Source organism: Marinobacter sp. C7 (assembly GCF_022343555.1).
Lineage (GTDB): Bacteria > Pseudomonadota > Gammaproteobacteria > Pseudomonadales > Oleiphilaceae > Marinobacter.
Genome location: NZ_JAKQZH010000001.1, coordinates 1,527,779 through 1,643,121, shown reverse-complemented (window position 1 = coordinate 1,643,121; position 115,343 = coordinate 1,527,779). Strand labels below are relative to the sequence as shown.

General features: G+C 57.9%; 100 protein-coding genes and 1 other RNA gene (1 of these 101 cut by a window edge). 28 read left to right on the top strand and 73 right to left on the bottom strand.

All coding sequences use genetic code 11. The annotated features are described in order from the left end of the window. Both MD273_RS07535 and sohB read right to left on the bottom strand, forming a co-directional pair. Positions 1–127 carry the start of a YhdH/YhfP family quinone oxidoreductase gene (locus MD273_RS07535; protein ID WP_239037125.1) on the bottom strand. It extends 872 nt beyond the left edge of the window, so 127 of the gene's 999 nt are visible here — the first part of the coding sequence; it begins with the start codon at positions 125–127; the stop codon falls past the left edge of the window. A gap of 23 nt (positions 128–150) precedes the next feature. Then, positions 151–1,215 (bottom strand): protease SohB, encoded by a 1,065-nt coding sequence (gene sohB / locus MD273_RS07530; protein ID WP_239037124.1) that lies wholly within the window; start codon positions 1,213–1,215, stop codon positions 151–153. A 182-nt stretch (positions 1,216–1,397) separates the two neighbouring features. On the opposite strand from sohB, the gene MD273_RS07525 reads away from it, so the two are divergent. Continuing rightward, positions 1,398–1,712: an SCP2 sterol-binding domain-containing protein gene (locus MD273_RS07525; RefSeq protein ID WP_239037123.1), complete on the top strand. Its 315-nt coding sequence runs from the start codon at positions 1,398–1,400 to the stop codon at positions 1,710–1,712. 65 nt (positions 1,713–1,777) lie between these two features. Here the strand turns inward: MD273_RS07525 and MD273_RS07520 are convergent, their stop codons facing one another. The 5 genes from MD273_RS07520 to MD273_RS07500 all read right to left on the bottom strand — a co-directional run bounded on the left by MD273_RS07520 (position 1,778) and on the right by MD273_RS07500 (position 6,329). Continuing rightward, a complete protein-coding gene (locus MD273_RS07520; protein ID WP_239037122.1) occupies positions 1,778–2,425 on the bottom strand; it encodes a multidrug transporter in 648 nt (215 codons plus the stop codon). A gap of 5 nt (positions 2,426–2,430) precedes the next feature. Next, positions 2,431–4,137 (bottom strand): FimL-related protein, encoded by a 1,707-nt coding sequence (locus MD273_RS07515; protein ID WP_239037121.1) that lies wholly within the window; start codon positions 4,135–4,137, stop codon positions 2,431–2,433. Between the two features lie 218 nt (positions 4,138–4,355). Then, the gene (gene dnaQ, locus MD273_RS07510; RefSeq protein ID WP_239037120.1) at positions 4,356–5,066 is read right to left on the bottom strand and encodes a DNA polymerase III subunit epsilon; all 711 of its coding nucleotides are present in this window, start codon (positions 5,064–5,066) and stop codon (positions 4,356–4,358) included. Continuing rightward, positions 5,063–5,506: a ribonuclease HI gene (gene rnhA, locus MD273_RS07505; protein ID WP_239037119.1), complete on the bottom strand. Its 444-nt coding sequence runs from the start codon at positions 5,504–5,506 to the stop codon at positions 5,063–5,065. Before rnhA ends, dnaQ begins: the two co-directional genes overlap by 4 nt. A gap of 19 nt (positions 5,507–5,525) precedes the next feature. Further along, entirely contained in the window at positions 5,526–6,329 is an 804-nt protein-coding gene (locus MD273_RS07500) for a class I SAM-dependent methyltransferase (RefSeq protein ID WP_239037118.1), read from the bottom strand. Between the two features lie 94 nt (positions 6,330–6,423). Here MD273_RS07500 and gloB point away from each other — a divergent pair, with 94 nt between their 5' ends. The 8 genes from gloB (at position 6,424) to MD273_RS07460 (ending at position 16,921) form a co-directional block, all read left to right on the top strand. Continuing rightward, a complete protein-coding gene (gene gloB, locus MD273_RS07495; RefSeq protein ID WP_239037117.1) occupies positions 6,424–7,218 on the top strand; it encodes a hydroxyacylglutathione hydrolase in 795 nt (264 codons plus the stop codon). Positions 7,219–7,444: 226 nt separating this feature from the next. After that, positions 7,445–9,142 carry a LysM peptidoglycan-binding domain-containing protein gene (locus MD273_RS07490; protein WP_239037116.1) on the top strand — a complete coding sequence of 566 codons (1,698 nt, stop codon included), beginning with the start codon at positions 7,445–7,447 and terminating at the stop codon, positions 9,140–9,142. A gap of 7 nt (positions 9,143–9,149) precedes the next feature. Continuing rightward, positions 9,150–10,973 carry an extracellular solute-binding protein gene (locus MD273_RS07485; protein ID WP_239037115.1) on the top strand — a complete coding sequence of 608 codons (1,824 nt, stop codon included), beginning with the start codon at positions 9,150–9,152 and terminating at the stop codon, positions 10,971–10,973. Positions 10,974–11,019: 46 nt separating this feature from the next. Further along, positions 11,020–12,105, top strand: a complete 1,086-nt coding sequence (locus tag MD273_RS07480; protein WP_239037114.1) for a microcin C ABC transporter permease YejB — start codon at positions 11,020–11,022, stop codon at positions 12,103–12,105. Positions 12,106–12,107: 2 nt separating this feature from the next. Then, on the top strand, positions 12,108–13,130 hold the full coding sequence (locus MD273_RS07475; RefSeq protein WP_239037113.1) for an ABC transporter permease: 1,023 nt from the start codon (positions 12,108–12,110) through the stop codon (positions 13,128–13,130). 1 nt (position 13,131) lies between these two features. After that, positions 13,132–14,748, top strand: a complete 1,617-nt coding sequence (locus MD273_RS07470; RefSeq protein ID WP_239037112.1) for an ABC transporter ATP-binding protein — start codon at positions 13,132–13,134, stop codon at positions 14,746–14,748. Between the two features lie 65 nt (positions 14,749–14,813). Beyond that, the gene (locus MD273_RS07465) at positions 14,814–15,599 is read left to right on the top strand and encodes an enoyl-ACP reductase FabI (RefSeq protein ID WP_239037111.1); all 786 of its coding nucleotides are present in this window, start codon (positions 14,814–14,816) and stop codon (positions 15,597–15,599) included. A gap of 245 nt (positions 15,600–15,844) precedes the next feature. After that, positions 15,845–16,921: a 3-deoxy-7-phosphoheptulonate synthase gene (locus tag MD273_RS07460; protein ID WP_239037110.1), complete on the top strand. Its 1,077-nt coding sequence runs from the start codon at positions 15,845–15,847 to the stop codon at positions 16,919–16,921. Positions 16,922–16,982: 61 nt separating this feature from the next. Here the strand turns inward: MD273_RS07460 and cobA are convergent, their stop codons facing one another. From cobA to leuC, 20 genes are all read right to left on the bottom strand, one after another. Further along, entirely contained in the window at positions 16,983–17,840 is an 858-nt protein-coding gene (cobA, locus tag MD273_RS07455; RefSeq protein ID WP_239037109.1) for a uroporphyrinogen-III C-methyltransferase, read from the bottom strand. Continuing rightward, entirely contained in the window at positions 17,837–19,111 is a 1,275-nt protein-coding gene (gene serS, locus MD273_RS07450; protein WP_239037108.1) for a serine--tRNA ligase, read from the bottom strand. The genes cobA and serS overlap by 4 nt, the downstream gene beginning before the upstream one ends. 85 nt (positions 19,112–19,196) lie before the next feature. Further along, the gene (locus tag MD273_RS07445; RefSeq protein WP_239037107.1) at positions 19,197–20,534 is read right to left on the bottom strand and encodes a replication-associated recombination protein A; all 1,338 of its coding nucleotides are present in this window, start codon (positions 20,532–20,534) and stop codon (positions 19,197–19,199) included. Then, complete coding sequence (lolA, locus tag MD273_RS07440) at positions 20,534–21,196, bottom strand: outer membrane lipoprotein periplasmic chaperone LolA (protein WP_239037106.1); 663 nt, start codon at positions 21,194–21,196, stop codon at positions 20,534–20,536. Before lolA ends, MD273_RS07445 begins: the two co-directional genes overlap by 1 nt. 11 nt (positions 21,197–21,207) lie before the next feature. Then, entirely contained in the window at positions 21,208–23,781 is a 2,574-nt protein-coding gene (locus MD273_RS07435) for a DNA translocase FtsK (protein WP_239037105.1), read from the bottom strand. Positions 23,782–23,805: 24 nt separating this feature from the next. Then, on the bottom strand, positions 23,806–25,029 hold the full coding sequence (locus MD273_RS07430) for an O-succinylhomoserine sulfhydrylase (protein WP_239037104.1): 1,224 nt from the start codon (positions 25,027–25,029) through the stop codon (positions 23,806–23,808). Between the two features lie 30 nt (positions 25,030–25,059). Beyond that, positions 25,060–26,583 carry an amidophosphoribosyltransferase gene (gene purF, locus MD273_RS07425; protein ID WP_239037103.1) on the bottom strand — a complete coding sequence of 508 codons (1,524 nt, stop codon included), beginning with the start codon at positions 26,581–26,583 and terminating at the stop codon, positions 25,060–25,062. Between the two features lie 34 nt (positions 26,584–26,617). After that, entirely contained in the window at positions 26,618–27,196 is a 579-nt protein-coding gene (locus MD273_RS07420; protein ID WP_239037102.1) for a CvpA family protein, read from the bottom strand. A 91-nt stretch (positions 27,197–27,287) separates the two neighbouring features. Then, positions 27,288–27,986 carry an SPOR domain-containing protein gene (locus tag MD273_RS07415; protein WP_239037101.1) on the bottom strand — a complete coding sequence of 233 codons (699 nt, stop codon included), beginning with the start codon at positions 27,984–27,986 and terminating at the stop codon, positions 27,288–27,290. 103 nt (positions 27,987–28,089) lie between these two features. Continuing rightward, positions 28,090–29,409, bottom strand: coding sequence for a bifunctional tetrahydrofolate synthase/dihydrofolate synthase (gene folC, locus MD273_RS07410; RefSeq protein WP_239037100.1), 1,320 nt, complete (start codon positions 29,407–29,409; stop codon positions 28,090–28,092). After that, the gene (gene accD, locus MD273_RS07405) at positions 29,393–30,319 is read right to left on the bottom strand and encodes an acetyl-CoA carboxylase, carboxyltransferase subunit beta (protein ID WP_239037099.1); all 927 of its coding nucleotides are present in this window, start codon (positions 30,317–30,319) and stop codon (positions 29,393–29,395) included. The genes folC and accD overlap by 17 nt, the downstream gene beginning before the upstream one ends. 45 nt (positions 30,320–30,364) lie before the next feature. Then, positions 30,365–31,177 (bottom strand): tryptophan synthase subunit alpha, encoded by an 813-nt coding sequence (trpA, locus tag MD273_RS07400; RefSeq protein WP_239037098.1) that lies wholly within the window; start codon positions 31,175–31,177, stop codon positions 30,365–30,367. A gap of 19 nt (positions 31,178–31,196) precedes the next feature. Further along, complete coding sequence (gene trpB / locus MD273_RS07395; RefSeq protein WP_502846049.1) at positions 31,197–32,405, bottom strand: tryptophan synthase subunit beta; 1,209 nt, start codon at positions 32,403–32,405, stop codon at positions 31,197–31,199. Next, positions 32,398–33,027 carry a phosphoribosylanthranilate isomerase gene (locus MD273_RS07390; protein WP_239037097.1) on the bottom strand — a complete coding sequence of 210 codons (630 nt, stop codon included), beginning with the start codon at positions 33,025–33,027 and terminating at the stop codon, positions 32,398–32,400. Before MD273_RS07390 ends, trpB begins: the two co-directional genes overlap by 8 nt. Next, complete coding sequence (gene truA / locus MD273_RS07385; RefSeq protein WP_239037096.1) at positions 33,024–33,932, bottom strand: tRNA pseudouridine(38-40) synthase TruA; 909 nt, start codon at positions 33,930–33,932, stop codon at positions 33,024–33,026. Before truA ends, MD273_RS07390 begins: the two co-directional genes overlap by 4 nt. A 98-nt stretch (positions 33,933–34,030) precedes the next feature. Continuing rightward, a complete protein-coding gene (locus tag MD273_RS07380; RefSeq protein WP_239037095.1) occupies positions 34,031–37,207 on the bottom strand; it encodes a FimV/HubP family polar landmark protein in 3,177 nt (1,058 codons plus the stop codon). 312 nt (positions 37,208–37,519) lie between these two features. Next, positions 37,520–38,635 (bottom strand): aspartate-semialdehyde dehydrogenase, encoded by a 1,116-nt coding sequence (gene asd, locus MD273_RS07375; protein ID WP_239037094.1) that lies wholly within the window; start codon positions 38,633–38,635, stop codon positions 37,520–37,522. A gap of 133 nt (positions 38,636–38,768) precedes the next feature. Further along, positions 38,769–39,842: a 3-isopropylmalate dehydrogenase gene (gene leuB, locus MD273_RS07370; RefSeq protein WP_239037093.1), complete on the bottom strand. Its 1,074-nt coding sequence runs from the start codon at positions 39,840–39,842 to the stop codon at positions 38,769–38,771. 30 nt (positions 39,843–39,872) lie between these two features. Further along, positions 39,873–40,520 (bottom strand): 3-isopropylmalate dehydratase small subunit, encoded by a 648-nt coding sequence (leuD, locus tag MD273_RS07365; RefSeq protein WP_239037092.1) that lies wholly within the window; start codon positions 40,518–40,520, stop codon positions 39,873–39,875. A gap of 17 nt (positions 40,521–40,537) precedes the next feature. Then, a complete protein-coding gene (gene leuC / locus MD273_RS07360) occupies positions 40,538–41,956 on the bottom strand; it encodes a 3-isopropylmalate dehydratase large subunit (RefSeq protein WP_239037091.1) in 1,419 nt (472 codons plus the stop codon). A 188-nt stretch (positions 41,957–42,144) separates the two neighbouring features. On the opposite strand from leuC, the gene MD273_RS07355 reads away from it, so the two are divergent. Further along, positions 42,145–43,026, top strand: a complete 882-nt coding sequence (locus MD273_RS07355) for a LysR family transcriptional regulator (protein WP_239037090.1) — start codon at positions 42,145–42,147, stop codon at positions 43,024–43,026. A 23-nt stretch (positions 43,027–43,049) separates the two neighbouring features. Beyond that, the gene (locus tag MD273_RS07350) at positions 43,050–44,198 is read left to right on the top strand and encodes a PilT/PilU family type 4a pilus ATPase (RefSeq protein WP_239037089.1); all 1,149 of its coding nucleotides are present in this window, start codon (positions 43,050–43,052) and stop codon (positions 44,196–44,198) included. A gap of 9 nt (positions 44,199–44,207) precedes the next feature. Here MD273_RS07350 and MD273_RS07345 read toward each other — a convergent pair whose 3' ends face one another. The 10 genes from MD273_RS07345 to MD273_RS07300 form a co-directional block, all read right to left on the bottom strand. Continuing rightward, positions 44,208–45,410, bottom strand: coding sequence for an MFS transporter (locus tag MD273_RS07345; RefSeq protein ID WP_239037088.1), 1,203 nt, complete (start codon positions 45,408–45,410; stop codon positions 44,208–44,210). Between the two features lie 114 nt (positions 45,411–45,524). Continuing rightward, entirely contained in the window at positions 45,525–46,619 is a 1,095-nt protein-coding gene (gene aroC, locus MD273_RS07340; RefSeq protein WP_239037087.1) for a chorismate synthase, read from the bottom strand. Positions 46,620–46,656: 37 nt separating this feature from the next. Then, entirely contained in the window at positions 46,657–47,559 is a 903-nt protein-coding gene (gene prmB, locus MD273_RS07335) for a 50S ribosomal protein L3 N(5)-glutamine methyltransferase (RefSeq protein WP_239037086.1), read from the bottom strand. Between the two features lie 89 nt (positions 47,560–47,648). Continuing rightward, positions 47,649–48,860 (bottom strand): patatin-like phospholipase family protein, encoded by a 1,212-nt coding sequence (locus MD273_RS07330; RefSeq protein WP_239037085.1) that lies wholly within the window; start codon positions 48,858–48,860, stop codon positions 47,649–47,651. 4 nt (positions 48,861–48,864) lie between these two features. Then, positions 48,865–49,716, bottom strand: a complete 852-nt coding sequence (locus MD273_RS07325) for a DUF4892 domain-containing protein (protein ID WP_353050301.1) — start codon at positions 49,714–49,716, stop codon at positions 48,865–48,867. A 52-nt stretch (positions 49,717–49,768) separates the two neighbouring features. Next, positions 49,769–50,548, bottom strand: a complete 780-nt coding sequence (locus tag MD273_RS07320) for an alpha/beta fold hydrolase (protein ID WP_239037084.1) — start codon at positions 50,546–50,548, stop codon at positions 49,769–49,771. 151 nt (positions 50,549–50,699) lie between these two features. Next, positions 50,700–51,050 carry a PilZ domain-containing protein gene (locus MD273_RS07315; RefSeq protein WP_008171779.1) on the bottom strand — a complete coding sequence of 117 codons (351 nt, stop codon included), beginning with the start codon at positions 51,048–51,050 and terminating at the stop codon, positions 50,700–50,702. A gap of 121 nt (positions 51,051–51,171) precedes the next feature. Further along, positions 51,172–52,203, bottom strand: coding sequence for a DNA polymerase III subunit delta' (holB, locus tag MD273_RS07310; protein WP_239037083.1), 1,032 nt, complete (start codon positions 52,201–52,203; stop codon positions 51,172–51,174). Continuing rightward, on the bottom strand, positions 52,200–54,293 hold the full coding sequence (locus MD273_RS07305; protein ID WP_239037082.1) for a transglutaminase TgpA family protein: 2,094 nt from the start codon (positions 54,291–54,293) through the stop codon (positions 52,200–52,202). The genes holB and MD273_RS07305 overlap by 4 nt, the downstream gene beginning before the upstream one ends. Beyond that, the gene (locus MD273_RS07300) at positions 54,290–55,312 is read right to left on the bottom strand and encodes a DUF58 domain-containing protein (RefSeq protein WP_239037081.1); all 1,023 of its coding nucleotides are present in this window, start codon (positions 55,310–55,312) and stop codon (positions 54,290–54,292) included. Before MD273_RS07300 ends, MD273_RS07305 begins: the two co-directional genes overlap by 4 nt. A gap of 177 nt (positions 55,313–55,489) precedes the next feature. Here MD273_RS07300 and MD273_RS07295 point away from each other — a divergent pair, with 177 nt between their 5' ends. Further along, positions 55,490–56,107 carry a hypothetical protein gene (locus MD273_RS07295; RefSeq protein ID WP_239037080.1) on the top strand — a complete coding sequence of 206 codons (618 nt, stop codon included), beginning with the start codon at positions 55,490–55,492 and terminating at the stop codon, positions 56,105–56,107. A gap of 129 nt (positions 56,108–56,236) precedes the next feature. Here MD273_RS07295 and MD273_RS07290 read toward each other — a convergent pair whose 3' ends face one another. Then, positions 56,237–57,178, bottom strand: a complete 942-nt coding sequence (locus tag MD273_RS07290) for a DUF6160 family protein (protein WP_239037079.1) — start codon at positions 57,176–57,178, stop codon at positions 56,237–56,239. A gap of 166 nt (positions 57,179–57,344) precedes the next feature. After that, entirely contained in the window at positions 57,345–57,959 is a 615-nt protein-coding gene (locus MD273_RS07285; RefSeq protein ID WP_239037078.1) for a hypothetical protein, read from the bottom strand. Positions 57,960–58,138: 179 nt separating this feature from the next. Between MD273_RS07285 and pabB the strand changes: the two genes are divergently transcribed. Then, positions 58,139–59,497 (top strand): aminodeoxychorismate synthase component I, encoded by a 1,359-nt coding sequence (gene pabB / locus MD273_RS07280; RefSeq protein ID WP_239037077.1) that lies wholly within the window; start codon positions 58,139–58,141, stop codon positions 59,495–59,497. Positions 59,498–59,618: 121 nt separating this feature from the next. On the opposite strand, the gene thrH is transcribed toward pabB, so the two are convergent. Next, on the bottom strand, positions 59,619–60,233 hold the full coding sequence (gene thrH / locus MD273_RS07275; RefSeq protein ID WP_239037076.1) for a bifunctional phosphoserine phosphatase/homoserine phosphotransferase ThrH: 615 nt from the start codon (positions 60,231–60,233) through the stop codon (positions 59,619–59,621). Between the two features lie 210 nt (positions 60,234–60,443). Between thrH and MD273_RS07270 the strand changes: the two genes are divergently transcribed. After that, positions 60,444–61,166 carry a phosphoadenylyl-sulfate reductase gene (locus MD273_RS07270; RefSeq protein WP_239037075.1) on the top strand — a complete coding sequence of 241 codons (723 nt, stop codon included), beginning with the start codon at positions 60,444–60,446 and terminating at the stop codon, positions 61,164–61,166. Between the two features lie 30 nt (positions 61,167–61,196). Here MD273_RS07270 and cysB read toward each other — a convergent pair whose 3' ends face one another. Together cysB and MD273_RS07260 are read right to left on the bottom strand one after the other, a co-directional pair. Then, positions 61,197–62,174 (bottom strand): HTH-type transcriptional regulator CysB, encoded by a 978-nt coding sequence (gene cysB, locus MD273_RS07265; protein ID WP_239037074.1) that lies wholly within the window; start codon positions 62,172–62,174, stop codon positions 61,197–61,199. A 25-nt stretch (positions 62,175–62,199) separates the two neighbouring features. Further along, positions 62,200–62,382: a hypothetical protein gene (locus tag MD273_RS07260; protein ID WP_239037073.1), complete on the bottom strand. Its 183-nt coding sequence runs from the start codon at positions 62,380–62,382 to the stop codon at positions 62,200–62,202. On the opposite strand from MD273_RS07260, the gene MD273_RS07255 reads away from it, so the two are divergent. Beyond that, positions 62,369–65,107, top strand: a complete 2,739-nt coding sequence (locus MD273_RS07255; RefSeq protein ID WP_239037072.1) for a winged helix-turn-helix domain-containing protein — start codon at positions 62,369–62,371, stop codon at positions 65,105–65,107. The two genes, MD273_RS07260 and MD273_RS07255, sit on opposite strands and share 14 nt — an antisense overlap. Before the next feature lie 250 nt (positions 65,108–65,357). On the opposite strand, the gene dinG is transcribed toward MD273_RS07255, so the two are convergent. The 5 genes from dinG to MD273_RS07230 all read right to left on the bottom strand — a co-directional run bounded on the left by dinG (position 65,358) and on the right by MD273_RS07230 (position 72,355). Continuing rightward, positions 65,358–67,547: an ATP-dependent DNA helicase DinG gene (gene dinG, locus MD273_RS07250; protein WP_239037071.1), complete on the bottom strand. Its 2,190-nt coding sequence runs from the start codon at positions 67,545–67,547 to the stop codon at positions 65,358–65,360. Beyond that, on the bottom strand, positions 67,547–68,257 hold the full coding sequence (locus MD273_RS07245) for a general secretion pathway protein GspB (RefSeq protein ID WP_239037070.1): 711 nt from the start codon (positions 68,255–68,257) through the stop codon (positions 67,547–67,549). The genes dinG and MD273_RS07245 overlap by 1 nt, the downstream gene beginning before the upstream one ends. A 3-nt stretch (positions 68,258–68,260) precedes the next feature. Further along, complete coding sequence (locus MD273_RS07240) at positions 68,261–69,970, bottom strand: AAA family ATPase (RefSeq protein WP_239037069.1); 1,710 nt, start codon at positions 69,968–69,970, stop codon at positions 68,261–68,263. A 95-nt stretch (positions 69,971–70,065) separates the two neighbouring features. Then, positions 70,066–71,553 carry a DUF3336 domain-containing protein gene (locus tag MD273_RS07235; protein WP_239037068.1) on the bottom strand — a complete coding sequence of 496 codons (1,488 nt, stop codon included), beginning with the start codon at positions 71,551–71,553 and terminating at the stop codon, positions 70,066–70,068. A 25-nt stretch (positions 71,554–71,578) separates the two neighbouring features. Further along, positions 71,579–72,355: an MlaA family lipoprotein gene (locus MD273_RS07230; RefSeq protein WP_239037067.1), complete on the bottom strand. Its 777-nt coding sequence runs from the start codon at positions 72,353–72,355 to the stop codon at positions 71,579–71,581. 91 nt (positions 72,356–72,446) lie between these two features. Here MD273_RS07230 and MD273_RS07225 point away from each other — a divergent pair, with 91 nt between their 5' ends. Further along, the gene (locus tag MD273_RS07225) at positions 72,447–72,854 is read left to right on the top strand and encodes an acyl-CoA thioesterase (protein ID WP_239037066.1); all 408 of its coding nucleotides are present in this window, start codon (positions 72,447–72,449) and stop codon (positions 72,852–72,854) included. Positions 72,855–72,863: 9 nt separating this feature from the next. Here MD273_RS07225 and MD273_RS07220 read toward each other — a convergent pair whose 3' ends face one another. The 3 genes from MD273_RS07220 to MD273_RS07210 form a co-directional block, all read right to left on the bottom strand. Continuing rightward, on the bottom strand, positions 72,864–73,985 hold the full coding sequence (locus MD273_RS07220) for a beta-ketoacyl-ACP synthase III (RefSeq protein WP_239037065.1): 1,122 nt from the start codon (positions 73,983–73,985) through the stop codon (positions 72,864–72,866). Positions 73,986–74,089: 104 nt separating this feature from the next. Further along, positions 74,090–77,953, bottom strand: coding sequence for an ATP-dependent RNA helicase HrpA (hrpA, locus tag MD273_RS07215; protein ID WP_239037064.1), 3,864 nt, complete (start codon positions 77,951–77,953; stop codon positions 74,090–74,092). 193 nt (positions 77,954–78,146) lie between these two features. Continuing rightward, entirely contained in the window at positions 78,147–79,820 is a 1,674-nt protein-coding gene (locus MD273_RS07210) for a long-chain fatty acid--CoA ligase (RefSeq protein ID WP_239037063.1), read from the bottom strand. A gap of 187 nt (positions 79,821–80,007) precedes the next feature. On the opposite strand from MD273_RS07210, the gene MD273_RS07205 reads away from it, so the two are divergent. Beyond that, a complete protein-coding gene (locus MD273_RS07205; RefSeq protein ID WP_239037062.1) occupies positions 80,008–80,493 on the top strand; it encodes a MaoC/PaaZ C-terminal domain-containing protein in 486 nt (161 codons plus the stop codon). Between the two features lie 42 nt (positions 80,494–80,535). Here the strand turns inward: MD273_RS07205 and MD273_RS07200 are convergent, their stop codons facing one another. The 19 genes from MD273_RS07200 to MD273_RS07110 all read right to left on the bottom strand — a co-directional run bounded on the left by MD273_RS07200 (position 80,536) and on the right by MD273_RS07110 (position 97,226). Next, complete coding sequence (locus tag MD273_RS07200; RefSeq protein ID WP_239037061.1) at positions 80,536–81,549, bottom strand: AgmX/PglI C-terminal domain-containing protein; 1,014 nt, start codon at positions 81,547–81,549, stop codon at positions 80,536–80,538. Next, positions 81,542–82,030, bottom strand: a complete 489-nt coding sequence (locus MD273_RS07195) for an ExbD/TolR family protein (RefSeq protein ID WP_239037060.1) — start codon at positions 82,028–82,030, stop codon at positions 81,542–81,544. The genes MD273_RS07200 and MD273_RS07195 overlap by 8 nt, the downstream gene beginning before the upstream one ends. Next, entirely contained in the window at positions 82,027–82,557 is a 531-nt protein-coding gene (locus MD273_RS07190) for an ExbD/TolR family protein (protein ID WP_239037059.1), read from the bottom strand. The genes MD273_RS07195 and MD273_RS07190 overlap by 4 nt, the downstream gene beginning before the upstream one ends. 43 nt (positions 82,558–82,600) lie before the next feature. Beyond that, positions 82,601–83,257, bottom strand: a complete 657-nt coding sequence (locus MD273_RS07185; protein WP_239037058.1) for a MotA/TolQ/ExbB proton channel family protein — start codon at positions 83,255–83,257, stop codon at positions 82,601–82,603. A 27-nt stretch (positions 83,258–83,284) separates the two neighbouring features. Continuing rightward, a complete protein-coding gene (locus MD273_RS07180; RefSeq protein WP_239037057.1) occupies positions 83,285–83,623 on the bottom strand; it encodes a hypothetical protein in 339 nt (112 codons plus the stop codon). Then, positions 83,620–84,093, bottom strand: a complete 474-nt coding sequence (locus tag MD273_RS07175) for a tetratricopeptide repeat protein (protein ID WP_239037056.1) — start codon at positions 84,091–84,093, stop codon at positions 83,620–83,622. Before MD273_RS07175 ends, MD273_RS07180 begins: the two co-directional genes overlap by 4 nt. After that, positions 84,086–86,893 carry a tetratricopeptide repeat protein gene (locus MD273_RS07170; protein ID WP_239037055.1) on the bottom strand — a complete coding sequence of 936 codons (2,808 nt, stop codon included), beginning with the start codon at positions 86,891–86,893 and terminating at the stop codon, positions 84,086–84,088. Before MD273_RS07170 ends, MD273_RS07175 begins: the two co-directional genes overlap by 8 nt. Further along, positions 86,890–88,374 carry a tetratricopeptide repeat protein gene (locus tag MD273_RS07165; RefSeq protein WP_239037054.1) on the bottom strand — a complete coding sequence of 495 codons (1,485 nt, stop codon included), beginning with the start codon at positions 88,372–88,374 and terminating at the stop codon, positions 86,890–86,892. Before MD273_RS07165 ends, MD273_RS07170 begins: the two co-directional genes overlap by 4 nt. Before the next feature lie 597 nt (positions 88,375–88,971). Beyond that, the gene (locus tag MD273_RS07160; protein ID WP_239037053.1) at positions 88,972–90,150 is read right to left on the bottom strand and encodes a vWA domain-containing protein; all 1,179 of its coding nucleotides are present in this window, start codon (positions 90,148–90,150) and stop codon (positions 88,972–88,974) included. A gap of 22 nt (positions 90,151–90,172) precedes the next feature. Beyond that, positions 90,173–91,015, bottom strand: a complete 843-nt coding sequence (locus MD273_RS07155) for an AAA family ATPase (protein ID WP_239037052.1) — start codon at positions 91,013–91,015, stop codon at positions 90,173–90,175. A gap of 59 nt (positions 91,016–91,074) precedes the next feature. Then, positions 91,075–91,419, bottom strand: coding sequence for a hypothetical protein (locus tag MD273_RS07150; protein WP_239037051.1), 345 nt, complete (start codon positions 91,417–91,419; stop codon positions 91,075–91,077). Next, the gene (locus MD273_RS07145; protein ID WP_239037050.1) at positions 91,419–91,865 is read right to left on the bottom strand and encodes a YcgN family cysteine cluster protein; all 447 of its coding nucleotides are present in this window, start codon (positions 91,863–91,865) and stop codon (positions 91,419–91,421) included. Before MD273_RS07145 ends, MD273_RS07150 begins: the two co-directional genes overlap by 1 nt. Continuing rightward, positions 91,862–92,155 (bottom strand): YcgL domain-containing protein, encoded by a 294-nt coding sequence (locus tag MD273_RS07140; RefSeq protein WP_239037049.1) that lies wholly within the window; start codon positions 92,153–92,155, stop codon positions 91,862–91,864. Before MD273_RS07140 ends, MD273_RS07145 begins: the two co-directional genes overlap by 4 nt. After that, positions 92,152–93,303, bottom strand: a complete 1,152-nt coding sequence (locus MD273_RS07135) for a ribonuclease D (RefSeq protein WP_239037048.1) — start codon at positions 93,301–93,303, stop codon at positions 92,152–92,154. Before MD273_RS07135 ends, MD273_RS07140 begins: the two co-directional genes overlap by 4 nt. Before the next feature lie 15 nt (positions 93,304–93,318). Continuing rightward, positions 93,319–93,921, bottom strand: coding sequence for a recombination mediator RecR (gene recR, locus MD273_RS07130; protein ID WP_239037047.1), 603 nt, complete (start codon positions 93,919–93,921; stop codon positions 93,319–93,321). Positions 93,922–93,953: 32 nt separating this feature from the next. Further along, positions 93,954–94,277: a YbaB/EbfC family nucleoid-associated protein gene (locus tag MD273_RS07125; protein WP_091999429.1), complete on the bottom strand. Its 324-nt coding sequence runs from the start codon at positions 94,275–94,277 to the stop codon at positions 93,954–93,956. A gap of 3 nt (positions 94,278–94,280) precedes the next feature. Next, positions 94,281–96,131 (bottom strand): DNA polymerase III subunit gamma/tau, encoded by a 1,851-nt coding sequence (gene dnaX, locus MD273_RS07120; protein ID WP_239037046.1) that lies wholly within the window; start codon positions 96,129–96,131, stop codon positions 94,281–94,283. 149 nt (positions 96,132–96,280) lie between these two features. Continuing rightward, positions 96,281–96,377, bottom strand: an RNA gene (gene ffs / locus MD273_RS07115) — signal recognition particle sRNA small type. A 99-nt stretch (positions 96,378–96,476) separates the two neighbouring features. Then, the gene (locus MD273_RS07110; protein WP_239037045.1) at positions 96,477–97,226 is read right to left on the bottom strand and encodes a 2OG-Fe(II) oxygenase; all 750 of its coding nucleotides are present in this window, start codon (positions 97,224–97,226) and stop codon (positions 96,477–96,479) included. 117 nt (positions 97,227–97,343) lie between these two features. Between MD273_RS07110 and MD273_RS07105 the strand changes: the two genes are divergently transcribed. From MD273_RS07105 to MD273_RS07080, 6 genes are all read left to right on the top strand, one after another. Continuing rightward, on the top strand, positions 97,344–98,264 hold the full coding sequence (locus MD273_RS07105; RefSeq protein WP_239037044.1) for a D-hexose-6-phosphate mutarotase: 921 nt from the start codon (positions 97,344–97,346) through the stop codon (positions 98,262–98,264). A 13-nt stretch (positions 98,265–98,277) separates the two neighbouring features. Beyond that, positions 98,278–99,093: a lysophospholipid acyltransferase family protein gene (locus MD273_RS07100; protein WP_239037043.1), complete on the top strand. Its 816-nt coding sequence runs from the start codon at positions 98,278–98,280 to the stop codon at positions 99,091–99,093. Continuing rightward, positions 99,093–100,040: an SDR family oxidoreductase gene (locus MD273_RS07095; protein WP_239037042.1), complete on the top strand. Its 948-nt coding sequence runs from the start codon at positions 99,093–99,095 to the stop codon at positions 100,038–100,040. The genes MD273_RS07100 and MD273_RS07095 overlap by 1 nt, the downstream gene beginning before the upstream one ends. Positions 100,041–100,088: 48 nt before the next feature. Beyond that, positions 100,089–102,224 (top strand): XrtA/PEP-CTERM system histidine kinase PrsK, encoded by a 2,136-nt coding sequence (gene prsK, locus MD273_RS07090; RefSeq protein ID WP_239037041.1) that lies wholly within the window; start codon positions 100,089–100,091, stop codon positions 102,222–102,224. Positions 102,225–102,360: 136 nt separating this feature from the next. Continuing rightward, positions 102,361–103,737 (top strand): PEP-CTERM-box response regulator transcription factor, encoded by a 1,377-nt coding sequence (prsR, locus tag MD273_RS07085; protein WP_353050300.1) that lies wholly within the window; start codon positions 102,361–102,363, stop codon positions 103,735–103,737. A 49-nt stretch (positions 103,738–103,786) separates the two neighbouring features. Then, positions 103,787–106,189, top strand: coding sequence for a tetratricopeptide repeat protein (locus MD273_RS07080; protein WP_239037040.1), 2,403 nt, complete (start codon positions 103,787–103,789; stop codon positions 106,187–106,189). A gap of 9 nt (positions 106,190–106,198) precedes the next feature. On the opposite strand, the gene MD273_RS07075 is transcribed toward MD273_RS07080, so the two are convergent. Both MD273_RS07075 and MD273_RS07070 read right to left on the bottom strand, forming a co-directional pair. Continuing rightward, the gene (locus tag MD273_RS07075) at positions 106,199–106,858 is read right to left on the bottom strand and encodes a GNAT family N-acetyltransferase (RefSeq protein WP_239037039.1); all 660 of its coding nucleotides are present in this window, start codon (positions 106,856–106,858) and stop codon (positions 106,199–106,201) included. Then, the gene (locus MD273_RS07070; RefSeq protein ID WP_239037627.1) at positions 106,855–107,748 is read right to left on the bottom strand and encodes an alpha/beta fold hydrolase; all 894 of its coding nucleotides are present in this window, start codon (positions 107,746–107,748) and stop codon (positions 106,855–106,857) included. The genes MD273_RS07075 and MD273_RS07070 overlap by 4 nt, the downstream gene beginning before the upstream one ends. Before the next feature lie 159 nt (positions 107,749–107,907). On the opposite strand from MD273_RS07070, the gene MD273_RS07065 reads away from it, so the two are divergent. The 5 genes from MD273_RS07065 to MD273_RS07045 all read left to right on the top strand — a co-directional run bounded on the left by MD273_RS07065 (position 107,908) and on the right by MD273_RS07045 (position 112,975). Beyond that, a complete protein-coding gene (locus tag MD273_RS07065; protein ID WP_239037038.1) occupies positions 107,908–108,357 on the top strand; it encodes an FAS1-like dehydratase domain-containing protein in 450 nt (149 codons plus the stop codon). Continuing rightward, positions 108,344–108,820 carry a hotdog family protein gene (locus MD273_RS07060; RefSeq protein ID WP_239037037.1) on the top strand — a complete coding sequence of 159 codons (477 nt, stop codon included), beginning with the start codon at positions 108,344–108,346 and terminating at the stop codon, positions 108,818–108,820. Before MD273_RS07065 ends, MD273_RS07060 begins: the two co-directional genes overlap by 14 nt. A 59-nt stretch (positions 108,821–108,879) precedes the next feature. Continuing rightward, on the top strand, positions 108,880–109,743 hold the full coding sequence (locus MD273_RS07055) for a CheR family methyltransferase (protein ID WP_239037036.1): 864 nt from the start codon (positions 108,880–108,882) through the stop codon (positions 109,741–109,743). 191 nt (positions 109,744–109,934) lie between these two features. Beyond that, positions 109,935–111,269, top strand: coding sequence for a PA14 domain-containing protein (locus MD273_RS07050; protein ID WP_239037035.1), 1,335 nt, complete (start codon positions 109,935–109,937; stop codon positions 111,267–111,269). 140 nt (positions 111,270–111,409) lie between these two features. Beyond that, positions 111,410–112,975, top strand: a complete 1,566-nt coding sequence (locus MD273_RS07045) for an exosortase C-terminal domain/associated protein EpsI (protein ID WP_239037034.1) — start codon at positions 111,410–111,412, stop codon at positions 112,973–112,975. Here the strand turns inward: MD273_RS07045 and MD273_RS07040 are convergent. Together MD273_RS07040 and MD273_RS07035 are read right to left on the bottom strand one after the other, a co-directional pair. Beyond that, entirely contained in the window at positions 112,920–114,128 is a 1,209-nt protein-coding gene (locus MD273_RS07040) for a DegT/DnrJ/EryC1/StrS family aminotransferase (RefSeq protein WP_285229121.1), read from the bottom strand. The genes MD273_RS07045 and MD273_RS07040 overlap by 56 nt on opposite strands. A gap of 34 nt (positions 114,129–114,162) precedes the next feature. After that, positions 114,163–115,293, bottom strand: a complete 1,131-nt coding sequence (locus MD273_RS07035) for a glycosyltransferase family 2 protein (protein WP_239037032.1) — start codon at positions 115,291–115,293, stop codon at positions 114,163–114,165. Between the last annotated feature and the right edge of the window lie 50 nt (positions 115,294–115,343).

The following is a 115,343-nucleotide window of genomic DNA, read 5'->3' as shown; positions in this document are numbered from 1 at the left end:
AATGACAGACGCGGATCAGAACCTCGCCATCCGGCAGATCGGAAAAGTTGAGCGTTTGCTCGCTGCCTTTGTAGTCGCCATCCTTCTCTTCTACACGCCACGCTTTGAATTCGCTGTTCGCTGTCATGGAGTTACCCCACTTGTTGTCAGCTACTGGATCTTCTGATTCCGGAAAGCGCTGAATAGCCGCCAAACCGTGTGCTCCAGGGCAGCGCTGGTGGCCAGCCCCAGTTTTTCCGGGAGCGTTCGCTTGCGCTGGAATGACACTGACACTACGTCTGCACGGTCGCATGCCTCAATGAGATATTCGTCGGAGGTCTTGATCTCGTCGATCAGTTTGACCTCAAGAGCCCTCTTACCGAACCAGATATCACCGTTGGCGACCTTGGCAATATCGACACTCGGGCGACGCTCCGTCACGTACTCCTTGAACAGGCCATGGGTGTCTTCCAGGTCCTCAAGGAACTTCTGGCGGCCTTTCTCGGTATTCTCTCCAAAGATCGTCATGGTGCGTTTATGTTCGCCGGCAGTCAGCACTTCAAAATCCACATCATTTTTCTTCAGAAAACGGTGGAAATTCGGCAGCTGGGCAACCACACCAATCGACCCGAGAATTGCGAAAGGCGATGCCACGATCCGGTCGGCAACACAGGCCATCATGTAGCCACCACTGGCAGCCACTTTGTCGACGCAGGCCGTCAAGGAGATGCCTTTGCTCCGGATACGATCCAACTGGGCTGCTGCCAGACCATAAGAATGAACCAGACCACCGCCGCTTTCCAGGCGAACAACCACCTCATCCGTCTCCGGATTGGCGACACTCAGCACCGCAGAAACCGAACGGCGCAGCTGATCCGTATCGCTGGCCTTGATATCGCCGTCAAAATCCAGGACATAGACTCGCGACGAGGCCTCTTTCTGCTCACCTTCACCTTTGGCCTTGGCTTTTGCGGCCTTTTTCTCTGCTTTCTCTTCCTTTTTACGTGCTTTCAGAAAGGCTTTGCGTTCCCCCTCGCTCATCAGGCGCGCCTGAATGGTTTCCCGCAATTTCTGGTATTTTTCGTTGAGCTTTCGGATCCTCAACTCGCCCTCTCCTTCATGCTCTTCACGCTCCTTTTGAGCAGCAGAGATAATGACGGAAATGATGACGAGGGCGGCAACCACGAAGGTAACGACCTTCGCCAGAAACAGGCCGTATTGTGTCAGGAACTCCAAAATGGCTTCTCCAATGGTTATGCAAAGACAAAAGTGTAACTTACCGAATTACCGGTGATAAGCGGAGCAAAATAATTAAAACAAGCGTTCGATCGAGCTTGACACAACTGCCCGCTAACCATAAAGTCGGATTGCGAGATCGGCTTCGCCAAGACAAGACAACTATTCAGAAGGGCAAGATAATGTCTGTAGCTCAGGTATTTGAAAAACTCGAACAGAATTTCAACGCAGACGCAGCTCAAGGCCTCGACCTGGTGTTCCAGTTCGACATTGAGGACGACAGCACCTATCACCTGGCCATCAACGACGGCTCCTGCAAGCTGCACGAAGGCGCTCATGGCGATCCTTCCGTTACCCTGATCATGAATTCCGATACTCTGCAGGGCATCGTTACCGGCGAAACCGACGGTATGCAGGCGTTCATGGCTGGTCAGCTGCGCGCCGAGGGCGACATGATGCTGGCAACCAAGCTGGGCGAACTGTTCAACATGGGCTGAGCCAAAGCCCTGCTCATAAAAAAACCTGCGCCCTGCGCAGGTTTTTTTATACCTGAACTTCACCCTCACTCATCCCAGAGCTGGACCGCTTGCCGGGCCGCCTCGTTCCCGGGAGTCGCAACAAGCCCCGACGCCGAAAGCCGCACTTCGAACACCGCCCCTTCACGCATGGGCATGAACGTCGCATTTCCATAGACCCCTTCCACAAACGGCAGATTGAATTTCCTGTCCAGCTCCCAGAGATCGGGCCATTTCTGTTCACTCAGGCCAATTACCGTCCTTGGCTTGCTCTGCTCATTCTCCAGCGACGTATATCGACCACTCAGTCGCTCCAGCCGGTAACCGGGCGCAATGCCCAGCCAGCGAACCGGACCGACGAAACGGATGATTCGTGCATCCAGCTGCCACTGATCCCCCCGTACCGACTGAACGACCGGCGACTCCTCGCCGGACTGCAAGGTTACCAGCCACAACTGTTCGCCCTGCCGTTCCGTTGAAACGGTGGCTACCGTTTTCATCCCCTCCAATGACTGATAACCGAGCAGGTTGACGGCAATCACCAGGGTATAGATTCCCAGTATGAGCACGGAAAAAACAGCCATGCCCTTGAGCCACCCCAGGAGCCAACGAGGACGAAGGAAAAACAGCAGGCTTGCAATCACCAGTACGGCCCCGACGACCGCCAATACAATGGTTGCCAGCTCATGGGACATGGGGATTACAAACCTACGTCGTCGAGGGAGGATTCCGCGAGCTTGAGAAGATCCGGATTGCGGTCTTCCCGCTTGCCGATGCTTTCGATGTAGTACTCGAGCGACGTCAACGCATCTGCCAGCGCTTCCAGTACCTGGTGAGCCGGTGCCTGACGTGCATCGAGAAGACGATCCTGGATTGAAGCTGCCACGCGTTTCAGCACGTTGGCCGCGCCCGGATCGTTGACCATCTGCAAGCCGCCCCAGATGCTGTGAAGGGTGGCGGGAAGGTTCGCCAGGTGCAGCTTGTCATAATCCGATTCGATGAACGCGGTGATCGCCCGTTTAGCCAGGGTCAAAGCGCTTCGCGCCTCGTCGGCCACCACAAACATTGCTTCCTGAAGATAGACAGATTCATCCCTTCTTCGCCGGCTACCAGCCAGGGCATCGGTTTCGGAAGTAATGCCGCGAGTGACAATCTGCATCACCGCATCCTCAACCCCCAGAACGGAATCTGCCAGACGATAGAGCTCATCGTCACCGGGAAGGCGGTTGTCCTCTTCCCATTTTCTGAGTCTGGCGGCTTCCTCACGGGATATGCCCGCCAGCTTGTTGAGATCAAGCATCACCAGCGTGTTGGCGAGGCGCTCAAGGGCGTCGGCGATGGATGACAGTTCCGCCAGATCAGGCTCGATACCGCGCTCGATGATATCGAGCTTGTCCTTCAGCTGGTTGAGCTCGTCCTGCAACGCTTCCGACAACGACCTGAGCACATCGCTACCGGGCCCATACAACCGCCGGGCGTGGGCTTCCAGCATGGAATCGGGGAATTCGGCAGGCGCCAGGCGATACGCGGAAAGAATCCGGGTCACTTCCGGGTTTGCAGACCCGCTGCGGTAAAGCAGGTAAATGAGATCCCGAATCAGTGAATCCGGAGCGTCTTTGGCCGTAGCCACCTTGCCAACGTAAACCACTTCGCGGGCATAGCGTTCGATACGCATAAGCATGCGCTTGCGGGCCCTGGTAAAAATCATCGCCCGGTCCAGCATGGTATCGGACACAATTCCCAGCAGGCACCACATCTGCCCCATCGGTGCCCCCTGACACAACCGGGCAAATCCCCGGGCCGCGCGACCGAACAGTTTCTTGCTGACCACATCGTTGCGATCCCGCAGTACGCCCAGCAAGGCCACCTGGAAGGTCAGGCGCATCCGCCGGGCCATGATCTCGTAGTCCGCCTCACTGCCTTCAAAGGTGTCAAGGTGGAGATCCGCGCAAAAATCCGGTCGTTCCTTGACATCAATCTCAAAGAAGCAGGATTCCGGGTAGGGTTTTTCACGACGGGCTTCGCGGAGATCATTGATGACGGGTAACAGCAGTTCCGGGTGATCCTCCCGCTGCTGGTGGTAGTACTCCACATAGCGACGGAGAATGAACAGCGCGCTGTTCAGGGTAGTGAGGAGGATGTTTTTGTCGTCGTTGGCACCAACCGGAACATCGTTGGCCATGGCAACGGCCTCCTGACACAACAGAGTACCGCCACGAAGTTCAACAAGGATGAAAATTCCCCGCAACTGGTTCAGGTAATCGACGCAGTTCTGGAGGTCTTCCCCGCTCTCGCGGTTTTCCTGGAAACGCTCAAGGCTGGATTCTGCCTGCTTGATGGTCTGTTCTATCTCACCCTTGACCAGATCAAACGACTGCGATTTCGTCGCCAGAGACGATTGAACCATAAACGCTTCCTGTTTAATTCGCGGAGACTACCGCGTCCCGTGCCTGACTTTCAGCCCCGCCAAAAAGAGCCGGACTTTGTTGTTATAGGTCAGTTACACCCTCACCGACCGATATTCCGTTTGCCAAAAAACTGGCGAACTTATCATTACTTATAACACAAAACTGATGTTGCTCAACAAAGCAGGAGTGTAACAATTGGTACACGCTGGTCCAGTTCTCACTCCGCCTGCTCTAGCTTGCTCCAGAGACTCTGCCCCGACTGCTTGTCCAGCATCTCGATGAATTCATTATGTGCACTCGCCTCGTCACCGGTCGCCCTCACCACGGAAAGTCGGGGGCGATCGGCCTTGAGGCGGCGAATACCACCGGTAGCCCCACCATTTTCCGAACCGGAATCGAGCGAGAGGGCTGTCTGGCCCCCGGTCATCAACAGATAGACGTCAGCCAGGATCTCGGCGTCCAGCAATGCGCCGTGAAGCTCACGGTTGCTGTTATCGACACCGTAACGCTTACACAGGGCGTCGAGGCTGTTTTTCTGGCCAGGGTGCTTGCCCCGGGCGATGGCCAGGGAATCGACGATCCCGCAGTGGTCAGCCGTCTTGCGGACCGGTTTGAGCCGGGCGAACTCGGCATCCATGAACCCCACGTCGAACGCAGCATTATGGATAACCAGCTCAGCGCCCTTGATGAATTCAAAGAACTCCTCGGCTATTTCGGCAAATCTGGGCTTGTCCGCCAGGAATTCGTTGGTGATGCCATGCACGGTTATGGCTTCCGCCTCCACCTCCCTTTCCGGGTTGATGTAGACGTGATAATTCCGACCGGTCAGCTCACGCTCAATAACTTCGACACAACCGATTTCAATGATCCTGTGCCCGTCATTGGGATCAATGCCGGTGGTTTCGGTATCCAGTACGATCTGTCTCATGCTTCACTCAATTCCGCTACGCCTCGGTTTGCCAGTTGGTCCGCCAGTTCGTTATCCGGCACGCCCGCATGACCCTTCACCCAGTGCCAGTTGATTCTGTGCCTGGCAGTCTCAGCATCCAGCTCACGCCAGAGGTCATCATTTTTCACCGGTTTCTTCGCTGCGGTTTTCCATCCGTTACGCTTCCAGCCGGCCATCCACTCGGTGATGCCCTTGCGGACATATTGGGAATCTGTGTAGAGCTCCACCTCGCACGGGCGCTTGAGAGCTTTCAGCCCGCGGATCGCTGCCATCAGCTCCATTCGGTTGTTGGTGGTGTGAAGTTCCCCACCGTGGAGCGTCTTTTTCGCGTCGCCGTATCGAAGTACCACGCCCCAGCCACCACGACCGGGGTTCCCTTTGCAGGCCCCGTCCGTGTAGAGAATCACTTTATCCGACATTCATACTCCTGAACCCTCGTTAATCCTGACCTTCTGCGCCGGTAATACCGCCGGAATTCCGATAACAGCTTCTGGATGCACCAACGGTGCCGGTGCCGGGCATCGCAATGACCTTGGTTTTCCGCCAGGCCGGTTGCCTGGGAATGCGGCCATAGACCCGCTTTTTGGCAAGGATACAGTAATAGGCGCCAAGAGGCAGGAACCGATTACCCGCCAGCCGGGTATCAATCCACCGATAGGTGTGCCTGCCCGAACGCTGAACAGGAAACCTCAGAAATCGGGTTACCGACGATTCCACGCTGAAACCAAGTAACCTGAGCCAGTCTTCCATGCGCCGCCGAAGCATGAAGCGGCCGCCCCACGGCCCGTCATGCTGGCGCGACAACAGCCGGCGAAGCCCCCACAGGCTCATGGGATTGAAGCCAAGCAGAACGATGGTCCCTTCACCCCTTAGTACCCGGGCGGATTCTCTCAGCACCTGATGGGGGTACGGGGAAAAATCGGGTGTGTGGTGAAGGATAACCAGATCCATGGAATCCGACGGGAAAGGCAGTTCATCGGAATCACATACCGCGACACCCTCTGGCATGTGGGGAAACCAGCGCGGCGTGGTCATGATCTTCTGCACGAAATCGGTCCCGGTGGCCAGCGGCAGGCGGTGGCTCACGCCAATTTGCAGCTGTCTTGCCCCGATCAGGTTGCCGAGCTCGTAATCGCAGAATCGCCGCTGGTCTGCCAGTAACGCCCGACCCAGTGGAGACTGGAACCATCGCTCGAAATTCTCATGCCTTGCCGGATAGTCAATGCTGTCGGTTCGGACCACTACCCTGCCTCCCGCCTTGTCAGCCTCCAGGTTGGGGCCATAGATTTATTGCTCTATCATAACAGTCACATTCTACGAACACATGTGGGGCCGTATGCTGACCATTTCCGCAATTCCTGCTTTCAGTGACAATTACATCTGGTGCCTGGCCGACTCCGATACCGGCAAAGCGCTGATTGTTGACCCTGGGCAGGCAGCCCCCGTGGAGGAGCATCTATCCACGCAGGGACTGACACTGGACACCATCCTGGTCACCCACCATCACCCGGATCACGTCGGCGGCATCAAGGATTTGGTCAAGGCTTATCCGGATTGCCGGGTAACCGGCCCCGCCGAATCGCCGTTCAGGGGCTCCACCAACCTCGTCCATCCGGGTGACGAGGTTGTCTGGGAGTCAATTACCTTCCAGGTCCTCGGGGTTCCGGGCCACACACTGGACCATATCGCCTATTTTACGGACGTTGAGGTCAACGGGCGCCCGGTACTTTTCTGTGGTGACACCCTCTTCGTCTGCGGCTGCGGGCGTCTGTTCGAGGGCACCCCCGAACAGATGCGGCAATCCCTGCAGACTCTGCGCAATCTGCCGGAAAAGACCGCCGTCTACTGCGCCCACGAATATACCCTGGCAAACCTCAGATTTGCCCGAAGCTGGCTGCCGCGGGATCAGGGCCTCGAGGCATTCGAGAAGGAGTGCCAACAGGCCCGGGACGCAGGCGAGCCCACCGTGCCATCGGTTCTGGGGGATGAAAAGCGCCTGAACCCTTTCCTTCGCTGGGACGACCCCGTCGTGGTGGACGCTGCGCGGAATTATTGTGCACAGAATGGCCTGCCGGCGGACTCCGAGAATGCCATCTTCGCCGCGATCCGCCATGGCAAGGACAATTTCTGAGCCGGACGGATTGAAGCCGGGGTCAGAAGAAGGCCTTCTTCTGACCCCATTTTCAACCGCGCACAGGGGTGGTTTTAACATTCCCTGTCGTCATCGTAACGAGCCGTTTCTTGACCCCTGGAAAAGCGCTCTCATAGAATCAGTTTCAGTTTTGTGACCGTAACCCATTCATCAGGCCGGATTTTCCACGCTATTATCTGGCCAAGGCCCTGATCCGGAAACGCTTATGTCGGTCAACCGATTCTCCCTTTTGCTGTTGGCCAGTGCCCTGAGTACTGGCTGTTCCACCTTTTCCACCCCTACCGCCGATCCGCTGGAGTCCCAAAAGGTGACCGTGGCGACCGGTGACGAAGACCTGAAAAATGCCGTTGAATCGGGCAAGGCCTCCGACGCCGCATCAGACGACCCTCTGGATGAAGCCATAGCACCGGAACTTCAAGCGACCGCACGGGACGCCCGGGAGAGACTCGACAACCCCAAACAGCAGGCCGACGACGATGCCGAGAAGGAAAGGGACCTCTGGAATCGCCTGCGCCAGGGCTTTGCCCTGAATCACGACGTCGACAATGAGCGGGTCCGGGATCAACTGAACTGGTACGCGAGTCACCCTAAATACATTAACCGGGTCGTTGACCGCGGCAGCCGGTATCTCCATTACATTCTCAACGAAACCGAAAAACGCGGTCTGCCAGCCGAATTCGCATTGCTGCCCGTCGTGGAAAGCGCCTTTGACCCATTCGCCTACTCCCATGGCCGCGCAGCCGGGATATGGCAGTTCATTCCATCAACAGGCAAGTATTTCGGTCTGACCCAGAGCTGGTGGCATGACGACCGACGCGACATCATCGCTGCAACCGACGCAGCACTGCGCTACCTCGAACGCCTTACCGAACGGTTCGACGGCGATTACACCCTGGCATTGGCCGCCTATAACAGTGGCGGAGGCACCGTCTCCAGCGCCATGCGGCGCAACCGAAAGGCCAATCGGGCAACGGATTTCTGGTCCCTGCAGCTGCCCCGTGAAACCCGCCACTATGTTCCCAAACTGATTGCCCTGGCCAAGATTTTTGACAAGCCGGAGGCCTACGGCATCACACTGCCACCAATGAAGGACACACCCTACTTTGAAGTGGTGGAGACCGGATCCCAGCTGGACCTCGCACAGGCCGCCGAGCTGGCAGGGGTCGATATCGACGAGATCTACCTGCTGAACCCATCCTATAACCGCTGGGCCACCAATCCTGACGGTCCTCATCGTCTGCTGGTGCCGGTTGAGAAGGCCGAGGGCTTCCGCACGGCATTGGCGAACTTCCCGGTCGATCAGCGCGTGTCCTGGCAGAACTACAGCGTGCGGTCCGGCGACAGCCTGATCACCATTGCCCGGAAGTTCAACACCACACCTTCAGTCATCCAGCAGGTGAACAAACTCAACTCGGACCTGATCCGGATCGGCCAGCGACTGCTGATACCTTCCGCATCCCGAGGGTCGGACGCGTATGCGCTCAGCGCCGCCCAGAGGCTTGAGCGCAAGCAGGAACGTAAGCGTGACGGTAACAAGGTGCGCTACACCGTACGCCGCGGTGACACCTTCTGGGATATCGCCCGCGAACATCGGGTATCCGTGCGTGAAGTGGCGGCCTGGAATGGTATGGCCCCCGGCGACCCGCTTATCCCGGGCAAGGAGCTGGTGATCTGGTCCAAGACCAGCCAGCCGACGGTCGTCGCGTCCAACAGTGCACGGGGCAAGGCAATGGTCCGCAAGGTCGGTTACCGGGTGCGTAAAGGCGACTCTCTCTACGCCATTGCCAACCGTTTTTCCGTGAACGTGAATGACATCGCAAGCTGGAACGATCTGAATAAATCACGTTATCTCCAACCCGGGCAAAGTCTGGTACTCTACGTGGACATTCGTAACAGTCCGTAAGCGAACTATGACAAGAACACGGAAAGCCTCGAACCTCACCCTCCTCCTCGCATCGTTAAGTCTGTTGGCGGCCCCGGTAACCGCGGCCGCCGATGAAGCTCAAAGCCTGCAGCCACAACACGGGATTGCCATGCATGGCGCCCCTGATTACCCGGAGGGGTTTTCCAGTTTCGACTACGTAAATCCGGATGCCCCCAAGGGCGGCACCCTGAAAATGGCCGTAGTGGCCAACGGCTTCGACTCCTTCAACCCGTTCGACATCCGGGGAGTTGCGGCAGCCGGAATCAGCACGTACCTCTATGACACTCTGCTTGAATCATCCGATGACGAGCCCTTCTCCGCTTACGGACTGATTGCCGAATCCCTCGAGACGCCAGAGGACCGGAGCTACGTCGTATACAACCTGCGAGAAGAAGCGCGTTTCAGTGACGGCGAGCCCATTACGGCGGAGGACGTCAAATTTTCCTTCGAGATCCTCACCACCAAAGGGCACCCGTTCTACCGCAATTATTACGCCGATGTGCAGGAAGTGGTCATCGAGAACCCGAGGCGGATTCGCTTCAACTTCGACGAAACCACCAACCACGAGCTCCCGCTTATCATTGGCCAGATGCCGATTCTACCCGCCCATTACTGGGCGGAACGTGAGTTCGGGAAAAATGGCCTCACCCCGCCAGTCGGCAGTGGTCCGTACCGGATCGGCAGTTTCGAGGCCGGCCGCTCCATTACTTACGAACGCATCAAGGATTACTGGGGCAAAGACCTGGGGGTTCGCAAGGGGCGCTTCAACTTCGATCGCGTCCGCTATGATTACTACACGGACGACACGGTTGCGCTCGAGGGTTTCAAGGCGGGCAACTTTGATTTCCGACTGGAATCGTCTGCCAAGAATTGGGCAACCGCATACACCGGCCCGATGTTCAGGGACGGATCCGTCATTAAGGAAGCGATCGAGCACCATCGGCCGTCCGGGATGCAGGGTTTTGTTTTCAACACCCGCAAGGCCATCTTCAGCGACCCGAGGGTCCGCGAAGCCCTCGCCTATGGCTTCGACTTCGAATGGGCAAACAAGAATCTGTTCTTCGGCCAGTACACCCGCACCGACAGCTATTTCGAAAACAGCGAGCTGGCATCAAGCGGCCTGCCTGAGGGGCGTGAACTCGAGATCCTTGAGCAGTATCGGGACCGCTTGAGCGAGGACGTGTTCACCGAGGAATACCATCCCCCCACCACCGATGGCCAGCAGGGCTTGCGTGAAAACCTCCGGACTGCGCTGCAGCTGTTGCGCTCAGCCGGTTACGCAATCAAGGAAGGCAAGATGGTGCACACCGAAACCGGGAGACCACTGGCCTTCGAGATCCTCCTGTTCCAGAAGAGCTTCGAGCGCATCGTGCTGCCATTCAAGAATAATCTGGCCAAGCTGGGTATTGATGTAACCGTGCGACTGGTCGACAGCAACCAGTACATCCAGCGGGTGCGTGAATTCGACTACGACATGATCACCCAGGTTCTGCCGCAATCTGATTCGCCCGGTAATGAACAGCGGGAATACTGGCACTCCTCCACCGCGAACGTGACCGGTTCCCGCAACTACATGGGTGTTCAGGACCCCGTGGTTGATGATCTGGTCAGCATGGTAATCCAGGCACCGAACCGGGAAGAACTGGTGCAGCGGGTGCGAGCACTGGATCGCGTACTGCTCCACGGCCATTACGTGATTCCACACTGGCACCTCCGCAAGGATCGGGTGGCATACTGGAACCAGCTGGAACGCCCTGAGGTCACACCGAAGAACGGCATCGACCTGAACAACTGGTGGGTCAAACCCTGAGCCAGCTTCCATAACCCCAGCAGTAACGGAAGGAATCCTCCGCTAGATGGGCATTTACATCCTCAGACGCCTGGCGCTGATTATTCCGACGCTGATCGGGATCATGCTGCTCAATTTTGTCATTGTGCAGGCCGCGCCGGGCGGGCCGGTTGAGCAGCTCATCGCAGAAATGGAGGGCCACGGCAGCAGCGCCCTGGCCCGTGCCGCCGGGGGTGATACCGGAGGCGAAGTGGCTTCCGGCTCCGGCGACAGCCGCAGTTCCCGGGGCATACCGGAGGAGCTGCTCAAAGAGATCGAAGTCATGTATGGCTTTGACAAGCCAGCCCATGAGCGATTCTTCAAGATGCTCGGAGACTATGCCACTTTCGATTTCGGTGACTCCTTTTTCCGGGAACGCAGCGTGATCGAGCTGATCCTCGACAAGATGCCGGTGTCGATTTCCCTCGGTCTCTGGTCCACCCTGATCATCTATTTCATTTCTATCCCTCTGGGTATCCGCAAAGCCGTCACCGATGGCTCACGCTTCGATGTGTGGAGCAGCTCCGCCATCGTCATCGGTTATGCCATCCCGGGCTTCCTGTTCGCCATCCTGTTGATCGTGCTGTTCGCCGGCGGCAGCTATTTCGACTGGTTCCCGCTGCGCGGGCTCACCTCCTCCAATTTCGGTGAACTTGCCTGGTACGAGAAGATCGGCGACTACTTCTGGCACCTGGCTCTGCCGGTGACGGCCAATGTGATTGGCGGCTTCGCCACCCTGACCCTGCTCACCAAGAACTCGTTCCTGGACGAAATCAGCAAGCAGTACGTGGTCACGGCCCGGGCGAAGGGGCTGGATGAAAAACAGGTGCTATACGGCCACGTGTTCCGTAACGCCATGTTGATCGTGATTGCCAGCCTCCCCGGCGTCCTTGTGGCCCTGTTCTTTACCGGGTCATTGCTGATCGAGGTCATCTTCTCCCTTGATGGCCTGGGTCTGCTGGGCTTCGAGGCCGCGCTCAATCGGGACTATCCGGTGATCTTCGGGACCCTCTACATCTTTACGCTGATGGGACTGATACTGAAGCTGATCAGCGATATCACCTACGTGCTCGTTGATCCCCGGATCGACTTTGAGAGTCGGGAGGGGGCCTGAGCATGAAAACCCTGACTCCGATCCAGCAACGGCGACTGCGTAACTTTCGCAATAACCGGCGCGGCTACTGGTCACTGTGGCTATTCCTTGTGCTTTTCGGTCTGTCCCTGCTTGCGGAATTCATCGCCAACGACAAGCCCCTCCTCGTTTCCTACAACGGCGAGTTCTATTTTCCGGTGGTGGAGTCGGTACCTGAAGAGACGTTCGGGGGCTTCCTGCCCACCGAGGCCGATTACCGGGACCCCTTTATCGCAGGCGAAATCCGCGGCAACGGCTGGATGGTCTGGCCTCCGATCCGGTTCAGCTACGACACCATCAACTACGATCTGGAAATCCCCTCTCCCGCGCCCCCTAGCGCCGAGAACTGGCTTGGCACCGACGATCAGGGGCGGGATGTGGCCGCACGGGTCATTTACGGCTTCCGGATTTCGGTGCTGTTCGGCCTGACCCTGACCCTGGCCAGCTGCGTCGTCGGCGTGGTGGTCGGCGCCATCCAGGGCTATTACGGCGGCAAGGTCGACTTGTTGGGGCAGCGTTTTATCGAAGTCTGGTCCGGGTTGCCTGTGCTGTACCTGCTGATCATTCTCTCCAGTATCGTCCAGCCCAACTTCTGGTGGTTGTTGGGCATCATGCTCCTGTTCAGCTGGATGGGACTGGTGGACGTGGTGCGGGCGGAATTCCTGAGGGCCAGGAACTTTGAATATGTCCGGGCTGCCCGGGCCCTTGGCCTGGAAAACCGCAAGATCATGTTCCGGCATATCCTGCCCAATGCGATGGTCGCCACGCTTACATTCCTGCCCTTCATTTTAACTGGCGCGATCACCGGCCTGACCTCACTGGATTTCCTCGGTTTCGGCTTGCCATCCGGCTCCCCTTCGCTCGGCGAACTCATTGCCCAGGGCAAGGCAAACCTCCACGCTCCCTGGCTTGGTATCTCCGCTTTCGTTTCCCTTTCGGTGATGCTCACCCTGCTGGTGTTTGTGGGTGAAGCGGTCCGCGACGCCTTTGACCCCAGAAAGAGTTGATATGAGCGACCTGCTGCAGATTTCCAACCTTTCCATCTCCTTTGACCAGGCGCCGCCGGTGGTGGAATCCCTGTCCTTTTCGGTGCGTAAGGGCGAGACTGTTGCCCTGGTAGGCGAAAGCGGATCGGGTAAATCGGTTTCCGCACTCTCGGTACTGCGCCTGCTCGATTCCAGACACGCCAGTTATCCCTCCGGCGAGATCCATTTCCGGGGTGAAAACCTGCTCCGTGCCAGTGAGAAACGGCTGCGACAGATCCGGGGGCGGGAAATCAGCATGATTTTCCAGGAGCCGATGACCTCTCTCAATCCACTCCACACGGTGGAAAAACAGATCGGCGAGACCCTGGCACTGCACAAGGGAATGCGGGAAACGCAGGCACGGAAACGGACCATCGAATTATTGGAACTGGTCGGTATCAAGGATCCCGAATCCCGGCTCAAGAGCTACCCCCATCAGCTCTCCGGCGGCCAGAAACAACGGGTAATGATTGCCATGGCACTGGCCAACGAGCCGGATCTGTTGATTGCCGACGAGCCTACCACCGCCCTGGATGTCACAGTGCAGAAACAGGTTCTGGAGCTGCTCAAGAGCCTCCAGAAAAGGCTCGGTATGGCCATCCTGCTGATTACCCATGATCTGAGCATTGTCCGGCGATACGCGGACCGGGTGGTGGTGATGGAACAGGGTCGCCTGGTGGAACATGCCGAAACCCACCGGTTGTTTGACCAGCCGGAACACAGCTATACACGAAAGCTTCTGGACGCCGAACCGCCGGAAGCGCCCCTGCCGGCACAGGGCGAGAATGAGATCCTGCTCAGCGTCAATAATCTGGATGTTCGCTTTCCCGTCAAGAAGTCCCTATTCGGCAAGGTCCGGGAGTATTTCCATGCCGTGCAGGAGGCCAGCTTCGAGCTGCCCAAGGGGCAGACCCTGGGTATCGTTGGTGAAAGTGGTAGCGGCAAAACCACTATTGGTCATGCCCTGCTCAAGCTTACGGCGAGCACAGGCCGGTTCACCCTCGGTGGCAACGAACTGTCCGACCTCACTCAGAAGGACTTCCGGCCCTATCGGAAACGGATCCAGATTGTCTTCCAGGACCCATTTGGCAGTCTCAGCCCACGCATGTCCATTGCAGAGATCGTGGGCGAAGGCCTGGAAATTCACGATCCCGAGGGCAAGGACAGCCATGAGCAACAAGTGATCCGCGCCCTCAGGGACGTCGGGCTCGACCCGGAAGCGAGACACCGTTATCCCCATGAATTCTCGGGCGGCCAACGCCAGCGGATTGCCATTGCCCGGGCCCTGGTGCTGCAACCGGACCTGATCATTCTTGATGAGCCCACGTCAGCGCTGGACCGCACGGTTCAAAAGCAGGTTATCCAGCTGTTGCGCGATATCCAGTCCCGTTATGGTCTAAGCTATATCTTCATCAGTCACGATCTGGCGGTAGTTCGCGCCCTGAGCCACAAGCTGCTGGTACTCCAGCATGGAAAGATTGTGGAGTATGGCGACGCGGCTGACATATTCCGGTCGCCGAAGCAGCGGTATACACAGGAACTGCTCAATGCAGCGCTGTTCTACCAGACAACCAATGAACCCACCACTACGACCAATTGAGCGTTACTCCCGGCACAACGGTCAGGGATAATGCTCGAAAATCAGGAACACAGGGAGACACACCCATGGGAATGCTCAGTGGCAAGAAAGCACTGATCGTTGGCGTAGCCAGCAAACACTCTATCGCTTACGGCATCGCTGAAGCCTTTGCCCGTGAAGGCGCCGAACTGGCCTTCACCTACCAGAACGAAAAGCTCCAGTCCCGCGTGGAAAAATTCGCGGACCAGTGGGGCAGCAAGCTGACCTTCCCCTGCGACGTCGCCAGTGACGAAGAAATCGAAAACGTCTTCACCGAGCTGAACAAGCATTGGGACAACATCGACATTATCATTCACGCTGTCGGTTATGCCCCGGCCCACGAGCTGAACGGCAACTATGTCGACGTGACCACCCGTGAAGGCTTCAAGATTGCCCACGACATCAGCTCCTACAGCTTTGTCGCCCTTGCCAAGGGTGCGCGCAAGATGATGCACGAGGGCAGCTCGCTGCTTACCCTGAGCTATCTCGGCGCAGAACGCGTACTCCAGAATTACAACGTGATGGGTCTGGCCAAGGCCTCCCTGGAAGCCAACGTCCGCTACATGGCCGCAAGCCTCGGCAAGGAAGGCATCCGTGTAAACGGCATTTCCGCCGGTCCTATCAAGACCCTGGCCGCTTCCGGTATCGCCAGCTTCCGCCGCATGCTGGCCGAAAACGCCAGACGTGCTCCGCTTCGCCGGAACGTGACCACTGAGGAAGTAGGCAACGCTGCTGCGTTCCTGAGTTCGGATCTGGCCAGCGGTATTACAGGTGAAATCATGTACGTTGATGGCGGATTCAACATCACCGGCATGGGTGAGCTCGAGGAGTGATCCCGCGTTAACCCCGAAGAAACCGGCTCCGATGGCGCCGGTTTTTTTGTGTCCGGCCCAGGGGAATCCGGGGCCGACAGAACGCCGCAAGCGTTGAAAAGGACCCTCAAATAACGCAGTATAAACAACTCGCCGGGGCCTGCCGTACAAGGCTCCCGGAGACATAACCGTTAATAGGTATTCCTCTTTTGAGCCGATCTCAGTTCGGAGGGATATATCGATCAGAACCGGGGAAACAGAACAAAATGTCGGGTAAGAAACTAGAAGATCTGAATGTGGCCAGCACCGAAACGCTGATTACGCCGGAAGCGCTCAAGAATGAAATGCCACTGTCAGACAAGGCGGCCGAAACCGTTGCCAGCAGCCGTCAGGCCATCTACGACATCATGGACGGCAAGGACCACCGCTTGTTTGTGGTTGTAGGCCCCTGCTCCATCCATGACGTGGAAGCCGCCCGTGACTACGCCCAGCGACTGAAAAAGCTCGCAGACGAAGTCAGCGACACCCTTCTGATCGTAATGCGCGTCTATTTCGAGAAACCCCGCACCACCGTTGGCTGGAAGGGTCTGATTAATGACCCACACCTGAACGACACTTTCGACATCGAACAGGGGCTGCACATCGGCCGCCGTCTGCTGCTTGATATCAACGAACTGGGCCTGCCGGCAGCAACAGAAGCTCTGGATCCGATCTCACCGCAGTACCTGCAGGACACTATCGCCTGGTCCGCCATTGGCGCCCGCACCACCGAATCCCAGACGCACAGGGAGATGAGCAGCGGCCTCTCCATGGCGATCGGCTTCAAGAACGGCACCGATGGAAGCCTCGACGTGGCCGTCAACGCCATGAAGTCTGTTTCCCATCCTCACAGCTTCCTCGGTATTGACCAGAATGGTCAGGTCGCCATTATCCGGACCAAGGGTAACAACTACGGCCACGTGGTCCTCCGGGGCGGGGGCGGCAAGCCCAACTATGACTCCGTCAGCGTCGCACTTTGTGAACAGGCCCTGGAAAAAGCCGGTCTGCGCAAATCCATCATGGTTGACTGCAGCCACGCCAACTCCAGCAAAGACCCGGCAATCCAGCCGCTGGTGCTGCAGGACATCTCTCACCAGATCCTGGAGGGCAACACCTCGATCCAGGGCCTGATGGTCGAGAGCAACATCAACTGGGGTAACCAATCCATTCCCGAGAACCTCGCGGATCTGAAGTACGGTGTCTCCGTGACCGATGCCTGCATCGACTGGCCGACCACTGAAAAAGCCATCCGCGAAATGCGGGACAAACTCAAGGATGTCTTGCCCAAGCGCAAGGCCGGCTGACCACCGAACCAACAAAAAACGGGGAGCATTCAGCTCCCCGTTTCGGTCTACGAAGGCAGCCTCAGAGGCTGCCCCCGGGTAAACCCGCAACCCAGTCAAGCTTGTCCCGCAAGGAGACCACCCTGCCGATAATCACCAGGGTTGGCGCCCTGACCTGCTCCGCATCCACCCGACTGACGATTGTCTCCAGAGTTCCGGTTACCACATGCTGCTCTGGTGTGGTTCCCCTGGAAACCAGTGCCACGGGCATGTCCGGAGCCATCCCGTGCTCGATCAGCTGGCGGGAAATAATCGGCAATCCCACCAGCCCCATATAGAACACCAGCGTCTGGTTATTCTGGACAAAATCCTGCCACGGCAGATCGCAGCTGTCGTTCTTGAGGTGACCGGTAATGAACCGAACGGACTGGGCATGATCCCGGTGAGTGAGGGGGATTCCGGCATAGGCGGCACAGCCTGAAGCAGCGGTGATGCCCGGCACCACGTGGAAACGGACACCGGCTTCAGCCAGAGTCTCGATCTCCTCGCCACCGCGGCCGAATATGAACGGATCGCCGCCCTTCAAGCGGACCACTTTGAGCCCTTTACGTGCCAGTTCCACCAGGCGCTGGTTGATCTGTTCCTGTGGCAAGGTGTGGTTAGAACGCTGTTTGCCGACGTGGATCTTCTCGGCGGATTCCGGGATCAGCGCCAGGATTTCCGGCGACACAAGCCGATCGTAGAGTACTACCTCCGCCGACGTGATCAAGCGCCAGGCCTTGAGCGTCAGCAACTCAGGATCCCCCGGACCGGCACCCACGAGGGCGACCTCACCCGCAGAATTATTCGGGTTGTCAGTGACCGGGTTGGCCTTGTACCGGACTGGTGCAGGCCTGCCCGCTATGCCCTCTCCCGGTGCAGGTACGGTTTGCTCACTCATTGGATCCTGTCGATGCCTCCCATGTAGGGGCGAAGAACTTCCGGTACCACGATGCTGCCGTCCTCCTGTTGGTAGTTTTCCATTACCGCAATCAGAGCCCGGCCCACGGCCAGACCGGAACCGTTCAGAGTATGGACGGGTTCGGGCTTACCGGTTTCCGGGTTACGCCAACGTGCATGCATACGCCGTGCCTGGAAGTCCCGGGTATTGGAGCACGAGGAGATTTCCCGGTACTTGTTCTGGCCCGGCAACCAGACCTCCAGATCGTAGGTTTTGGCGGCGGAGAAGCCCATGTCCCCACCACACAGGGTCACCACCCGATACGGCAGCTCAAGTAACTGGAGAACTTTCTCGGCGTGGCCGGTCAACGCTTCGAGGGCAACTTCGGAATCAGACGGGCGAACCACGTGCACCAATTCCACCTTGTCGAACTGATGCTGGCGAATCATGCCACGGGTGTCGCGGCCGTAGGAGCCAGCCTCGCTGCGGAAACACGGCGTATGGCAAACCAGTTGCAGCGGTAGCTCCTCAGCATCCAGGATGGTATCGGACACCAGGTTGGTGGCCGGCACCTCAGCGGTCGGAATCAGGTACAGGGGATTCTCACCTTCGGTCTTGAACAGGTCTTCCTCGAATTTCGGAAGCTGACCGGTTCCGTAAAGGGTAGCGGCGTTCACCAGATAGGGCACGTAGGCTTCTGTGTAGCCGTGCTCACCGGTGTGCAGGTCCAGCATGAACTGGGCCAGGGCACGGTGGAGGCGAGCCACCGGTCCCCGCATTACGGCAAAGCGGGAATGCGCCAACCGGGAGGCGGTTTCGAAGTCCAGGCCCTTGAGGTTTTCCCCCAGGGTCACGTGGTCCCTGGGTTCAAAGTCAAAGCTCTTGGGATCACCCCAGGTGCGGGTCTCGACGTTGTCGTCTTCGCTGGCCCCGGCCGGCACGTCCTCGTCCGGAAGGTTGGGGATACCGGCCAGGAACGAGTTGAGCTCTTCCTGCAACCCGCGCAGCTCGTCCTCGGCTTCAGACCGCTGCTTCTTCAGGCTTTCCACCTCCTCCAGCAGCGGCTGGATATCCTCTCCGGCTGCCTTGGCCTTGCCGATAGACTTGGAACGCTTGTTCTGCTCGCTCTGCAGCGTTTCCGTACGCACCTGGAGAGCACGACGGCGCTCTTCCAGTTGCTCGAAGGCGGCAACATCGAATTCAAAATTCTTGATGGCCAGCCGGCGGGCGATCTCTTCTGTCTGGGTACGGACGCGTTTGGGATCGAGCATGGTAATCCTGATTCTTCCGGTTTGCGTGATGAATTGAATGACAGGCCATTATACCTGCACAGGCGACGGTGACTACCGTGGGGCCTCAGGAATAGCGTTTGTTGGGGCTTGCGGCGTTTCGGTCATCCAGCCGCTGCCGCTTTTCCGCGAGTTTGATCTCGAGCCCCCGGTTGACCGGCTCATAGTACCGGCGGGAGTGGATCGGTTCCGGCAGGTAGGACTCCCCCGCGGCAAACGCCTCCGGCTCATCGTGGGCGTAGCGATAGCTGTCACCGTGCCCCATCGATTTGAGCAGCTTGGTCGGGGCATTCCGGAGATGGGGCGGCACCTCGTAATCCGGATCCTGGCGGATATCAGCCATGCACTGGTTGAACGCCTTGTAAACGGCATTGCTTTTGGGAGAGAGAGCGAGGAAAGTGACTGCCTGCGCCAATGCCAGCTCGCCTTCCGGCGATCCCAGCCGCTCCTGGGCATCCCACGCGTCCATGCTGAGTTGAAGCGCCCGCGGATCCGCATTACCAATATCCTCGCTGGCAATCCGTACCAGCCTGCGGGCAACGTACAGCGGGTCGCAGCCGCCGTCGAGCATCCGGCACAGCCAGTAGAGGGAGCCGTCCGGATCGGAGCCGCGCACGGATTTGTGCAGCGCTGAAATCTGGTCGTAGAAGACATCGCCCCCTTTGTCGAAGCGCCGCAGGCTGGTCTGCATTACCTGCTCCAGCACCGCCTCGGTGATGGTATCCGAGCCATTCTCACCCGGCTCGGCCAAATCGGCAGCCACCTCCAGGATATTCAGCGCCCGACGGGCATCGCCCCCGGAGGCCGAGGCTATCAACTCCCGGACCCTGTCCGGAACCGCCAACCGGCCGTCAAAGCCCTGTTCGGAAGTCAGCGCCCGTTGCAGAAGCAACAGGATGTTGGACTCCTCCAGGTTCTTGAGCACATACACCCGGGTCCGCGACAGAAGCGCGCTGTTCAGCTCGAAGGAAGGGTTCTCTGTGGTGGCGCCCACGAAAATAAAGGTACCGTCCTCGATATGTGGCAGGAAGGCGTCCTGTTGACTCTTGTTGAAACGGTGAACCTCGTCCACGAACAGGAGGGTATCGCGCCCCTCGCTCTGTTTGCGGTTCCGCGCCCGCTCCACGACGGCCCGAATTTCCTTCACGCCGCTCAGTACCGCGGAAATGGTTTCGAAACTCAGGTTACCCACATTCGCCAGCAACTGCGCAAATGTGGTCTTGCCTACCCCAGGGGGTCCCCACAGGATCATGGAGTGCAACTGCCCCTGCTCTACCGCACGCCGAAGCGGTTTCCCCGGCCCCACCAGATGGGCCTGGCCAACATACTCATCAAGAGACCTCGGCCGCATCCGCGACGCCAGAGGCTGAAACCCCTCGGGCTGTCCGAAAAGGCTGTCCTGCATCAGGCTCCGTCCCGGATAATATCCACGCCGTCGGGATACTCCAGAGTGAAGGCGCCGGCGTCAACGGCCCCGTTCACCCGGATATCGTCAAAACTCAGGATGCTCAGCTGGGACAGGGAATCCTTCATCCGCATCTCCTGGAGTTCACCGTCAAAAAAGCTCAGACGCAGTGAAGTAAACAGGGAATCCGGACTGCGTGGCTCCAGGGTGAACTCCCGTGTGAGATCGCCTATGCGGCGCTGTGACACTTTGTAGGTCTCATCCAGGTTGTCGACCTCGCCACTGAGCAGCAATGCCGGCGTAGTCTGCACCCGGTCATCCAGCTTATGGATGGTTACCTGCTCCAGGTCCGGATCATAGACCTCCACGGTTTCCCCGTTACTGACAATGAACTGGGGCAAGGGTGCACTGGTTTCCCAGTAGAACAGCCCGGGGCGCTTGGCCTTGAGTTCACCGTGGGTTTCCTGCACGCGGCTGCCGTTTTCATTCACGACAATCTGGATGAAGTCCGCCTGGAATGACTCATAACTCTTGAGGATCGAGGCCAGCTCGGAGGCCGCTTCGCGACTCTGTTCCCCGTTTTCCTCAGCCGCCGCAGTGCCCAGACTGAATACCAACCCGAGCAACAGGGTAAACGCGACTTTCAACTGACGTACCGTCATAGGCTTAACTCCTAGTCTCTGGGTGGTGGCGGAGCGAGCACTTCACGGGCACCGTTGTGCCCGGCGGCACTGACCACTCCCGACGCCTCCATGGCTTCTACCAGGTTCGCAGCCCGGTTATAGCCAATCTTGAATTTACGCTGTACGGAGGAAATCGACACCCGTCGACCCTCGGTGACAAATGCCACCGCCTCGTCATACAGAGAATCGCCCTCGCTGTCTCCTCCGCCCTCATTAAGCGTCGGCACACCGGGCAGGCTCTCACCTTCGGCGCCGTTAAGAACGTCATCGACGTACACCGGTTCGCCACGGGCTTTCCAGGCGCTGACAACGCGATGGACTTCATCATCATCCACAAAGGCGCCGTGAACCCGGACCGGCAAGCCAGAACCCGGCGGGAGATACAGCATGTCGCCATGGCCCAGCAACTGCTCCGCACCGCCCTGGTCCAGCACCGTCCGGGAATCGATCTTGGACGACACCTGGAACGACATCCGGGTAGGAATGTTGGCCTTGATCAGCCCGGTAATGACATCTACCGACGGCCGCTGCGTGGCCAGGATCAAATGGATACCGGCCGCCCTCGCCTTCTGGGCGATACGGGCAATCAGCTCCTCGACCTTCTTGCCGACGATCATCATCATGTCAGCGAATTCGTCGATCACGACAACGATAAACGGCAGGGTCTCGAGTTCCGGCCGGTTCTCCTCGTCGTTTTCCAGGTACTCATCCGGCTTCCACAACGGATCGAGGATGGGCTCGCCCGCAGCCTGCGCATCCTTGATCTTTCGGTTGTAACCGGCGATGTTACGAACCCCGAGGTTGGCCATCAGTTTGTACCGACGTTCCATCTCCGCCACGCACCAGCGCAGGGCGTTGGCGGCTTCCTTCATGTCGGTGACCACCGGGGCAAGCAAGTGAGGAATGCCGTCATAGATGCTGAGCTCCAGCATCTTCGGGTCCACCATGATGAACCGCACTTCTTCCGGAGTCGCCTTGAGCAGCATGCTCAGGAGCATGGCATTGACCCCGACGGATTTACCGGACCCGGTGGTACCGGCCACCAGAAGGTGCGGCATCTTGGCGAGGTTCGCGACCACCGGGTTACCGCCGATATCGTTGCCCAGGGCAAGGGTCAATGGCGAGGAGCTTTCTGTGAACACCCGAGCTCCGAGCACCTCGGACAGGCGAACCATTTCCCGCTCCTCATTCGGTATTTCGATACCAACGACGGACTTGCCGGGGATGACCTCGACAACCCGCACACTGAGCACGGCAAGGGACCGCGCGAGGTCCTTGGCAAGATTGGAAATCTTGCTCACCTTCACCCCCGGCGCAGGTTTGATTTCGAACCGGGTGATCACCGGCCCCGGATTGACCTCTACCACCTCCACGGAGACGCCGAAATCTGCCAGTTTCTCCTCAAGCAGGCGGGACATGTGCTCCAGGGATTCCTCGGAGTAACCTTTCTCCTTGTGCTCCTCGGGGGGATCCAGCAGAGTCAGAGGGGGAATGGCGCTTTCGATATCCTCGAGCAGGGACCCCTGTCCGGATTTCTTGCCCTTCTCCGTCTTTGGCTGATCCTCTTTTTTGAACGGCGAGATCTTGAAGGAGCGGGAGGCCGGCTGGGACACCGTTTTGGCCGATTTCGGCCGCGGCTCCGGGCTGTCGCCGCTATCCCGCGCACTGAAATTCTCAAGCCGTGCCGGCTCGGCGGGCTCTGATGCACTCAGACCATCCAGGCCAGCCTCCCTGCGTTGGGATGGCGCCTCGGTTTTCCTCTTTCGGGGCCCCAGGCCCGGCAACCGTTGCCACCAACGCTTCTTCTTGGCGAGCCCCGAATCGGTGGCGGTCTCAACCCGGTCATTCACGATAGGCGGCTCTTTCTTTGGCGCCTCCGGAACCTTTTTTTCAGCCTTGGGCTTCGCAGGTTTTTCGCCACTGGACGTAACCAGAGACTTGAGGGATTGCCCGAAGCGCAAAGTCATCCCACCCACCTGGTCCATCAGCCAGAACCAGGACAAACCGGTGGTCACAGTCAGCGCGAACAGGAAGATTGCAATAAGCAGGAGGGTCGTTGCCGGCAGGTTGAAAAACCGGACCATGGCTTCGGAGACTGCCGTGCCCAGTACGCCGCCAGACGAAACACCCAGTCCGAAAACCGAATAAAGGGACAGCAGGCTGGTTGCCGACAACAGAATCAAGAGAAACCCGCCGAAGCGCATCAGGAAAAGCGGCCAGTGCAAGTCCAGCGACTCGTTACGGCGTCGGATCAGCATGATCGCATAGCCAGCAATCATCACGGGGAAGAGGTAGGCCATGTGGCCGAAGAAATCCATGAACAGACTGGCCAGCCAGGCGCCGGTTCGGCCCGCGTAGTTACGGACCGAGGTATCATGGCCGATGCTCGCCCACCCCGGATCGCCGGGGGTGAAAGTAACCAGGGCCATAGCCAGGTAGATCGCCAGGGCGATCAGCGCAATAACCGCGCCCTCGCGCGCGCCCTGTGCAACAAGACGGCGAAAACGCTGCTGCTTTTCCGTAAGTTCCGGGGGTGCTTTCTTAGCTTTTGCGGTTTCGGCCATGAATGCTCTGACGTGTCCGTTACTTTAACTGCCCAGGGCGTCGAAGCCTCGCATCAGATCTGTCTTCAGATCTTCGACGTCCTCGATACCGACCGACAACCGGATCAGATTCTCGGTAATGCCTGCGTGGTCCTTATCCTCAGGAGACAGGCGACCGTGGGTTGTAGTGGCCGGGTGCGTAATCGTTGTTTTTACATCCCCAAGATTGGCGGTAATGGATATCATCCGCGTGGCATCAATAAAGCGCCAGGCCTCCTCGCGACCTCCGTTGACGCGGAACGAGAGTACCCCACCGAAGCCCTTCTGCTGCTTCTTGGCCAACTCATGCTGGGGATGGCTCTGAAGCCCCGCGTAATACACGGATTCCACAGCATTTTGCTGCTCAAGCCACAATGCCAACTCTAACGCATTGTCGCAATGGGCGCGCATACGGATTGGTAACGTTTCCAGCCCCTTATGGAAAACCCAGGCATTGAACGGGCTCATGGTCGGACCGGCTGAACGCAGAAACCCGTAGATCTCCTCCATCAGCTTGTCCGGGCCAACAACGACGCCACCGACACACCGGCCCTGGCCATCGAGGTATTTGGTGGCCGAATGAATCACGATGTCCGCGCCGTGCTCCAGCGGCCGCTGCAGCACTGGTGTGCAAAAGCAGTTATCCACCACCAGGAGCGCATCACTGGCCCTGGCAAGCCGGGACAGTTCCCCGAGGTCGGCCACTTCACACAGGGGATTGGACGGGGTTTCCAGGAACAGCATGCGGGTTTCCGGGCGTATCGCCTGCTGCCATTGCTCATAATTGGTCAGGCTGACAAAGGTCGTCTCCACCCCGAACCGGGCCAGGTATTTCTGGAACAGCACATTGGTGGTACCGAATACACCCCGGGAGCAGATGACGTGATCGCCGCTCTTGAGCAATGCAATGCAGGTGCTGAGAATTGCGGCCATGCCCGAAGCCGTCGCTACGGCTCGCTCGCCCCCTTCCATGGCTGCAATGCGTCCCTCGAACGCCTGTACAGTCGGGTTGGTGAACCGCGAGTAGATATTACCCGGCTCTTCACCACCAAACCGTGCCGCCGCCTGGGCGGCACTCCCATACACAAAACTTGAAGTGGGAAATATGGCGTCGCTGTGCTCAAGCTGGTCCGTGCGGAGCTGCCCTGCCCTCACGGCCAGGGTATCCACGGACATGCCCTCGAGATCCGACTCCGGGATCTGGACGGTTTCTTCTCTGCGCAAGGTCATGGGTGTCTCCTGGCCAGGTTTTGCGGGCAATCAGTCTTCATCGTTGTGAAGATCGATAATGCCGTTATCGGATGAGTCACCACCGGATTTGCTGCGTTTTTCATCCTTCCGGAGATCCTCGAGCTTGTCCAGGTAGGCCCGATCGACGTCGCCGGTAACGTAGTTTCCGGTAAACACCGAACATTCCCAGCCTTCAATCTCGTCGTTCACATCGCTGACGCAGGTAATGAGATCATCCAGATCCTGGTACAGCAACCAGTCGGCGCCAATCAACTCCCGGATTTCCTCGATCGTACGGTCGTGGGCAATCAGCTCACTGGCGGACGGCATATCGATGCCGTAGACGTTCGGATAACGCACGGGGGGAGCCGCGGACGCGAAATAGACATTTTTCGCACCGGCATCCCGCGCCATCTGGACAATTTCCTTACAGGTGGTGCCCCTGACGATGGAATCATCCACCAACATCACATTCTTACCCCGAAACTCCAGATCAATCGGGTTGAGTTTCTGGCGAACGGATTTCTTCCGCATCTTCTGGCCGGGCATGATGAAGGTTCGGCCAATGTAGCGGTTCTTGATGAAGCCTTCCCGGAACTTGACGCCCAGGCGGTGGGCCATCTGCATGGCCGAGGTCCGGCTGGTGTCGGGAATCGGTATAACCACATCAATGTCGTGATCCGGGCGCTCACGCATGACCTTTTCCGCCAGGGTCTCCCCCATACGCAACCGGGCCTTGTAAACGGAGACCTTGTCGATGATCGAGTCCGGACGGGCAAAATACACGTGCTCGAAGATACAGGGATACAGATGCGCCTCATCGGCACACTGCTGGGTGTACAGGGTGCCGTCGGTTTCGATATAGACGGCCTCACCTGGCGCGATATCCCGGACCAGCTTGAACCCGGCGGCGCTCAACGCCACGCTCTCGGAGGCAATCATGTACTCCTTGCCGCCATCCTCGGTCTCTCGCACCCCGTAGCAGGCCGGACGGATTCCGTTTGGATCACGGAAACCGATAATGCCGTAACCGGTGATCATGGCAATCACCGCATAGGCGCCACGGCAACGCTTGTGCACGGCCTTGACCGCGTAAAATATCTCGTCTTTGGTCGGCTTCAGCTTGCCCAGCTTCTGTAGCTCGTGGGCGAAAACGTTAAGCAGTACTTCAGAATCGGAATTGGTGTTGATGTGGCGGAGATCAGTGCGGAAGAGGTCACGCGCCAGGTCGTCGGCGTTGGTCAGGTTGCCATTGTGGGCCAGGGTGATGCCATAGGGACTGTTCACATAGAACGGCTGCGCCTCGGCGGAACTGGAGGTACCTGCGGTGGGGTAGCGTACATGGCCGATCCCGACATTGCCTACCAGACGGCGCATATGACGGGTGTGAAATACATCCCGTACGAGGCCGTTGTCCTTGCGCAGGTAAAACCGTTCGTCCTGAAATGTAACAATGCCCGCCGCGTCCTGGCCCCGGTGCTGAAGAACAGTCAGCGCATCATAGAGCGACTGATTGACGTTGGAAGTACTGACGATGCCGACAATGCCACACATGGATAGGATCTTCTCCGAGTGTTAATACTGAATGTTAACGGGACGCGGACCTGGGTTCCACGTCTTCTTGTCCCTGAGTTGCTTCTGGAGCGTCGGGCCTGGCCTCACCCTCACCCGCCGGCTCCAGAAAACGGGCGAATTCATCACCCAAAGTGCGCCTTGACCAGTCTTCCACCACACCGAGCCGATCAATCATTACGGACTCCCGCCACCAGGTATCCTGCGCCAGCGGGGTGTAGCGAGTGAAGGCAATCCCGACAATCACGACGACCACACCTCTGAGCAATCCGAATCCCATGCCCAGCACCCGATCCGTTGCCGACAGCCCTGTGACGCGAACCAGATGACCAATCATATTATTGATGATTGCGCCGACAATCAGGGTACCAAAGAACAGAATGGCAAAGGCCGCGATCAGACGCACCAGGGGCGTCTCCACGGTGCTTTCCAGAAGAGTCTGCATTTGCGGATGGAAAGTTCTGGCCAGAATGAAAGCACCGACCCAGGTAATCAGTGACAGGGCTTCCCTGACAAAACCACGCTTGAGACTGATCAGCGTGGAAACTGAAATTAGGACAATAATGACCCAGTCAATCCAGATCAGCGCTTCCATGAAAAACCCGGCAGAGAAACGAAAGCGCGAATTCTATCAGGAATCGCAGCGCCACCAAACTGCCGAGGACTCATAATCCGGAATCACCACGCTATTTATCGCCCTCGGTAACAAGGCTGTTGAGATTGAAGGCATCGTCAAGAACCCGCTTGGCGGCTTCTGCTTCCGATTTGCTGGCAAACGGGCCGCTGAAGACCCGTGTGAGCACGGTGTCACCGCGGGTCAGCTCCTGGAGGTGGGAGCCATAACCTTTTTCCCGGACCTGGTCTCTCAGGCGGCGGGCATTGTCCGGATTGCCAAAACTGCCCAACTGGATTACCCAGGCTCCTTCAAGCGAACGGGTGTATTCAGCACTGCCGGCTTCCGCGGGCGCCTCATTTGCCGCCGGCTCCTTCGGCTCCTCTGCGGCACCGGCTACTGCGCCGCTCTCTGCCCCGGAAGCGACACTCTCGGTCTCTTCAGTTGCATCGACCTGACCAGAGAACGGCTCGGAGTTATCACTCGGCTCCTCGATTACGCGGTAACCGGGTGCGGGCTCGGCTTCAGCGGTAGCCGGTTCAGACGTTCCGTCTGGCTGCGGCGATACCGGCGCATTACCGGTCTCATAGACAGGCGGCTCGGGAATCTCTTCCGAAGGCGCATTGACCTCCGGGAAAGGCGGTTCCTCCGGAATCTGGATTGGCGTGGAGGTGCGCTCGGAGTGAGGCTCATCAAAAATCATCGGCACAAAGATAACCGCCAGGGAAACGAGAACCAGTGCCCCGATGATCCTTTGTTTCAGTCCGTCCACGCTGCCACTCCCGTTAACCGTTCCTGTCCAGTTTACTGCTATCGCCGATACTAAACGGCTGGTTCCGATAACTCAAAGCCGTAACCCTTGCCATGGACAAAGTTTAAGATCTGTCGCCCTGAAGGACATCCCGCGCCTCGGCAACGGTGAAAAAAGACCCGAACACAATCACCAGGCCACCTTCCCCTGCCGACGTTCTCGCGGTGTCAATGGCCTCCGCCACCGACGGGCATTGGTTCAACCGGGTCACGCCACCCTGGCGAACCCTCTCCGCCAGGGCCTGGACATTCAGCCCCCTGGGAACGTCCAGCGGCGCCAGGAACCATTCGTCCACCACGCCGGCCATGGCTGCCGAAACACCTTCCACATCCTTGTCACCAAGTGCGGCATAAACCGCAACCAGGCGCTGGCCATCTCCGCGCATGGTCGCCAGTCTGTCCGCTAGCCAGGTTGCAGCGTGTGGGTTGTGCCCCACATCCACCAGCGTGACAGGGTGATCCGAGAGCTGCTCAAACCGACCGGGAACCGACAACCCCAGCAGGGTCGATTCTATCTGCTCGAGGGTCAGTGCAGGCTCCAGGTTCCGGATGGCCACGACAGCCGCTGCCACGCTTTTTACCGGCAACGGACCGGCGGGAAAACGAATCGTTTCATCCCGGTATTCCAGATGCACCTTGGCTGCATCGCCAAGGGCACCATCCTCCGGAAGCCGGAGCTGATAGTCACGGCCAAGCAGATCAAGGGATACCTTTTGCGCCGAAACCTGCTGCAACACCGATCTGGGTGCATCCTCATCAGCGTATACCGCCGGTATTCCCGGCCGCAGGATCCCGGCCTTCTCGAAGCCAATCACCTCACGGTCACTGCCCAGAAAGGCCACATGGTCGATATCCACCGAGGTGATGATGGCAAAATCCGCGTCGAGCACGTTGACCGCGTCCAGCCGGCCGCCAAGACCGACCTCAAGTACCCAATCCTCGACGCCTGCTTCGGCAAAGGCGACGAACGCCGCCAGGGTGCCGAACTCGAAATAGGTCAGTGTGGTGTTACCCCTTGCCTGCTCAACGGCCTCGAAGGCTCGGACCAGGGCCTCGTCGCCGATATCGACACCGTTGATACGCACTCGCTCGTTGTAACGATGCAGGTGTGGGGATGTATAGGCACCGGTGGTGCGGCCGGCACAATGCAACAGCGCCTCGATGGCCGCCACGGCACTGCCCTTCCCATTGGTGCCTGCAACGGTAATGATCCGGCCATGGGGTTTACGGGGAAACAGCCGGCGCAGTACCAGGAGAACCCGGTCGAGACCCAGATCGATTTCGGAGGGATGAATGGATTCCAGGTAGGAAAGCCACTGGTCGGGCGAGGCGTTCGCCCCCGGCGGAACCGGGGGCTTGCCGAAATTGTTACTGCTCGGCGGCATCGTTTTCGGGCTTTTCAGTCACTTCGAACTCGATGGGCTCTTCTGTTCCGGGTTTATCGTCTGCCGTGAACTTGGCAAGCAGATGTGCGCAACGTTCCCTGAGCTGGTGGCGGTGCAGAATCATGTCGATAGCACCGTGCTCCAACAGAAATTCACTGCGCTGGAAGCCTTCCGGCAGCTTTTCCCGGACGGTCTGCTCGATAACCCGCGGGCCGGCGAAGCCGATCAGGGCGTTAGGCTCGGCAATGTTGAGATCCCCCAGCATGGCCAGACTGGCGGAGACACCCCCAAACACCGGATCGGTCATCACGGAGATATAAGGGATGCCCTCCTGCTTCATACGCTCAAGCACGGCTGCGGTCTTGGACATCTGCATCAACGACAGAATCGCTTCCTGCATCCGGGCGCCGCCACTTGCGGAGAAGCACACCAGCGGAATGCGATCCCGCAGGGCCACATTGGCTGCCTGCACAAACTTCTCACCAACCACCTGACCCATGGAACCACCCAGGAAGTTGAACTCAAAGGAGCAGGCCACCAGGGGAACCCCGAGGGTCGTTCCCTTCATGGCAATCAGGGCGTCCTTCTCACCCGTTCCCTTCTGGGCCTGGGAGAGACGATCCTTGTAACGCTTGCTGTCCTTGAACTTGAGGCGGTCCCAGGGCTCCAGATCCGCTGCGATCTCCTCACGGCCGTCCTCGTCGAGGAAAATATCGAGACGACGCCGGGCACTTACCCGCAGGTGGTGGTTACATTTGGGACAAACATCCAGATTCTTCTCAAGTTCCGGCTTGTAGAGAAAGGCCCCGCATTTGGGACACTTCTTCCAGAGTCCTTCGGGGACCCCGGTTCTCTGCTTGGATTCCGAGCGGATCTTGCTCGGCATGATTTTGTCCAGCCAGTTACTCATGATTCAATCCTGTCCTGTGAGGCCTGCCTGCCCTCGGCCTCCGGTTCAGGAGGCCAGGCTGTCCAGTGCTTCGCGCATCGGGTGGAGCAGATCCGTCAGGGCTCGCTTGAGCTCTTCCGTATCTGCCTGATTTCTGGCTATTGTATCGACCAGCACACTGCCAACAATTACACCATCGGATACCCGACCCACGGCAGCGGCCGTTTCCGCATCACGAATTCCGAAGCCGACGCCGACCGGCAAGGCGGTCATTTCATGAATATGGGCAACCTTGGCGGCCACTTCATCGACATTGATTTTAGCCGCACCGGTCACGCCCTTGAATGAAACATAGTACACGTAGCCGGAAGAGTGCTCGGCGATAGCGCGGATTCGCTCATCAATCGTTGTCGGTGCGAGCAGGAAAATGGCGTCAAGCTTGCGCCGGGCGAACAGCGGCGCCACGTCATCCGCCTCTTCCGGCGGCAGGTCAACCGTGAGAATTCCGTCCACCCCGGCATCGGCCGCCGCGTCGGCGAAGGCCTCATAACCCATGGCTTCCATGGGATTGAGATACCCCATCAGGACCACCGGAGTCTTGTCGTCCTCCTTGCGGAATTCCTTGACCATACCGATGACCTGGCGGAGTGAGGTGCCGTGCTTGAGTGCCCGCTCACAGGCCAACTGGATAACAGGGCCATCCGCCATCGGGTCGGAAAACGGTACGCCAAGTTCGATAATATCCGCGCCAGCCTCTACCAGCGAATGCATCAGGCCTACTGTGGCATCCGGATGCGGATCTCCTGCAGTAATGTATGGAATAAGCGCCTTACGCCCCTGGTCCTTCAGGTCCTTTAATACCCCTTGAATTCGGCTCATGCCAGTTTCCGTCCTTTCTTCAGATCTCGATACCATCGAGTTGGGCGATGGTATGAATGTCTTTGTCACCACGACCGGAGATGTTGATAACCAGCATCTGGTCCTTGTCCATTTCCGCGGCCTTCTTCACGCCGTAGGCCACCGCGTGGGCGGTCTCCAGTGCCGGCATGATGCCCTCTACCCGGGTGAGCATACGGAAGCCGTCCAGCGCCTCATCGTCAGTGACCGAAACGTAGTTGGCGCGGCCGATATCCTTGAGCCATGCATGCTCAGGCCCAACGCCCGGATAGTCCAGGCCGGCACTGACCGAATGGGTTCCGGCAATCTGGCCGTTTTCGTCTTCCATCAGGTAGGTACGATTGCCGTGCAAGACACCCGGACGTCCCGCACACAGGGGCGCCGCGTGTTGCCCCGTCTCGATACCCAGGCCGCCGGCCTCAACGCCATACATCTCAACAGTCTCATCGCCGAGGAACGGGTAGAACATGCCGATGGCATTTGATCCACCACCCACACAGGCAACCAGCGCATCCGGCAGCTTGCCGGTCTTGTCCAGCGCCTGTCGGCGGGTTTCACGACCGATCACCGACTGGAAGTCCCGTACCAGGAGCGGATAAGGATGGGGTCCGGCCACGGTGCCAATAATGTAGAAGGTATCGTCGACATGGGAGACCCAGTCGCGCATGGCGTCGTTCATGGCGTCTTTCAGGGTCCGGGTGCCACTTTCGACGGCATGGACCTGCGCCCCCAGGAGCTTCATCCGATACACATTGAGGGATTGGCGCTGGACATCCTCCGCGCCCATGAACACATGGCATTCCAAGCCCAGACGGGCACAAACCGTGGCCGTGGCTACACCGTGCTGGCCAGCTCCGGTCTCGGCAATGATCCGCTTCTTGCCAAGGAAGCTGGCAAGAAGGGCCTGACCGATGGTGTTGTTCACCTTGTGAGCGCCGGTATGGTTCAGATCTTCACGCTTGAGCCAGATCTGCGCGCCACCGGTTTCCCGGGTCAACCGTTCTGCGAAGTACAGCGGGCTCGGTCGTCCAACGTAATCCGCCAGATCCTTGTCGAATTTGGCCTGGAATTCAGGATCCTTTTTCATCTGGAGGTATTCTTTCTCCAGGGTCATCAGGGAATCCATCAGGGTTTCAGAAACAAACCGTCCGCCGTAGGCACCGAAGTGACCCCGTGCATCGGGAAGTGCGCTCAGCATTTCTTCAGTCAGTTTTACAGACACGGTGAACCTCTTTAATGAAGTCGGAAATTTTCTGGATGTCCTTGATGCCCTTGCTGCGCTCGACACCGCCACTGACATCCACAGCCCAGGGTTTCACCTGTGTTACGGCGCGGGATACGTTATCAGATGATAACCCACCGGCCAATACAAGTGGCATGGGGCGGTTTTCAGGGATAAGCTGCCAGTTGAAGGACTGACCGGTGCCTCCGAATTTGTCCGGAACCCAGGCATCCACCAGCAAACCGGCAGCATCCCGGTAATCCTGAAAAGCCGACTCGATCTGTCCTTCCTCACGAACGCGGATGGCCTTGATCCATCGCCTGCCAAAGCTTCGGCAGAACTCAGGCGTCTCATCGCCGTGAAACTGCAGGAGATCCAGCGGTACCTCGGATAACACCCGCTCGACAAATTCCGGCTCGGGATTCACAAACAGTCCCACCGCTTGCACAAACGGTGGGATGTCGCGAATCAGGGCCGCAGCGTGCGCAGGCGAAACCGAACGCGGACTGGGTTCATAAAACACAAACCCGAGAGCATCCGCGCCGCAACTGATTGCAGCTGAGACATCCTCCGGGCGGGTCAGGCCACAAATCTTGACTCTCGTACTCATCGTTCGGGCATCGGTTTTTTGGGATGAATATGGGTTGGTTCAATCGGGTGATTGTCGTCACTCTGGAACCATGGGCGGACAAAACCCGGGCCGCACTCGGCTTTCGGAACTCTATACCCGAAAGGATAGCCAACATCCACCAGATACAGACCGTCAGGTGGTGCGGTTACTCCGGCCACGGTCCGGTCCCTCTCTTTCAGGATCGAGGCAATCCAGTTCACAGACTCTCTGCCATTACCCACCGCCATCAGGGCACCGGCAATGTTTCGGACCATGTGATGCAGGAATGCGTTGGCCTGAACATCAATTACGACGAAATCACCTTTACGGGTTACCGAAATCTTCTCAAGGAAACGGATGGGAGTACGAGACTGGCATCCGGCAGCACGAAACGATGAAAAATCGTGCTCGCCAACCAGCACCTGCGCGGCCTCATGCATCCTGTCCGCATCCAGTGGACGAAAGGTCCAGCTGACCTGACCACGAAGGATTCCGGGGCGAACCGCATGGTTGTAAATCACATAGCGATAACGGCGATAGACGGCCGAAAAGCGTGCGTGAAAGTCGTCAGCCCCTTGCCCGGCCCAGTGGACTGAGATATCCCCCGGGAGCGCGGTGTTGATTCCCATGACCCAGGAGCGAAGATTCCGGACCGAAGGCGTCTCAAAATGGACAATCTGATAACTGGCATGAACACCCGCATCGGTACGACCGGCACACACCAGGTCAACAGGGTGGTTGGCTACTTTCGCAACTGCTTTCGAGAGCTCCCCTTCAACCGACCGCACACCGGATTTCTGCATCTGCCAGCCATGAAAACCCCGGCCATCGTACTCAAAGGCCAGAACCACCCGGCCGTCACCAATTGCGTTGTCTGTGGTCAGTTGCTGTGCTTCGAGGAACAAGGGGAAGTCCGAAAAGATCTTGCTGTAAAAACAAAGCGCCGGCGTTATCCCGTGGACCGGGGCCGGCGCTCGTCACCTGAGGAATTGATTATAACGGATCAGGACAGATTTTTAAGGAGATCCTGGGCTTCTGCCTTCTGGGCGTCATCACCCTCGAGGGCCACCTCCTCAAGAATGTCCCGGGCACCGTCACTGTCACCCATCTCGATATAGGCGCGAGCCAGGTCCAGCTTGGTCGCCGCTTCGTCCGTACCTGCCAGGAAGTCGAAGTCATCGTCCTCGCCAAGCTCGGACTCATCAATTTCGACAGGTGCTGCACGACCGGTCTCATCGCTTGCCACAGGAATCTCCTCTTCGGTAGCTTCGTCAGCGGCAGGCGCCTCCTGCTCCGCCAGATTCTCCAGGGTGCCCAGGTCTTCCAACTCCTCGGTCTCGGCGACTTCCTGCTCCGGGCTGGGCTCTTCGCCCTGACCCATCACATCGCCTTCACCCAGTGTGTCTTCCAGACCCAGCTCATCATCCAGGGGCGCAGCTTCCTCTTCACCATGATTGCCGCTATCCGCAGAATCGGAAAATTCTTCCATCAGAGCCAGATCTTCATCCGAGACATCCAGCTCCAGGTCGTCCAGTGAGGACTCTTCAATTTCCTCACCGCCAAGCTCGTCGTCATCGGCAACTTTATCAAGTTCGGCATCCAGCTCATCCAGGAACGATTCGTCGAGACCACTGAGCTCAGATTCGACTTCTTCGCCTTCCGAATCTGCCGCGGTGGAGGACTCATCTTCGAGGTCCAGGGAGAACTCATCGGCCTGGCTTTCCTTTGACTCTTCTACCGGCTCCTCCAGATCCATTTCAAGAGAGGAGAAATCGGTCTCGTCGCTCTTCTCTTCCGGCTCGACACCCTCTTCCGTCTCCAGGGAGGACAGATCGAATTCGAGCATGTCATTCCGCGTATCGGCACTCTCGGACTCAGACTCCGCTGCACCTTCGGATTTTTCCTCGGCCTGCTCGACATCGCTCAGATCGAATTCAGCAAATTCAGTGTCAAAATCGCCAAATTCGTTTTCAACCTGCTCTTCCCTGGACGCATCATACTGGTCTGCCAGGAGCTCGTCGGAGACTTCAGGCTCGGCAGAAGCTTCATTCGATGCGGTTTCCTGGTCGGTACTGAACGAATCTGAACGCAGCTGCGACTCGAGGTCATCAATACTGGGCACCGACTCGGCCTCCTCGAGACGACTGCGGAGCGCATTGGCTTCGGCCAGCGCATTCTCGTCCTCGAAGGCTGCAACTTCACCAAACTGCTTTTCGAAAGACTGACGGTCCTGATTGTCGGCGTAGAGAGCCAACAGTTTCAGGCGCAGGTCCGTGCGGCTCGGCTCACGGGAAATTGCTGTTTCCAGTGCCTGGACAGCCCTGTCGCTCTGACCGTAGGCCACGTAGCGATCCGCCTCGGCCAGGGCATCAGTAGCCTCCGGAGCCTTGCTCTCTTCGTCGCCGAGATCAACCTCGAAAGAATCGGACTCGCCCTCGGTATCCGTGTTGAGCTCCTCGTAGAACTGCTTTTCCCGATTGGCATTCCGACGCGCTACCAGAAGCAGCAGCAACAGCAGGAGAATCAGGCCGCCTCCCAGCGCGATCTGATACATGGGATTATTGACGATCATGTCAATAATGTTGCCGGGGAAAGCTTTTTGCGGGTCCGTTTGCTGCTGAGCCGGCTGGCTCTGCTCCGGCTCTGCCGGCGCAGCAGCGGTAGCAACCTCTTCCGCTGACTCCTGGCTGGAAGGCGCCGTCTCGTCACCAGCGGCAGAGGCATCAGCAGGCTCGGCGCCTGTGCCTGTCATTTCCGTTGCTGCCTCGTCTGCTGCGTCCGCAGCGGATCCACCAGCAGCAACATCGGCTTCCTCCGATCCATCAGCGGCGCCCTCCGCTGTGGTTGAGTCCTCACCTGCCATATCAGCCCCGGCCGTTCCGTCGGCCTGCTCCGATTCATCAGCGGTAGCTTCGGCACCGGCCTCGGGGGCAGACGCTTCATCCGCGCCCGCTTCTTCTGATCCGGATTCGACGCCATCCTCAGGAGATGCTGTCGGAGCCATCTCGCCCTCACCAGGCGAGACGGCATCAGCGTCGCCCTCACCGGCCATCTGCTGCAAATCGGCAAGCTGGCTGTTCTTGAGTTCAAGCAGACGCTGCAGGGTCTCGACCTGATCCTGAAGGTCGTCAACGCGGCTGTTCAGTTCCGCATTCTCGCGGCGGGCACTTTCCAGCTCTTCCATGGCAACGGCTTCGCCGGCATCAACACCGCCTGGCAGATCACTGTCGCCACCGGCCGATCCACCGTCAGTGGTATCCCGGGAGTCGTTGTCTTCCGCCACCAAAAGCTTCAGCTCAGCGTCTCCACCACCGGTTGCAGCCTGTTCGGTCGGCTGCCCCTGCTGAGGCGTGGGGGTGGCATCAACCGTACGCTGAGGAGACTGGAATTCCTGATTCTGCTGACTGACGATGCGGGTCGCTTCCGCCCGGGTACGGCTCTGGATCTGATCCCTGGTGGGTACTCGCAACACTTCACCGCGTTTGAGACGGTTGATGTTGCCACCAATGAAGGCATCGGGATTGAGGTCCTGGATTGCCAGCATCACCTGCTGCATGGACACACTGTTATCAGGGCGTACTCGCGAGGCGATCGTCCAGAGAGTATCGGACGGACCGGTGGGGCCAAAGGTATTCGCAGAATAGCTGCGGCCGAGTGAGCTTTCAGCTTCGGCCTGACGCCGGATAGATTCACTGCTACGGGTGGCAGGAGCGGAAGGCTCGGAGGTACGCGCAGTCGAACCAGGGGCCGCCACTTGCTCACGAACACCGGAATCCTCGGCATACACAGGAGGATCAACCAGTACTGCATATTCCCGCATCAGGCGGCCATTAGGCCAGGTCAGTTCGAGCAGGAAATTCAGGTACGGCTCACGCAGGGGTTCTCTGGAGGAGACATTGACTACGAGATTGCCGTCGGTGCCGGTCACGACCTCAAAACGGAGCTTGCTCAGAAACTGGTTGCGATCCAGTCCAACGCGCTCATAAGCGGCATCCGAGGCAATATCGACCAGAACATCGCCGGGGCTCACCCCCCTGCTCTGGGGCAGAGTAATTTCCGCATCCAGTGGCTCATTCAGATAGGACTGAAGTTCGATTTCTCCCAGCCCCAGGGCCTGTGCAACGCCGGAACCGAGCCCTCCTGCCAGAGCCAGGGCAACCGCAAGCTTGCGTACCTTCATGCTTTTTCCTTTCCAGTCTCCGTTATTCGTTACTGCTTTTTAAAAACAGAATCGGATGAGGTTGGATGACTTCCGTCTGGATAATGTTCGTTATTATGTCGCGATTTTAATAATCAATTTCGCAAGTATTGTTGATAAAGCCTCGTTTATCAATCAATCAGCTGCAATCCTTGCACCACTTTTTTATCTTTGATTCGGAACCCCTCAGGTTCCCTGAAAATAACAGGGGCGGAGGCCGAAATCAGCCTCCGCCCCTAACCGGTTTTCTGAAACCGGACACAGTTGGCATTAATTACCCCTGTGTAACACTTCTTAACGCTCCTGAAGGATCCGGAGCATGCGGCGCAGCGGCTCCGCAGCGCCCCACAACAGCTGGTCCCCTACGGTGAACGCGGAGATATACTCCGGCCCCATGGCCAGCTTGCGGATCCGTCCGATGGGGATGCTGAGTGTCCCGGTCACCTTCGCCGGAGTCAGCTCCTCCATGGTCGCGTCGCGATCGTTCGGGATAACCTTCACCCAGTCGTTGGCCTTGGCGAGGATGCCCTCGATCTCGGACACCGACAGGTCCTTCTTGAGCTTGATGGTCAGCGCCTGACTGTGGGAACGCATCGCGCCGATACGGACACAGATGCCATCGATGGGAATCGGGTTATCGCTACGACCAAGAATCTTGTTGGTCTCAACACCCGCTTTCCACTCTTCCTTGCTCATGCCGTTATCGAGTTGCTTGTCGATGAACGGAATCAGGCTACCTGCCAGAGGCACCCCGAAGTTTTCGGTCGGGAAATCACCGGAGCGCATGGTGTCAGTCACCTTGCGATCAATTTCCAGGATGGCAGAGGACGGATCGTCCAGCTCCGATTTCACGGCGCTGTTGAGAGCACCCATCTGGTTCAGGAGCTCCCGCATGTGCTTGGCACCGGAACCGGAAGCAGCCTGATAGGTCATGGGAGACACCCACTCGATCAGGTCCTGCTCGAGCAGCCCGCCGAGGGCCAGCATCATCAGGCTGACGGTGCAGTTGCCACCGACGTAATCCTTCACGCCCTTGTCCAGGGCATCATCGATCACGTTGCGGTTAACCGGGTCCAGGACGATCACGGAATGATCAACCATCCGCAGTGTGGAAGCGGCGTCGATCCAGTAGCCTTCCCAGCCTGCGTCGCGCAGTTTCTGGTAGACCTCGCCGGTGTAATCGCCACCCTGGCAGGTCACGATCACGTCCATGGTTTTGAGAGTATCGATATCAAAAGCGTCCTGCAGCGGCGGAACGCCTTCCTTGCCAACATCCGGGGCCGGCTTCCCGGTCTGGGAGGTGGAGAAAAACACCGGATCGATGTCAGCAAAATCGTTTTCTTCACGCATGCGCTGCATGAGGACCGAGCCCACCATGCCACGCCAACCTACAAGTCCAACTCGCTTCATGTGCGACCTTTGAACCTCGTTGATTTATGCCCGCCCGCTACCGTTATCGCTGGCAGGGACAGGATGGATGATCCCGCGGCAACTGCATCCTGTTGCCGTCGGGTCTCAATCGGCCTGAACCTGAATCGCCCGCTCAGAGAGCCGCGAGCACCGCCTCACCCATTTCCCGGGTGGACACTTTCTGCGCGCCTTCAGACATGATATCCGCAGTGCGCAAACCCTGGTCCAGTACCTTGCTGACTGCCGCTTCGATGGCTTCTGCGGCCTTTTCCTCGCCCAGGCTGTAACGCAACATCATGGCAGCACTGAGGATGGTAGCCAGCGGATTGGCAATGCCCTGACCGGCAATGTCCGGAGCCGAACCGTGGCAGGGCTCGTACATGCCCTGCTTCTGCGAGTTCAGTGACGCGGACGGCAACATGCCGATGGAACCGGTGAGCATAGCCGCTTCGTCCGAAAGAATATCACCAAACATGTTGCCAGTCACAATTACATCGAACTGCTTGGGCGCTCGAACCAGCTGCATGGCGGCGTTATCCACATACATGTGGGACAGTTCCACGTCCGGGTATTCACGCTTCAGGTCTTCCATGATTTCCCGCCACAGAACAGTCACTTCCAGCACATTGGCCTTATCCACGGAGCAGAGTTTCTTGCCGCGCTGCTGGGCCGCCTCGAAAGCCACCCGACCTATACGACGAATTTCCGATTCGGTGTAGGCATAAGTGTTGTAGCCCTGGCGCTCGCCATTCTCGAGTTCACGCACGCCACGGGGCTGACCGAAGTAGATGCCGCCGGTCAGCTCGCGCACAATCATGATATCCAGCCCCGAGACCACTTCCGGCTTGAGCGAGGACGCGGAGGCGAGTTGCGGGTAGAGGATGGCCGGACGCAGGTTGGCAAACAGCTGCAGGTTTGAGCGCAGGCCCAGCAGACCCTTCTCCGGGCGTTTCGCCATCGGCAAGCTATCCCACTGGGGACCGCCGACCGCGCCGAGCAGAATCGCGTCGGCCGCCTTGGCTTTCTCAAGCGTTTCCTCAGGCAGCGGCGTGTCTGCTTCATCAATGGCAGCACCGCCGACCAGCGCGCTTTCGAAGCTCAACCCCAGGCTGAACTGGTCGTTCACCTTGTTCAGGACTTTTTCAGCCTCGGCAACAATTTCAGGGCCGATTCCGTCACCCGGGAGCATGAGAATATTTCTGGACATGAAGTTCTTCCTTAAAGTCAGTGAGCTTGATCAGTTGCCGGCATTGAACAGCCAGGGTGCGGTCTGCCTGCGCTTTTCTTCATAGTCGCGGATCAGATCCGCATCCTCGAGAGTCACACCGATATCATCCAGGCCGTTGAGCAGGCAGTGCCGGCGAAAATCATCGACATCGAAACTGAAGGACTCGCCGGATGGCGTGGTCACGGTCTTCGCCTGCAGATCCACTGTCAGCTGGTAGCCTTCATTTTTCTCCGCCTCGCGGAACAACTGGTCAACGACTTCTTCAGGTAAAACAATGGGTAACAAGCCATTTTTGAAGCAGTTGTTGTAGAAGATATCGGCAAAGCTCGGAGCAATAATGACCCGGAAACCAAAGTCATCCAGCGCCCAGGGCGCATGCTCACGGCTGGAGCCACACCCAAAGTTGCTGCGGGCCAACAGCACACTGGCGCCCTTGTAGCGATCCTGGTTCAGCACGAAATCGGGATTCAGCGGGCGCTCTGAGCAATCCTGGTCCGGCTTGCCCTCGTCCAGGTATCGCAGCTCATCAAACAGATTGGGACCGAAGCCGGTACGCTTGATGGATTTCAGAAACTGTTTGGGAATGATCATGTCCGTGTCCACATTGGAACGGTCCATGGGGGCAACAATTCCCTGGTGTTGCGTAAATGCTCGCATGGTCTCTCTCCTGTGGCTCAGTGCATCAATTCACGGACATCAACAAAATGGCCGGTCACCGCGGCGGCGGCGGCCATGCCCGGGCTCACGAGGTGGGTACGACCACCGAAGCCCTGACGGCCCTCGAAGTTCCGGTTCGAAGTGGAGGCACAATGCTCGCCCTGCCCCAGCTTGTCGGCATTCATGGCCAGACACATGGAGCAGCCCGGGTCGCGCCATTCCAGACCGGCCTCGATAAAGATCTTGTCCAGACCTTCCTGTTCAGCCTGCGCTTTTACCAGACCGGAGCCCGGCACGACCATCGCCTGCTTGAGGCTGGGCGATACCTTGCGCCCCTTGACCACAGCAGCGGCTTCGCGCAAATCCTCGATACGGCTGTTGGTACAGGAACCGATGAAGACCCGATCGAGCTGGATGTCGGTGATCTTCTGGTTCGGCTGCAGCCCCATGTACTTGAGCGCCCGGACAATGCCCTCGCGCTTGATGGGATCTTCTTCCCTGGCCGGATCCGGCACGGCCCCATCGACGCCCGTCACCATTTCCGGCGAGGTACCCCAGCTCACCTGAGGCATGATAGCGGAGCCATCGAGTTCGACTACCTTGTCGAAGACCGCGTCGTCGTCGCTGTGCAGGGTGCGCCAGTAGTCTACGGCTTTGTCCCAGGTTTCGCCCTTCGGAGCGAACGGGCGGCCTTTGACGTAATCAATGGTGGTGTCATCTACAGCCACCATACCGACGCGGGCGCCGGCCTCGATGGACATGTTGCAGATCGTCATCCGGCCTTCCATGCTGAGGCCACGGATGGCTTCACCACCAAACTCGATGGCATAGCCCGTGCCGCCGGCAGTGCCAATCTTGCCGATAATGGCCAGCACGACGTCCTTGCCGGTCACGCCGGGACCCAACTTGCCGTTGACCTTGACCAGCATGTTTTTCATCTTCTTCTGCACCAGGCACTGGGTGGCCAGTACATGTTCCACCTCGGAGGTGCCGATACCGTGCGCCAGGCAGCCGAAGGCGCCGTGGGTAGAGGTGTGGGAATCACCACATACGATGCTCATACCCGGCAGGGTAGCGCCCTGCTCCGGCCCGATGACGTGGACGATGCCCTGGCGCTGGTCCTTGATCTTGAATTCGAGGATGCCGAATTCGTCGCAGTTCTTGTCGAGGGTTTCAACCTGGGTCCGGGATACGGGGTCGACAATGCCGTCGATGCCTTTGTCACGATCGGTGGTCGGGACGTTGTGATCCGGGGTGGCGATGTTGGCGTCGATGCGCCAGGGTTTGCGGCCGGCGAGGCGCAGGCCTTCGAATGCTTGCGGTGAGGTGACTTCGTGCAGCAGCTGACGGTCGATGTAGATCAGTGCGGAGCCGTCGTCCCGCTGTTTGACCAGGTGGTCGTCCCACAATTTGTCGTATAAGGTCTTGCCCGCCATGGTTCTCTCTCACTCTCTGGGGGTTTCTGGTTTTGACTTCATTGTTGGCTATGTTACTCCCCTGGCCTGCATAACCTCAATTCATGTTTTTTATTCTTTGCATTCCGTTTCGGCATATTTTACTTTGGGCGAAAGGTCTGGGTTGAGCCCCCGAACCTGTGAATGCCACCAAGAGGAAGGGCCTCGAAATGGATTCCAATTCTCTGAGAGCGTTTCTAACCATTGTCGACCAAGGCTCCTTTTCAGAAGCCGCAGAAGTTTTGCATCTTACCCAGCCGGCGATCAGCAAACGCCTGGCAGCTCTGGAGAACCAACTGGGCGCGAAGCTGATCGACCGTAGCCACCGCGAAATCCGACTGACCGATGCGGGAACCCGATTGCTGCCCCACGCTCGGAAGATCCTGGACGAGATTCACAACGCCCGGGTGGCGCTCTTGGCGGATGACGGAGAGGTAAGCGGAGATCTGGAGATTATCGCGTCGCACCACATCGGCCTGCATCATCTGCCCAATTGGCTAAGGCGTTTTTCCCGTGACTATCCGGAAGTACGGTTGAATCTGCAGTTCATGGAGTCGGATGCCGCTTACGCGCAGATGCTTAAACGTAACGCGGAGCTGGCCTTTGTCACACTCAGTGACAGTATGGGAAGCCAGTTCGTGGTATACGAACAGTGGTCCGATCCCATGGCGTTTGTGGTCGGGCGGGATCATGAGTTGTCGGGACAGGTTTCGGCATCGCTTGAGGATCTTGCCGGCCATCCCGCTCTTTTACCCGATACCACAACGGCCACCTATCGGACTGTCAGTCGCCTTTTTCTCGAGGCGAATCTTCCGCTGAAACAGCAGATACCGACCAATTACCTTGAGACGCTAAAGATGATGACGAGTGTCGGGCTAGGCTGGAGTGTTTTACCGGTGAGCATGCTGGATGAATCGGTCCACCAGCTGGATACCGGGTATCCCGTTAACCGGATGCTCGGAGGTATCGGTGTGGCTGGGCGCCAGCTCAGTCAGGCAGCGCGGGCGCTGCTGTCGGTGGTGCGGGAGGAGGAAGCGGGTGACCCCAAATAAATCATTGACGATCAGGAGACGACATGGGCTTTGACGATTACCTCAAGATTCTGGCCAAGCACGATGGCTCGGACCTTTACCTGAGCACCGGCGCCCCGCCCTGCGCCAAATTCCACGGCTCACTAAAGCCCATCGACCGGTCTCCCATGGGCCCCGGGGCAATCAAGGACATCGCCTACACCATCATGGACGATGAGCAAATCGCGGAGTTCGAACAGGAGCTCGAAATGAACCTCGCGTACAGCATCCGCAACGTGGGCCGGTTCCGGATCAATATTTTCCGGCAACGTAACGAGATTTCGATTGTCGCCCGGAACATCGTGACTGAAATCCCGAACGCCGACGATCTTGGCCTGCCACCCATCCTCAAGGATGTGGTGATGGCCAAGCGGGGCCTGGTGCTCTTTGTCGGCGCAACAGGTTCCGGCAAATCCACATCCCTGGCGGCTCTTATCGATCATCGGAACACCAACTCTGCCGGTCACATCATTACCATCGAAGATCCGGTGGAGTACATTCACCGCCACAAAAAGTGCATCGTTAACCAGCGCGAGGTGGGCGTTGATACCCGGAGCTTCCAGAAAGCGCTCAAGAACACCCTGCGTCAGGCGCCGGATGTCATCCTGATCGGCGAGATCCGGGACCGCGAAACCATGGAGCATGCCCTGGCTTTTGCCGAGACCGGGCACCTGTGCATTTCCACTTTGCACGCCAACAACGCCAACCAGGCGCTGGATCGCATCATCAACTTCTTCCCCGAGGAACGTCGCCCGCAATTGCTGATGGACCTTGCCATGAACCTGCGCGCCTTCGTATCCCAACGGCTGGTTCCGACCGTTGATAAAAAACGTTGTGCGGCCATCGAGATCCTGCTGGGCACGCCCACCATCAGCGAGCTGATCCTGCGCGGTGAAATCGAGGGCATCAAGGAAATCATGGAGAAGTCAGCCAACATAGGCATGCAGACTTTCGATCTCGCGCTGTTCAACCTTTGGAAGGAAGGCAAGATTTCTGAGGATGAAGCGCTGAAGAATGCCGACTCCGCCAATAACCTGCGCCTGAAGATCAAGCTGCACGGTCAGGGAGATGCTGACTCGTCCGCCGCTTCGGGTCCGACCGGAAGCGGTCTTTCGCTCAAGATCGAAGAAGACGAGGAAGATCCGGAAGAGTAATTCAACACGTCAGATATCGTCTGGCGGCGGCCTAAGGCCCCGCCAGGTGATCAACACCGCCAGCGCCATGGCCACAGCGCCCCCCCAAAATGCTGCAGAAGTATTGATACCTTCCACAAGGAAGCCTGAAATCCACGCACCAGCGGCTCCTCCGGCTCCGAAAGTAAGCCCGCTGTACAGGGCCTGGCCCTGGCCATGATGATGTTTGCCGAAAAAACCCTGGATGTACTGGACTGAAATCGCGTGAAGCGCCCCATAGGAAGCGGCGTGCAGAAGCTGCGCGAAGATAAGTACCAGAATCACATCGGTCAGCTCGGCAATCAGCGCCCAGCGAATCATCGTCAGCATCAGCGCCCCGATGGCAATCTGCCGGACCGTGAAACGCCGGGTAAACCTGTGCATCACCAGAAACAGACCGATCTCGGCAACCACGCCGAGGGACCACAACAGCCCGATCGGTAACTTGCCATAACCGTGCTGCTCAAGGTGGATACTGAAAAACGTGTAGTACGGGCCGTGCGAAACCTGGAGCAGGAAGTTCATCAGAAAGAAGGTGACAACCGCCGGATGGGTCACAATTCGCTTGAGGCTGCCCTTGGGGGCCTGCGGTTTAACTTCACCCTTTTCTGATGGCACCAGAAACGCAGATACCGCTATACCTGCGAAAACCGGTAGCAACAGCCATGGGAGGTACCCAACCGGAACAATCTCGAGAATTCCCCCCACTCCGGCTACCGCCGCGATAAACCCGACCGAGCCCCAAAGGCGAACCCGTCCATACTTCTCTTTCTGACTACCCAGCGTGCGAAGAGTGATTACCTCGTACAGGGGCAGGATCGCGTTCCAGAAAAAGGTAAACGCGAGCATCACCAGCAGGAGGCCATAGAAACCAGGCTCGAGGAAGACCCCTGCAAAGAAGAGAGAACCAGTAATAGCGCCAAACCTGACCAACCGTACCCGCTGGCCACTCTTGTCGCCGAGCCACCCCCATACACTCGGGGCAACGATCTTTGTCAACTGGATGGTCGCCATCAGCGTGGCGATCTGAAGATAGGTGTAACCCTGCCCCTCAAGGTACAGAGACCAATATGGAAGCAGTCCGCCCAGAAGGGCGAAGAACCAGAAATAGAGATTGGAAAGCCGCCAGTAAATACCAGGACTCCTAAAGAAGTATCGTGAGATTTGGCGGCTGCGACCCGGCAGACCGTTCAAAAATGTGAAGCGCCATGGATGGCGCGACCGAGCCCTACAGGGACGTATTCACGGGCGTTTTTTGAACGGACTGCCCGGCCGCAGCCGCTTTTCCCAGTTCAAAGGCCAGCAGCATCAAAGCTGCCCGAGGACAGGCGTGGAGACTTCCACATCACCATTCTGACCCCGGTGGCGCAGGTAGTGATCCATCAGAACAATCGCCATCATGGCTTCGGCAATCGGCGTGGCCCGGATCCCGACACAGGGATCGTGACGGCCGGTGGTTATGACTTCCACCGGATTCCCGTTCACATCGATACTGCGGCCCGGCAGACGGAGACTGGAGGTCGGCTTCAGGGCGATGCTTGCCACGATGGGCTGACCAGAGGAAATGCCACCAAGCACGCCGCCGGCATTGTTGGACAGGAAGCCCTCAGGCGTCATCTCATCCCGGTGCTCGGTGCCCTTCTGTTCTACGGAATCGAAACCGGCCCCGATCTCCACACCCTTCACCGCGTTGATACTCATCAACGCATGGGCGAGATCAGCATCGAGACGGTCGAAGATCGGCTCGCCAAGGCCGGGAGGTACCCCTTCCGCCACCACATTAATCCGGGCGCCAATGGAATCACCCTCTTTCCGGAGTGCGTCCATGTAGTCTTCCATTTCCGGCACCTTATCGGCATCTGGGCAAAAGAACGGATTCTGGTGCACCTGATCCCAGTCGAGCTTTTCCGCCTTGATCGGTCCAAGCTGGGAAAGGTAGCCGCGGATCCGGATGCCCAAGCGCTGTTCCAGAAACTTCCGGGCGACAGCGCCGGCAGCAACACGCATGGCGGTTTCGCGGGCAGAAGAACGACCGCCGCCGCGGTAGTCACGAACACCATACTTGTGCATGTAGGTGTAGTCGGCATGGGCCGGGCGGAACTGCTCGGAAATCTTGGAATAGTCTTTGGAGCGCTGATCGGTATTCTCGATGATCAGGCCGATGGGCGTTCCCGTGGTCTTGCCCTCGAACACCCCGGACAGGATCCGTACTTCGTCCGCCTCGCGGCGCTGGGTGGTGTGGCGCGAAGTGCCCGGCTTGCGTCGATCCAGATCCCGCTGCATGTCGGCTTCCGAAAGCTCCAGGCCCGGTGGGCAGCCGTCGATAATGCACCCCAGAGCGGCCCCATGGCTCTCACCGAAGGTGGTTACTGTGAAGAGTTTTCCAAAGCTATTTCCCGACATGATTCAGTATCTTATCCAGTTCTTGTGAGAATTTGGTTTAACTTCGGGCCCGCCAGGCTCGAAGATCTCCCGCCCGCAGCAGGAACACGCCGTCACCGCCGTTTTCAAACTCAAGCCAAGTGAACGGCAGGTCCGGATAGGCCTGGTCCAGGGCGACCCAGCTGTTGCCCACTTCCACGATCAGCAGACCATCTTCGGTGAGGTGGTCAGCCGCCTTCGCGAGGATCCGGTGTGCGATATCCAGGCCATCCGCGCCCGCTGCCAGCCCAAGTTCCGGCTCATGGCGGTACTCGTCCGGCATGTCCGCGAGGTCCTCCGCATCGACATACGGCGGGTTACTCAGGATAACGTCGTAGCGGCCGGTAATGTTCTCGAATACATCAGACTGTACGGTATGGACCCGGTTGCGGACGTCATGAAGATCAATATTCGACTCCGCTACCGCCAGCGCATCCCCGGAAATATCGGACAAGTCCACTTCCGCCTCTTCGAACACCATGGCCGCCCCAATGCCGATACAACCACTACCGGTACAAAGATCCAGAACCCGGCTGATTTCGGTATCACCCAACCAGGGCTGGAGGCCGTTTTCCAGAAGCTCACCGATCGGCGACCGGGGAACCAGCACACGCTCGTCAACATGGAACGGCATGCCCATGAACCATGCCTCACCGAGGAGGTACGCGAGCGGGACACGCTCATTCACCCGACGTTCGATCCGGTCGAGTATCGTGGCCCGTTCGTCCCGGGTAAGTCGGGCATCGAGAAACAGGGTGTTGTTTTCCAGCGGCAGGTTCAGGCTGCGCATCACCAGTTGAACAGCCTCATCCCAGACATTATCAGTGCCGTGGCCAAAGAACAGTGGAGACGCGGCAAACTGCGTCGAGGCAAAGCGAAGGTAATCGCGAACGGTCTGGAGGTCATCGATGGGGCTGGTCACAAGGATCTTTTCCTGTTCTGGCGCATGTCAGCGCGGGATTATACGCTGTTTAGCCCCGCTCCTGCAGCCTAAACCCATCCAGACACGACTCAGATAGCCAACGGGCCGGAACTGCTCCTGTTTGCCTCGAACCGGTCAAGCGCCGCCGTCATCCGCTCCCGCCCAAGCTGAATAAGCTCCGGAGCCTTATGGTAGTCATAGGTTCGGCAGGCGTTCTTGGGTACGTTGACGAGGAGATCCGGGGGATAACCAGCGATCTTGTACTGAACCAATGCACTCTGCATGGTTTCAATGGTCAGGTTCATCACGTCGAATTTGCCGATGCCCAGCTTGTCCCAGTCTATGGTTTCGTGATCTTCCTGATTTTTTTTCTCCGCTGGCTTCTTTCCATGGTGCTTGTGATTCTCTTTCTTGTGCAATTCCTTGCTCAGTTTCTCCTCGGCACTCTCGCCATTGTCAGCCTTCCGGGAGCCCAGCGACTTGATGGTATCCCAGTCAAACCAGCGTGACGCCTTGTCGCGGATAGCATCAACCCACTCCTCCATGTCCGAGGCATCCTGATCATGGACAAAAGCCGCATCCGGAATCCGTTGGCGCCGGTCATCCTCGCCGCTGAGATTGACCGCAACAATGAGGTCCGCGTGGGCAGAAATGGTAGGAATGATGGGCAAGGGGTTCAGCAACGCACCATCCACCAGCACACGACCATTCAGCACCAGCGGAGTGACAACGCTGGGGATGGCCACCGACGCGCGGATAGCCTGGTCCAGCGGGCCCTCCTGGAACCAGACCTCCTTGTGGGCAAGCAGGTCGGTTGCGACCGCCGTATACGCCAATGGAAGATCCTCGATGCGGGTATCGCCCAGCATGTCCCGCACCACCGAAAAAATCTTCTCTCCCCGAATGGCACCCACGGAGCTGAACGTGACATCCAGAAGCTTGAGCACGTCAAACTGGCCCAGCCCGGTCACCCAGTCCTTGTAGTCTTTCATCTTTCCGGCCGCGTACATGCCGCCGATCAATGCCCCCATGGAGCAACCCGAAATCGCCACGATTTCGTAACCGCGCTCCGCCAGGATTTCTATGGCGCCAATGTGGGCATAGCCCCGTGCCCCTCCGCTTCCGAGGGTCAGCGCAACGGTCTGCTTGCGTTTGGTGCCGGCCGGGTGTTTCCGGGTATCTGCAGGAGCCTCCGCCGCAGAGACGTCGGAACTCTGGAGAACCTTGGAAATATTATCCTGGGGACTCTCCGAATCCGGCTTATCCGGGGCGTCGCCATTGGTATCCGGTTCCTTGGCCATGATCTCACCTCGAAATGACGGTTACTTCCACCCGATCTCCCTGGCGATCCGGGTTCTCCATGGGTATGAAGGGGCCAACCACCAGTATCTTCTGCTGCTCACCGGGTATCCCGATTCTCGCCAATACCTCGGAAAGGGATTCCGTCGCACCCCTGGCGCGCTCAAGGGAATCATCCAGCGATTCCTCCGCGCCAAGAGATGAAAAACCGACCAACACAACCACAGCACCCTCTTCCGCGGCGCGCTCCCGCAGGTTGCGGCGGTCGGTCGCCTCCCATTCGAACTTATAGGTAAAGCCGCCCTCGTAAGGGACAATCAGTGGCCCGAAAATCCTGTCGGAGACGGTGTCAAATCCAGGCACAACGGCCCCGTCGCCAAGACTAAAGTGTTCTACCCATACATATTCCCGCAGATTCCCGCGAGTTACGGTGTAAACAAGCGTCAACCAGCGGGTTCCATCCTCAGCCAGCGAACCGGCAACCAGGTAATCCTGCTGCGAATCCCTGCCGTTGAGGACCGCCTGACCGAAAATGCGGTTGGCCCAGATTACGCTCCGGCCACAGCTGACACCGGAACATTCGAAGAGAACGCTGGCGTTTCGCGCCTGCAACAATCGCTGGTAGTAATCCCGCGCTTCTTCCCGACTTGCATCCCGGTTCAGCAGGTACATCCGCCCTTCCCCTGACACCGGCAACCGGGCCATGGTCTCGGAACGGATTTCATCATTCACTTCGCGCACCGGACTAAACAGCACCAGGTGCCCGCCAGACTGAATCCCCGTACTCGTCTCGAGCTCGGACTGCGGAAACGGTTCCGGAAAGCCGGATGCAACCGCTTCCATAGAAAGTGTAGCCAACAGGACCAACACCCCGCCAAGGGATTTGACCAACCGCTTTGTGCTCAATTGTTTAACCATGGGTCAGAAATGCCTTTACCGCCTCTGCGACCGGCCCGGTATCACCATCGAGATGGCAATGGTGTCCGCCCGGAACATCCGCCACTGTGAGATTCCTGATCCGCTCTGCCCGGTCATTCAGGCCCTTGCGCTGCGCAAGGAGGCCTTCTTCGGCGCGGACAAACAACGTTGGAGTTTCGATGGCCTCCAGTGACGCCAATACCTGCTCTTCCGTCATCATGAGAGGCGACGGGTGTCGCAAACGCGGATCAGTACACCATACGTAACCGTCTCGAAACGGTTTCATGTTTCGGGGAACGAGGGTGAGTGCGGCCTCATGGCTAAGCGGGCTGACACCTCCTTCCCGGGCCTTGGCCGCTGTTTTCAGATCCGGGTAAACCACCGACTTGCCGGATCCGTTCAGGCGCTTTCTGATGGCTCTTCGCAACTGGGGAATGGTTTCTTTTACCGGGCGGCTGATGGCACCGAGACTGTCAATCATCACCAGGTGCCGGACCCTTTCCGGGAATGCAGCCGCATAGAGGGCGCTGACGATGCCGCCGAGCGAATGCCCCACCAGATCGACTCGGCTTTCGCCCGCCTCACTGAAATGGCGCTCAATCACCTCCGCAAGATCGGCCACATAATCCATCAGCAGATAGGATTGTCCCGGAGACCGGTGGCCGGATTTTCCATGGCCAGCCATATCAATGGCATGAACATCGGTAATTTTTGCGATTTCGGGTGCCAGCCTGGTAAAGGTAAGACTGTTATCCAGCCAACCATGAAGCATCAGGACTGGTGGTTGTCCTGCGATTCCGGGGTTGGCGGACCATGAAAGACCCGCCAGGCTTATATTCTCGAGTTGCCAGACGGTTTCCGAGCAACACAATCTGCCGGCTGACCTGATGGTTTCAGACATATCATTCATGAAGCGTGCCGCCTCACATGGTGTGCGTGGGGCGATCAGAGCTCAGGGAGCCGGCCAGGTAGGATTCAATCTTCGTCCGAGCAGTTTCATCATCACCGTTGAACTGAACACCGATACCTGCGGCCCGGTTTCCCTGGGCACCCTTAGGCGTTATCCAGATAACCTTTCCGGCCACGGGGATCTTCTCGGGCTCGTCCATCAGGTTAAGCAGGAGGAAAACCTCATCACCAAGCTGATACTGCTTCTGGGTCGGGATAAACAGACCGCCCTGACGGATATACGGCATGTAGGCGGCATACAGCACTGCCTTATCCTTGATGGTCAGGGTGAGAATGCCACTGCGCGCGCCAAAACCTGGGCCCATATCTGACACCTTTTATTGTGTTGTCACGGTAAATCGTTCATACCGGGATACGAAAATCCCTGTCGTTTCGAAATCATAGCAGGTAGCACCCCCATAGGCGTAGCCCCGGGCAGGAATGCCATCAACCTGCTCTTCGCCGCCTGGGCATCAGGGCCTGCCAGGCAAGTAGCAGGCGACTGGCCTCGAGTTCGGGATTGGCGTTATAAACGCCGGCAGCTCTGGACTCACGAATCATGTCCAACAACTCGTGGGCCCGCCAGGCCGGGTTCCGCCTGGCGAGAAATCCGAGCATATCTGCCGCTTCGGAATCTGCTGGCTGGCCACCGGCGGCCATACGAGCCAGGTCGGCGGCCCAGCCCTCAAACAGAAACAGTGAATCTTCCAGCCCCATGGTCTTGAACGCCTTGGCGGCCTCAGCCAACGGCAGCTGCCCCTTCATGAACTGACGGAAGCTGTCGAATGCGTCATCCCTGAGCTTGAGAAAATCACCATTGACATACTCGAGAGCCAATCGGGGTGCGTTACCCGCCAGCATCAGGGCCTTGGCCAGCGCCTCTGCGGAGGGACGCTGGTCTTCGTCCAGCTCCGTTACGCGCGCGACCAGCCACCGCTCCGCCTGCTCACGGGCCGGAACCGGGATATTCAGGGTCTGGCAACGGGAATGAATGGTCGGCAGTACCGGACGCCCACTTTCCTGCAAGAGCAGCAGCGTCACGTCCGGCAGCGGTTCCTCCAGCGTTTTCAACAAGGCATTTGCTGCATTGACGTTGAGCTGGTCGGCCCGGTCAATGATCGCCACCTTGTGATGGGCGACCTGGGGAGAACCCACCGCAAAGGAAGACAAAGCACGGATCTGATCTACCTTCACCATTCGGGATTTTTCCGGCGCGTAGATCCGTACATCCGGATGACTGCCGGCGGCAACAAGCCCACACTGCTTACACTGGCCACAGGCCACAGGGAGACCCGCTTCATTCTTGACCGGCCGGTCGCAAAGCAGCAATCCCGCCACCGCTTCCGCCCAGGCACGCTTACCGACACCCCGCTCACCGTTGATAATCAAGGCATGGGGCAGGCGGTCGTCGGCTACGCGAGCCTGGATCTGTTGCCAGGCCCGTTCGAGCCAGGGCATGTCTCGGGCAATATCGGTCACTTTGCTGGTCCGGATTCTCTGTTTGACTGGCGCCGCGGCGAGGTTTCCCGCAACTGGCGTTTCATGGTGCCAAGTAACCGCCGCATGCGCCGCAGTTCCTGATCGTCGGATTCAGATGCCGCCTTATAGTAATGGCTGTTCACCATCCGGGCAAAACGTCGGGCTGTTTCGGTAACCGAGGGCCGGGCTTGCGCCAGCCGGTCTGCAAGGGTACTGGGCGTTTCACCCTGCCGGACCGGAACGCCGACACTCTCGCAGGTCCGATGCCAGGATAGCAGCACTTTCTGGAAGTCGTCCCGGCGTTCACCCCGACGCAGCTGCAAGGCTGAAAAAATGCCGGCAACCAGCAATCCAGCACCGACAACGCCGGCAGTCAGATAGCCAAGCTCTCGCATCCCGATACCTCCCGGCAAGCGTGACATCAGGTCCATCTGGCTTTGCCCCTGGTAACCGACCACCCACCGCTGCCATTGGTAGTTAATGCGATCGAGCTGGAGGCTGGCCCATTGCACCAGCGCCATGTCACCGTACTTCTGGGCCGACAGAACCTCGTCTTCGAGGAAGGAACCCTCCCCAGCCACTGCGTCCCTGAGGCCGGACTCAATCCGTTCCGGGGAAATCGCTGCGGTTGGATCAATCCTCACCCACCCCCGGCCATCCAGCCATGCTTCAACCCAGGCATGGGCGTCGTATTGCCGCACGATCAGGTATTCGCCACCCGCTCCGGGCTCCCCCCCCTGATAACCGACAACCACTCGGGCCGGAATACCTGCTGCTCTCAGCACGAACGTGGTCGCACCCGCATAGTGGGCGCAAAAGCCCCGCTTGACATCGAACAGGAGGGCATCAACCCCGTCATCGGGCATGGCCGGCGGCCGCAGGGTGTAGAAGTACTGCTGCTCCCGGAAACGACCAAGCAACGAATCCACAATGCCTTCATCAGAAAAGCGCTGCTCCAACTCACGAGCCAGCTCCCGGGCCCTCGGGTTTCCGGAGGCCGGAAGCTGCAAAAACCGGCGCCGCTCTGCCACGCCCAGCTCATTCCCATCACCACCCACCGGGGACTCATCGAGGCTCAGGCGGTAACGCATCGGGCTGTCCGCGGGGCGGCGGAAGCGGAACAGATCATCGCCCTCTTCCACCACGTTGTCAGAGATCGCCGAGGAGCCCTCAAGGGCAAACGCCCAGCGCTGATCGGTCGGCTCCATCAACACGTCATATTCGCGGTCGCCCAGCGCCCCAACACCTCCGTCCATGGCAATGCGACCCGGGCGGCGGAAACGCTCGCCTCTGCCCTGGCGCCAGGTTTCACCATCGAGGTAATCCAGCACCAGACCACGCCAGTAACGATCGCGATAGGCGGGCATTTCGCCTCCGAACGTTGCCCGGAAGGCCCGCTCGCTGCTCTGCGCCAGATTTGAAATGTCGCCCGGTCGCATGGTGTCGGTTATCCCCGAGCGGGCCTCTCCCGACACCAGAGGCACACTCCAGAGCGGTGCCATGCGGGGGAAGAAAACAAACAGCAGCACCACAACCGGCAAGGTTTTCAGCAGCAGTCCGCCCAGGCGGCGCCAGCCGGAGGGCATATCGCTGGGCAGGTCCGGAGCATTGAGCACCTGCAACCCAACCAACAGCAGCGCCACTGCCAGGAAGTTTACCAGTGCCCAGAGGATGTTCTGCTGGAACAGGAAGTTGACCCCGGCCAGGTACACAAGAATGAAAAACAGCACGTAGAAATCCCGCGCCGAACGGGTTTCCAGCCACTTCAGCCCCACCGCCAGCACAAAGAACGACGCCGCAGTATCCACGGTGAACCGGCCTTGCACTGTGGCAACATAAACAGCGATCAGCACCAGCATGATACCACTGCGCAACCAGCGCCCGGGCAGCCGGACCCTGCCTTCCTGCGCAAGCCAGCGCCATAGCGCGAGTATCCCGCAGGCGACGACGAGCCATACCGGAAGCCGGTCCCACTGGGGCGCCAACAGGATCGCAAAACTGCCGATCAGCCACAGCAGGGCATTCGAGGGCAAGGCATTTTCAGGCTTTACTGCCTCCCGCCCAGAAGCGAAAGCCGGGGGCAGTTTCATACCGGAGCTTCCTTCTCCCGCACAGTTTCATGCCATCGCGTGCCATGCGCAGCTGCAACGGAATCTCTCGGGGGAACCTCTCCCCACACTCCCAGGGCACGCAAACAGCGGTTAACGTGAGCAGGCCCGTGATCGGGCTCAATCACCTGCCCCGGCAGATTCAGACCGAACGGAGTATTGCCCCTGGCCCGCTCCAGCACCTGCCAGGCGAGGTAACTCAGTCTCAGCTCGTTGTCCGCACCCGCAAACGCATAGAAGTCCAGCCACTGCGGGTTGCCCTGCTCGCCTTCCCAGTCCGCCACCACCATCTGTCCCGTACGGGCGTAGCGTTTCCACATGACGCGCTGACTCAAGTCACCCTCGCGCCAGGGGCGAAGGTCCGCGTTATCATTTCCGATGGTTGCACGCTGGGCACTGTCCTCGTCTCCGTCTTCAACCGTGCTGCCGGAATCTGGCGCAACCACGGGCCGGGGAAAGATGATCGCCGGCGATACCGGCCTGATCCACGACCAGGCTTTGAGCAATCCGAAAGGAAAGCGGGTTTCGACCCGAATCATTTCCGGCCTGAGATACCCGCGATGGGCTGAAGTAACCAGCAAGGTCACATCCATTGCCTGCCCTGCCGCGATATGGAATGGGGCAACCCTGGAATCCTCACAGGAAAGGCGTATTGAAATGGCCGGACCTTGACCCGCGGACGCGCGAAACCTGTAGGGCACTTCGTCACCGGCAAATCCCTCACCTGGTTGCATGACTGTTAACTGCAGACCTGAGAGGTTACGGTGGGTTTGATGCATGGCGCCGACAAACAGTGCTCCCAGAAGAAACGTGGTGAGATAAATGAGGCTGTTCTGGTAATTGATGCCCGTGATCAGCATCACCAACAGCAAGATACCGAAGACCACACCGGCCCCGGTCGGGAGAATAAAAATGTTTTTCTGATTGAAAGACTGACTGTCTGATCGGGGGACCCGCCGATTCACCCAGCGCTGCCAGCGTTCGCGAAATACTTTGATCATCCTGCCCTTCTGGCCATTTACGAACGGAAAAGTTCCACGACTATACCAATGAAACTGCGGCTTTTTATAAAGATACTGACAATTCAAAGAGACTGATCACAATCCCGCCCGCACTCGGTTGAAAAACTGTCCAACAAACCGAATACTGAGAAGCAGATCAAAGGACGAGGCCACATCATGAAAGGCACACATCTGCTTGCAGGCGCCATTGCAGGCCTGACCGCCAGCCTTGCGGCAAACGCCGGGGTGGAAGCCCTGACCTCCGACGAAATGGTGGAAACCTACGTCAAGGACTCGGCGGTTATCATCGTACCCAGGGAAAAACGAAAATCCGAAGCTGACCGGCGACGCATCATCCGCTCCCTGACCATTTCCCCGGGCGAACCCGTGCTCACCGAATCCGAGGAACAGGCCTACCGGGATCTGCTGCAGAAGTATATGGAAGAAGACCGGGAAGACGCACTGGCCGCAGCGGAAGAGGAGTTTATCCGTCGTGCCCTGTTACTCCCCACCGACCAGCTGGCTGCCGCGCAGCCGATCGCCGAGTTCACCCCTACCATTCCACCACTGATTTTCGGCCAGCAAATGGAAATTCCGGATGAGCCGTTTACCCAGACGTTCCTGAACGATCAGTTGGGAATCGGGTTCGACGGTCAGAATGTGAATTTCTCGATTGGCAATCCGCCGGGGATTGATCAGATCCGTATTCCGGAGGCGATCAATGAAGGGCCGATCAGTTTGACGCCGCGGGCCGGAGGTGGGTTTGATCTTTCTATTGCGGTGCCGGAGCAGTAGCTGGCAGTTTCGCGCTACAACAAAAAAAGGCAGCGGTACAGCTGCCTTTTTTTATGCCCCGCCAAGATTTTGGGGCAAAAAAACGCCCCGCGTCGCGGGGCGTTTTACCAACACTGGTATCAGGTCAGATTAGTGACCGTAAACAGCCAGCCTGGTGTTCTGCACATGCAGGTTGTCCAGAGCGACAGAACCGATGCTGGTTCCGCCGATAGCAACGCCAGCAATGTTCATATCCATCACTACGTTATTGACGTCAACACGCAGCACGTCGGTTGCGGTGGATGCACCGAGACCATTGCCTTTGTAAACGTCCATATTGACGTTCGCGAAGCCAGTAGCAATTTTCAGCTGTTTCTGTTGAGCAGGGTCTGTCAGATCCAAACCAAGTTCTGTTTCGGGAGCCTCTACAGTTCCATCACCGTTGTAGTCAAAGTTATCGCCAGCGCCAGTAATGGACATTCCTTGGATACCAACTGCCAGGAACGGGACATCAAAGTTCATGTTGTTGACCGTAAAGGCAGTATCAATGTTCAGAGAACCATCGCCGGTGCCACCCAGAGTCGTCGCGGCATCTTCGGTGTCGACGCGGATATCGAGCTTGGCCAGCATACCGTAGGCACTCAAGCCGGAGATCAGCGTGGTGCTTTCACCAGCTGTACCTTCCAGAGTCATGGACGAAGCGGTGAAGCCCCAGTCGATGGGAAGCCCACTAATGGTGTGAACCGAAACTACCGCATCGCCGTCAGCAGCGATGTCAATATCGATCGCCAGATCATCCAGCAACTGGGAAGCGGCGAGATCAGGAGTGCCGTCACCGTCGGTGTCGAAAAACGGGTTCGCGCCTGTGATCAAACCAGCACCACCCAGCTCAATGTCGTTAACATTGAAGGAGCCTTCATCGGTGTACTTGAACTGACCGATACTGACCTGGGTTTCCAGTTCAATGGTCACACCGGCCTGACCGGTGACATTACCCATCGCGGAATCGTTCAGTGCCGTCAGTTCTGCCTGTGCGGCGAACGGGGCAGCAGCTACGGCTGTAGCAAGTGCAATTTTCTTCAGGCCTTTCATTCTTATCTCCTTATGAACTCATCATTATTTTTATGTGAGTCTGTATTTTTCGAAGCAGGATCTGTGATCCCACAAATCCATTTAAGATTGTTTTACAGTCCTAATCCGTGATTGCACTCACAATTCTCAACCACACTGAAACGAACGGTTACAAAACGGATTTGCGTCACGTTTTGCTCTTTTCCTGCCCCTCACTCTCCGCTTTCCGGCCGTCGTAGAAGAGTTCATATGGCTTTTTCTGGGTGTTGGGCTTGCCAAAGCTCAGGTCTCCTTGCTCAAAGCGGTACGGAACCACCTGTAGACCTGAAAGCCCAAGACGATGCTCATGTTCAATCGCAAGCACTCGGGTGTTTCCATCCTCCTCGACTTTGCCTGCATAGACTATTGCGGTTGCGAGGATCTTACCGTGTCGGGCGAGCGACTTGAGAGCTGCCCTGAACATCAGCACCTTCATGGTTGCGGCGGCTTTTTCGCCACTTTCGCCCAGCCGGACACGCTTGACTTCACCATCGTTCATCATCATCCAGGCGGCAGGAATGACGACCCCGCTTTGCTCCAGCTCTGCACCTACCTCTTCACGAGCAACGGCCGTTAAAGTCTGCATATGCCTGGCAGCCAGGCTCGCATATCGCTTTATTTCATCCGAGGTCAGCTTTCCGTCAGAGAGTGCGTTGCGATCCGGAATTTCGGCGTCACCTTCGTCTTGCGCCAGTACCGTTTGCGATGCAGAAGTCAGCACGATCAGCACCGATAAAAAAAGTAGTTTCATCTTGGCCATCATAATTTTTGTCCTTATATTCTTTCGTCTTTTGGAGAAGGCCGGGCGTTAGTGCTGTAAAATATCGAGCATTCAGTCGCCCTTGCTTCTTCGTCTTTTTCATTAGATCAGCGGCGCGACAAACCCGACAACGCCCGTTTTGTGCCCTGTTTATCATTCTTCCAAAATTCTTCGGAGGTACCTTGAGCCCGGCTACAACTCGCCAGATTTCCCGGGAAGAGTTCACACGTTTGCTGCAACATGCCTCACAACAGGTTGATTTTGTTCACGTAGGTACTGTTGGAGAAGGTGCGGGACGTGGGACCTGGCGCGGGTTTTCATGCGGGGCTGCGGAAACTCACGTTTTGCAACCGGGTAAGGCGGACAGCCAAACGCTGGTGCAGTTGGCCGGGGAAATGGAATCGCAAACCGCCAGATACACCGAACGCGCAGACAATCCTGAATGCCTCGTCGGTGGCTGGATTGGCTTTCTGAGCTATGAGCTCGGTTATATACGCGAGCCGCGTCTCGCACCCATCTGCCCCACGGTTCCGGTGCCGCTGTTTTCCGCAGGCCTTTATCTCTGGATGGCCAGCCATAACCGGCAGACCGATGATTATTATCTGTGGATTCATCCTGAGTGCCCGCAGAGCCTGATTGAGCAGATCACCGGCTGGCTTTCTGAGGCTGATTGCCAGGAGCTGTGTAGCTGGAAAATTACCGAGCCGTTCAAAGCCAGGCAATCACCGGAATCCTTCAAGGCCAGTGTCCAGGCCATTCGGGATTACATCCAGGCCGGAGACTGCTATCAGACCAATCTGTCCCAGGAGTTTGTGGCGAAGTTTCGCGGCAACCCCTGGTGTGCATTTCAGGCTCTGGCGGCGGAAAACCCCACGCCTTATGGCGCCTTTATCCGCGCCGGAGAATATTCAGTTCTTTCCATCTCGCCGGAACGCTTCCTTGAGATAGAGGGCCGGACGGTAAAAACCAGTCCAATCAAGGGAACACGTCCCCGGGGCAGGACGACAGCGGAGGACGCAGCGCTTGCAGATGAGCTTCAGGCCTCCGAGAAGGACCGGGCTGAGAACCTGATGATTGTGGACCTGCTTCGCAATGACCTGAGCCTGAATGCGGCCACCGGCTCCGTATCAGTGGACGAGTTGTTTGCCCTGGAGTCCTACCGAAATGTACACCACCTGGTCAGCCATATTCGCGCGGAACTGGCTGATGGCGTTTCACCGTTGAAAGCACTGTTTGATGCGTTTCCCGGAGGTTCGATCACCGGCGCACCGAAGATCCGGGCGATGGAGATCATACGGGAGCTGGAACCGCACTGGCGTGGGCCCTACTGTGGCTCGGTGTTTTATTACGGGCTCGATGGCCGGCTGGACAGCAACATAGCGATCCGGACGTTGCTGTGTGATGGCGAGGGGACCATCCGGTGTTGGGGTGGCGGCGGCATTGTGGCGGATTCGGATCCGGAGGCGGAGTACCAGGAGACGTTGGCCAAGGTGGGGTCTTTGATGGGGTTCCTCGAAGAGTTGGAGGTTGGCGAGGAGTGAAATTGGGGTCAGATGAAAGCTTTCATCTGACCCCGGGGTCGGGAGCCCTGGCCTCGGGAGGTGAAGATGGGGTCAGAAGAAAGCGTTCTTCTGACCCCCGAACCGGACGTCAGGGCACCGATCAGCAGTCGTGAACGGCGCTGGCTTTAAGGAATTCCTGCTTGAGGTCGTCGAAGTTGTGGACGGCCGGGAAATGGGGGAATTCGTCGATGACGTTTTGCGGGGCGTGGAAGAGGATGCCCTGCTCAGCCTGGCCCAGCATGGTGGTATCGTTGTAGGAGTCGCCGGCGGCGATGACGCGGTAGTTCAGCAACTGGAAGGCGCGTACGGACTGACGCTTGGGATCGCGCTGACGCAGCAGGTAGTTTGTGATCTGGCCGTCTTCGGCGACTTCGAGTTTGTGGCACAGGAGCGTCGGGTAGCCCAGCTTTTTCATCAGGGGCATGGCAAACTCATAGAAGGTGTCTGACAGGATCACCACCTGGAAGCGCTCGCGCAGCCAGTCCAGAAAATCCCTGGCACCAGGCAGCGGGTCCAGCTCACCGATCACTTCCTGGATTTGCGGCAAACCGTAGCCGTGCTGGTCGAGAATGCGCAGGCGCTGCTTCATCAGCACGTCGTAATCGGGAATATCACGGGTGGTGGCCTTGAGTTCTTCAATGCCGGTTTTCTCGGCGAATGCGATCCAGATTTCCGGGATCAGTACTCCCTCAAGGTCAAGACATGCCAGTTCCACAATGGTCTCCTGATTACGTCGGTCGGTGGCTGAGCTGCCGCTCGTGTTTGATCAGGGGCGTATGATAAGGAAATCCGTGGCGGAATGCATCGTGATTGTGTGCTGTCCCGTCCAGGCAGCATGGCATAAACATATAGATTGTCATTCCTTCAGGCTATGAGGGATTTAATGTTAGCCTGCCTGAACATTGGATAAAGGTACGCTTACGCAATGACGGATATCGACTCCCTACGCGCGGAACTTGAAGGTCAAAGCCCCAGAGCCATTCTCAAGGCCGCGCTGAATCGTTATGACAACATCGCCATCTCGTTCAGTGGTGCCGAGGATGTGGTGCTGATTGAAATGGCGCACAAGCTGACCGACAAGCTGCAGGTCTTCACCCTGGATACCGGTCGGCTGCATCGGGAAACCTATGAGTTTGTGGAGAAGGTCCGCAACCATTACGGCATCGAAATCGAGGTGCTTTTTCCCGACGCGGCGGAAGTGCAGGATCTGGTCAATCGCAAGGGGCTGTTCAGTTTCTACGAGGATGGGCACTCCGAGTGCTGCGGCATCCGCAAGGTCAATCCCCTGAAACGCAAGTTGGCCACCGTCGACGCCTGGATTACCGGCCAGCGCAAGGACCAGAGTCCCGGTACCCGTAACGATGTGCCGGTTGTTCAGGAAGATACGGCGTTCTCCACGGGTGACAAGCCCCTGGTGAAATTCAATCCGCTGGCTAACTGGACGTCACAGGAAGTGTGGGATTACATCCGTATGTCGGAAGCACCCTACAACGCGCTGCACGAGAAAGGTTTTGTAAGCATCGGATGCCAGCCGTGCACCCGGCCGGTACTGCCGGGCCAGCATGAGCGCGAAGGCCGCTGGTGGTGGGAAGAAGCCACCAAGAAGGAATGCGGCCTCCATGCCGGAAACCTGATCGCGAAAGACTGATCAGGTTCCCGAGACCAGATAACTGCCCACCTAGTAGGTGGGCAGTTCCACATCCTTGAACAGCTCCTCGATCTCCGTCCGACTGCCCTGATGCGCAACCGCCGCATCGACCCGCTCTTTGGTGAGGTGGGGCGCAAACCTGAGCATGAAGTCGTACATGTAGCCGCGCAAAAAGGTGCCCTTGCGGAAGCCAAGCCGCGTGACACTGGGACGGAACAGTTTGCGGGCATCCAGAGCAACCAGATCCGTGTCTGTTTTCGGATCGAACGCCATGCTGGCGATAATGCCGACGCCAAGGCCGAGGCGAACGTATGTCTTGATCACATCCGCATCGGCTGCCGTGAACACCACTTTGGGGGTCAGCCCCTGTGACTGGAACGCCTCATCCAGCTTCGAGCGACCGGTGAAGCCGAACACATAGGTGACCAGCGGGAACTCCGCCAGTTCAGGCAATGTCAGCTCCGGCTTCTGAGCCAGCGGGTGGTCCTTGGGGACGATGACGCTGCGGTTCCATTTATAGCAGGGCATCATGATCAGATCGTTGAACAGCTCCATCGCCTCGGTGGCAATCGCGAAGTCCACCGCTCCGTTGGCCGCCATCTCGGAGATCTGCATGGGTGTACCCTGGTGCATATGCAGAGAAACGTCAGGATATTCCTCGATGAAGCCCCGGATAATCGGGGGCAGCGCATATCGGGCCTGAGTATGGGTGGTGGCAATGCTCAGGTCACCCTTGCGCTGATTGCTGAACTCCTGGGCGATTTTCTTGATGCCTTCCACCCGACGAAGGATCTCCCCCGCTTCCCGGATGATGATCTCGCCACCGGGAGTAATCCGGGTGAGATGTTTTCCACTGCGGGCAAACACTTCGAGGCCCAGTTCGTCTTCCAGCAAACGAATCTGCTTCGATATTCCGGGCTGCGAGGTGAACAGGCTTTGGGCGGTCGCGGACACGTTCAGATCGTGATGGGCAACTTCCCAGATATAGCGCAATTGTTGTAATTTCATCGATTGCTGCACTCCCGCATAAAAACTATGGGTTTAATTCTTTTTTATTATAGATAAAACCTTTTTCAAAGTTTAGACCAAAATTGCATTTACGCATCATTTGACCACCATCTGAGTCATTAGAACGCTTGACTTGTCTGACGCAAAGCACACAATCCGCTAAACGATCACATTTTCCGGCATTCAGGGAACCAATGCTGCTTACCACTAAATTCCTCCGGCCCAGCTGCGATCCGAGAGCGGTTCCCCGTGATCGGCTGCACACCCTGCTGGATCACGCGGGAGCGAAACGTCTGGACCTCGTGATTGCCCCCGCCGGGTTTGGCAAGACGACGCTGGTCAGTCAGTGGTGCGCCCGCGCCACCTGTCCCACGGCCTGGCTCGCACTCGACGAGCACGACAACCAGCCCCGACGATTCTGGCAGTATGTGATCGGTGCGTTCGAATATGCCGGCCTGCCGGGCATGGCCCAATGTCAGAAGCAGCTCGCACAGGAAGAGGACCACGATTCGACCGCAGTCATTACCATGCTGATCAATGAGCTTGCCCGGGACGCCGGTGCCTGGGCGCTGGTGCTGGATGACTACCATTTCATTCAGGATGACTCCATCCATCGCCAACTGGCCTGGTTTCTCGATTACCTTCCACCCGGCGTTCTTGTTTGCCTGGCTTCCCGCACTGAACCGCCCCTCCCCCTTGCCCGGTGGCGGGTCCGGCGCTGGGTGGAAGACATCCACCCGGGCTTGCTCGCATTCTCCGACCAGGAGTGCCAGCAATTTTTCCGGGACACCATGGGGCTCGACATCAACGAAGACGAAGCTCGTAAAATCTGCCGCAAAACCGAAGGCTGGGTTGCGGCGATGCAGTTATCTGCACTCTCCGGTAACAGCAGCATTACCCGGGATGGGCTGGCAAAACCGACCGGAGGCCTTGCGGTAGACGAACGCCACATCAGCGATTATGTATTGAGCGAGGTGCTGGAAAAGCAACCGGCCCACCTGGCCGACTTTCTTCTGGAAACCGCTTGCTGCCCCCGGCTGAATGCCTCTCTGTGTAACAGCATCCGGGGACGTGACGACAGCCAGGAGATACTGGAAGAACTCCTGCGCCAGAACCTGTTCCTGATTCCGCTGGATACTCACAATGAATGGTTCCGTTACCACGACCTGTTCCGGGACGCCCTGGCAAACCGTCTGCAGCACACCCGGCCGGAACTGGCCGAAGGGCTTTGGCGAAACACGGTAGACTGGCTTCTGGCCCATGGCCACGTACAGGAAGCGATTGCCCAGATCGTGCGCCACCAGGACTGGCCGTGGCTGGCCCGGGTACTGTCCGAGCATGGCAACAACCTTATCCACGGCGGTTTTCACCTTCCCGTACTGGATTGGTTGGGCTCGCTACCGGAGCACCTGTTGGGCGACAGCCCACAATTGCAGATGCTGAAGATCTGGGGACTGTTTTTTGCAAACCGCGTCGACAGCCTGGAGCCCCTGCTGGCTGCCCTTGAGGATCTTCTGGACCGGCGTGTCGCGGACTCCCACCCGGATGCCGAGGGAGCGCTCGGGCTGCACAGCGAGATTTCCCTGATTCGCTCCTACCTTGCCCGCTCCCGGAGTGACGACAAGGCAGCCAGCGACCTCACCCGTCGCGTGCTGCAGGAGATCGACCACACCCGGATCCCATTGAAATCCGTTACCTACTACGGAATTGGTCTGGACTGTTTCGGACGCGGCGAATTACCCGAGGCAGAGGATGCCCTTCGGTCTGCCGTCCACTATGGTCAGGTTGAGCGAAAGCCCAGTACCGTCCTCTCCAGCGGGGGCTTGCTGGCCTGGATCCAGTACAACCGGGGCGAAATCGACCTGGCCCTGGAATCCTGTAACGAGGTGCGGCAATGGGTCGACAAGCATTACTCCGACCCGAGCCAACCCCGACTGATTTCCTGCTGGCAGAACAGTGCGCTGAGCGAGATCCACCGGGAACGGAACGAGCCCGAACTCGCCCACAGCCACCTGGCGCCCCTCCTTGAACACGTCAGCAACGGCACCGAACCCGGCCAACACGTGGTGATCCAGTACGTAAACGGGCACCTGGCCTTCAGTGAAGGCAGGTTCCGGGACGCCATCGAAGCGCTGGAGGACGCCTGGCAAATCAGCAGAAAACGCAGGGACCACATTGTATTCGAGCCTCCCGCCAGTGCTGCCCTGCTCGCTCGCTGTTTCCTCGCTGAGGACCTGCCTGAAAAGGCGGCAAGCATCATGAGGGCCGCGGAGAGCGATGAGGCCTGCAACCCCCTGAACCAGGAGCAGTTGCGCATCAGCCAGTCCAGGGTGTTGAACGCCCTGGGCAAGCCCGAAGAAGCGCTCGAGTGTCTGCAGGGACTGAGAGAATCCGCGGTACGCCACGCTCACAACCGGCATCTGGTGGAAATTCTGCTGGTATCTGCCGAAGCACAGGCACTTCAGGAAAGGCACGAAGATGCCAGATCCTTGCTGAATGATGCTCTCGAGCTTGGCGCCGGCTCCGGGTTTGTCAGGCTGTATGGTGAGGAGAGCCTCCGGGTCCGGCAAATGTTGCTTGACCAGCCGACCCTGCGGACACCGGGCAGCTGGAACAGCCGCGTACTGCTCATGCTGCGTGAACTGGAGGACCTGCGGGACCGGAAAGAACAGGAACCGGCCAGCCCCTCAGCTTGCAGCCAGGCATCGATGCCGGCAGCAGACCGGGGGCTCATGGAGCCACTCAGTCAACGGGAAATGGAAGTACTGGCACTGATCAACCAGGGCCTGGCCAACAAGGACATTGCCAGGAAGATGGCCGTCGCCCCCGCGACGGTCAAGGCACACATTCGAAACCTCTATGGCAAACTCTCAGTGGGACGCCGGACCGAAGCCCTGGCCAAAGCGCGGGAGCTCGGACTGCTGGAATCCTGAGGGGTTAGCACGACCCCAAAGTGTGACGAACATCTCATTTAATCACGATTTTCCCGATTCACTACGCCCTTTGGACGATCCGTCTACGCCCCCTGCTCCCTTATTATTCCATCAACGGTGAGGCAAAGCCCCACCTAGGAATTCTGGAACTTCAGGCCTTCAGATTTCTCTTGTACCGCGTTGTTTCGACGCCCGGGTTCGAAAAGAACCCCTTCGCCAGGAGCCGTCCATTTGGGCGGCTCTTTTTTTATCAGTGCTCGATAATCCGGCGGAACGGTGGCAGTGCGTCCAGCAACAGCTGGCCATAGCGGCGGGCAATGATACGCCGGTCCAGGATGGTCACTCGGCCAGTGTCCTTCTCGGTGCGCAGCAATCGACCGACCGCCTGGACCAACTTGACCGAGGCATCAGGAACGGTGATTTCCATAAACGGATTGCCACCGCGCTGCGTCACCCATTCGGCGAGGCTGGCTTCAATGGGATCGTCCGGAACCGAAAAGGGCAAACGCGTGATGACTACGTGGTGCAGATACTTGCCAGGCAGGTCAATGCCCTCGGCAAAGCTGGCCACCCCGAAAAGAACACTCGGCCGACCCTCATCGACCCGGGCGCAATGCTGTCGCAGGACCTCGCCTTTGGCCATATCGTCCTGGGTCAGGATCAACTCCGGATACTCCGGCGCGAGGACATCGCGCACCTGCTGCATCTGCCGGCGCGAGGTGAACAGCACCAGTGTGGCTTTTTCTCCTGCCCAGAGCCCCGGCAAGCGCTCTACCAGAGCATCGGTAAAGGCATCGTCAGTGGGCATGGCTCTCATGGCGGGTACTTCCACGGTCGCCATTTCGCCATAACGGAAGGAACTGGGAACCACCAGAAATTTGCTGGCCTCCGGCAGCCCGGCCCGGGATTTCAGGCGGTCAAACCGGCCCAATGCCGTCAGGGTGGCACTGGTGAGCACTGCGCCATAGGCCCGGGACCAGAGTCTGGCGTACAGCAGGTTATCTGCGAGGACAGGCGAGCTGTAGAGGGTAATGTCCTCCGCGTGGTCCCAGCGCTGCCTCACGGCCCAGCGGGCCGGAGGCGGGCTCTTGGGATTGCGTGCAGGAGTGTCCTGCTCTTCATCAGCCTGTTTTTCCTGGCCGGAAGGTCTGGCCTGGTCACACCACGCCGCCCATAGCCTAAGCTGCTCCTCGGACCGGCTGTGGAAAGAACCGATCACAGGGTACCAGGCCTCGGCAGTATCACGATCTATCTCGTGTTCCTTGCGATCATCAAAGGCAGCCTGGAGTTCATCGGCAAGGGCCCCGAGATGGCGGACCAGCCCGGCCGTGGCGATTCGGGCATCCGCCGCCAGCTCCGCCAGTTTCTCCGGCAATTCACCCTCCGGATAGCGCCACTGCGCACTCCGACGCTCCTCGTTGAATTCCCAGCCGGTGTTATGCTCCGCGTCCTCATAAACCCTCGCAAGGGCCTGGTCCACGTCCCGGGAAGCTGTACTGATTTTGTCCAGGGTCTTGACTGCCTGGGAGCCCGGTGCCAGGAATGGCTGCATCTTCACCAATGCCTGGGACAATTGCTTGAGCCACTGGCGCGTGGCATTCAGGGGAACCGAGGCCGCAAAATGGTTGAGGGCCTTTTCAGGCAGGTGATGGGCTTCGTCAAAGATGAACAGTGCATTTTCCGGCTCGGGCAGGATGGCGCCGCCTCCCAGTGCCAGATCCGCCAACACCAGGTCGTGGTTGGCCACCACGACATCGGCGTCATCCAGATCTTTCCTGGCATCGAAGAAGGCGCAGCTGTCGAAATAGCTGCAATGACGGTTCGTGCACTGCCGGTGGTCCGTGGTGACCTGACGCCAGACGTCGTCGGGAATCTGTTCCGGCCAGTGGTCACGATCCCCATCCCATTTTCTGGAACCATAACTGGCGAGCATTTCCTCGAAGAAGGCCCTTGAGCCGGGTTCGTCGCCAGACGGGGTATCCAGCAGAAACAAAGGCATGGTATCGCTGTCTCCATTGCCCTCGTCGTGGAGCCGGGCCTCCAGGCGGGACATGCACAGGTAACGCCCCCGTCCTTTGGCAAGGGTCCAGGAGAAGTCCAGCTTGCTGTGTTTTTTCAGGTCCGGAAGGTCCTTCAGCACAATCTGGTCCTGTAATGCCACGGTCGCCGTGGAAATGACCAGAGTCTTCCCCAGTGCCTTTGCGACCGGAATTGCAGCGATCAGGTAAGCCAGGGTCTTGCCGGTACCGGTTCCCGCTTCGACCACGCAGGTGGCGGGAGGCGAGGTCCGCTGGCCATCGTTATCGGTGATCTCACCCATGTAACGGGCGATCTCGGCGATCATCAGTCGTTGGCCATAGCGGGCCCGGATGTCCTTGCCAGCCAGGACATCCCGGTAACCTTGCTGGATCTGCTGCTTGATCTCTTCCGTCAGTGCCATCAGCGGGGGCTCACCCAGTCACGGACGGTGCCTACCCTGAACGATTGACCCTGCTTGCTCAGGACCACGCCGTCTTCAGTGATGCGCTCCACCGTCAGACCGCCAAAACGGTCTCCGGCACGAAGATAGTTGTCATTGATCATTACCCGGCTTGACGACGGGTCGGACGAATAGAGGTGACTGTTAAAGGTCAAATCGGGAATGCTCTTCTGGAATGACAGGGGTAACTCGACAAGATGCGGTACCCTGCCTGAGCTTTCGGTTTCAGGCAAGACCGGATCGTCATCCCTTGCACTGACTGAGGGCACAATGATGGTCGGCTTTTCCACAACCTGAGGCGTCGGGACAGACAGAGGTTCCGGGTCCTCGACGTCGCCGGTCTCGGCCACCGGGTCATCCGGAGTTGCCTCCATCGCCGGTTCCGGAGCCATATCAGACGCGACGGGATCCGATTCCTCCCGGGTTTCGCTGCTGGCAGGAGACGGGATCTGCTGTCCGGTCTGGACCGCAACCAGGCCCCGTTCCGGCCAGAACACCACCCCAATAACCGCCGCATTTACCAGTAACGCCAGGGCAACCCACACCGTCGCAGAAAGCCCCCCCTTTTTCTTGGGCCGATGAATCAGCTGGACCTGCTGGCCAAGATCGGGAACTTTGCCCTGACGGCGCTCGGTTTCGGATTTCCGGAGTGCATCGAGGATATAGGACACTGCTTACCCCTTACTGCTCGAAATGCGGGGAACCAGTCGCGGCCCCGGGGCACCCAGATCGTTGTTGATCTGGATAACGGTCATGGCACCGGCAATGCCATCCACCGTCAGCCCCCGGATTTCCTGGTACCAGCGAACCTGTTGTTCTGCCGACATCCGCTTTACCCGACCGTTTTCAGAGGTGGAGGTTGTATACTGGTCGGCCAGCTCCATCATTCTGGCGCCAATCCACAACTGCTCGCCATTGCCGGAGGCGTAGAAGTTGTCACCGGTCATATACTCCGGCAGACGCCACAGTACCCGGTACTCGCCAAACCAGAAGTTTTCCAGGCTGGCAAAGGACATTTCCCGCGCTTCGCCACCGGGGACCACGACCTCCGCGAGGTCTCCGTTGAGGGATTTCAGCACCGCATAGCCAACCTCCCCCGCCTGGTTCCGAAGCTGGAGCATGGCAGGGCGGTTCAGGAACTCGAGGCTGCGGCGCGTCCCCTGTCGTTCAAGGCATCCAAGACCTACAGTCCGGGCGTAGTCGCAGGCAATGGGATTATCCGCGGCCCGGTAACTCTTGCCCCACAGACCAAAGAGCAACCGGAAGGCGCCCGGAGCGTCAACCCGGTCCTCATGGAACTGAAAAGCGGCGAGGGCTTCCCTCGCGGGCCCGGTGTCCGGCGGTCCGGCGTCGGAGGCATCCTCTGAGGCTTCGACCGTCGCCTCCTGTGCCTCGGCCTCCCGCTCGACTGCACCCCCCAGCCCATTTTCGGGTTCCAACGCCAGTTCGAGCGTGTTGGCCAGCGGCCAACGGTCCACCAGCCAGACCGTGCCCATAATCGCAACCAGAACAGAAGCGACCAACATCAGGTACTGCGCCCCTCGGCCAGAACCTTTGCGGGCGGTAACAGGAGTGGAGCCGCCACCCCGGACCTCCTTTGCGGCCTGTTTGATATGACCCGTGGTGATCTCGTGCTCGCCTTCGGCGTAGGCCCCCAGCAGGGCCCGGTCGCTGATCAGGTTGATCAGGCGTGGAATGCCCTGGCTTTCTTTGTAAAGCCGATTGATAGCGCCCATGGAGAAGATATCGCCGCGCATCCCGGCGACCCCGAGGCGATACTTCAGATACGCAGGCAGCTCGGCACGGTTGATGGCATCGAGGTGATAGCGCGCCGTAACCCTCTGGTTGAGCTGACGCAACTCGGGCAGGGACAGGATCTGCTGCAGTTCGGGCTGCCCGAGCAGGACGATCTGAAGCAGTTTCTTCTCGGCGGTCTCAAGGTTGGTCAGCAGCCGCAGCTGTTCCAGCACTTCGGCTGAAAGATTCTGCGCCTCGTCAATCATCAGAACCTTGTGACGACCTGCGGCATGGGCGCTGAGCAGGTCCTGATTGATCAGGTCAACCAACTGCTTGATGGTAGCGCCCGGCTCGTGGGGAATCTCAAGCTCGTCGCAAATTGCCGACAATAACTCCTGGGCGGACAAGCGAGGATTAAGTATCAGGGCGATGTCGACATGTGCCGGGGCATTCTCAATGAAACAGCGGCTGACGGTGGTCTTGCCGGTGCCAACCTCGCCGGTGATCACGATAAAGCCACCCTGCCCCTGGACCCCATACATCAGGTGAGCCAACGCCTCCTTGTGACGCTCACTCAGGTACAGATAGCGGGGATCTGGCGCGATCGAGAACGGCGGTTCCCGGAACCCGAAGAAATCGTAGTACATGGATGTCCAGTCAGATGCTCAGGCACCGGGTAACGGTTTCACCTACCCGGTTTGTCATGTCGGTATGATAGCGCCCGTTTCTGCGGCGTGTCATCTCAGGATGCATTGGAATCGGCATTGCTTATCAGCCGGAGTTCCGCGGTTCGCCGGTTCTGCTTCTTGAGGCGCCTCACACACCGTTCCAGGGTTTTTGAGATCCTGGCATGGGAGCGGATCATCGAAATCTTTGGCCACGTGGCCCGCTCCCCCGCCAGAATCATCTCACGGACATAGTCCGGCTCGGGGTTCGCCAGCATCCGGCTGAAATCCCGCACCGAGTAGGACGGTGCAATGGTGACATCGCCGGAATAGCGCTGGGCCATGATGGTGTACAGCTGCCCCGATACCTGTCGGAGCAGCTCGGGACGCAACCGTTTGCGCAGATAGTCAAACACCCCCTGACCGTGGAACTGGATCTCGGACTTGAGGAGGTGCATCGGCAAACTGGCGAGAGACAGTTTTTCATCCTCGCCCCGGCCGCTGAGGAACGGAACCACGTGCGGGTTGGTCTGGCTGACGATGGTAAAATTCACGTCGTACAGATGCATCAGCCGCTCAATCGGCAAATCACTGACCACGGAGCCATCGACAAACTGCACTTTGGGCATGTAAGGCAGGGCATTACCTTGGAGATCCTTCTTCATCAGCGTGACCGGCGGGAAGATGCCGGGCACCGCGGCACTGGCCAGCGCCGCGCTCCAGACCATCAGGTAAGGTGACGTGTAACCACACAGGAGCCGGGCTTTCTGATGCGCCTGGACGGGCGATACGCTGACGTTGATCGACCGACCGGTACGCTGGTAAGCCTCCTCGAACGTGTATTCGCCAATATTGGCACGCAGGCAGGACCGGAGCTGATCCTGATCCATCAGACCGTCGCCGCGCATGGCACTGAGCAGGCCCCGCCATTTCCAGGCCTTGAGGTTGTGATTTTCCGGGACCAGCATCTCCGGAATCTCGGCGTCGGTATGAACACCCAGAATGCCCGCTATGATGGCACCACTGCTGGAACCGGCGACCACCTGCGGCAACAAGCCCTTCTCCCACAGAGCCTTGATTACCCCGAAATGAAACATGCCCAGGGTGGCACCACCGCTGAGCAGAAGGGTCGGCCGACCATAGCTGGTCAACGTATCGCGAAAGAACTGGAGCTTGTCCGCCACCGGAAAACCGGGCACCGGGTTGTCGCAAAGGTAATCCAGGGACTCACAGACCTGGGTAATGTACTCCTCGATCAGGTGTTTGGTGCCTACCCGCGACCGGGTGTAAAGAGCGGGGTTACCCATATTACCGAGATCGTGGTGCAGCCCCTCACGTAAAGCCCTTTTGAGCCGTTCAAAGTCATTCTGCTGGCGGTACTGTTTGAGGTTGCTCAGACGATCGTAGATCAGCTCATAGTGGTAAAGGTCAGAGTAAAACTCCTCCTTCCACTCGGCGTTCCCCTCGAGGAAGTCCAGCTCCAGGGCGGCGGCTTTCCAGACTTCGTAATTCGGAGCCTCGGCCAGCATCTTCCGGTACTTCGAAATCCTCGCGTCCTTGATCACCTTGCCTCCTCTACGCCTCTTTGGCTCAGAAATCCTCGAGCATCAGGTCTTCATCGTCGCCATTGGCGAACGGATCTTCAGTCACCTTACCATCATTGATCAGGAATTCGCGGCGTTGCAGGAAGGCATTGCGCACAAAGATGTAACTGTCACCGGAAATAAAGCCCTCGGCGGGGATGAGGTCAGCACGCTTGTCCACAATCTGCAGGGCCCGCGCGTAATACACCTCCGGGCTTTCAGCAGCATCCCACAGTGACGGGAAGACAAAGCCATCAGTAGCCAGACCGCCAAAATGCCGGGGCGTGGACGGACCAAGGAACGGCAACATCAGGTAGGGTCCGGAGCCGACTCCCCAATAACCCAGGGTCTGACCGAAATCTTCCGGCCGCTCCGGCAGTTCAAACGCGGTTGCTACATCGAAAAGACCGCCCAGGCCGAAGACTGTGTTGTAGGTAAAGCGTCCGGCGGCAACGACTGCCGATTCCCCCTTCAGCTGCAAAAGGCTGTTGATGAAGTTCCGCACTTCCGTAAGGTTATTGAAGAAGTTGGTGACACCCCGGTCCACCACGCCCGGCGTAAGCGTCCGATAGGTTTGGGCGACCGGCTTCAGGACCCACCGATCAATGGTCTCGTTGAAGGTGAAAACGCTTCGGTTCCAGGACTCGTACGGATCCTTCGGATCAACCGGCGTAGAGCCCTCCGGCGCAGGCTCCTGCATGGCCTGAGCCTGTACTTGCCCCGTCAATAGCACGGCCAGAACCAGCATGACCAGGGAACAGCGCCCGGAAAATAATTGTTTCATCATACACTCTCGGGTTGTGAATCATGTTTCGCTTCGTCGAAAATACCGGCGCTATTCGCTTGTCATTATATTTTTCTTCCGGAGGAGTCCGATGTCAGTACCGGGTAATCTTGTCAGCACCCTGGAAACGCCCCTGCGCTGGGGCGACATGGATGCGTACGGCCACGCCAACAATACAGTTTACTTTCGCTTTTTCGAGGAGGCCCGGATTACCTGGTTCTCATCCCTGAATGTCGGAGGCCCGGAAGAGCCCACCGGGCCGGTCATTATAAAGACCAGTGCCACCTTTCTGAAAGAACTGACCCATCCTGCATCGGTCGTAGTGGAAACCTACGCCGACAAGGCCGGAAACACCAGCCTTGATACTTACTATTTATTAAAAGATGCGACGACCGGGGAGGTCTATTCGGAGGGCTACGCAAAGGTCGTGTGGTTTGACCGCACCGCCCGAACCTCGGCGAGACTGCCGGATACCCTGAGGAATCTGGCAGCCTGCTAGAGTCTCGGATCAGCGGCGGCGAACGACAACGCTGCCGATGGAGTAACCGGCGCCAAAGGAGCAGATCACCCCGAGGTCGCCGGACTGCAGATCGTCCTTGTGCTTGTGGAAAGCGATGATCGAACCGGCAGAACTCGTGTTGGCGTATTCATCGAGAATCACCGGGGCCTCGTCCTCGTTCGCGTCCCGTCCAAGTACCTTTCTGGCGATCAGCTGATTCATGTTCAGGTTAGCCTGGTGCAACCACATCCGGCTCAGGTTCTCCGGTGACAGATCGAGGGCCTGCAGGTGGTTCTGGATCGTCTGGGCCACCATAGGCGAGACTTCCTTGAAAACCTTGCGCCCTTCCTGGACGAAAAGCTTGTCCGGTTTGCCAATGCCGGATTCATCTGCCCGATTCAGGAAACCGAAGTTGTTACGGATATTGTTGGAGAACTTGGTCTTCAGACTGGTGCCCAGTATCTCGAAGCCCTGCCCGGCCCGGGTATTCTCCTCGCGCTCCACCAGGATGGCAGTGCAGGCGTCGCCGAAGATGAAATGGCTGTCCCGATCGCGGAAATTCAGGTGACCGGAGCAGATTTCAGGGCTGACCACCAGCACAGAGCGGGCTGCGCCGTTTTCCACCGAATTGACCGCAGCCTGAAGGCCAAAGGTGGCCGAACTGCAGGCCACGTTCATGTCGTACGCAAATCCGTCAATGCCGAGGGCTTCCTGCACTTCAATGGAGATAGCAGGATAAGCGCGCTGCATGTTCGAACAGGCGACAATAACCGCATCCACATCTGCCGCGGTCTTACCCGCCTGCTCCAGTGCCTCGTTGCAGGCGGCGACCGCCATATCACACTGAACCGAATTCTGGTCGTTGCCGCGCTCGGGGATGTAGGGCGTCATCCGACGCGGGTCGAGGATGCCTTCCTTGTCGATAACATGCCGGCGCTTGATACCGGACGCCTTCTCAATGAAGGCGGACGAGGAGTGCTGCAGTGGGGCAACGTCGCCCCGCTCGATTTCCTCTGCATGTTCGTCGTTGTACAGATCAACGAACTGGTTGAACGCTTCGACCAGCTCATCGTTATCAATTGTTGCAGGCGGTGTGTACAGACCGGTTCCGCTAATGACGGCTTTAATCACGCTAACCCCACGTCAGGACAGTGAAAACTGGATGAAAAAATAATGCACTGTCCGGAATACTATCACAGTCATCGGGATTTTCCCGTTAGCCTTCGTTAACGGCGTCAGACGCGGGTTTTCTCCCATTGCTTGTCCAGGCGCTTTACCGAAACCGTCATCGCGGTACCCAGCTGCTGGGCAAAGAACGACACGCGGAACTCCTCCAGCATCCACCGGTACAGGACCAGCTCCGGATCGCGGACACCCTGGCGCTGCTGTTCATCACGCTTGGCAGCGTACCGTGCCCACAGCGGTTCAATGGCATGCAGGAACTCCCGTTCCCTGCCCATCTCCCGGGGCATCTTCTCGAGCCGCAGCAGGCATGCCTCGAAGTACACGCCGAACCGGGCCAGCCATTCCGGCGGGGTTGCCACCAGGAAGCCCGGATACACCAGGTTTTCCAGCTGGAACTTGAGGTCTGCCATGCTGTTGGCCAAAGCCAGGTTGATCTTGCCCTTGAGCTGTTTGGCCACCTTCTGGTAACCACTCATGGCTTCAAACAGCCTCTCGTCCGCCTCTTCAAGCGCCGGAATGAAATCACCCCTTCCGTCATCGAACAGGCGGTCAAAATCCGCCTGTGATCGGGGTATCTCCTTGTCCAGGAAATGCTGGATCACCGTCGCAAGCAGCAGGTCATCAAGCAGCACACGGGCTTGTCCGACCGGGGCAAACATCAGCGCGGACTGCTTGAACCGGGGCAATTTCCGATCCAGCTCATTCAACGTGCTGCCAAAACGGTTAACGATGAGTCGGGCCACACCCTTTTTCGTGGTATCTTCCGCGGTCAGGCGGTCCAGGCAACGGATTTGTCGGACCGTCTTGCCCAGATCCTCGAGGGCTGGATAAACCGTCACCTCCATACCGCCTTTTTCGGTCTGGACCTGACGAGGCAGTTCACCGAACTGCCAATCGGTGTGTTCGCCCGAAGACTGATCCTGCTTACTGTTGCGGCTAACCGAGGCCAGCGCCTCTTCCGCCTTGCCCTCCAGCTGGGACTGAATCTCGCCGGTTTCGCGGCTTTCCGCCAGCACCTTGCCCTTGTCGCCCATGACCCGAAGATTCATCCGCAGATGCCGCGGCAATTCAGCCTCGGACCACGCTTCCGGGTCAATACGGACACCGGTCATACGGCGCAACTCATCCCCCAGCTGTTGGGTAAGCGGGGCGTTGGAGGGTTGCATGTTGGCCAGGGCGGCATCAACAAAATCCGGCACCGGCACAAAATTACGGCGCAGGGCCTTGGGCAGCCCCTTCACCAGCGCAATGCACTTTTCCCGAAGCAGGCCCGGCACCAGCCACTCCAGCCGGCGGGACGGGATCTGCTTGAGTGCCATCAGCGGCACCTGCATGGTGACACCGTCCCGCTCGCTGGTCGGCTCGAATTCGTAGCTGAGCGGATACCTGACGCCTTCCCACTCCAGATAATCCGGGTACAGTTCTGCCGCCCCGGCATCCACCGGGCGCTGCAACACGTCTGCCTCGGTCAGTTCGAGGTTCCTCAGCTCATCCGCGGAGAGATTCTTCCACCAGGATTCGAAGTGCCGGCCGCTGACAATGTCCGCAGGGAGTCTTTCGTCATAGAAGGCGAAAAGCACCTCGTCGTCCACCAACAGGTCCCGGCGCCTGGTTTTCTTCTCCAGGTTCTCGACGGTATCGAGCATTTCCCGGTTACGGGCAATGAACGGAGCCTTCGAGCGGTAATCCCCTTCTACCAGCGCGCGGCGAATAAACAGGTTGCGGCTTTCGACCGGGTCGACCTTGGCATACGGAATACGGCGCCGGGGCACCACGTCCAGCCCGTACAGGGTCACCTTTTCATAGCCCATCACCTGGGCGCGCTTCTGCTCCCAGTGCGGCTCAAAGTAATTGTGCCTGACCACGTGACCCGCAAGCGGCTCAATCCATTCCGGCTGGATAGCGGCCACCATGCGGGCAAATACCCTGCTGGTTTCGACGATCTCCGCCGCAACGATCCACTTGGGTGCAGATTTGGCGACTTTCGACCCCGGAAAGATCCAGACCTTGCGATTGCGGGTGGCCAGGTACTCTTTCTTTTCAAGCTTGACTGCGACCTGGCCCAACAAGCCAGCGAGGATAGCCTTGTGAATCGGATCGTAACTGGCCGGTTCCTTATTGAAGGCCAGCTTCTGTTCCCGGCAGATCAGAGTAAGCTGACGATGGATATCCCGCCACTCCCGCATGCGCATCCAGCTCAGGAACGTCTTCTGGCACAGTTTCTTGAGCTGGTTCTGTGACATTTCCTGCCGCTGCTCTTCGTACCATTTCCAGATGTTGAGCAGGGTGGCAAAATCGGATTCCTTGTCATTGAACGGCGCGTGGGCCTGGTCGGCCGCCTGTTGCTTGTCCTGGGGTCGTTCACGGGGATCCTGGACACTCAGGCCGGCGATCACCACCAGCGTCTCCGCCAGGCTGCCCTGCTCTGCCGCGGTCACGAGCATCCGGGCCAGGCGCGGATCCAACGGCAGCTTCGCCATCGTCCGCCCCATTCTGGTCAGCCGGCGTTTGTCGTCAACCGCACCCAGCTCTTCCAGCAACTTGTAGCCATCGTTCACCTGCCTCTTGTCGGGTGCTTCCAGGAACGGGAAGTTCCGGATCTCACCCAGCCCGGATGTGGCCATCTGCAGGATGACGGAGGCCAGATTGGTGCGCAGAATTTCCGGATCGGTGTACTCCGGCCGGTTGATGAAATCGGTCTCATCGTACAGCCGGAAGCAGATACCCGGAGCCACCCGGCCGCAGCGTCCGGCGCGCTGGTTGGCGCTGGCCTGGGACACCGGTTCGATAGGCAGGCGCTGGATCTTCGAACGCACACTGTACCGGCTGATTCGGGCCACGCCGGTATCGATCACATAGCGGATCCCCGGCACGGTCAGAGAGGTTTCCGCCACGTTGGTGGACAGTACAATGCGACGCCCGCGGTGAGACTGGAACACCCGGTTCTGCTCCTGATTACTCAGCCGCGAGTAGAGCGGCAGCACCTCGGTGTGCCTGAGGTCCACATGGCGCAGAACCTTACTCAGGCTGCGTATCTCCCGTTCCCCCGGCAGGAATACCAGGACGTCTCCGGGCGGCTGCTTTTCGCTGCGTTCGTGATCCTCGATTTCACTGAGTGCATTCAGCACGCCATCGGTCCAGCCCTGGTCCCGGTCATCCTCGTCCCCGGTCAACGGCCGGTAGCGGATATCGACCGGATAGGTGCGACCGCTCACCTCGATGACCGGAGCCTGATCGAAAAACTCACTGAAGCGATCCACCTCGATGGTGGCGGAAGTGATGATGACCTTCAGGTCCGGCCGCTTGGGCAGTAACTGCTTCAGGTAACCCAGCAGGAAATCGATATTGAGGCTGCGTTCGTGGGCTTCATCAATGATCAGGGTATCGTAGCGATCGAGGAACCGGTCGTGCTGGATCTCCGCCAACAGGATACCGTCGGTCATGACCTTGACCCGGGACTGCTCCGACGTCTGGTCCGTAAAGCGGACCTGGTAGCCGATCTGTTCTCCCACCTGCTCCCCAAGCTCTTCGGCAATCCGGGCAGCGACGCTTCGGGCAGCGATCCGGCGGGGCTGGGTGTGCCCAATGAGCCCCCGAATCCCGCGCCCACTGTTCATGCAGATTTTCGGAATCTGAGTGGTCTTTCCGGAGCCGGTTTCACCGGCAATGATCACCACCTGGTTCTGTTCAATCGCCTCGCGGATGTCATCGACCCGATCGGACACCGGCAACGACTCGGGAAAAGCTGCCGGCTTGTGCAGGGCCTGGCGTTGCCGGACTTTTTCCAGCCCCCGCTCCAGCCAGCCGGCCATTTTTTCCAGATCTTTCTGACCCGGCTTGCCTTTGGTGCGGCCTACCGTCTTCACGATGCGGGCGGCTTCCTGCTGATTGCAGGCATCGAGCTGCTCCATCATGGCTTTGACTGCCGCCAGGGAATCAGGGCGTGGGGATGGGGATACGGGGCTATCGGATGTGGTTTTTGGCATTGAAATGAGGAACCGGTGTAACACTCAGTCGGATTGATTCGAGCAGCACAGTCTATCGGAAACTCACTGCCTTAAAAATGAAAAACCCCGCCGGAGCGGGGTCTTCAGAGTATCACGCGGATTACTTGCTGGCTTCGTCCCGCAGTTCACGGCGCAATATCTTGCCCACATTGGTTTTGGGCAACTCCTCGCGGAATTCGAAATGCTTGGGCACTTTGTACGCCGTCAGCCGCTCGCGGCAGAATTCCTTCAATTCGTTCTCGGTTACGCCTTCCGCGGTGGGAACCAGGTAAACCTTGACCGCTTCGCCACTCTTGGCATCGGGAATACCAACGGCGGCACATTCAACCACCTTCGGGTGCGCGCTTACCACATCTTCCACTTCGTTCGGGAACACATTGAAACCGGACACGATAATCATATCCTTCTTGCGGTCCACAATCCGGATGTAGCCGTCTTCCTGAATCAGCGCAATATCACCGGTCTTGAGGAATCCGTCCTCGGTGAAAGACTTCTGGGTATCTTCCGGCCGCTGCCAGTAGCCACGCATCACCTGTGGCCCCTTGACGCACAGCTCACCGGGTTCGCCCAGCGGGGTCTCGTTCCCCTCATCGTCGAGGGTCTTCACGATGGTGGAAGGAATCGGCAAACCGATGGTACCAATCTGGATCGCACTGTTGGGATTGAAGGTCACCACCGGGGAGGTTTCAGTCATCCCGTAGCCCTCGGAGATTTCACAGCCGGTCACCCGTTGCCACATCTTGGCGGTGTCGCTGGTCAGAGCCATGCCGCCGGAGGATGTGAGCTTCAGGGAGCTGAAATCCAGGTCCTGGAACTCCTCGTTGTTGCACAGAGCAACAAACAGGGTGTTCAGGCCCAGAAAAGCGGTGAACCTGTGGTTCTTCAGCTCTTTCACAAAACCCGGGATATCCCGTGGATTCGGGATAAGCACGTTGTGCGCACCGGCCTCGAGCATGATGCCGCAGTTCAGTGTGAAGGAGTAAATGTGGTAAAGCGGCAGCGGCGCGATGACCACTTCCTTACCCTCTTCAACGGTGTCTTCCATCATTGGCCGGACCTGAAGCAGGTTTGCCACCAGGTTGCTGTGGGTCAACATGGCGCCTTTGGCCACACCGGTCGTACCGCCGGTGTACTGGAGAACCGCGATATCGTCCTTTTTGGTTTCTACCGGAGTGAATTTTTCACGGGCACCGGCACTCAGAACCGCCGGGAGTTTGTGGGCACCGGGGATGTTGAAGGACGGCACCATCTTCTTGACGTGCTTGACCACTGCGTTCATCAGCGTGCGTTTGATCGGCGAATGCATGTCGGCGATTTCAGTAACGATCACATGCTCGATGCCGGTCTGTGGAACCACCTTTTCGGCGTTCTCGGCCATGTTGGCGAGCACCACCAGAGCCTTGGCCCCGGAATCGTTGAACTGGTGCTCCATTTCACGCTGGGTATACAGAGGGTTGGTGTTGACGACAATCAGACCGGCACGCATCGCGCCGAAAACAACCACAGGATACTGGGAAACGTTCGGCATCTGGACAGCGATGCGGTCGCCCGGTTTCAGATCAGTCTTGTTCTGCAGCCAGGCTGCGAAATTGCGGCTTTGGGTGTCGAGGTCACGGTAAGTGAGAGTTGCGCCAACAGCACTGAATGCGGGCCGGTCCGCGTATTTTTTTACGGCCTGATCGAACACATCCACCATGCTCCGGTATTTATCCAGGTCTACCTCGCGGGGCACGCCGGCGGGGTACTTGTCCTGATAAAACTGCTCAAAATCCATCACCATCTCCTGTTTGGCGCTTCTGATTGTAATGGTCGACAAATGCCGGAGTGATCAAAAAATCAACCCGACAAAAGTATCAGCCGAAAAAAAGTGGACAGAGAATAGCAGTTTTGTAATCGATGAGGTAGGTTTCACGCATCACACCGAACAACTGTTTTGCTTTCAATAACGTGCGGAGCACATCATGAACGACACCCTGGATACCCTGGAAAACGTCACCTATGACGAACTCAACGAAGGCGATACCGCCACATTCACACGGACACTCACCGAAGATGATCTTTACCTGTTTGCAGCGGTTTCCGGTGATGTAAATCCGGTACACCTGGACGCCGAATTTGCGGCCAATACCATGTTCAAGGAGAGGATTGCCCACGGCATGTGGAGCGGCTCCCTGGTTTCCGCGGCATTGGCCACGGTGATGCCCGGCCCCGGAACCATCTACCTCGAGCAGAGCCTTGCATTCAAGCGGCCCGTGAAGCTGGATGACACCATCACGGTCAAGCTGAAAGTGCTGCGCAAGGAGCCGAAGAACCGGGTTGTTGTCGAATGCGATGTTCGCAACCAGAACGACCAGCAAGTGGTCGCTGGAGAGGCCAAGGTGATTGCGCCCAAGGAAAAGGTGAAGCTGAACAAGCCGAACCTGCCAGAGATCACCATCGACCGCTAAGCCGGCTTCCTGCCTTTACCCCGCCCCCCTTCCTGTCGGGATTCAGCCCGGCAGGAAATCCACCGGAAACCGCACCTTTCGCCTTTCGACACTGTCAGCGCCAAAGTTGAACATGCGTACGCGCATGGCAATACGCTGCTCGAGGGCCGGGTTCTTCAGCTCCGAACTCACCACCTCGCAGGCCGACACCGTTCCGTCCGGCTCGATGACCAACTCCAGCAAGATCTTGCCGGCCAGCGTAGGGTCCTGTCGCAACTCGCGCTTGTAGAGGGAATAAAGCGCAGTCTTCTGGACATCAAACACCTTGCGGATATTGCTCATGGCCCGCTCGCCCGCGGACGACTTCGGAGAGGGTGGCTCCCCCCTTGCCAAGGTTTGTGCCGCCGGCTCGGGTTTGCGTTCGACCTTTTTGACCTCATGACCCGCCATTGCCACCTCGGCCACCGGATCCTGAGCATTGCTGACGCCCCCACTGCCCTTGAGAACTTCCGTGCGGTCGGGCTCAGCCGGCTTTGATCCGGATTCAGTTCTGACGTTCGCCGCGATAGACGAAACCTGCTCCGACGGGGACTCCCGGAGTGACGCCAGCCGGTCCTTCATGGCCAGCAGGCCCGAGCGGGACGCCGTCTCGCGGGCCTGTTCGACGGTTTGCCCTGCCGGGGAACCAGAGGGGGACGGTGAAGTCGGGGTCGGATGAAGACTTTCATCTGCCCCCTTTTTCTTGGGCAACGCACTCGGGGTCTGATGAACTTGTTCATCTGGCGCCTTTTTCACATCGGCAGCCTCAGGGGATGCCCCCGGGGTCAGAAGAATGCCTTCTTCTGACCCCTGCTTCACCTCCGGCGCCTCAACCAACCTGGCAAGATGCGCAGGCACTTCCTCCACCTCCGCCCTGTCCCACTCCGGAAGAACCACGGACGGAATCAGCACCGCCGGCGGCAGAAACACCAGCAACGTCAGCGCCAGAATGCCCGCAAACCGTCCCCGCTCACCGGGCACCCTCGACCAAGGCAGGCGCGGAGTATGCCAATCCTGAAGCAATGCGGTATCAGCCATTGCGAACCTCCGGTTCTACTGCCAGCCTGACCTGGCGGAACTGCTGGTCAACACAGGTCTGCATGATCCGACGCAGCAGGCGATAGTCGGTATCCCGGGCAGCCATAATGGTGATCGGCAGGCCCTGTTCCGGAATTTCCTGCAAACGTTCACGTCGATAGGCCAGCTCTTCTGACAAACCGGAGATGTGAATGTCCCCCGTCTCGATGCCATCCAGTCTCGCCACTTCCCGACCCTGCAACAGGATGGACCGACCGCTGACCTGCACCGTCAGGTTCTCCACCGCCTGTTGCTCGGCGGTGGAGACCGGAAGCGGTACATCAGTGGAATTCTGCATCACTTTTACATCGGAGGAGTTCACCATCAGGAAGAAAACCAGGATGGTGAAGATATCCATGAGCGATACCAGGTTGAGGCCTCCGGTTTTGTGCATGCGGCCATAATGACGGCGGAGGCGACGGGAACGGTGGGAGCTTTTCATGCGCCCTCCCCCGCGGTCGGTTCCGCCCGATCAGCCAGCACACGGTCCTCGGGCGCATCCATCAGGGAAATGTCCGGAAACAGTTCACCGTCCACGAGGCTGGCGGCGACCACCGCCGGATAGGAACGGACCGTGTCCATGGTGGTGACCAGAGTCTGGTAATCAATCTCGGGGCCCACTTCCAGAACGACATCGGTCTTGTCCGGCACCCGGGATTTTATCCCCCGGAGCAGGCTCCTCAGGTTTTCGAAATCCTGCTTGCCATCGGTTGCGGGCAGGACCCGGAGCATGCCACGTCCGGAATCGGACACTTCAATGCCATCGGGAATCAGGGTTACCACCAGGTTGAACTGGTCAGGTTCGAGGATCTCGCCCTCTTGCACACCCGGAAAGTTCAGCTCGATCATTCGCACCTGACTGAACACCATCCCGAGCAGAAGTACCGGGACAAGCACAATCATCAGGTTCAGGAATGCGGTAATGTCGAGTTCCGGAGAATTCATAATTCGGCGATGTCGGCGTCTCATGGTCGGTTCTCTCCGCAATACCGTTTTGGCCGGGCTTCCGGCGTCATGCCACAGCGCCGCTCGCACGTGAAGGTGTCGGCTCGGAAACGAGGTTAAGCAGCTTGACGCCCGCCATCTCAAAGCTGTCTACAATTTCGTTGGTGCGGGTCTGTAACAGCGCGTGAAACATCAGCAGTGGAATGGCCGACATCAGCCCGAATGCCGTGGTATTCATCGCAACGGAGATACTCTCGGAGAGCAGACTCGCCTTCTGTGCAGGGTCCGCTGCGGCAACTGCAGTGAATGCGGAGATCAGACCGATAATCGTTCCCAGAAGTCCCAGGAGGGTCGCAATATTGGCCAGGGTGGCGAGGTATTGAGTACGTTTTTCCAGCCTCGGCAGGACTTCCATCAGTCCCTCTTCCATAGCGTATTCGATATCCTCACGGCGGCTGTTGCTGACCAGGCGACCCAGGCCTGCTCCCATGATTGAGCCGATCGCACTATTGGAATGGCTGGCGGCTTTCATCGCTCTCTGGTAATCCCTTTTCTGCAATAGTGGCAGGATGGCTCTTTCAAAGGTGACTCGGTTCTTGCGCCCGACCGATGCCAGGAAGATGAAGCGTTCCAGGGTAATCGCCAGCCCGAGTGCAAGCACCACTGCAATCGGGTACATGAAGGGGCCGCCTTCCTGAAAAAAACGAACGATGGTTTCCAGCATTGTTGTTCTCCCGTCTTTACTGCTCAGTTAAGGTTGAATGCCTTCTGGGTCCAGGGTCATGGGGTCAAGCGTCTCCCGAAACCTCCGATGACGCTCCACCACCAGTGGATCGAGGGGTTGCTCAAGTTCGGGCGCCCGGTCTTCCAACTCCACCCGCGGTCTGCGGGGCAGGCTCGGCGGTTGCCAGGGCAGAACGTAAAGGATTCGCGGCTCATCCTCGCCGGTGGTCGCGGAGATGCCGGCAATGTCCAGGGTTACGGACCCGTCGCCCGCCGGCAGCGCCTCCCCTGCATCGGCACCGGCCCCGGCAGTGAACACCGCCAGAGTCATTAGGGTTCCGGAAAGAACGGCTCCCAGATTCTTCACTCCAACCTCCGTTCAAGATCCGCGATCCATCCGGCCACTTCCGTGTCCTGATCCATGGTGAGGTCCCGGTATACCCGGTAGTGGGTCAGGGCCTTGTCGAGATCCAGCAGGTAGATTTCTGCAATCACCGCCAGGTTGTAATGCAGCTCGGCCACCTTGGGCGACCTCGCCACGGCGCGTTCAAGGAGGTCAGCTGCCTCCAGGAACCTGTGCTGTTCTTTCAACGCCAGAGCCAGATTGTTCACCGCTGCCGGATCTTCCGGATTCAGGGTGACCGCCTGCCGCCAGGCTTCGACGGCGGTCTCCCGGTCGCCCTGATCCCACGCAGCCATGGCACGCCTGGCATGATCGGCGGCCAAACCGGTGTCGACCTCTGACCCGGCTCCCCCCTGTGTGCCCGGGCCCGCACAGCCCGAAATCCAGAGAAGCCCGAATAGAACCAGCATCCGGATGGTTCCGACGTCAGGCATCATCGCCCTCCTCTGCTCGTCCGTCCTCAGCATTTCCGCTCATCCAGCGCATCGAGCGCCGATAACGCCCGGGATGCAGACGAGCTAATGCATCGAGGCTTTTTCCGATCCAGTCGTCATAGCCGGCCTGGGCGATGCGCTCATGGTTCCTTGCGTGCAGCTCCAGGGCCTTCTCCTCAAAGGGATAGGCTTCTTCTTCAAGGAGCATCTGGTACTGCATCGCTTCCATCTCGCTGAGCTCCGCCGGCACCGCCGAAGCCATCAGGTCCTGTGCCAGCTCCCGGTACAACTCCGCCCTGCGGTAAAGGAGTTCCGAGCGCACCGAATCACCGCCCAATTGCCCGGCCTGGGCAAACCGCACCCTTGCCGCCTCAAGCGCTGCCTGTTTCCGGTCAAGAGATTGCGCCAGAGGATGGTCTAGCGGGATGTCGGCGAACGCCGCAGCCGCACGGCTACCCAAAACTATTGCGCTTTCGGCACTCCACGCGAGTGTCTGTGATGAATGCCATCGACTGGCCAGTTCCGCATCCACCATGGCAGCCCGTATCTGGTCCGGATCGCTGGCGGATGCCACCAGTCGGTGGCGCATGGTCTGAAGCCGGATGTGCTCCTCGGCATTCAATGGCACCGGTTCGGTGGCAAGGAAATCGCGGTAGAGCCGGTCCCGGCGCCCGAAATCCCCGGCCTGATGATACAGTGCAGCCGCTCGGAGCATGGTTGGCCAGGGGTTAACCTGGTCCGAAGCGAGTTCGAGTAACTCATCGGCCGCCCGGCCCGGCTGACCGGATTGGGTGTAAGCATGAACCAGCTTTTCACCGATGTTCCGGGCCAGTTCATGGCCCGGATAGTTTCGCCGGAACCACTGCAACTCGTTCACCGCTGATTGCCACTCCGACGCTTTCAAGAGTGTATTGGCGGCATCGAATCGGCCCCGGATGGCAATCTCCGAATTCGGCAGAACGTTGCCTACCCTCCGAAAATGAGCCACCGCTTCGGCTACCTTGCCCATTCCCTGTGCCCGCTCCCCCTGGCGGTAGATGGCGGTTGCAAGCTGGTCGAGGAGCAGCCTTCGATCATGCCGAGGCACCGCATCAGAATTATCTGCGTCGATCAGTTTCAAAGTTTGCCGCCAGGCCCGTTCCGCCAGGCCGAACTCACTCCGGGCCTGGCGCACCCTCGCCGTGATCAGCCAGGCAGCATACTGCTGCGCACCGGTGGCATCGCTGCGTTTGAGAACGGCTGCGGCATGGATTGCCGCTTTATCGTATTGATCGGCCTCCAGCCAGCGTGAAGCCACATCAAGCCGGGCACCGGGTACCCTGACATCGCTTCCGAAAACACGGGCAAAACGATCGATCTCGTCCGCCAGTGCCTGCCACTCCGGTTCCACCTGGCGCTCCGCCTTGTCTCGAAGCAGAACAACGGCAGCCCAGCCTGAGTCCGCTGCTTCCTCATAGTGATCGGTTTCATAGGCGGCGGTCCTGAAATTCTCCAGAGCCTCGCCCCATTGCCGCGCCTGGAGGCGCGCGTCTCCGGCCAGGCGCCACACGGGGCCGGCATTCGTTGCCCTGGGCGCGAGCATCTCGTAATAGCTCGCGGCTTGCTCGAACAGCGACAATGAAGCTTCTTCATTGCCCCCGCGAGCCAGATCGGTTGCACCCTCATAGCTGATATCTGCCAGCCAGCGCACGTAATCACGCCAGCGTAACTGCTCCGCAGGTTTCAGGCCTGAGAAAGCTCTTTTCCCGACGAAGGCAGACACATACCCGGACCTGGCCTCCCGCACCTTGTCGGCATCACCCGCCATCTGCCAGACGTCCACTACCTGGGCCAGAAAATGGGGGCTGCTCGCATGGTGAGGGTATCGATGGGCGAAGGCCCTGTTCACCTCCGCACTGGCTTCGTATTGACCCGTGATCGCATACAGGTCCGCCAACCGGTCGAAAGCCAAAGGTGCCCAGGACTGCACGCTGCTCTTACTGAGCCACCGGTCGAGGGCCGCCAGCCCCTCTGTACGGGACGCCATCAACGCGAGTACCCGCAAAGTGTCATCAATGGTCTCCGCCGATGACTCAGGCACTTGCCGGATACTCTCGACAGTTGGCAAAAATCCGTTCAGCACCGAGATAAAAGTGCCCGCCGCCCGATCCCAGGCACGGGTTCCCTGCTTGAACTGGCTCCAGCCAAGCATGTATCGGGCCTTGGTTTTTACCGCCTCGCTGCCGTCGCCTGCCAATAAGGCTCGATAACCGGCTTCAGCCTCTGAATACTGCCCATTGGCGAAGGCCGCCTCGGCGATACGGAAGCGTGCCTCTGGCACCAATGGCGATTGCGGATAGAGGCCAACCAGCTGGTTCAGGCGCTCAAGCGATTGCTCCGCCTGGCCTGTAAGCGCATGCGCCTTGGCCATCTGGTAGAGCAATTCATCCAGGCGGCCGGGAAAGGAACCGCGGGCGAGTATGGACTCATAGCTGCCAAGGACCTCCCGGTAAATCGCGGGCTCTTCTTCTGGCGAATAGCCCAACTCCTTCCCCGACCGATCCCGGATGTTGACCAGCCGGTTCAGGGCATCGACCCGCACCTCCGGTTCGTCGGACGTTTCAAACAGTCGCTGGTAACGTCGGGCCACTTCCGCAGGCGATATGGCAGGCAGAGGCCGGCTTTCGTACTTCAGGAATACCGGTCGCATATCTCCGATGGTTTCGCCGTCGCGCCCCAGCTCTACACGAAAACTTTCCTGGGCAGCCACTGGCGTCGCCAAAACAGCGGCCAGCAAAACCAGACGGACAGACGAGTTCACGAACCTGACCCTCCCAGACTCTCCAGCGCCAGGTATTCATACAGGTGCGCAATCTGCTGCTCGGTCCTGTCCAGAGCGGAAACCATTCGCTGGTCCTGACGTTCCAGATAGGCCAAAACCTGCTTGTCCAATTCATCCTCGGCTGCGCTCAGCAAATCAGCCAGTTGTGCCAAATGACGGCCATTCGCCTGAAGAAGCTGAGTGACCTCGCTTGCAGTCGCCTCAGTCACCGAACCAGGAGAGGAGCTTAGCGCGCCGGTAAACACCTCAAGATCGTGGGCATGGGTGTTCAGCCGCTGCTCGATAGCCGCCAGTGTTGCAACCCGGCCAACGGCCCGCTGTTCCGTGGGCTGTCTCAGGAATTCCAGTAAATAGGCAAGCCGCGGCTGTTGCAGGGAACCGCTGTCTGCCAGAAACCATTCCAGGTCGGAAGCTTTCACACTGGTAACCAGGGCCTGATAGGCTCCCTCATCCCGGACCTGATCCATGAGGGCCTGTAAAACAACCCGCTCGCTCTCGTACGCGGCATTGGCGGCGAGAAACGCTTCACCGGCCTGACCGAGAAAACCTGCGAGATCATAGCCCCTGCCCATGCCAATCCACGCTTCAGCAACTCCGGGATAGGCCAATGGAAACTTCCGCGCACGGTGCCAGCTCTGCATGGCGGCGCGGTGATTGCCCTTCTCGGCGAGTGCGAGACCGTGAAAGTAGAGCGCACGAGGGGTACTCGGGCTATCAAGGGAAACCGACTCAAGAAACCCGATCGCTTTGTCGAGTTCACCATTGCGATATGCCAGGTACCCGGCTCGCAGAAGTGCCTGGTCACGCAGATGCCGGCCACGCTCGTTGTCGTCCTCGGCCCCCGCCATGGCCATCGCCACCCTCAGGGCAACAAGAGCTCGCGAAGGATCAATGTCTTCCCGGGAAAAATCACTGGCCAGGTTCAGGTAGCCGGCAGCCGCCCAATACCCCTCGGGCATGGCAGCAAGGACTTCTCCGGCCTTCCGGAACGCGCCGGCCCGACGATGCTTTTCCGCAAGCTCATATCCGGCCCTGTGCCGGTCCTCACGTTTCGCGTCCGGAGCGTGCTGATCATCGGCACTCCCGACCTCGTGAAAGTGAGGATCCCGGGTCTCCCGTGCGAGGTCTACTTCTGCAAACGAAAACCGCGGCTCGAACGCCGGCGCCCCGGCTGTGAGGCTCAGCTGAATGGCAAGCTCTCCCCGCTGTTTTGAAAACGGGTGGACGGCTTCCCGCCTGACAAAATCCCTGTTTGCCGAACGTGCGGTAACGACTGCCTTGAGTTCGTGCTGACCTTTGCCGAGATGGCCAGCATAAAACGGGCGCATCCCACTCACCTTCTGCGCAGATTGTTCCCGTGGAGAGAACAGCCTGAAGGCCACTGGGCGGTTATCGACCAACAATTCCAGGGAATCCAGCTCAAGACCGTCGGCGGCATCGAGTGTCAGGAAAACTGTCACCCGTGTACCAAGGGTGGCAAGCCGGCTGTATTCAAGGCTCTTTATGCTTTCTGAGTGTCGGTCAGCCTTGTCAGCGAGTTCAGCAACACCATCGTCCAGAGCCGTCGCTGAGGCTCCTGAATAGAAAGCGAGGCAAACCATCAGTCCGATGAAGGCCCCAGTGAACCGGCGAACCTGTCGGCGTCCTTGTGTTTTTTGTGAGCCGAACATACGTCTCCTGCCCTGAGTTATTCCGGCAACGTTCCGTTACAAAGTGACAGGAAGCGTAACACCTGGTAACGAGCAAGAACGGTATCCAGATCACCAAATGAGAAACAGGAACTGTCGGTTTTTTTGACAGTTACGATAGTTCGGGGGTAGGAAAAGAATCAGCGGAGAAAGCTGGAGCACCATACCAGACTGTTTTTGCGATGCTTTCTTGAGATGGCCTGGCAATTGCAGAAGCTATTGCGGCGGGGGTGCCTTCCGGGCAGACCCGCTCAAATATGCCGAGCTTTTGCCGATGCGCTCAACCGCATCGGCTTTTTTGTTCAGGTGGGGGTCAGGTGGAGGTTTTTTAAACCGGGGTCAGATGAACGCTTTCATCTGACCCCATTTTCACTTACTCAGCTGCCTCATCGCCGACTCAAGGCCGTCGATGGTCAGCGGATACATGTGATCGTTCACCAACTGCCGGGTCATGCCCAGGGAACCGCCCGTACCCCAATAACTTTCCGGGAGCGGGTTGAGCCAGACCACTTTACGGAAGTGGTCAGTGACACGCTGAAACCAGGTAGCGCCCGCCTCTTCGTTCCAGTGTTCGATGGAACCACCGGGGTGGGAGATTTCATAAGGCGCCATGGTGGCATCGCCGACAAAGATCACTTTGTAGTCGGGCGTATACTTGTGCAGGATGTCCCAGGTACTGGTGGTCTCATTCATGCGCCGAACATTGTTCTTCCACACGTTCTCGTAGATGAAGTTGTGGAAGTAGAAATATTCCATGTGCTTGAACTCGAGCCGTGCAGCGGAGAAAAGCTCCTCACACACCCGGATGTGCGGGTCCATGGAACCACCCACATCGAAGAAGATCAGCACTTTCACCGCATTGTGGCGTTCCGGGACCATTTTCAGATCCAGGTAGCCGGCATTGCGGGCGGTGGAGCGAATGGTGTCATCCATATCCAGCTGGTCGGCCGCACCCTGGCGGGCAAATTTACGCAACCGGCGCAGGGCCACCTTGATGTTCCGGATACCCAGGGTAATGCTGTCGTCCAGATCCTTGAACTCCCGCTTCTCCCAGACCTTGACTGCCCTGCCCTGGCGGCCGTTCTTCTGGCCGATTCGAAAACCTTCGGGATTATAGCCATTGGCGCCAAACGGCGAGGTGCCACCGGTGCCGATCCACTTGTTACCACCGGCGTGGCGCTCCTGCTGCTCTTCCATGCGCTTCTTGAAGGTCTCAATCAGCTCTTCCAGGCCGCCGAGTGAGTCAATCTGCGCCTTCTCCTCGTCACTGAGGTGCTTTTCGAATTCAGCCCGGAGCCAGTCATCGGGGATCAGCGCTTCCAGCAGATCGTCCAGGTTCTGAATGCCCTCGAAATACGCCTGGAAGGCTCGATCGAACTTGTCGAAGTGGCGTTCGTCCTTCACCAGGCACAGCCGCGCCAGGTAATAGAACTCCTCCATGTCGGCGAAGGCCAGCCGGTTCTGCAGGGCCTCCAGCAGGTCAAGGAATTCACGCAGGCTGGCGGGAACCTTGGCCCGCCGCACTTCGAGAAAGAAATCAATCAACATAAAGCGGGACTCTTGCCGGAAATCAGTTGCGACGGCGCGCCATGAACGCCAGCTTTTGCAACAGGTGCACATCCTGCTCGTTCTTTACCAGGGCACCATACAGCGGTGGCAACGCCGTTCCCGTGTCCTTTTCCTGCAGGGCCTTGGCGGTCAGCTCGTCGGCCATAAGCAGTTTGAGCCAGTCGATGAGTTCGGAAGTGGACGGCTTTTTCTTCAGCCCGGGCACCTTGCGAACATCGAAGAAAACCTCAAGCGCATCGCGGACAATCTCCTGCTGCAGGTTCGGGAAATGCACGTCCACGATGTTCTGCATGGTTTCGTGGTCCGGGAAACTGATGTAATGGAAGAAACAGCGGCGCAGGAAGGCGTCCGGCAATTCCTTCTCATTGTTACTGGTGATAACGACGATCGGACGATGCTTGGCCCTGACGAACTGCTGGGTCTCGTAAACAAAGAACTCCATCCGGTCGAGTTCCAGCAGCAAGTCATTCGGGAACTCGATGTCGGCCTTGTCAATCTCGTCGATCAGGAGGACCACCTGCTCATCGGATTCGAAGGCTTCCCAGAGCTTGCCCTTGACGATGTAGTTGCGGATGTCCTTGACCTTCTCGTCGCCCAGCTGGGAATCGCGCAGGCGGGAGACCGCATCATATTCATACAGGCCCTGCTGCGCCTTGGTGGTGGATTTGATATGCCAGGGGATCAGCCTCATGCCCAGCGCAGAGGCCATTTCCTCTGCCAGCAGGGTCTTGCCGGTGCCGGGCTCGCCCTTGATCAGCAGTGGTCGCTGAAGCGAAATCGCCGCGTTGACGGCCATTTGCAGGTCATCGGTCGCTACATATTTTTCGGTACCGGTAAACTTCATGCTCTGTTTCCTGTCGATTACTTTTTCAGATTTCTGATCAATACCAGGCCGGGCCACTCTCAACGTTTAACGAGACGATAGCGAACCAGGTCCAGGATCCAAACCAGCAACATTACCAGGCCTGCCAGGCCGAAGTTGAACCACGCTATGCTGGCGGTTTCCATGTGGCCCAGGATCAACTCGTACCCTCCATACAGCCAGGCGGGCATCCACCAGCCTGCGACATCCGGTGACTCAACCGGCGTCAGGAGCAGCACCATCAACGCCGACAACAGCAAGGTGCGAACGCCATACAAAGGAATGAGGCGGAACAACCGCTTCATCATGTAGAAGAATATTACGAAGGCAATGGCATAAGCGGCCCAAAAAATCCCATAGGCCATTTGTGTATCCGCGTCTAACATTACAATACCCAGTGAATGATGTGTTCTTCCCAGTCTTCTTCAGGCACCTGTTCTTCTGAAATAACCTTGTGCCGCACCGAAATTCCGGCCTCATGTACCGACTCCGGATCCCCACTCCTCAGCGGGTGCCACGCAGCCAGTCCCCGCCCCTCGGCCAACGAGCGATAGGCGCATGTATAGGGCAACCAGTAGTACTCGCCGACAGCATCCGGTGTGATAACCGTGCAGCCGGGCACTTTCTGAAGCCGCTCGGGGTACACTGTGCAGCGGCAGGTGTCCTGATCCATATAACGGCACACCAGTTCGGTGTGATAGACCTCGCCGGTATCTTCGTCCTCAAGTTTCGCCAGGCAACATTTGCCACAGCCATCGCACAGGGATTCCCACTCCTGCGCGGTCATCTCGTCCAGGCGTTTACGTTGCCAGAACGGGATCTGGGCGATCATTTATCGTTTCGCTCCAGCTTGCGTTTGAACTCGACCACGTAGCTCTCCTGCTCTTCCGGCATCTGCAGGTAGAAGTCTTTCTCGCTGATCGCTTCGAGAACCTGCTTGCCGGTGGTCCGGGCCAGCTTGCGATCCGGGGTGAGGAGCAGGTCCATGGAATGGAGCGGTGCCCCGAAAATGCCCCGGAGACCCTCGGGAAGGTCGTCCCAGTTCTGGCCCCGGCGGACAAATACATAGGTGTCCGCCTTCCGGCTACTCTTGAATACGGAGATGAATTCCCGTTCTTTCATTGTTTCAATATGTCCTCAATCTGGCTTCGAACCGGGGCAAGCAGTTCCTCACGCCAGCCCCGGAAAAACGGATTCCCATCCAACTCTCCGTCCTGCATGAGTTTCTCAAGACGTTTCCTCGGAGCAACCAGTTCCATTGGAATATCAGATGCTTCCGCAACCTTCCTGATGGTTCGCTTTAACTGTTTGAAGCTGGCCTGCTGGTCACGACTCAGGGGAGGCGCAATCCGCTCAAGCCCGGCATTATCGGCAGCGCGGGCACTCCGGACAAGTTCGAGAATGGTTTCGCCGTAGCGACGGACCGCGCCCGACGGTATTCCCTGAATGTCGCCCAGCGCTCGCATGGATGCCGGCAATCTTTCGGCAACCAGAATTAGCAGGGCATCGGCAAACACCCGGTTACGGGGCATGTCCCGGCGCTGACATTCCAGCTCCCGCCAGCGCACAAGCTCTTTCAGAACCGCTTGCTGTTCCGGGTTCAGTGCCCAGCCGCCCCGCAACTTGAGGTAGTGTTGTTCCGGATCGTCCTGGGCAGCAAGCTCGGAGGCAAATCGCTGCGACTCGTCGTAAAGCGCCTCCACCAGACCACGGGGCCGGAGGGATTCGAGCACCCAGTCATACATGGGCTCGAGAAAGCGGATGTCGTCCAGTGCATAGCGCTGCTGAGCGTCGCTCAGGGGGCGGGCCAGCCAGTCTGAACGGGTAGCCGACTTGTCCAGGGTTTCCCCGAACAGGGTTTCGACCAGTCGGGCATAACCCAGGGAAAACCCGGCACCGGCCAACGCTGCGCCGATCTGAAGATCCACTACCCCTGCCAACTCGATCCCGAGCCAATGCCGGAACAGTTCAAGATCTTCACTCATGGCATACAGCAGCTTGGGGATCTCCGGGTTCGCCAGCACCTCCCGGAACACCGGCGAGGCTTCGGCCACATCCGGATCGACCAGGCAGTACTGATCTCCCAGGCCCAGCTGTACCAGCCCGGGGATGGGATAGAAGGTGTTGACCCGCTCGAACTCGGTGTCGAGCGCAAGTGCCTGACCCGGCGTTGCCGCTGCCAGCCATTTATCCAGTTCCTGGGGAGTCTCGATCCAGTGAATGATCTCGGGAGCCGGAGGTACGGTCACGGCCGGTGAAGAAGGTGTCATAAAAGCCTGGTCAGCCTATTCGGAGAGTGGTTTTCGACCGCGGAAGGCGTGGGTCAGTGTGAAGCCATCAACGTAGCCGAGCTCACCGCCTACCGGGATGCCATGAGCCAGACGGGTGATGAGTATGTTCCTGCCATCGAGACGATCGGCAATGTAATGGGCAGTCGCCTCGCCTTCGACGGTGGGATTGGTTGCAAGAATCAACTCTGTGACCCCCTCCTCCCGAACACGATGCAGAAGGCGCTCAATGCCGATTTCTTCCGGACCGACGCCGTCAATCGGGGAGAGATGCCCCATCAGGACAAAATATCCGCCCCTGTAATCTCCGGCCTGCTCAATGGCCAAGAGGTCGGATGGGCTCTCCACCACGCACAGAGTGCCGTTCTTGCGGGCCGGGTTCTCACAGATACCGCAGATCTCGGTATCGGCAAAGTTCTGGCACGAATCACAGCGGCGCACACCATCCATTGCCGTACGCAGGGCCTCGGACAAACGGGTACCGCCGGAGCGGCCCCGCTCCAGGAGGTGGAAGGCCATTCGCTGTGCGGTTTTCTGGCCAACGCCCGGAAGGCACCGCAGAGACTCTACCAGCTCATCAACCAGTGGACTGAAAGCCATCGACTATCCTCGGAATACAACAGACGAACTGATCAGAACGGCATCTTGAAGCCCGGGGGCATACCCATGCCCGACATCATTCCGGACATTTTTTCTTTCTGGTTGGCCTCAACCCGGCGAACGGCATCGTTCACCGCGGCGGCAAGAAGGTCCTCAAGAATCTCCTTTTCTTCCGACATGAGGGACGGATCTATCTCCACCCTGCTCACATCATGGCGGCCATTCATGGTGACTTTTACCAGGCCTGCTCCGGCCTCGCCGGTCACCTCCGCCTTGGCGATCTCTTCCTGAGCCTTCTTCATTTCTTCCTGCATTTGCTGGGCTTTTTTCATCAAATCGCCCATGTCGTTAAACATGCTTTATCTCCTGCTGGTCTCGATGGGCCGGATACTGTCTTCGACTATCCGCGCCTCAAATCGTTCAACAATCGACTGAACGACCGGATCCTTGCGAATGGCGTCCTCGGCCGCCTGCTGACGCGCCCGACGTTGCCGCTCTTCATAGGCAGCCGGCGTATGGGGGCCCGGATCGCCCTGCTCCAGACGTACCTCGATGGAGTCGCCGAAGCGGTTTCTCAAGGCACTGGTGATTTTTTCTTCATGCCGGGCATTAAGCAGGCGGGCGTGGCCCTCGTCAATCGTGAGGACGATGGTATTGCCGTCCTGCGTCATGGCGCTGTGACTGGCCAGGTTGCCAGGCATGCCGACAATGCCGAGATTCCGGAAGTCGCGCTCCCAGACAAAATCGCCGGTTCGCTCCTCGACAACAGGTTCCGGAGCCGGCTCGGTTGACGGGGCAGGCGCCGGCTCAGAATCTGCTTCCGCAACCGGGTCGGGCCCTGCTTCCGGCAGACCCGGTTCATACCCGAATTCCGGTTCTACCTCGGGTGGTTCCTCAGGCAGCGGCGGCTCTTCGTAGACCGGCGCCGGTTCTGGCTCGGGTTCCCGAATCTTCTCCGGGACTGGCTCAGGTACCGGTTTGACTTCGGCCACCGCCGCCGGCTCTACTGATGCCTCGGGCCCGGGCTCGGACACTTGCGCGACCGCGGCGGGCGCGGGCTCATCCCGGGCTTCCCCGGTTGCGGAATCACCACCGGAACCCATCGTGGGCGGTTCCCGCCTGTCGGTACCGGGGCGGAATGCGAGCATCCGTAGCAGAGTCATCTCGAAGCCCATACGGGCATCCGGCGTGATATCGAGATCCTTTCGCCCCATCAGTGCCGCCTGGTAGAACAACTGGGCATCCTCGGCACTGAGCTTTTTGGCCAGTGACTGGACCTGGCTGGCATCACCCAGGGCATTATCGGCACTGCCGGGCACTACCTGCTCCATGGTTACCCGATGGAAGAGGGACAGCAAATCCGCCAGGATCACACTGTAGTCCGGGGCAAAATCCGATATCCGGGCAATTTCAGAAAGCAGGCCCGGCCCATCGCGTTCAACCAGCGCGTTCACGATACGCTCAATGTCCCGCTGATCAATGGTACCCAGCATGTTGCTGACATCACTGGCGGCCAGTTTCTGATTACCGAAGGCGATGGCCTGGTCGGTCAGGCTCAGGGCATCCCGCATACTGCCGTCTGCCGCACGCGCCAGTAGCCAGAGTGCCGGCTCCTCGAAGGGAATGCCCTCCTCGGTCAATACATGCTTGAGATGGCCTGCAATGTGCTCCGGAGTCATGCGCTTGAGGTTGAACTGCAGACACCGGGACAGGACTGTAACCGGCAGTTTCTGGGGGTCGGTGGTGGCCAGCAGGAATTTTACGTGTTCCGGCGGCTCTTCCAGGGTCTTCAGGAACGCGTTAAACGACTGGTTGGTGAGCATGTGCACCTCGTCAATGAGGTACACCTTGTATCGGCCGCGGGTCGGCGCATACTGGACATTATCGGTCAGTTCCCGCATGTCATCGACACCGGTGCGTGACGCGGCATCAATCTCGATCAGGTCAACAAACCGGCCTTCCTGGATCTCCTGACAACTGGTGCACTGGCCGCAAGGATTCGGGGTTACGCCGGTTTCGCAGTTGAGGCAGCGGGCCAGCAGACGGCCGATGGTGGTCTTGCCCACACCGCGGGTACCGGTAAACAGGTACGCATGGTGCAGACGCTGGTTTTCCAGGGCATGGATCAATGCCTGAAGCACGTGTTCCTGGCCCACCATGTCCTCGAAGGTGCGGGGGCGCCATTTACGGGCAAGTACCTGGTAGCTCATGTTCCGTCAACTGCTGTGAAAATGCGATTAACCATAGCATGGACCCGCTTTGATAAGAAGCAAAGTTGGCAGTCTGTCGCCGGGACCGAATCACAATTACGGGCGAAGAATCAGGGAATTAACACATAGGGAGGGAAAGTTGGGGGTGACCCCACCAGCAGATCTCCGGCACACAAATCCACCGCTTCGGCTGCTCCCTTCCGGGCCTGACCGGGTTCACGGTTTCATGTTGCGGAGGCACCAATGGGGCCACCATAACGGCGTTCCGGGGTTTCCCCCGAAAGCGGCGCGCATATTAGCAAATGGGTCTGAAGACTACAACGGGAAATCGCCTGCCCTTGAAATTCAAAGGGGCAAAGGCACTTCATCCTGACGGAACCAGCAAGCCAGGCTGTACCGGGTGCGGTTCGCCGGCAGGACCTCGTGGGGAATTTCTTCACTCAGGAACAAGGCCATCCGGCCGGCTTCGGGAACCACAATTCCGCATACCTCGTTCTCGTTATCCCGGTTGAACACCTGCAGCGCACCACCATCCCCGGGAGCCCAATCGTCATTCAGGTACAGCACCAGGCTCACCACCCGGGAAGCGCGCCCACGGAAGCTGTCGAGGTGCCTCTTATAGAAATCTCCCGGATGATAAGTGGCGTAATGGGTCTCGAACCGTTTCAGGCCCAGAAAAAGACGCTGATTCAGACCGGACCGGATGCTTTCCAGAAAACGGAAGAGTTCAGCCTGGGGCGGGGTAATTCCCTGCAGCCATGCAATGCGGTCACGGCGCACCGCCCGATCCCGGACCAGATCCGAGCCACGCCCGATGCCTGCGCTCTTCATGGCATCGGTCCGGTCGAGGATAACAACCTCCTCCCGGAGCGCCGCCAGAAGTCCGGCGCCCAACCGATCCCGGGTGTCCAAGGACATCCAACCGTGCTCACTCAGACTCTCCGCAACCTGGTCAAGCCAGGCCTCGGAGATACCGGGAACATTCGCATCACCACTATGGGCCGGCTCGATGTCACTCCCCGCAACTGCATCAAGCTCGCGGCTCACAACCTGGGAAAGGGGGTCTCTGATCGGGATAACAGCCGGATTGTCCATTGCGGGCCTCTCTATGAAATCGCCGTTATTTTAGGCACAAATCTCGCCGGCCGGTGAGTTTTAATTTACTCTGGAGATAAGCAGATACACTTAACGGCCAAGCTATTCGATACATTTATGTCAGAAAGCAGTCAAAGACCCTCCCAATCTCTCTCTCCGGGCCAGTGGTCCTTCACGCGCTGGAAAACTATCGGCCACCTTGAAGCCCTGGAAGTCCATCACCCGCTGTTTCGTGCAACCCTGTTCCTCCAGGGGGCACACCTGACACAGTTCATGCCGAGCGACGAACCGGACTGGCTCTGGCTGAGCGAAAGTGCCCGCTTTGAGCCCGGCAAGGCGATCCGGGGCGGCATACCGGTATGCTGGCCCTGGTTCGGCGATCCCCTGAGAAATCCGCCGGCTGTTCGCAAACGCATCCACACCAACAGCGCCCACGGCTTTGCCCGCACAGCCTTATGGAAACTCGAAGACGTTCGGGAAAGCGCACACGAAGTGGAGATCAGCTTGTCACTGGATGCCAACGAGGATTTCGCGGAGGCCTGGAATGGCCATGCACTTGCACTGCTCACCTTCCACTTTTCGGTTCGGGGCTGCCAGCTTGCCCTGACCACCACAAACCTTGGTGACGAGCCCCTCGCCTTCAGCCAGGCGCTGCACACCTACCTGCCTACCTCGGATATCGCCCGCTCCCGGGTGCTGGGCCTGGGCTACAGCCAATACATCGATACCCTGGACAACTGGGAATACAAGAACCAGGAAGGCCCGGTGTATTTCGAGGGGGAGACCGACCGCATATACGAGAGCGGAGAACCTTTGACCATCGTGACTCCGGCGGGAAGCCGAAAACTGACCTCGGTGGGCAGCGACTCGACAGTGGTCTGGAATCCCGGCCCGGAAAAGGCGGCCCGCCTGTCGGACTTTCCTGATGAGGCCTGGAAGACGATGTTGTGTGTCGAAACCGCCAATGCGGGCAGCGACTACAGGGTGCTTAATACCGGCCAGAGCCACACTTTGGGTGTACTGATCGGACGCAAATAACCGGGGAGAACGGATGAGCCTGGCGAGTTACCTGAAATCAAAGCTGATTCCCGCAGACATTGACGAGCATATAAACCGCATCCGTAAGCCCATCGGTTCGCTGGGCTATGACCCCTGGGGCTATAACAATGAAGCTATCAAGTACGGCTTCACTCTCACCCGGCAAATCTACGAGAAATATTTTCGCGTTGAGGCGCACGGTGTGGAGAATGTTCCGGCCGAAGGTCCCGTGCTGATCATTGCCAATCACAGCGGGCAACTCCCTCTCGATGGGCTCCTGATCGGCTATGCCCTGGCCTCCCGCAAACAGCAGCCCCGAATTCCAAGAGCGATGATCGAACGTTTCTTCCCGACCGTTCCCTGGCTCGGCAACCTGCTGAACGAATTCGGAGCTGTGCTCGGCGACCCGGTGAATTGCGCCAAAATGCTTGCCAACGGCGAAGCTGTCATCGTGTTCCCGGAAGGCGTCCGCGGCTCCGGCAAGCTTTACCAGGATCGCTACCAGCTCAAGCGCTTCGGCAACGGCTTCATGCACCTTGCGATGAAATACAAGGCCCCGATTGTCCCGGTGGGGGTGGTTGGCTGCGAAGAGACCATCCCCGCTATCGCCAACATCAAGCCCCTGGCAAAAGCTTTGGGAATCCCCTACGCGCCGGTCGCCCTGCCCGTGGTGCTTCCTGCCAAGGTTCACCTGAATTTTGGTCCGCCGATGTATTTTGACGACCTGGAGATTCCGGAGGAACTGGTAACCGAGAGAGTCGAGCAGGTAAAAGCGGAAATCAGCCGCCTCATCGACAAGGGATTGAGTGAAAGGAAAAAGCTGTTCTGATGGCCAAGCAACGCAGACCCCATATTCTCGTCACCGGTGCTGCCGGCGCCCTCGCCCAGCGGGTAATCAGCCAGCTGCGCGACCACTGCGACCTGGTCGCGGTGGATTTCCGGGAACAGGTTTACCTTGGAGACGATATCCCCAGCTACTGCATCGATTTCACCAAGCGGGTATTCGAGGACCTTTTTCGCCGCTACGAATTTGACGGAGTGATCCACCTCGGCAGAATCCAGTCCAGCCAGTTAACCCGGATGCGCCGTTACAACGCCAATGTACTGGGCACCCAGAAGCTCCTGGACCTGAGCCACAAATACGGCATCAAACGGGTCGTAGTGCTCTCGACGTACCATGTGTATGGCGCCGTGGCCTACAATCCCGCGCTGATCGACGAATCCGCCCCGCTGAAAGCAGCCGGCCTCAGCGCGGACCTCGTAGACTCTGTGGAACTCGAAAACCTGGCAAACATCTACCTGTGGCGCTATCCGGAACTGAACATTACGATCCTGCGCCCCTGCAACATTGTCGGCCCCGGGGTTCGCAATACCATGAGCTCCCTGCTGGGTAGCGAGAATGCGCCGGTTCTTGCGGGTTTCTCCCCGATGATGCAATTCATTCACATCGACGACATGGCCGATGCCATCGTCAAGACCTACAAGAAACCGGTTCGCGGAGTCTACAACGTTGCCCCGGAGGACTGGGTTGCCTACCAGCACGCACTGAAGCTCTGTGGCTGCCGGCGCATTCCCATTCCTTCCATTCCACCGGTGGTTCCGAACCTGATACTGAAAACCCTGAAGCTCAAGAGCTTCCCATCGTATCTGACGGCGTTTTTCAAGTATCCTGTGGTTATTGACGGCAGAGCCTTTGCCCGGGAGTTCGAGTTCAAGCCGAATCGGCCCCTGAAGGAAATATTCCGGTTTTACCGGGAGAACAAGCGGCCGGTGTAGCGACCGGCCCGCTGTCAGGGAACGTGGCAGCAACGCAGGAAGCGAGGGATGCTTAGTGATCTCAGCCTGATCAGCCATAGCTCGGCGGCTATTGCCTTCGGGTTCTTGACCACTCTTGTCGCGACCCGCTATCTCCGGCGGGATGTGGATCGCGCCCTGTTCGCTGCCGCCCTGATAACAACGATCTGGGCCGGAGCACTGGTCACCCAGTCACTCTGGGGTGTTCCCGGCTTTATTCCCCGATACATCATCGAACTGCTCCGCGATGGAGCCTGGGTTGCCCTGTTATTCGCCCTGCTCCGGAACGCCTCCCGCCAGGGCACCCTTCATGGCCGAATGAAGCGAATACTGGGCGCCGCCATTTTTACCCTGATCTTTGCCCTGCTGGCATTCGGAATTCTGGAGTTCATGTTCGGCTGGGAGGTCCTGAACGGCAAAACCCGGGTGCTCGGGCAAATCGCACTTTCACTCATGGGGCTCTCCCTGGTGGAACAGATTTGGCGCAATTCCCCGAATTTCGGCCGTTCCAGCATCAAATACATCTGCATCGGTATAGCCACCATCTTTGCGTTCGATTTCTTCATGTATGCCGATGCCCTTTTGTTCGGCCAGATTTCCGAATCCTTCTGGAACGCCCGCGGCATGGTCAATGCGCTCCTGGTCCCCCTGTTTGCCATCAATGTACTGAATACCCGCAAACAACCGGTGGACTTTCAGTTGTCCCGCTCCGCCGTTTTCCATGCCGGAACCCTGGTCCTGGCCGGAGGCTACCTGCTTTTCCTGGCCCTGGGCGGTTATTACGTCAAGATCCTCGGGGGCGAATGGGGCGATGCCCTAAGGGTCCTTTTCCTGACCATTTCCCTTACCTTTCTTGTCACCCTGCTTCTTTCCCGCCGGATCCGGGCCCGACTCATGGTGCTGATCAGCCAGAACTTCTTCGACTACAAATACGACTATCGTGAAGAATGGCTGAAAATGACCCGGGAAATGGCCAACCTCGGGGACGACCCTCCCCTTCCGATCCGGGTTATCCATATACTGTCAGGCCTGGTCGAGAGCAATGCGGGGGCCATCTGGCTTCGTGACGAGCAGGGCGACTATACGCTCAAGGGATCGGTGAATATGGCCCTTCCCAGGTACACAGTGATTGATTCGAACTCGGACCTGATTCGCCTGTTCCGGGAACGGGAATGGATCGTGGACCTTCATGAATACCGCGATGACCCGGTGAGCTACGATCTGCTGGAGATTCCCGATCCCATCGCCCAGACCCCCGACGCATGGCTCGTCATCCCCCTGTATCTGGACAACGACCTCTACGGCATCGCCATGGTCGGCAACCCCTACGCCCGTCTGGAGCTGAACTGGGAAAATTTTGACCTGATCAAGGTGGTAGCACGGCAATCCTGCAACCTGCTGGCACAGGCTGACGCCCAAAACCGGCTGTCCCGAGCCATGCAATTCGAGGCGGTAAGCAAGGCTTCATCTTTCATGGTCCACGATCTGAAAACCGTGATCGCCCAGCTTTCGCTGCTCGTCAAGAATGCGCCAAAGCACAAGCATAACCCTGCGTTTATCGAGGACATGATCAACACCACGGAACATGCGGTGCGGAAGATGTCCAATCTGGTGGATCACATTCGCAAACCGGATCAGGGCGGCAATGTCCGCCAGCAGGAAATTGATCTGGCAGAGCTGGTCCGAAGCCTCGTCGCACACCACAGTAATCGTCTGCCGGCGCCCAGACTGGAAGGAAATCTGCCGGATGTCCGGGTTCGGGCGGATTATGAGGAACTGCGTAACGTGCTTGGACACCTGATTCAGAATGCTCAGGACGCCACGCCTCCGGACGGCGAAATAACGCTGAACATCAAAACCTCAAGGGGCAATGCAGTGCTCTTCATCCAGGACACCGGTAGCGGTATGAGCGAAGAATTTATCCAGACTTCCCTCTTCAAACCCTTCGAAAGCACCAAAGGGCTCGCAGGAATGGGCATTGGGGCCTACCAGGCGCGGGAATATGTGCGCCAGATCGGGGGTAACATCAGTGTTACAAGCGAGGCGGGAATCGGTTCCTGCTTCTCCGTCAGGATTCCTTTGGTCAATCAGGGGGCAGAAACCATAGACACCGACGATAATCCGCGGGATACCGACACGATCACCCCGGAACAAAACGTCAAATAATTGGCAGTTTTATTACCTCTGAAAAATGCACATTGCAAAGCGTCAATCTTCGGTTAAAAATTAGCTAAGGGAATATTGCGAAACGGATTGTTTCGACTGGATGGCAGCCTGCATTGACAAGGGATGTGTTGTGGTTGTGAGCAGACGACTTTTGATAGTAGAGGATGACCCGGGTCTCCAGAGCCAGATGCGATGGTGCTTCAGTGATGATCTGGAGATATCGGTCGCCGCGGACAGGCAATCGGCGCTGACAGTCCTGAGAAGAGACGAGCCTGGCGTGGTTACTCTGGATCTTGGGCTTCCCCCTGACCCGGGCGGAGCCACCGAAGGTTTTCGCCTGCTCAAAGACATAGTGCAGCTGGCTCCGACGACCAAGGTTATCGTGGTGACCGGACGGGAGGACAAGGAAAATGCGGTGCGTGCGATTGGCATGGGCGCTTCCGATTTTTACCAGAAGCCGCTGGATGCCGATATCCTCGCCTTCGTTGTCAATCGCGCATTCCGGCTCGCCGAACTGGAGCGGGAAAACCGGGATCTTTCCAGGGGTCGCAACGGAACATCCGTCAAGGGCATCGTCGCAGCGAGTCCACAAATGCTTTCCGTCTGCCGAACCCTCGAAAAAGTCGCCCCCACCGACATTACGACCCTCATCACCGGCGAAACCGGCACCGGCAAAGAGCTCTTGGCCCGGGCCCTTCATGATCTGAGCCACAGGGCCGCCAGCCCCTTCGTAGCTATAAATTGTGCGGCTATCCCCGAGAACCTCCTGGAAAGTGAATTATTCGGTTTTGAGAAGGGGGCCTTCACCGGGGCGACCCACAGCAAGAAAGGTAAAATTGAGAACGCTGACGGTGGCACATTGTTTCTGGACGAGATTGGAGACATGCCAATGCCGCTGCAAGCCAAGCTGCTCAGATTTCTCCAGGAGCGGACGGTAGATCATGTCGGTGGCATGACCCCGGTTCCTGTCGATATCAGGGTTGTTTGCGCGACCCATCGGGATGTTCGCAAACTCATCGAGTCGGGCGCCTTCAGGGAAGACCTTTACTACCGAATCAGCGAGATTACCCTTCACGTTCCACCGCTGCGCGAGAGGGAGGGAGACGCACTCCTGATTGCCCAGTCACTGCTTAAATCCCTCACCAGGGAAATGGACCGTTCCACGTTATCGTTTGCAGATGATGCAGCCCAGTCCATCTCCGAGTACTCCTGGCCCGGCAATGTCAGAGAGATGATCAACAAGGTTAAGCGGGCCATCATCATGGCAGAGGGAAAGCTCGTGACGGCAAGGGACCTTGAACTGGAATGCGCAGCCGAAAAACCACTGAATGGTCGGCTCAATCTCAGACAAGTGCGTGAGAGCGCCGAAAAGCAGGCCATTTTGCAGGCTCTGCATTCGAGCAATTTCAACATGGCCCAGGCATCACGGCTTCTGGGCGTGACTCGCCCCACGCTCTATAACCTTACAGACAAATACAGCATTGAAACTTCGGCAAGAGCCGAAGGCATGTGATGTTACGAAGTACCGGTGCACGGATGGGCCGGCGAGGAGTATGACAAAAATGACAGCAAGGAATGGTCTCTCACTTCCGACGGTTCCGACAATGAAGCTCGTCCGACTGGCAATCCTGGCCTGCACACTACTTTGGCTTGGCGGTTGCAGTGATGGGGAAAGCTTGAGCCAGCAGGAACTCAAATACCTGAGCCATGTCGACCAGGCGGTTTTCTTCCAGCGTCAGGGAGAGCTGAAAGCCAGCACGCTCGAAGCGCGAAATGCGATGGAGCTGCGCCCGGATAACCCGACCCCCTATTTGATCGTAGCCGCCAATTCTATACTGGTCGGTGATGGTTTTAGCGCACTCCGTCATCTGGAGCATATGCTTGAGGTCGTTCCATCTGATGCCCTGACCGACGATAACCAAAGCCAACTGAAGTTGCTTCGGGCAGAGGGATTCCTGCTGGAGAAACGATTTGAGGAAGCACTTGCCGAGCTGGATGCATTGAAACCCTCGTCACCTTCGCTGCAACTCGACGCCGCACTGCTCCGGGGACGCATCCTTCTTGCAGCAGGACAGCCAGACGATGCCCGGGAGGCCTATGGCCATGCGCGGGAACTCGATGCCGACTCAGTCGACGCGATTATCGGGCTTTCCAGGGTTGCCTGGGCGACTGACAAGCCCGCACTCGCACGCTCCTTGATTACAGAGGCCAGCGAACTTGCCAATGATGATGCCGAGTTGTGGTTGTGGAAAGCCGAGGTTGCGCAGGCGGAGGAAAACTGGAAGGACGCTGAGAGCGCCTATTTCAGAGCGCTCGAAGATATTGGCCAGTATGATGTGATGACCCAACGCAAATACCAAACCATGTCAGCCCTTATTGAGGTTCTTCGGAAGCAAGGAAAAGCAGCCGAAGCCTTTGTCTACCACGACATCCTGGCCAAATCGGCTCCCGGCGCGCTTAGTGCAAATCTGACAGCCGCCAGCCAGGCCATGAAGGACAATGATCTCGACACCGCCACCCGTTATCTGGAGGAGGTTCTCGCAGAAGTTCCGGAGCACCCGCAGGGTTCGATGATGCTGGGACTGATCTACTTCCGACAGGGTCGGGCCGAGGAAGCCGCACGTCTGCTGGAACCCATTGTGGAGTCCCGCAATATTGAGGAAGCCCGGAAGCTTCTGGCAGCCGTTCGTATACAGATGAATGATCCCGATGGGGCCCGAAAGCTGCTCGACAGCTTGGAAGGAAAACAGCAGGATCCCGAGATCGAGGCCCTGACCGGCATTGCGTCCCTGGCCAGCGGCGACTTTGATGCCGGCGAGGCACTGATTGAAAGCTCCCTATCCCGGAGGCCGGACAATCACAGCCTGCGCATGCGCTATGCGCGATATCTGATGCAACAGGGAAAGATTGACGAAGCGATCGGTCATGCGCGCCAGCTAACCGGCATCCCGGAAACATCCACAGATGCCTGGACGGTTCTCGTCCAGGCCTACCTGGCGGATAACAACGTCAGCGCTGCAAGACAAACCGCGGATGAGTGGATCAAAGCCCATCCCGATGACAGCGCCGCCCTGCTGGCCCGCGGGGAACTGGCACAACGTGAAGGCAGACTCACCGAAGCTGCAAGCTACTTCCAGCGGGCCGAAGAGAATTCACCTGGCAGCGTTCCTGCGTTACTTGCCTCAGCGGGGCTAGCGGTGCAACGGGGCGACACCGACTCTGTCCGTGCCATATACCAGCGACTGGCTTCGCTCGCAGCAGACAATCTGGACCTTGCTCTGCGCGTATCCTCCATGGCTTTCAATCAGGGCCTGGAAAGCGAAGGACTAAACGTACTCAGGCAAGCAAAGGAAAACCATCCGGATTCTCCCAAACCTCTGCTGGCTGAGGCTCGTTATCTCTCGAGCAAAGGCGACCATACCGGTGCGGCCCGGCTTTACAGACTCGCACTCACACAGGTCCGCACAGTCGAAGTAGAGCTTTCTTACGCCCTGGAGCTTTTCAAAGCTGGCGACCGGGATGGAGCTCTCGGGGCTCTGGGGGAGGCATCCGCAAGATTTATGAACGAGGACCGGATCCCTCTCACGCGGGCTTTGCTTGCGCAACGAGCCAACCAACCCGAAACCGCCATCACCGCCTATGAACAGGTTTTGGACCGAAATGAAAACAATCTGATCGCTCTGAACAATCTGGCGTTACTCTACCAGGAGGGCAAACGGCCGGAGGCTCTTCCGATTGCTGAACGGGCCTACAGGTTAGCGCCGGAATCCGGTTCGGTTGCGGATACCTATGGCTGGATTCTTTACCAGAACGGTCATGTTAAAGACGGCCTCCCCATCCTGGAGAAAGCATGGCACCTGGAGCCCCGTAACGGGGAAATCCGGGGTCACCTTATCGAGGCCTACAAAGCCTCGGGACAGGAGGCAAAAGCATCAGATCTTCTTGAAGAGACGGTCACCCGCTGACCTCACCTGCTAGTCGGCCGGTCTTCCCGGCCAGAAATCTTTGGCCATAACGAGGTGACTGCTAACCTCGCCGTCTTTATGGCGAATCTTCAGCTCTCCGACCTTTTCATATCCGCTCTTTCTGACACCGTGCAGCGACTTGGTGTTCAAATGATCGACAAATCCAAACAGCCTTTTAATGCCTTCCCCTTCCAGCAACCGCAGCAGATGCAGGTGTCTCAGCCCCTGAAAGCCTAGCCCCCTGTACTCGGGGTCGGTATAAGCCTTGTAGTTGTATATCGCGTCTCTGGGTAAATTCAGATAAACCCCATCATCAATATAGGCAACCTTGCTGACCCAAACCCATGCATAGCCGGTCAGTTTATCGCCATCCATCTGAACGAGACATCGTGCAACATCCTTCTCCACCCGTTCGATGTCCACGGGCGCAATTTCGAAGGAAGGCTGCTTCATCAGGCTCCTCAGTTCCTCGGGCGTGGCAAAATGAAAATCGTGCCCCTCGGAGGCTTCAAGCGCTTTCGGAATCGGCCTTGGCCTGCTCAGCGCAACGAGAATGAGCCGCTTTGTACCCTTGTGGAGGAAGCCACTCCAGGCGACCGAACACATCTCGGCAAATCCGTGAAGCCTGTATACCTCAACCAGAAAGCTCAGCCGTTTCGCCAGCTTCATCGCACACTCTCCCTTGTCTGCTCGTAAAGGCCGCAGATCTCTTGAACGACCAGATCGGGGTCATTGCCCGGTATGTTATGGCCGGCTTCAGGTGAAGCCGCAATCGTCCTTGCGCCTGAGATCGCTTTGCCAAGCTTTTCCATGTTCTCAAACGGCACGGTTGCATCGCTCTCAGACCATAGAATAGTCACGGGCTGCCGAATCTTCGATACCATCGCTTCCCAGCGCTCACCGTACGACGCCGTGACAGTGAGAGCCTGCAAAACACGGCTGTCCGGGTAGAGTTTTTTGTATATGGGGCTTCTCGCGAGCGCCGCGGCGATAGAATTGAGCCCCCCCCTGTGGAAGAACATCTCGGCTACAGAGGACATTTTCAGTCCGCCCCGCATCCCGGAAGGAGCCATCAACACTGCCCCCACTACACGATCCGGATACGCAGCTGACATCCAGGCTGCGATACTTCCTCCCATCGACGTCCCGACGACGATGGCCCTACCCACCGCAAGCTCATCAAGAAGCGCAATCATTCGTTCTGACTGTGCCGGCACCGTGTAATCCCGCCAAGGCCCGACCGATTCTCCGAACCCCGGTAGATCCACTCTGATATGCTGCCCGCAATCAACCAGACCGGGCCACACCCGGTCCCAGTTATTCAACGAACCATTGAAGCCGTGCAGCAACAGTACTGCCGGTTCACCGCTCCCTCTTGCTTCCAGCCTCAAACGGGCATGGCCCTCGCTCACCTCCAACTCGACGGTCTGTTCGCCCGGAACGGGGGGAACGGTGTACTCATAGGGGCCATATTTTCCCATACCCCAAATAAGTATGCCGCCAAACAAAATACCGACGCTTGCCAAAACTGATATAAAAACACCAAGCATCTTAAGCATCACTCATACCATTCCCTGGGCTTTATATCTTTTATTGATTTTTTTTGAGTATAAATGAATCAAAAATTTTATCCATGGAGCTGGGAATGCGGGATAGCCTTTCCTATACTTTGATACATAAAAATGGATAAGTCCCGAAGGAATAGGGAGTTACAACAAATGACCCACAAGCCATCCAAAACGTTTACTTATACGGTTACTGCACGGGATATCAAACGATTCGCACAGGCGATCGGTGATAACAATCCGCTCTATCATGACGAGGAATTCGCCAAACGATCGCCATTTGGCGCCATCGTCGCACCTCCCCTCTTCTGCCAGTCCATGACGTTCGAGGATGTGCCTCTTGCCGAACTGCCGGAGGACCTTTCTCCCTCGGAACTGGATGTCGATGTCCCGGCGCAGCGTACAGTTGGTGGCTCCAGCCACTATGAGTTCTACCAGTTTATCCGCCCGGGGGATGAAATTACCGTCTCGTCCTGCATCGATTCTGTTACCCCGAAGGAAGGTAAAAGCGGGCCACTTTATCTGGTTCAGGTTGAAACCCGATTTACAAACCAGTTCGGTGAGAGGGTTGCAAAGGAGGTTGCTACTTATGTCAAAAAATAATCTGAACCTGAACATTGGGGCAATTGAAGAAATTTACTCCGGATATGATTTACCCTCGCAGGACTTTCCAATTGATTCGGTGAATATATTTATGTTCAGCGCAGTAACCTGGAATCGTCATCGTATCCATTACGATCACGAGCAGGCCGTTCGGGAGGGCCATAAGGGAATCGTCGCTCAAAGGGGCTTATTGGGAAACTTTCTCTGCCAATATCTGAACAGTATATTTTCAGGGGCATTTATAGAACAGGTTGACTGGAAAGTTCTGAAAAGCGCAGGTCCGGGAGACACCTTAACCTGTTGCGGTAAAACTCTTGAAGTGGTCCCGGGCGAAGATTCCGATGCAGCAATCATCGATCTTGAACTGGTCAATCAATCCGGGGAGCTCGTAACATCCGGTCAGGCTCGCGTTCGGGCAATAAAAGAGACTGACAGAATCAAACCCATCCGGAAACCATTCTAGTATCTGCTGTCCGCGATTCATGCCAGGCGGACAGCAAGGCTCACCAAGAGCGGTTTTTAATGAAAGAAACGGCCAGAGTGTCCTATCGTTTCCTGCGGCAGGAGGTTTGGAACAACCTTCTGCTCTTCCCTTTTTACAACCGCAGATTTCAAGCACTCCAAAGGGAGGCCCGACGGAGTCAATCTCATACCTATACCCGTTTCTACAGATCTGAAGGGCAGCTAAGGGCCCTCACGGAGCAGGTCATCCCCTTCATACAAAGCGGCCTCGATGGTGCCGGAAACGAGCCTGTACAGATAAACATCATGGCCGGTTCCAATGGCGCCGAAGCCGTAACTATTACATCGGTACTGCTGAAGGAATGCCCCGGCCTCAACTTCCGGGTTCACTGTTCAGATCTGCATGAAAGCACGGTGGCCCAGGCCAGGTCCGGGATATACGAACTCTCTGAGGTCGACAACACGGGAGTGCCGGAGGACTTTATAGAACGAACGTTTCAGAAAACCGGTCAACACCTGCGGGTGAGACCCGACATTCTGGACAGGATTACGTTCTTCCAGGCTAATATTGTCTCCGACCCGCTCCCCAAGCTCTATCCTCCCGGCGACCTCGTTTTCATGCAGAATGTGCTGTTTCACCTGGAAGACACGGACGCCCGATCGGCTTTTTCCAACTGCCTTGCTATCGCAAAACCAAGGAGTGCGTTTTTCCTGGATGGGATGCCCCTTGAAATGCGAGTGGAGCTGACCCGGGCGGCGAACCTGGAGCCTTTAAACTACCAGGTTAAAAAGATTCATCAGGATGCCCGCAAGCATGTTCCGGATGATTGGTGGAATTTTTATTATGGGTCGGAGCCGTATTTGTTTTTCCGGATGAACAAACTATACAGGTATGGGACCATATTTCTTAAACAATACGAATGACATACTCGCCAAGTATTTGGACTCAGAACTCCTACACCTTCAATCAATCAAGCCCCACTTAACCCCTCTTCCACTGAAATAACTCATCAATTTAAATAACGAAATATTCCATACATCCAGTGGAACGTCGTCAGCACACAGACGATACTGAATCTTATGTGTGTTACCTATTTCAACCGACAGGGTGAAATATGAACAAATTCATTAGGTTAATTGCAATCTCACTATTCCTTATCCTAACAGGATGCCAGGCATGGCAGTATCAAAGAATAAGCGACCTTCCCTCTCCTGCAGCAATTCCCGAAGTTAGTGAACCAGGAAAAGTAGAGATCTGGTTTTACGACGGCATTTCCGGCACCAAACTGGAAAACCTGACCACTGCAAGTATTTTTCCGGATAAGCCCACTGATACTGACGAACTGACCTCACTTGATTTCCCCGGCAACCGTGGTCCCAATTATGGTGCACTAGTCCGGGGCTACTTAAGCGTTCCTGAGGACGGTGGCTACAAATTTTATCTCAGTGGCAATAACGAAACAGAGTTTTGGTTAAGCAGAACAACTAGCACAGACGACATAAAAAGGATTGCTTACGTTCCAGATTGGACATATCACCAAGAATACACAAAATATAGCTCTCAGATCTCACCGATCCTGTACCTCTCTGCGAGCCAGACCTACTATTTTGAAGTGCGACTTAAAGAAAGCGGGGGCAGCGATAATTTCAGCGTTGCATGGGAGGGACCAGGGATATCCAGACAAATTGTCCCATCCTCCGCTCTCATGACTTATGCCCAAACCCTCCCAGGTTCTGACTCGACTAGCGATGGAACCGATTACAGCCTCGGTTACAAGGTTGGCTATTTTGACGGGAAACAAGGGGTTGCATTCAATCCATCCTACCCTCCCCTTGACAAAGACGGGGATGGGCTATACGACAACTGGGAAGTTGTCATGGAGCTGAATCCTAACGATCCTGGTGACGCCACAAGTGACGTTGACAATGATCTATTAACCGCAATTGATGAATTCGACATAGGAACCTCACCCGTCCGGGCAGACACTGATGGTGACGGAATTCCGGATGGAGGAGAGTTTGCGTTCCAGCTGGATCCCCTGAACAGCAGCGATGCCTCCCAAGATCGCGACAATGATGGCGCCACCAATCTTGAAGAGTACCTTGCCGGAACGGACATGGACAACGAGTCGGATTATCCGGCCACCAGCTCCGATGGGACCTCGACAGATTCAGGAACAGCAGCAGCGGGCAGCGTGACACTGCTATGGACCGCCCCGTCAACCAGGACTGATGGCTCGTCTCTGGCCCTCAGCGAGATCGATTACTATGTTATCAGCTATGGCACGTCGACGGGTTCTCTGGACCAGACAGTGAGGGTGTCAGGGAGTGAGACGTCATATACAATTGAAGGGTTGGATCAGGGAACCTGGTACTTCACGATCAGGGTGGTGGACTCCAGCGGAGTCTCCAGCGACGATTCGAGCCCTGTCAGTTACACCGTCAATTAGAAGTGGATTTGCGCAGGCTGGCCAACATCATGGAGATCCATTGCAGGTAACGGCTAATGGGTCTCCCTGTACAGTAGATTGAAAATAGCCTTTTCGACGAGACCCCTGTACGGCATGGAAACTATCTGAAGCAGGAGCAAATGGAATTTGTGAGTATGAGGTCTCTCCCTGCCAACGTGTTGGTCGGCCTTCTGGCCTTTCCGCTTTTCGGCCTGTCACTCTGGGATGAGTGGTCGGACTATTTTTACCTCTGGTCAAATTCGATCATCTACATCCACGGCTTCCTTATTTTTGGCAGCATCGCCTTTCTGCTATTTCTCAAAAAGCAACAACTCGCAAAGTTCCGGCTGGCTTTCTATCCGTCGGGTTTGCTTGCGCTCACCGCTTTTTCAGCCACCCTCATCGTGGCCAGAGCTGCGGATATTCAGGCCATTCGACTGGCATTGGTTCCGCTGATTATTGTTGCGTGGGGTTTCTGTTTATGGGGACGGCCCTTTCTGAGACATGCCGCGCCGGCAATACTGCTGCTTCTGTTTGCAACGCCAGTTTGGGACGAACTATCGCCTCTCCTCCAACACGTGACGGTTTTTTTTAACAAGCAGTTACTCTCTCTGAGTGATATACCCGCAGTCATCGAAGCCTTCTACATTACAATCCCGGGAGGAGTATTCTATGTGGCCGACGGCTGCAGTGGGATCAGATATCTGATGGTGGCACTTTTTATCGCCGTCTTTCAGGGCATTTCCTACGACGACCCTCCGTTAAAAACGCTGGTTTTGACCGCAATCGCCGCCCTGCTATCAATGGTCTCCAACTGGATTCGGGTGTTTGGCATTATCGTCACCGGATACTACACCAACATGGAGACCTCGCTGTTGTGGGAGCATGAGGTTTTTGGCTGGGTAATCTTCATTTTGATCACACTGATTCCACTCCTTGTCATTTCCGGAAAATGGAATAAAGAGAAATCAGACAGTCAAAAGCACCAGGCCGCAGCAACGCAGTTTTCTCCCTCTCATGAAACAGCGTCGCGGCCGTACCAAAGGTATTCTCGTTCCGTCGTTCTGATGATAGCCATCGCAACATTGCCAGTGATTGTGCTCCCGCTCGTGATGCTTGGCCAGGAAAAGATGCAGTCGGCATACTCCGAAACATGGTCGCCAGAGATGCCCCGCCCAACACCTCCATGGCGAGGCCCTCTGCCCCATGCAGAGTTTTGGAGCCCGAAGTATTTGAATCCGGACATTGTGCTTTCCGGTATCTACATATCGAACAACCATAGGGTTCAGATGCAACTGGTCGGGTACCGGGAGCAAAGGCAAGGCAAGGAGCTGATTTACTATGCCAACTCTCTCTACGATCCCGGTGAGTGGGTCCTGGTCAGACAGAGTTCACGCGACATTGGCCAAACCAATCCCTGGGACCTCACGGAAGTGACGGAAACCGTGCTTTCGTCAAGAACTCAAGCTGAGCACCTCGTGATATGGTCCTGGCTCATGGTGGGAGACTACGCCAGCGCTTCCCCGTTGGAGATCAAGCTAAGGGGTGCCCTGAAGAAACTGAGCGGAGATGGACGAGCCGCCCTGTGGGCGCTTGCCAGCATCTGTAACAGCAGTTACGAAAACAACTGTGAGCATGAAAGAAAAGCTCTCAGGGAATTTCTGGCCCATGGCATCGAGCCCCATCACCGGGAGTTTCTCCGGTAATCAGATTACCCAATACACCGACAACGGCCGCCACGTCCTGGCTTTCCACGCCTTCATGGGCGGGTAGTGTCAGCAACCGGGCTGCAAAATCTTCGGCATTTGGCGCGCCTCCCCGCCTGACCAAGTCTTCCACACCAGGAATCCTGGCTACCGGTTTCCCATAGAAATCGTTGGCACCAATTCCCCGGTCATTGAGAGCGCACACAGCCTGATCCCTGATCGTTCGCGATGGTGCCAGAAACGCAAAACGCAGTACCGACAAATCCCCGGTATTGGAAGCCTTGCCGCCACTCGCAGGAACATTGATCAGTTTCCACTCCAATGCCTCCAGCCTCAGCAGTTCCTTCACATAGATCCTTTGCTGCACCGCCAGTTCCTGCAGGCACTGTGCACCCGACAGCACCAGATCCCGATTCAATTCCAGACGATAAATCGGTGCCATCGGCTTTAATCGGGTCTCTCCCAGGTGCAGAAACGGGCTGCGCTCCAACAGGCCGTAGCAGATCCTGTTCTGCAGCAGTGCATTGAAAATGGCTCGCCGTATCTGCCAGACACGCCCTGCCCTAAGGTGCTTTAACGGATAACACTCAAGTCCTCGATCCAGCTCTGCCATATGGTCCTTCCGAACAAGGAGTGCTCCTCCCCCGGTAAGGTTGATGGGCTTACCTCTCCCGAAACTGAGAATTGAAAAGTCTGCCTCGGCGCCATAAGAGGAAGCGGGGGGATAACTTTGAGCGGAGTCGTCAATGAGCGTAATCTGTCGGTCGGCGCAAAGTTGGGCGATTGCACCGAGGTCCTCGCCATATCCGAGGAAATTCACCGCAACGATTGCGACGGTGGAGTCAGAAATTGCCTGCTGTAAGGCGTTGAGGTCGAGACGCGGAACGCTGGGGCAAAAATCTACCGGCACCGGTGTTGCCCCCTGAGCGACAATCGCAGTCACCAAATCAGGACAACAGTAGGCCGGGATGATCACCTCCGGCTGTGTGCAGCCAGGCCGCCACTTGACTGCTGCCAGCACTGCCATCGCCAGTGCCGCTGTTCCTGAACTGACGAATCGAGTGGCATACCTTGGCTCCCAGGGAAACCGCCTGTTTTTGTGTAGTGACGCCAAGGGTATGGGGTTGCCTACCGGCCTGAGTTTACTGATCATCGACTTTGCCTGATCTCCCTGAATGCCGGATCAATCATCTCCTCGAGGGCTGCCAGACAGTCATCCGTTTACCTCCCAGAAAGCTCAGAGTGGCGTGAGCTATCGCAAGGTTCACCTGTACAAAGAAATAGGGCAACTTGACCAATCCACTCTGCCGCAACGAAGGATAGAGCATTCCGACCCCAACCACTCCGTAAAAAGCGAGTTGCCCAATAAGTGCGAGCAGATAAATGCTCCCGGTGCCAGCCAGTACCAGGGAAGTCAATAACAGAGAAACCAGGAACCATGGTACCGCCCATCGCATCAATTTGTGCCCGAACACCTGGAAGGCAAACCACCCATAGCGCGTTGGATCAAGAACTTCCGGGTGCCGGCTCATCGCTGTCAGGCCCCGGATGATGGTTCGGAGCTTTCGCTGGTATTCCCGCCTGACGTCACTCACGTCCTGATAGAATCCCAAAACGTCTGGAGCAGTCACCGCGATATAGCCGTGCCGGACACAACTGAGGGCGGTGTTGAAATCGCTGGGCGAATAGATATCCCAGTCGTCACAAATCTCCCTTCGGACAGCAAAGAACGATCCGCTCAAACCGACGAGACCTGCCCGTTGGGATTCGAGCCGGCGCAACCACATCTCGTACCTGACATATGCCCCCTCGCCCGCCACGGTACCGTCACGGCTGACGAAACGATCTTCGCTTGAGACGGCCCCTACCCCAGGATCGGAAAAATACGCAACCAGTCGTTCCAGCGAATCCTCCGGAATGGAAGTCGCCACGTCGGAGAACACCAGAATCTCTCCGTTTGCCACCTTGATGGCCTGCAATTGCGCATATTCCTTTCCCTTTCGTTCGTTCGCCCGAACAAGCATGACCCCCTGATTCCGAAATTCGGTAACAATTTGGTCGGTACCATCAGTACTGGCATCGGAGGCAACGATCACCTCCATCCCGGGGTAACTCAATTCCAGGGTGTTCGCAATTTTGTCCCGAATCCGCCCTTCCTCATTGTGGACGGTAATAATCAGTGAAACTTTCGGGGCTTGTTTGCCCCGACCGTCTGACGCGGGCACAGTGCGAGATGGCAGCAGTTTGAGAACGGCGGGGTAGATGAGATAGCTGAACAGCGCCCCAAAAATTGACAACCAAAACAGAAACTTGAGCATGTCCTTCCCATCCATGTGAAGCTGCGTAGACGATATTATTTTATCCAGTA

Bases quoted from the DNA above. Each gene is read 5' to 3' on its own strand.
- MD273_RS07525 (WP_239037123.1), top strand. From the start codon at position 1,398: ATGTCTGTAGCTCAGGTATTTGAAAAACTCGAACAGAATTTCAACGCA.
- MD273_RS07520 (WP_239037122.1), bottom strand. From the start codon at position 2,425: ATGTCCCATGAGCTGGCAACCATTGTATTGGCGGTCGTCGGGGCCGTA.
- MD273_RS07515 (WP_239037121.1), bottom strand. From the start codon at position 4,137: ATGGTTCAATCGTCTCTGGCGACGAAATCGCAGTCGTTTGATCTGGTC.
- dnaQ (WP_239037120.1), bottom strand. From the start codon at position 5,066: ATGAGACAGATCGTACTGGATACCGAAACCACCGGCATTGATCCCAAT.
- rnhA (WP_239037119.1), bottom strand. From the start codon at position 5,506: ATGTCGGATAAAGTGATTCTCTACACGGACGGGGCCTGCAAAGGGAAC.
- gloB (WP_239037117.1), top strand. From the start codon at position 6,424: ATGCTGACCATTTCCGCAATTCCTGCTTTCAGTGACAATTACATCTGG.
- MD273_RS07490 (WP_239037116.1), top strand. From the start codon at position 7,445: ATGTCGGTCAACCGATTCTCCCTTTTGCTGTTGGCCAGTGCCCTGAGT.
- MD273_RS07485 (WP_239037115.1), top strand. From the start codon at position 9,150: ATGACAAGAACACGGAAAGCCTCGAACCTCACCCTCCTCCTCGCATCG.
- MD273_RS07480 (WP_239037114.1), top strand. From the start codon at position 11,020: ATGGGCATTTACATCCTCAGACGCCTGGCGCTGATTATTCCGACGCTG.
- MD273_RS07475 (WP_239037113.1), top strand. From the start codon at position 12,108: ATGAAAACCCTGACTCCGATCCAGCAACGGCGACTGCGTAACTTTCGC.
- MD273_RS07470 (WP_239037112.1), top strand. From the start codon at position 13,132: ATGAGCGACCTGCTGCAGATTTCCAACCTTTCCATCTCCTTTGACCAG.
- MD273_RS07465 (WP_239037111.1), top strand. From the start codon at position 14,814: ATGGGAATGCTCAGTGGCAAGAAAGCACTGATCGTTGGCGTAGCCAGC.
- MD273_RS07460 (WP_239037110.1), top strand. From the start codon at position 15,845: ATGTCGGGTAAGAAACTAGAAGATCTGAATGTGGCCAGCACCGAAACG.
- cobA (WP_239037109.1), bottom strand. From the start codon at position 17,840: ATGAGTGAGCAAACCGTACCTGCACCGGGAGAGGGCATAGCGGGCAGG.
- serS (WP_239037108.1), bottom strand. From the start codon at position 19,111: ATGCTCGATCCCAAACGCGTCCGTACCCAGACAGAAGAGATCGCCCGC.
- MD273_RS07445 (WP_239037107.1), bottom strand. From the start codon at position 20,534: ATGCAGGACAGCCTTTTCGGACAGCCCGAGGGGTTTCAGCCTCTGGCG.
- lolA (WP_239037106.1), bottom strand. From the start codon at position 21,196: ATGACGGTACGTCAGTTGAAAGTCGCGTTTACCCTGTTGCTCGGGTTG.
- MD273_RS07435 (WP_239037105.1), bottom strand. From the start codon at position 23,781: ATGGCCGAAACCGCAAAAGCTAAGAAAGCACCCCCGGAACTTACGGAA.
- MD273_RS07430 (WP_239037104.1), bottom strand. From the start codon at position 25,029: ATGACCTTGCGCAGAGAAGAAACCGTCCAGATCCCGGAGTCGGATCTC.
- purF (WP_239037103.1), bottom strand. From the start codon at position 26,583: ATGTGTGGCATTGTCGGCATCGTCAGTACTTCCAACGTCAATCAGTCG.
- MD273_RS07420 (WP_239037102.1), bottom strand. From the start codon at position 27,196: ATGGAAGCGCTGATCTGGATTGACTGGGTCATTATTGTCCTAATTTCA.
- folC (WP_239037100.1), bottom strand. From the start codon at position 29,409: ATGCCGCCGAGCAGTAACAATTTCGGCAAGCCCCCGGTTCCGCCGGGG.
- accD (WP_239037099.1), bottom strand. From the start codon at position 30,319: ATGAGTAACTGGCTGGACAAAATCATGCCGAGCAAGATCCGCTCGGAA.
- trpA (WP_239037098.1), bottom strand. From the start codon at position 31,177: ATGAGCCGAATTCAAGGGGTATTAAAGGACCTGAAGGACCAGGGGCGT.
- MD273_RS07390 (WP_239037097.1), bottom strand. From the start codon at position 33,027: ATGAGTACGAGAGTCAAGATTTGTGGCCTGACCCGCCCGGAGGATGTC.
- MD273_RS07380 (WP_239037095.1), bottom strand. From the start codon at position 37,207: ATGAAGGTACGCAAGCTTGCGGTTGCCCTGGCTCTGGCAGGAGGGCTC.
- asd (WP_239037094.1), bottom strand. From the start codon at position 38,635: ATGAAGCGAGTTGGACTTGTAGGTTGGCGTGGCATGGTGGGCTCGGTC.
- leuB (WP_239037093.1), bottom strand. From the start codon at position 39,842: ATGTCCAGAAATATTCTCATGCTCCCGGGTGACGGAATCGGCCCTGAA.
- leuD (WP_239037092.1), bottom strand. From the start codon at position 40,520: ATGCGAGCATTTACGCAACACCAGGGAATTGTTGCCCCCATGGACCGT.
- leuC (WP_239037091.1), bottom strand. From the start codon at position 41,956: ATGGCGGGCAAGACCTTATACGACAAATTGTGGGACGACCACCTGGTC.
- MD273_RS07355 (WP_239037090.1), top strand. From the start codon at position 42,145: ATGGATTCCAATTCTCTGAGAGCGTTTCTAACCATTGTCGACCAAGGC.
- MD273_RS07350 (WP_239037089.1), top strand. From the start codon at position 43,050: ATGGGCTTTGACGATTACCTCAAGATTCTGGCCAAGCACGATGGCTCG.
- aroC (WP_239037087.1), bottom strand. From the start codon at position 46,619: ATGTCGGGAAATAGCTTTGGAAAACTCTTCACAGTAACCACCTTCGGT.
- MD273_RS07330 (WP_239037085.1), bottom strand. From the start codon at position 48,860: ATGGCCAAGGAACCGGATACCAATGGCGACGCCCCGGATAAGCCGGAT.
- MD273_RS07320 (WP_239037084.1), bottom strand. From the start codon at position 50,548: ATGCTTCATGGTTGGCTGGATAACAGTCTTACCTTTACCAGGCTGGCA.
- MD273_RS07315 (WP_008171779.1), bottom strand. From the start codon at position 51,050: ATGGGCCCAGGTTTTGGCGCGCGCAGTGGCATTCTCACCCTGACCATC.
- MD273_RS07305 (WP_239037082.1), bottom strand. From the start codon at position 54,293: ATGAAACTGCCCCCGGCTTTCGCTTCTGGGCGGGAGGCAGTAAAGCCT.
- MD273_RS07300 (WP_239037081.1), bottom strand. From the start codon at position 55,312: ATGATCAAAGTATTTCGCGAACGCTGGCAGCGCTGGGTGAATCGGCGG.
- MD273_RS07295 (WP_239037080.1), top strand. From the start codon at position 55,490: ATGAAAGGCACACATCTGCTTGCAGGCGCCATTGCAGGCCTGACCGCC.
- MD273_RS07290 (WP_239037079.1), bottom strand. From the start codon at position 57,178: ATGAAAGGCCTGAAGAAAATTGCACTTGCTACAGCCGTAGCTGCTGCC.
- MD273_RS07285 (WP_239037078.1), bottom strand. From the start codon at position 57,959: ATGATGGCCAAGATGAAACTACTTTTTTTATCGGTGCTGATCGTGCTG.
- MD273_RS07270 (WP_239037075.1), top strand. From the start codon at position 60,444: ATGACGGATATCGACTCCCTACGCGCGGAACTTGAAGGTCAAAGCCCC.
- cysB (WP_239037074.1), bottom strand. From the start codon at position 62,174: ATGAAATTACAACAATTGCGCTATATCTGGGAAGTTGCCCATCACGAT.
- MD273_RS07255 (WP_239037072.1), top strand. From the start codon at position 62,369: ATGCTGCTTACCACTAAATTCCTCCGGCCCAGCTGCGATCCGAGAGCG.
- dinG (WP_239037071.1), bottom strand. From the start codon at position 67,547: ATGGCACTGACGGAAGAGATCAAGCAGCAGATCCAGCAAGGTTACCGG.
- MD273_RS07240 (WP_239037069.1), bottom strand. From the start codon at position 69,970: ATGTACTACGATTTCTTCGGGTTCCGGGAACCGCCGTTCTCGATCGCG.
- MD273_RS07230 (WP_239037067.1), bottom strand. From the start codon at position 72,355: ATGAAACAATTATTTTCCGGGCGCTGTTCCCTGGTCATGCTGGTTCTG.
- MD273_RS07225 (WP_239037066.1), top strand. From the start codon at position 72,447: ATGTCAGTACCGGGTAATCTTGTCAGCACCCTGGAAACGCCCCTGCGC.
- hrpA (WP_239037064.1), bottom strand. From the start codon at position 77,953: ATGATGGAGCAGCTCGATGCCTGCAATCAGCAGGAAGCCGCCCGCATC.
- MD273_RS07210 (WP_239037063.1), bottom strand. From the start codon at position 79,820: ATGGATTTTGAGCAGTTTTATCAGGACAAGTACCCCGCCGGCGTGCCC.
- MD273_RS07205 (WP_239037062.1), top strand. From the start codon at position 80,008: ATGAACGACACCCTGGATACCCTGGAAAACGTCACCTATGACGAACTC.
- MD273_RS07200 (WP_239037061.1), bottom strand. From the start codon at position 81,549: ATGGCTGATACCGCATTGCTTCAGGATTGGCATACTCCGCGCCTGCCT.
- MD273_RS07195 (WP_239037060.1), bottom strand. From the start codon at position 82,030: ATGAAAAGCTCCCACCGTTCCCGTCGCCTCCGCCGTCATTATGGCCGC.
- MD273_RS07190 (WP_239037059.1), bottom strand. From the start codon at position 82,557: ATGAGACGCCGACATCGCCGAATTATGAATTCTCCGGAACTCGACATT.
- MD273_RS07185 (WP_239037058.1), bottom strand. From the start codon at position 83,257: ATGCTGGAAACCATCGTTCGTTTTTTTCAGGAAGGCGGCCCCTTCATG.
- MD273_RS07175 (WP_239037056.1), bottom strand. From the start codon at position 84,093: ATGCCTGACGTCGGAACCATCCGGATGCTGGTTCTATTCGGGCTTCTC.
- MD273_RS07160 (WP_239037053.1), bottom strand. From the start codon at position 90,150: ATGTTGATTGATTTCTTTCTCGAAGTGCGGCGGGCCAAGGTTCCCGCC.
- MD273_RS07155 (WP_239037052.1), bottom strand. From the start codon at position 91,015: ATGAAGTTTACCGGTACCGAAAAATATGTAGCGACCGATGACCTGCAA.
- MD273_RS07150 (WP_239037051.1), bottom strand. From the start codon at position 91,419: ATGTTAGACGCGGATACACAAATGGCCTATGGGATTTTTTGGGCCGCT.
- MD273_RS07145 (WP_239037050.1), bottom strand. From the start codon at position 91,865: ATGATCGCCCAGATCCCGTTCTGGCAACGTAAACGCCTGGACGAGATG.
- MD273_RS07140 (WP_239037049.1), bottom strand. From the start codon at position 92,155: ATGAAAGAACGGGAATTCATCTCCGTATTCAAGAGTAGCCGGAAGGCG.
- MD273_RS07135 (WP_239037048.1), bottom strand. From the start codon at position 93,303: ATGACACCTTCTTCACCGGCCGTGACCGTACCTCCGGCTCCCGAGATC.
- recR (WP_239037047.1), bottom strand. From the start codon at position 93,921: ATGGCTTTCAGTCCACTGGTTGATGAGCTGGTAGAGTCTCTGCGGTGC.
- MD273_RS07125 (WP_091999429.1), bottom strand. From the start codon at position 94,277: ATGTTTAACGACATGGGCGATTTGATGAAAAAAGCCCAGCAAATGCAG.
- dnaX (WP_239037046.1), bottom strand. From the start codon at position 96,131: ATGAGCTACCAGGTACTTGCCCGTAAATGGCGCCCCCGCACCTTCGAG.
- MD273_RS07110 (WP_239037045.1), bottom strand. From the start codon at position 97,226: ATGGACAATCCGGCTGTTATCCCGATCAGAGACCCCCTTTCCCAGGTT.
- MD273_RS07105 (WP_239037044.1), top strand. From the start codon at position 97,344: ATGTCAGAAAGCAGTCAAAGACCCTCCCAATCTCTCTCTCCGGGCCAG.
- MD273_RS07100 (WP_239037043.1), top strand. From the start codon at position 98,278: ATGAGCCTGGCGAGTTACCTGAAATCAAAGCTGATTCCCGCAGACATT.
- MD273_RS07095 (WP_239037042.1), top strand. From the start codon at position 99,093: ATGGCCAAGCAACGCAGACCCCATATTCTCGTCACCGGTGCTGCCGGC.
- prsK (WP_239037041.1), top strand. From the start codon at position 100,089: ATGCTTAGTGATCTCAGCCTGATCAGCCATAGCTCGGCGGCTATTGCC.
- MD273_RS07080 (WP_239037040.1), top strand. From the start codon at position 103,787: ATGACAGCAAGGAATGGTCTCTCACTTCCGACGGTTCCGACAATGAAG.
- MD273_RS07075 (WP_239037039.1), bottom strand. From the start codon at position 106,858: ATGAAGCTGGCGAAACGGCTGAGCTTTCTGGTTGAGGTATACAGGCTT.
- MD273_RS07070 (WP_239037627.1), bottom strand. From the start codon at position 107,748: ATGCTTAAGATGCTTGGTGTTTTTATATCAGTTTTGGCAAGCGTCGGT.
- MD273_RS07065 (WP_239037038.1), top strand. From the start codon at position 107,908: ATGACCCACAAGCCATCCAAAACGTTTACTTATACGGTTACTGCACGG.
- MD273_RS07060 (WP_239037037.1), top strand. From the start codon at position 108,344: ATGTCAAAAAATAATCTGAACCTGAACATTGGGGCAATTGAAGAAATT.
- MD273_RS07055 (WP_239037036.1), top strand. From the start codon at position 108,880: ATGAAAGAAACGGCCAGAGTGTCCTATCGTTTCCTGCGGCAGGAGGTT.
- MD273_RS07050 (WP_239037035.1), top strand. From the start codon at position 109,935: ATGAACAAATTCATTAGGTTAATTGCAATCTCACTATTCCTTATCCTA.
- MD273_RS07045 (WP_239037034.1), top strand. From the start codon at position 111,410: ATGGAATTTGTGAGTATGAGGTCTCTCCCTGCCAACGTGTTGGTCGGC.
- MD273_RS07040 (WP_285229121.1), bottom strand. From the start codon at position 114,128: ATGATCAGTAAACTCAGGCCGGTAGGCAACCCCATACCCTTGGCGTCA.
- MD273_RS07035 (WP_239037032.1), bottom strand. From the start codon at position 115,293: ATGCTCAAGTTTCTGTTTTGGTTGTCAATTTTTGGGGCGCTGTTCAGC.